Annotated in this window: 101 protein-coding genes and 1 riboswitch (2 of these 102 running past the window's edge); of the genes, 51 read left to right on the top strand and 50 right to left on the bottom strand. The window is 72.0% G+C overall.

The genetic code is table 11. The features are described from left to right. Nucleotides 1–1,363, bottom strand: partial view of a hypothetical protein gene (locus HC362_RS05115; protein ID WP_243088367.1) — the 5' portion only. Its footprint begins 80 nt before the window's first position; 1,363 of the gene's 1,443 nt are visible here — the first part of the coding sequence; the start codon lies at nt 1,361–1,363; its stop codon lies off the left edge, out of view. Nucleotides 1,364–1,715: 352 nt separating this feature from the next. Between HC362_RS05115 and HC362_RS05110 the strand changes: the two genes are divergently transcribed. Next, nucleotides 1,716–2,981, top strand: a complete 1,266-nt coding sequence (locus tag HC362_RS05110; RefSeq protein WP_243082632.1) for an ROK family protein — start codon at nt 1,716–1,718, stop codon at nt 2,979–2,981. 543 nt (nt 2,982–3,524) lie between these two features. Here the strand turns inward: HC362_RS05110 and HC362_RS05105 are convergent. Continuing rightward, a complete protein-coding gene (locus HC362_RS05105; protein ID WP_243082630.1) occupies nt 3,525–5,147 on the bottom strand; it encodes an ABC-F family ATP-binding cassette domain-containing protein in 1,623 nt (540 codons plus the stop codon). 301 nt (nt 5,148–5,448) lie between these two features. Here HC362_RS05105 and HC362_RS05100 point away from each other — a divergent pair, with 301 nt between their 5' ends. Beyond that, the gene (locus HC362_RS05100) at nt 5,449–6,138 is read left to right on the top strand and encodes a nitroreductase family protein (protein ID WP_243082628.1); all 690 of its coding nucleotides are present in this window, start codon (nt 5,449–5,451) and stop codon (nt 6,136–6,138) included. Nucleotides 6,139–6,212: 74 nt separating this feature from the next. Beyond that, on the top strand, nt 6,213–7,280 hold the full coding sequence (locus HC362_RS05095; RefSeq protein WP_243082626.1) for a hypothetical protein: 1,068 nt from the start codon (nt 6,213–6,215) through the stop codon (nt 7,278–7,280). Between the two features lie 82 nt (nt 7,281–7,362). Here HC362_RS05095 and HC362_RS05090 read toward each other — a convergent pair whose 3' ends face one another. The 3 genes from HC362_RS05090 to HC362_RS05080 all read right to left on the bottom strand — a co-directional run bounded on the left by HC362_RS05090 (nt 7,363) and on the right by HC362_RS05080 (nt 11,714). Continuing rightward, on the bottom strand, nt 7,363–9,759 hold the full coding sequence (locus tag HC362_RS05090; protein ID WP_243082625.1) for a Tex family protein: 2,397 nt from the start codon (nt 9,757–9,759) through the stop codon (nt 7,363–7,365). A 139-nt stretch (nt 9,760–9,898) separates the two neighbouring features. After that, entirely contained in the window at nt 9,899–10,771 is an 873-nt protein-coding gene (locus HC362_RS05085) for a hypothetical protein (protein WP_243082623.1), read from the bottom strand. 139 nt (nt 10,772–10,910) lie between these two features. Continuing rightward, on the bottom strand, nt 10,911–11,714 hold the full coding sequence (locus tag HC362_RS05080; RefSeq protein ID WP_243082621.1) for an enoyl-CoA hydratase/isomerase family protein: 804 nt from the start codon (nt 11,712–11,714) through the stop codon (nt 10,911–10,913). A gap of 389 nt (nt 11,715–12,103) precedes the next feature. On the opposite strand from HC362_RS05080, the gene HC362_RS05075 reads away from it, so the two are divergent. Then, nucleotides 12,104–12,550: an ATP-binding protein gene (locus tag HC362_RS05075; protein ID WP_243088366.1), complete on the top strand. Its 447-nt coding sequence runs from the start codon at nt 12,104–12,106 to the stop codon at nt 12,548–12,550. 36 nt (nt 12,551–12,586) lie between these two features. Here HC362_RS05075 and idi read toward each other — a convergent pair whose 3' ends face one another. Both idi and galE read right to left on the bottom strand, forming a co-directional pair. Continuing rightward, a complete protein-coding gene (gene idi / locus HC362_RS05070) occupies nt 12,587–13,147 on the bottom strand; it encodes an isopentenyl-diphosphate Delta-isomerase (protein ID WP_243082620.1) in 561 nt (186 codons plus the stop codon). 187 nt (nt 13,148–13,334) lie between these two features. Next, nucleotides 13,335–14,366 carry a UDP-glucose 4-epimerase GalE gene (gene galE, locus HC362_RS05065; RefSeq protein WP_243082619.1) on the bottom strand — a complete coding sequence of 344 codons (1,032 nt, stop codon included), beginning with the start codon at nt 14,364–14,366 and terminating at the stop codon, nt 13,335–13,337. Nucleotides 14,367–14,602: 236 nt separating this feature from the next. Here galE and HC362_RS05060 point away from each other — a divergent pair, with 236 nt between their 5' ends. The 7 genes from HC362_RS05060 (at nt 14,603) to HC362_RS05030 (ending at nt 21,684) form a co-directional block, all read left to right on the top strand. Further along, nucleotides 14,603–16,378 (top strand): DUF5941 domain-containing protein, encoded by a 1,776-nt coding sequence (locus HC362_RS05060; RefSeq protein ID WP_243088365.1) that lies wholly within the window; start codon nt 14,603–14,605, stop codon nt 16,376–16,378. Then, the gene (locus HC362_RS05055; RefSeq protein ID WP_243082618.1) at nt 16,375–17,112 is read left to right on the top strand and encodes a phosphocholine cytidylyltransferase family protein; all 738 of its coding nucleotides are present in this window, start codon (nt 16,375–16,377) and stop codon (nt 17,110–17,112) included. The genes HC362_RS05060 and HC362_RS05055 overlap by 4 nt, the downstream gene beginning before the upstream one ends. After that, a complete protein-coding gene (locus tag HC362_RS05050) occupies nt 17,100–18,164 on the top strand; it encodes an iron-containing alcohol dehydrogenase family protein (RefSeq protein WP_209267513.1) in 1,065 nt (354 codons plus the stop codon). The genes HC362_RS05055 and HC362_RS05050 overlap by 13 nt, the downstream gene beginning before the upstream one ends. Then, nucleotides 18,142–18,921: a CDP-alcohol phosphatidyltransferase family protein gene (locus HC362_RS05045; RefSeq protein WP_243082617.1), complete on the top strand. Its 780-nt coding sequence runs from the start codon at nt 18,142–18,144 to the stop codon at nt 18,919–18,921. Before HC362_RS05050 ends, HC362_RS05045 begins: the two co-directional genes overlap by 23 nt. Before the next feature lie 38 nt (nt 18,922–18,959). Beyond that, nucleotides 18,960–19,832: a glycosyltransferase gene (locus HC362_RS05040; protein WP_243088364.1), complete on the top strand. Its 873-nt coding sequence runs from the start codon at nt 18,960–18,962 to the stop codon at nt 19,830–19,832. A 66-nt stretch (nt 19,833–19,898) separates the two neighbouring features. Continuing rightward, nucleotides 19,899–20,852, top strand: a complete 954-nt coding sequence (locus HC362_RS05035) for an ABC transporter permease (RefSeq protein ID WP_243082615.1) — start codon at nt 19,899–19,901, stop codon at nt 20,850–20,852. Further along, nucleotides 20,839–21,684, top strand: a complete 846-nt coding sequence (locus HC362_RS05030; RefSeq protein ID WP_243082613.1) for an ABC transporter ATP-binding protein — start codon at nt 20,839–20,841, stop codon at nt 21,682–21,684. Before HC362_RS05035 ends, HC362_RS05030 begins: the two co-directional genes overlap by 14 nt. A gap of 125 nt (nt 21,685–21,809) precedes the next feature. Here HC362_RS05030 and HC362_RS05025 read toward each other — a convergent pair whose 3' ends face one another. Then, on the bottom strand, nt 21,810–24,047 hold the full coding sequence (locus HC362_RS05025) for an MMPL family transporter (protein WP_243082612.1): 2,238 nt from the start codon (nt 24,045–24,047) through the stop codon (nt 21,810–21,812). A gap of 72 nt (nt 24,048–24,119) precedes the next feature. On the opposite strand from HC362_RS05025, the gene HC362_RS05020 reads away from it, so the two are divergent. From HC362_RS05020 to HC362_RS04980, 9 genes are all read left to right on the top strand, one after another. After that, nucleotides 24,120–24,872 carry a TetR/AcrR family transcriptional regulator gene (locus tag HC362_RS05020; protein ID WP_243082610.1) on the top strand — a complete coding sequence of 251 codons (753 nt, stop codon included), beginning with the start codon at nt 24,120–24,122 and terminating at the stop codon, nt 24,870–24,872. A gap of 305 nt (nt 24,873–25,177) precedes the next feature. After that, nucleotides 25,178–26,101, top strand: coding sequence for a squalene synthase HpnC (gene hpnC, locus HC362_RS05015; RefSeq protein ID WP_243082608.1), 924 nt, complete (start codon nt 25,178–25,180; stop codon nt 26,099–26,101). Between the two features lie 83 nt (nt 26,102–26,184). Then, nucleotides 26,185–27,093, top strand: coding sequence for a presqualene diphosphate synthase HpnD (gene hpnD / locus HC362_RS05010; protein ID WP_243088363.1), 909 nt, complete (start codon nt 26,185–26,187; stop codon nt 27,091–27,093). A 114-nt stretch (nt 27,094–27,207) separates the two neighbouring features. Next, complete coding sequence (gene hpnE, locus HC362_RS05005; RefSeq protein WP_243082606.1) at nt 27,208–28,665, top strand: hydroxysqualene dehydroxylase HpnE; 1,458 nt, start codon at nt 27,208–27,210, stop codon at nt 28,663–28,665. After that, nucleotides 28,652–29,842 carry a polyprenyl synthetase family protein gene (locus HC362_RS05000; RefSeq protein WP_243082604.1) on the top strand — a complete coding sequence of 397 codons (1,191 nt, stop codon included), beginning with the start codon at nt 28,652–28,654 and terminating at the stop codon, nt 29,840–29,842. The genes hpnE and HC362_RS05000 overlap by 14 nt, the downstream gene beginning before the upstream one ends. Nucleotides 29,843–29,894: 52 nt before the next feature. Continuing rightward, nucleotides 29,895–31,895, top strand: a complete 2,001-nt coding sequence (gene shc, locus HC362_RS04995) for a squalene--hopene cyclase (RefSeq protein ID WP_243082603.1) — start codon at nt 29,895–29,897, stop codon at nt 31,893–31,895. Continuing rightward, a complete protein-coding gene (locus HC362_RS04990; RefSeq protein WP_243082602.1) occupies nt 31,895–32,563 on the top strand; it encodes a 1-hydroxy-2-methyl-2-butenyl 4-diphosphate reductase in 669 nt (222 codons plus the stop codon). The genes shc and HC362_RS04990 overlap by 1 nt, the downstream gene beginning before the upstream one ends. A 7-nt stretch (nt 32,564–32,570) precedes the next feature. After that, a complete protein-coding gene (gene hpnH / locus HC362_RS04985; protein ID WP_243082600.1) occupies nt 32,571–33,593 on the top strand; it encodes an adenosyl-hopene transferase HpnH in 1,023 nt (340 codons plus the stop codon). 130 nt (nt 33,594–33,723) lie between these two features. Continuing rightward, nucleotides 33,724–35,103: an aspartate aminotransferase family protein gene (locus HC362_RS04980; RefSeq protein WP_243082598.1), complete on the top strand. Its 1,380-nt coding sequence runs from the start codon at nt 33,724–33,726 to the stop codon at nt 35,101–35,103. Between the two features lie 132 nt (nt 35,104–35,235). Here HC362_RS04980 and metE read toward each other — a convergent pair whose 3' ends face one another. Continuing rightward, entirely contained in the window at nt 35,236–37,527 is a 2,292-nt protein-coding gene (gene metE, locus HC362_RS04975) for a 5-methyltetrahydropteroyltriglutamate--homocysteine S-methyltransferase (RefSeq protein WP_243088362.1), read from the bottom strand. Nucleotides 37,528–37,752: 225 nt separating this feature from the next. Then, nucleotides 37,753–37,974, bottom strand: a riboswitch (cobalamin riboswitch). A gap of 73 nt (nt 37,975–38,047) precedes the next feature. Continuing rightward, complete coding sequence (locus tag HC362_RS04970; protein WP_243082580.1) at nt 38,048–38,857, bottom strand: tyrosine-protein phosphatase; 810 nt, start codon at nt 38,855–38,857, stop codon at nt 38,048–38,050. A gap of 134 nt (nt 38,858–38,991) precedes the next feature. Between HC362_RS04970 and HC362_RS04965 the strand changes: the two genes are divergently transcribed. From HC362_RS04965 to HC362_RS04950, 4 genes are all read left to right on the top strand, one after another. After that, nucleotides 38,992–39,657, top strand: a complete 666-nt coding sequence (locus tag HC362_RS04965; protein WP_243082578.1) for an alpha-ketoglutarate-dependent dioxygenase AlkB — start codon at nt 38,992–38,994, stop codon at nt 39,655–39,657. Between the two features lie 398 nt (nt 39,658–40,055). Further along, entirely contained in the window at nt 40,056–41,963 is a 1,908-nt protein-coding gene (locus HC362_RS04960; protein ID WP_243082576.1) for an ATP-binding protein, read from the top strand. Between the two features lie 33 nt (nt 41,964–41,996). Next, a complete protein-coding gene (locus HC362_RS04955; protein ID WP_243082575.1) occupies nt 41,997–45,188 on the top strand; it encodes a glycoside hydrolase family 2 TIM barrel-domain containing protein in 3,192 nt (1,063 codons plus the stop codon). A 77-nt stretch (nt 45,189–45,265) separates the two neighbouring features. Then, a complete protein-coding gene (locus tag HC362_RS04950) occupies nt 45,266–46,201 on the top strand; it encodes an alpha/beta hydrolase (protein WP_243082574.1) in 936 nt (311 codons plus the stop codon). Between the two features lie 13 nt (nt 46,202–46,214). Here the strand turns inward: HC362_RS04950 and HC362_RS04945 are convergent, their stop codons facing one another. After that, on the bottom strand, nt 46,215–48,311 hold the full coding sequence (locus tag HC362_RS04945) for a GGDEF and EAL domain-containing protein (RefSeq protein WP_243088361.1): 2,097 nt from the start codon (nt 48,309–48,311) through the stop codon (nt 46,215–46,217). An 83-nt stretch (nt 48,312–48,394) separates the two neighbouring features. After that, complete coding sequence (locus tag HC362_RS04940) at nt 48,395–49,216, bottom strand: SAM-dependent methyltransferase (RefSeq protein WP_243082573.1); 822 nt, start codon at nt 49,214–49,216, stop codon at nt 48,395–48,397. Nucleotides 49,217–49,452: 236 nt separating this feature from the next. On the opposite strand from HC362_RS04940, the gene HC362_RS04935 reads away from it, so the two are divergent. From HC362_RS04935 to HC362_RS04915, 5 genes are all read left to right on the top strand, one after another. Then, nucleotides 49,453–51,057 (top strand): ABC transporter substrate-binding protein, encoded by a 1,605-nt coding sequence (locus tag HC362_RS04935; protein WP_243082572.1) that lies wholly within the window; start codon nt 49,453–49,455, stop codon nt 51,055–51,057. A 47-nt stretch (nt 51,058–51,104) separates the two neighbouring features. Continuing rightward, complete coding sequence (locus HC362_RS04930; protein ID WP_243088360.1) at nt 51,105–52,064, top strand: ABC transporter permease; 960 nt, start codon at nt 51,105–51,107, stop codon at nt 52,062–52,064. Beyond that, nucleotides 52,061–52,933, top strand: coding sequence for an ABC transporter permease (locus HC362_RS04925; protein ID WP_243082571.1), 873 nt, complete (start codon nt 52,061–52,063; stop codon nt 52,931–52,933). The genes HC362_RS04930 and HC362_RS04925 overlap by 4 nt, the downstream gene beginning before the upstream one ends. A gap of 62 nt (nt 52,934–52,995) precedes the next feature. After that, nucleotides 52,996–53,970, top strand: coding sequence for an ABC transporter ATP-binding protein (locus HC362_RS04920; RefSeq protein ID WP_243088359.1), 975 nt, complete (start codon nt 52,996–52,998; stop codon nt 53,968–53,970). Next, complete coding sequence (locus HC362_RS04915; RefSeq protein WP_243082569.1) at nt 53,967–54,704, top strand: ATP-binding cassette domain-containing protein; 738 nt, start codon at nt 53,967–53,969, stop codon at nt 54,702–54,704. Before HC362_RS04920 ends, HC362_RS04915 begins: the two co-directional genes overlap by 4 nt. Here the strand turns inward: HC362_RS04915 and HC362_RS04910 are convergent. Both HC362_RS04910 and HC362_RS04905 read right to left on the bottom strand, forming a co-directional pair. Then, on the bottom strand, nt 54,661–56,004 hold the full coding sequence (locus HC362_RS04910) for a transglycosylase family protein (protein ID WP_243082567.1): 1,344 nt from the start codon (nt 56,002–56,004) through the stop codon (nt 54,661–54,663). The two genes, HC362_RS04915 and HC362_RS04910, sit on opposite strands and share 44 nt — an antisense overlap. 47 nt (nt 56,005–56,051) lie before the next feature. Further along, nucleotides 56,052–56,816, bottom strand: a complete 765-nt coding sequence (locus HC362_RS04905) for a DUF6227 family protein (RefSeq protein WP_243082566.1) — start codon at nt 56,814–56,816, stop codon at nt 56,052–56,054. 230 nt (nt 56,817–57,046) lie between these two features. Here HC362_RS04905 and HC362_RS04900 point away from each other — a divergent pair, with 230 nt between their 5' ends. Then, the gene (locus HC362_RS04900) at nt 57,047–58,597 is read left to right on the top strand and encodes an FAD-dependent oxidoreductase (RefSeq protein ID WP_243082564.1); all 1,551 of its coding nucleotides are present in this window, start codon (nt 57,047–57,049) and stop codon (nt 58,595–58,597) included. Nucleotides 58,598–58,621: 24 nt separating this feature from the next. Here HC362_RS04900 and HC362_RS04895 read toward each other — a convergent pair whose 3' ends face one another. The 5 genes from HC362_RS04895 to HC362_RS04875 form a co-directional block, all read right to left on the bottom strand. Next, nucleotides 58,622–60,457 carry an acyl-CoA dehydrogenase gene (locus HC362_RS04895; protein ID WP_243082563.1) on the bottom strand — a complete coding sequence of 612 codons (1,836 nt, stop codon included), beginning with the start codon at nt 60,455–60,457 and terminating at the stop codon, nt 58,622–58,624. 145 nt (nt 60,458–60,602) lie between these two features. Then, on the bottom strand, nt 60,603–61,427 hold the full coding sequence (locus HC362_RS04890; protein WP_243082562.1) for an SAM-dependent methyltransferase: 825 nt from the start codon (nt 61,425–61,427) through the stop codon (nt 60,603–60,605). Between the two features lie 50 nt (nt 61,428–61,477). Continuing rightward, nucleotides 61,478–62,302: an SAM-dependent methyltransferase gene (locus tag HC362_RS04885; RefSeq protein WP_243082561.1), complete on the bottom strand. Its 825-nt coding sequence runs from the start codon at nt 62,300–62,302 to the stop codon at nt 61,478–61,480. Nucleotides 62,303–62,341: 39 nt separating this feature from the next. Then, nucleotides 62,342–62,602, bottom strand: coding sequence for a DUF397 domain-containing protein (locus tag HC362_RS04880; RefSeq protein WP_099885342.1), 261 nt, complete (start codon nt 62,600–62,602; stop codon nt 62,342–62,344). Between the two features lie 4 nt (nt 62,603–62,606). Then, complete coding sequence (locus tag HC362_RS04875; protein WP_209264971.1) at nt 62,607–63,464, bottom strand: helix-turn-helix transcriptional regulator; 858 nt, start codon at nt 63,462–63,464, stop codon at nt 62,607–62,609. 326 nt (nt 63,465–63,790) lie between these two features. Between HC362_RS04875 and HC362_RS04870 the strand changes: the two genes are divergently transcribed. Further along, nucleotides 63,791–64,255, top strand: a complete 465-nt coding sequence (locus tag HC362_RS04870) for an ATP-binding protein (RefSeq protein WP_243082559.1) — start codon at nt 63,791–63,793, stop codon at nt 64,253–64,255. Nucleotides 64,256–64,456: 201 nt separating this feature from the next. Then, a complete protein-coding gene (locus tag HC362_RS04865; RefSeq protein WP_243082558.1) occupies nt 64,457–65,275 on the top strand; it encodes an SAM-dependent methyltransferase in 819 nt (272 codons plus the stop codon). A 13-nt stretch (nt 65,276–65,288) separates the two neighbouring features. Here HC362_RS04865 and HC362_RS04860 read toward each other — a convergent pair whose 3' ends face one another. Both HC362_RS04860 and HC362_RS04855 read right to left on the bottom strand, forming a co-directional pair. Beyond that, on the bottom strand, nt 65,289–66,191 hold the full coding sequence (locus tag HC362_RS04860; protein ID WP_243082556.1) for a helix-turn-helix transcriptional regulator: 903 nt from the start codon (nt 66,189–66,191) through the stop codon (nt 65,289–65,291). A 218-nt stretch (nt 66,192–66,409) separates the two neighbouring features. Further along, nucleotides 66,410–66,652, bottom strand: a complete 243-nt coding sequence (locus HC362_RS04855) for a DUF397 domain-containing protein (protein WP_209241489.1) — start codon at nt 66,650–66,652, stop codon at nt 66,410–66,412. Nucleotides 66,653–66,891: 239 nt separating this feature from the next. Between HC362_RS04855 and HC362_RS04850 the strand changes: the two genes are divergently transcribed. Beyond that, complete coding sequence (locus HC362_RS04850; RefSeq protein WP_243082555.1) at nt 66,892–67,080, top strand: hypothetical protein; 189 nt, start codon at nt 66,892–66,894, stop codon at nt 67,078–67,080. Here HC362_RS04850 and HC362_RS04845 read toward each other — a convergent pair. Next, nucleotides 67,057–69,297, bottom strand: coding sequence for an AAA family ATPase (locus tag HC362_RS04845; protein ID WP_243088358.1), 2,241 nt, complete (start codon nt 69,295–69,297; stop codon nt 67,057–67,059). The genes HC362_RS04850 and HC362_RS04845 overlap by 24 nt on opposite strands. Before the next feature lie 84 nt (nt 69,298–69,381). Continuing rightward, the gene (locus HC362_RS04840) at nt 69,382–70,026 is read right to left on the bottom strand and encodes a TetR family transcriptional regulator (RefSeq protein ID WP_243082553.1); all 645 of its coding nucleotides are present in this window, start codon (nt 70,024–70,026) and stop codon (nt 69,382–69,384) included. A gap of 164 nt (nt 70,027–70,190) precedes the next feature. Here HC362_RS04840 and HC362_RS04835 point away from each other — a divergent pair, with 164 nt between their 5' ends. The 4 genes from HC362_RS04835 (at nt 70,191) to HC362_RS04820 (ending at nt 74,410) form a co-directional block, all read left to right on the top strand. Next, on the top strand, nt 70,191–71,102 hold the full coding sequence (locus HC362_RS04835) for a universal stress protein (RefSeq protein WP_243082551.1): 912 nt from the start codon (nt 70,191–70,193) through the stop codon (nt 71,100–71,102). Nucleotides 71,103–71,385: 283 nt separating this feature from the next. Then, nucleotides 71,386–72,972: a cytosine permease gene (locus HC362_RS04830; RefSeq protein ID WP_243082549.1), complete on the top strand. Its 1,587-nt coding sequence runs from the start codon at nt 71,386–71,388 to the stop codon at nt 72,970–72,972. Nucleotides 72,973–73,199: 227 nt separating this feature from the next. After that, a complete protein-coding gene (locus HC362_RS04825; protein ID WP_243088357.1) occupies nt 73,200–73,985 on the top strand; it encodes an aldo/keto reductase in 786 nt (261 codons plus the stop codon). 2 nt (nt 73,986–73,987) lie between these two features. Beyond that, complete coding sequence (locus HC362_RS04820) at nt 73,988–74,410, top strand: HIT family protein (protein ID WP_243082547.1); 423 nt, start codon at nt 73,988–73,990, stop codon at nt 74,408–74,410. Nucleotides 74,411–74,428: 18 nt separating this feature from the next. Here the strand turns inward: HC362_RS04820 and HC362_RS04815 are convergent, their stop codons facing one another. Then, on the bottom strand, nt 74,429–75,964 hold the full coding sequence (locus HC362_RS04815; protein ID WP_243088356.1) for an ATP-dependent DNA ligase: 1,536 nt from the start codon (nt 75,962–75,964) through the stop codon (nt 74,429–74,431). 86 nt (nt 75,965–76,050) lie between these two features. On the opposite strand from HC362_RS04815, the gene HC362_RS04810 reads away from it, so the two are divergent. Then, nucleotides 76,051–77,118 (top strand): ATP-dependent DNA ligase, encoded by a 1,068-nt coding sequence (locus tag HC362_RS04810; RefSeq protein ID WP_243082545.1) that lies wholly within the window; start codon nt 76,051–76,053, stop codon nt 77,116–77,118. An 18-nt stretch (nt 77,119–77,136) separates the two neighbouring features. Here the strand turns inward: HC362_RS04810 and HC362_RS04805 are convergent, their stop codons facing one another. Next, nucleotides 77,137–77,859, bottom strand: a complete 723-nt coding sequence (locus HC362_RS04805; protein ID WP_243082544.1) for a TetR family transcriptional regulator — start codon at nt 77,857–77,859, stop codon at nt 77,137–77,139. 96 nt (nt 77,860–77,955) lie between these two features. On the opposite strand from HC362_RS04805, the gene HC362_RS04800 reads away from it, so the two are divergent. Continuing rightward, nucleotides 77,956–79,356, top strand: coding sequence for a carboxypeptidase regulatory-like domain-containing protein (locus tag HC362_RS04800; protein WP_243082542.1), 1,401 nt, complete (start codon nt 77,956–77,958; stop codon nt 79,354–79,356). An 89-nt stretch (nt 79,357–79,445) separates the two neighbouring features. Here HC362_RS04800 and trxA read toward each other — a convergent pair whose 3' ends face one another. The 3 genes from trxA to HC362_RS04785 form a co-directional block, all read right to left on the bottom strand. Next, nucleotides 79,446–79,847 carry a thioredoxin gene (gene trxA, locus HC362_RS04795; RefSeq protein ID WP_243082541.1) on the bottom strand — a complete coding sequence of 134 codons (402 nt, stop codon included), beginning with the start codon at nt 79,845–79,847 and terminating at the stop codon, nt 79,446–79,448. 186 nt (nt 79,848–80,033) lie between these two features. Further along, a complete protein-coding gene (locus tag HC362_RS04790) occupies nt 80,034–80,555 on the bottom strand; it encodes an ATP-binding protein (protein ID WP_243082540.1) in 522 nt (173 codons plus the stop codon). A 209-nt stretch (nt 80,556–80,764) separates the two neighbouring features. Continuing rightward, entirely contained in the window at nt 80,765–81,928 is a 1,164-nt protein-coding gene (locus tag HC362_RS04785) for a mandelate racemase/muconate lactonizing enzyme family protein (RefSeq protein ID WP_243088355.1), read from the bottom strand. Between the two features lie 349 nt (nt 81,929–82,277). Between HC362_RS04785 and HC362_RS04780 the strand changes: the two genes are divergently transcribed. The 6 genes from HC362_RS04780 to HC362_RS04755 all read left to right on the top strand — a co-directional run bounded on the left by HC362_RS04780 (nt 82,278) and on the right by HC362_RS04755 (nt 88,397). After that, the gene (locus tag HC362_RS04780; RefSeq protein WP_243082539.1) at nt 82,278–83,291 is read left to right on the top strand and encodes a hypothetical protein; all 1,014 of its coding nucleotides are present in this window, start codon (nt 82,278–82,280) and stop codon (nt 83,289–83,291) included. Between the two features lie 150 nt (nt 83,292–83,441). Further along, nucleotides 83,442–84,983, top strand: a complete 1,542-nt coding sequence (egtA, locus tag HC362_RS04775) for an ergothioneine biosynthesis glutamate--cysteine ligase EgtA (protein WP_243082538.1) — start codon at nt 83,442–83,444, stop codon at nt 84,981–84,983. After that, nucleotides 84,977–86,311 carry an ergothioneine biosynthesis protein EgtB gene (gene egtB / locus HC362_RS04770; RefSeq protein ID WP_243082537.1) on the top strand — a complete coding sequence of 445 codons (1,335 nt, stop codon included), beginning with the start codon at nt 84,977–84,979 and terminating at the stop codon, nt 86,309–86,311. The genes egtA and egtB overlap by 7 nt, the downstream gene beginning before the upstream one ends. A 43-nt stretch (nt 86,312–86,354) precedes the next feature. Continuing rightward, entirely contained in the window at nt 86,355–87,110 is a 756-nt protein-coding gene (egtC, locus tag HC362_RS04765) for an ergothioneine biosynthesis protein EgtC (RefSeq protein WP_243082536.1), read from the top strand. Continuing rightward, the gene (gene egtD / locus HC362_RS04760; RefSeq protein WP_243082534.1) at nt 87,107–88,090 is read left to right on the top strand and encodes an L-histidine N(alpha)-methyltransferase; all 984 of its coding nucleotides are present in this window, start codon (nt 87,107–87,109) and stop codon (nt 88,088–88,090) included. The genes egtC and egtD overlap by 4 nt, the downstream gene beginning before the upstream one ends. A 25-nt stretch (nt 88,091–88,115) precedes the next feature. Beyond that, on the top strand, nt 88,116–88,397 hold the full coding sequence (locus tag HC362_RS04755; RefSeq protein WP_243082533.1) for a hypothetical protein: 282 nt from the start codon (nt 88,116–88,118) through the stop codon (nt 88,395–88,397). 125 nt (nt 88,398–88,522) lie between these two features. Here HC362_RS04755 and HC362_RS04750 read toward each other — a convergent pair whose 3' ends face one another. The 6 genes from HC362_RS04750 to rpmG form a co-directional block, all read right to left on the bottom strand. Next, nucleotides 88,523–88,915 carry a DUF2267 domain-containing protein gene (locus HC362_RS04750; protein WP_209264987.1) on the bottom strand — a complete coding sequence of 131 codons (393 nt, stop codon included), beginning with the start codon at nt 88,913–88,915 and terminating at the stop codon, nt 88,523–88,525. 176 nt (nt 88,916–89,091) lie between these two features. Beyond that, complete coding sequence (locus HC362_RS04745; protein ID WP_243082531.1) at nt 89,092–89,547, bottom strand: nucleotidyltransferase domain-containing protein; 456 nt, start codon at nt 89,545–89,547, stop codon at nt 89,092–89,094. 31 nt (nt 89,548–89,578) lie between these two features. Then, entirely contained in the window at nt 89,579–89,815 is a 237-nt protein-coding gene (gene rpsR / locus HC362_RS04740) for a 30S ribosomal protein S18 (protein ID WP_243082529.1), read from the bottom strand. 47 nt (nt 89,816–89,862) lie between these two features. Then, nucleotides 89,863–91,017 carry a GTP-binding protein gene (locus tag HC362_RS04735; RefSeq protein ID WP_243082527.1) on the bottom strand — a complete coding sequence of 385 codons (1,155 nt, stop codon included), beginning with the start codon at nt 91,015–91,017 and terminating at the stop codon, nt 89,863–89,865. Next, a complete protein-coding gene (locus HC362_RS04730; protein WP_243082526.1) occupies nt 91,014–91,298 on the bottom strand; it encodes a type B 50S ribosomal protein L31 in 285 nt (94 codons plus the stop codon). The genes HC362_RS04735 and HC362_RS04730 overlap by 4 nt, the downstream gene beginning before the upstream one ends. Nucleotides 91,299–91,358: 60 nt before the next feature. After that, entirely contained in the window at nt 91,359–91,523 is a 165-nt protein-coding gene (rpmG, locus tag HC362_RS04725; RefSeq protein WP_209264990.1) for a 50S ribosomal protein L33, read from the bottom strand. Between the two features lie 65 nt (nt 91,524–91,588). On the opposite strand from rpmG, the gene rpmB reads away from it, so the two are divergent. Together rpmB and rpsN are read left to right on the top strand one after the other, a co-directional pair. After that, nucleotides 91,589–91,825, top strand: coding sequence for a 50S ribosomal protein L28 (gene rpmB, locus HC362_RS04720; RefSeq protein ID WP_243082524.1), 237 nt, complete (start codon nt 91,589–91,591; stop codon nt 91,823–91,825). Beyond that, nucleotides 91,825–92,130, top strand: coding sequence for a 30S ribosomal protein S14 (gene rpsN, locus HC362_RS04715; RefSeq protein WP_243082522.1), 306 nt, complete (start codon nt 91,825–91,827; stop codon nt 92,128–92,130). The genes rpmB and rpsN overlap by 1 nt, the downstream gene beginning before the upstream one ends. 174 nt (nt 92,131–92,304) lie before the next feature. On the opposite strand, the gene HC362_RS04710 is transcribed toward rpsN, so the two are convergent. Continuing rightward, the gene (locus HC362_RS04710) at nt 92,305–92,520 is read right to left on the bottom strand and encodes a hypothetical protein (RefSeq protein WP_243082520.1); all 216 of its coding nucleotides are present in this window, start codon (nt 92,518–92,520) and stop codon (nt 92,305–92,307) included. 259 nt (nt 92,521–92,779) lie between these two features. On the opposite strand from HC362_RS04710, the gene HC362_RS04705 reads away from it, so the two are divergent. Beyond that, nucleotides 92,780–93,016 carry a chaplin gene (locus HC362_RS04705; RefSeq protein ID WP_243082519.1) on the top strand — a complete coding sequence of 79 codons (237 nt, stop codon included), beginning with the start codon at nt 92,780–92,782 and terminating at the stop codon, nt 93,014–93,016. Nucleotides 93,017–93,499: 483 nt separating this feature from the next. Here the strand turns inward: HC362_RS04705 and HC362_RS04700 are convergent, their stop codons facing one another. From HC362_RS04700 to HC362_RS04650, 11 genes are all read right to left on the bottom strand, one after another. Beyond that, nucleotides 93,500–95,179, bottom strand: coding sequence for an enoyl-CoA hydratase-related protein (locus HC362_RS04700; RefSeq protein ID WP_243082517.1), 1,680 nt, complete (start codon nt 95,177–95,179; stop codon nt 93,500–93,502). A 68-nt stretch (nt 95,180–95,247) separates the two neighbouring features. Then, nucleotides 95,248–96,237, bottom strand: a complete 990-nt coding sequence (gene hypE / locus HC362_RS04695; RefSeq protein WP_243088354.1) for a hydrogenase expression/formation protein HypE — start codon at nt 96,235–96,237, stop codon at nt 95,248–95,250. 115 nt (nt 96,238–96,352) lie between these two features. After that, a complete protein-coding gene (gene hypD / locus HC362_RS04690) occupies nt 96,353–97,480 on the bottom strand; it encodes a hydrogenase formation protein HypD (protein WP_243082516.1) in 1,128 nt (375 codons plus the stop codon). After that, a complete protein-coding gene (locus HC362_RS04685) occupies nt 97,477–97,782 on the bottom strand; it encodes a HypC/HybG/HupF family hydrogenase formation chaperone (protein WP_209264997.1) in 306 nt (101 codons plus the stop codon). The genes hypD and HC362_RS04685 overlap by 4 nt, the downstream gene beginning before the upstream one ends. A 23-nt stretch (nt 97,783–97,805) precedes the next feature. Next, nucleotides 97,806–100,211 (bottom strand): carbamoyltransferase HypF, encoded by a 2,406-nt coding sequence (gene hypF, locus HC362_RS04680; protein ID WP_243082514.1) that lies wholly within the window; start codon nt 100,209–100,211, stop codon nt 97,806–97,808. After that, entirely contained in the window at nt 100,198–101,022 is an 825-nt protein-coding gene (hypB, locus tag HC362_RS04675) for a hydrogenase nickel incorporation protein HypB (protein ID WP_243082512.1), read from the bottom strand. Before hypB ends, hypF begins: the two co-directional genes overlap by 14 nt. 4 nt (nt 101,023–101,026) lie before the next feature. Continuing rightward, entirely contained in the window at nt 101,027–101,407 is a 381-nt protein-coding gene (gene hypA, locus HC362_RS04670) for a hydrogenase maturation nickel metallochaperone HypA (RefSeq protein ID WP_243082510.1), read from the bottom strand. Between the two features lie 46 nt (nt 101,408–101,453). Continuing rightward, complete coding sequence (locus HC362_RS04665; RefSeq protein ID WP_243082508.1) at nt 101,454–102,044, bottom strand: hydrogenase maturation protease; 591 nt, start codon at nt 102,042–102,044, stop codon at nt 101,454–101,456. Nucleotides 102,045–102,142: 98 nt separating this feature from the next. After that, the gene (locus HC362_RS04660) at nt 102,143–102,652 is read right to left on the bottom strand and encodes a hypothetical protein (protein ID WP_243082506.1); all 510 of its coding nucleotides are present in this window, start codon (nt 102,650–102,652) and stop codon (nt 102,143–102,145) included. 256 nt (nt 102,653–102,908) lie between these two features. Further along, entirely contained in the window at nt 102,909–103,859 is a 951-nt protein-coding gene (locus HC362_RS04655; protein ID WP_243082504.1) for a LuxR C-terminal-related transcriptional regulator, read from the bottom strand. A gap of 28 nt (nt 103,860–103,887) precedes the next feature. Further along, nucleotides 103,888–105,573, bottom strand: coding sequence for an AMP-binding protein (locus tag HC362_RS04650; RefSeq protein WP_243082502.1), 1,686 nt, complete (start codon nt 105,571–105,573; stop codon nt 103,888–103,890). A 417-nt stretch (nt 105,574–105,990) separates the two neighbouring features. On the opposite strand from HC362_RS04650, the gene HC362_RS04645 reads away from it, so the two are divergent. Then, a complete protein-coding gene (locus tag HC362_RS04645) occupies nt 105,991–107,040 on the top strand; it encodes a PP2C family protein-serine/threonine phosphatase (RefSeq protein WP_243082500.1) in 1,050 nt (349 codons plus the stop codon). A 53-nt stretch (nt 107,041–107,093) separates the two neighbouring features. Here the strand turns inward: HC362_RS04645 and HC362_RS04640 are convergent, their stop codons facing one another. Beyond that, nucleotides 107,094–108,245: an amidohydrolase family protein gene (locus HC362_RS04640; protein ID WP_243082499.1), complete on the bottom strand. Its 1,152-nt coding sequence runs from the start codon at nt 108,243–108,245 to the stop codon at nt 107,094–107,096. Nucleotide 108,246: 1 nt separating this feature from the next. Next, entirely contained in the window at nt 108,247–109,659 is a 1,413-nt protein-coding gene (locus HC362_RS04635; protein ID WP_243082497.1) for a glutamine synthetase family protein, read from the bottom strand. 301 nt (nt 109,660–109,960) lie between these two features. On the opposite strand from HC362_RS04635, the gene HC362_RS04630 reads away from it, so the two are divergent. Further along, the gene (locus HC362_RS04630) at nt 109,961–110,920 is read left to right on the top strand and encodes a helix-turn-helix transcriptional regulator (RefSeq protein ID WP_243082496.1); all 960 of its coding nucleotides are present in this window, start codon (nt 109,961–109,963) and stop codon (nt 110,918–110,920) included. Nucleotides 110,921–110,970: 50 nt separating this feature from the next. Here the strand turns inward: HC362_RS04630 and HC362_RS04625 are convergent, their stop codons facing one another. Together HC362_RS04625 and HC362_RS04620 are read right to left on the bottom strand one after the other, a co-directional pair. After that, nucleotides 110,971–112,221 carry an acetyl-CoA C-acetyltransferase gene (locus tag HC362_RS04625; protein ID WP_243082493.1) on the bottom strand — a complete coding sequence of 417 codons (1,251 nt, stop codon included), beginning with the start codon at nt 112,219–112,221 and terminating at the stop codon, nt 110,971–110,973. After that, entirely contained in the window at nt 112,211–113,140 is a 930-nt protein-coding gene (locus HC362_RS04620; protein ID WP_209265009.1) for a LysR family transcriptional regulator, read from the bottom strand. Before HC362_RS04620 ends, HC362_RS04625 begins: the two co-directional genes overlap by 11 nt. 176 nt (nt 113,141–113,316) lie before the next feature. On the opposite strand from HC362_RS04620, the gene HC362_RS04615 reads away from it, so the two are divergent. Further along, nucleotides 113,317–114,123: the 5' portion of a 3-hydroxyacyl-CoA dehydrogenase gene (locus HC362_RS04615; RefSeq protein ID WP_243082492.1), read on the top strand. The gene runs 693 nt beyond the window's last position; the window shows 807 of its 1,500 coding nt (coding positions 1–807); its start codon is at nt 113,317–113,319; its stop codon lies beyond the right edge, outside the window.

The raw sequence follows: 114,123 nt of genomic DNA, 5'->3' as shown, positions 1-114,123 counted from the left end.
AGGCGCGGTCGGCGGCTGGGACGGAGGCGCGGTCGGTCGCCGTCTCCTGGGCGAGCAGGTCCAGGGTGAGCGCAGCCGTCCAGCCGAAGTCGACGGCACCACGGCCCTGCCCGGTGTACGGGTCGAGATACTCGGCGAACCGGCTGGCAGCGGCCGCGTGCAGCACCTCGGCGCGCAGCACATCGGCCCGCGCATGGGCGCCGTGCTGCCTGAGGCCGCGCTCCAGCAGCCAGTTGACGTTGAACCAGGCGGGACCCCGCCAGTAGCGGTGCCGGTCGAAGCCGGTGCCGCACAGGTCGTAACTGGGCAGCAGCCGCACCAGACTTCCGAGGCCGTAGTGCTCACCCGAGACCGTACGCAGCAGCGTCTCCACCACGGGCCGGGGCAGTTCGGGCGCCAGCAGGGGCAGCAGCCCGGCGGCGCTGCGCTCGGCCACCAGCCGACCGCCGTGCCCGTCACCGGTCCCCGTGTCAGGCTCCGCACGCAGGTCGCGGCAGAGGAACTGCCCGGCCTCGGGGGACCACAGCCGTTCCACCAGTGCCTCGGTCAGCGCGGCAGCCCGCCGCCGGTGCGGGTCCGGCTCGCCGTCCAGCACCTCCGCGATCCGGGCCAGCGCGTACTCGGAGGCGAGGAACAGGGCGTTGAAGCCGGGGTCCTCGACGGCGAAGGAGTGCGGGGCCTCGGCGTCGCGGTAGCCGTGGTCGCGGTACTCGGCGGCCAGCCGCACATAGCGCCCGTAGTCCAGATCGGTCGGCCGGTCGGACGCGGCGCCGTGCACCAGGTCGGCGCGGTGGAACGAACCGGGGGCCGCGGGCTCGATCCGCTCCAGCGGGCCGTCCCAGCACGGGCTGTTGTCCATGCCCGGCTCCCACGGGTGCACCACGGCTGCCAGCCCGTGCCCGCCCAGGTCGCGGTGGCCGGCGAGATAGCGGTGCCAGGCCACCAGCCGCGGATACACCCGGTCCAGGAAGCCGCGTCGGTGCGAGGTGTGCGGGTCGGCGCTGTACACCAGCCAGGCGGCCAGCGCGTGCACCGGCGGCTGCACCACGCCGGACGTCTCGACCCCGCGCGGCGCTCCGGCATCGGCGCCGGCCGTGGAGGAGCGCCAGAAGTCGGGGCTGGGGAAGTACGCGTCGAGCGGCACCGCGCGGTTGAAGACGATGTGCGGCACCCGCCCGTCGCCCCACTGCGCCGACAGCAGCGTCTCGATCTCCTGCTGGGCCCGTACGGGGGACAGGTGGCGCAGCCCGATCGCGATGAACGCCGAGTCCCAGCTCCACTGGTGCGGATACAGCTCGCGGGACGGGACGGTCGAGGTGCCGGTCCAGTTGCCGCGCAGCACCTGGCAGGCGGCGCTGTGCAGCGCCTCGCGCTTCGGCCGCCGGATTCGGCCCGGGGAGAGCCGCTGTCGGGGAGCCGTCGTCACCAAGCCGCGCCTGTCGCGGTCTCGGTGCGGTTGGGTGACTCGCTCCACAGGGGGCTCCGGGCGGCTGGGCTTCAGAGGTTTCGTCGAAGGTACATCGAGGTTACGTCTAGCGGACAGACAGAACTGGGGTGGAGATGCGTAACTCACACCCACAATGTGACGAATTCCACAGCGGGGAGGGCTGTGGTGGGTGAGCCTGAACCGGACAAACGTGATAAGAGTCTCACCATCCCGTCGTCCCGCTGTTCTTCGCCGCCGATCGGCGGTGCGGACAAGAGCTGAGGAGAGCATGACCGGTACCACCGGCAACCAGTCGAGCGCGGGCCACCTGCTGCAGCTCATCCGGGACGGCCGGGCCACCACCCGGGGCGCCCTGCAGCGGGTCACCGGACTGTCCAGGTCCACCGTCGGCCACCGCCTCGACCAGCTCTTCGCCGCGGGCTGGCTCCGCGAGGGCGAGGCCGCACCGGCTCCGGGCTCCACCGGCGGACGGCCCTCGGCGCGGCTGGAGTTCGACGCCGGGCACGCGGTCGTGCTCGCCGCGGACCTCGGCACCCGGCACGCCACGGCCGGCGTGCTCGACCTGGCCGGAAACGTGCTGGCCGAACGCTCGGGCCGGATGCTCATAGGTGACGGGCCCGAACTGGTACTCGATCGGCTCGGGCAGTGGTTCGCCGAGCTCCTCAAGGAACACGGCACCGATCCCGCACGGGTCTGCGGCATCGGGCTCTCGGTGCCCGGCCCCGTCGACGTCGGCTCCGGGACCGTCGTCCAGCCGCCGATCATGCCCGGCTGGGACGGGTACCCGTTGCGCGCCCGTATGCGGGACGCCTACGCGGCGCACGTCACCGGGGCCGCGCCCGTGTCGGCCTCGCCCGCCTCCTCCCTCTCCTCCGCGATCCCCGTGTTCGTCGACAACGACGCCAACCTGATGGCCTACGCCGAACAGCGCGCCGGCTACCCCGACTGTGCGGCGTTCCTCCTGGTCAAGGTCGCCACCGGGATCGGGGCCGGTGTCGTCGTGGACGGCCGTCCCTACCGGGGTGTCGACGGGGGCGCGGGCGACATCGGGCACATCCGGCTGGCCGACTGCCCCGATGCACTGTGCATGTGCGGGAACCATGGCTGCCTCGCGGCGGTCGCCGGCGGGCGAGCGCTGGCCGACCAGTTGTCCGCGGTGGGAGGGCCTGCCGCTTCCTCCTCCGGGTCCGGGTCCGATGTTCGGGACCAGCTCGCCGCGGGGCGGCCCGAAGCGGTGCGGTTGGCGCGCGAGGCCGGGCGGCGTGTGGGTGAGGTGCTGGTCACTGTGGTGACCCTGCTCAACCCTGGCGTTCTGATGATCGCCGGGGATTTGGCTGGTACGCCTTTTCTGACTGGCGTACGGGAGTTGCTGTATCAGCGGGCGTTGCCTCGTACGACCGCCCATTTGGATGTGGTGACTTCGCGGTTGGGGGAGCGGGCGGGACTGATCGGCGCCGCGTTGATGGTGGTCGACGAGTTGTACGCCCCCACCCGTGCGGACGCCCGCCTCACTGGGACCGCCCCCATTGGCTGAGGGTCCATCCTTGGGCCCCCTCCCGTTCATGGGGGCTCCGCCCCCAAACCCCCGGGTCCTCGCCGGACGGGCGCTGGGGCGGCTCCTCCCCCAGACTCCGTCCGGGGGGACCCCCACCCAACCACCCCCCGCTACGGGGGCTTCGCCCCCCTAGGAGCCCCCTTCCGCAAAACGGCACCCCGGTAGACGTTCCCTGGTTCCGGCTCATGGATGAGGCCCTTGGCTTGTGCCGGTGACTCCCGCAGGGTCGTCACCGGCCGGTCCAAGGACCCGCACCACTGAGGGGACGCTCTTTGCGTCAATGGGGCTCGGGATTGCGGAAGGGGGGTTCTAGGGGGGCGAAGCCCACCTAGCGGGGGGCCGTTGGGGGGCGGAGCCCCCCGACACGACCACTCGGCGGTGTGCCGGGACACAAAGGGGGCGTGCGTCCACAACGCGGCGGGCCACCCCGTGAGGGACTCGCCCCCCGACACGACCACTCGGCGGCGAGCCGGGACACAAACGGGGCGTGCGTCCACAACGCGGCGGGCACTCAGAAAGGGCTCACAAGGATTCGGGGGCCATTTCTTGGAGGTGGCCGCCCGCAAGGGCAACGCCCCGGTCGATGTTCAGCTCTTTCAGGAACGGTACGTCGTGGCTGGCCACCAGCAACGCTCCCTCATACGCGCCGAGCGCCCCGCACAACTGCCGTACGCTCGCAATATCCAAATTGTTCGTCGGCTCGTCCAGCAACAACAACTGCGGCCCCGGCTCGGCAAGCATCACCGCCGCCAGCGTCGCGCGAAAGCGCTCGCCCCCCGAGAGCGTGCCGACCACCCGGTCGGCACGCTCACCACGGAAGAGGAACCGCGCCAGCCGCGCCCGGATGTGCTGATTGGTCGCCTCGGGCGCCAGCTTGGCGACGTTCTCGACCACGGACAGCCCGTCGTCCAGCACATCCAGCTGCTGGGGCAGATACCGCAGCGGCACATGGGTCCGCACCTCGCCCGCCGCGGGCGCCAACTCGCCGGCGATGGTCCGCAGCAGCGTCGTCTTGCCCGCGCCGTTGGGGCCGACCAGCGCGATCCGGTCGGGCCCGTGCACCCGCAGCGAAGCGCCGGCACCGTTCCGCAGCACCACCTCGTCGAGTTCCAGGACCTGCCGGCCGCGCGGCACCGCGGTGAACGGGAGTTGGACGCGGATCTCGGCGTCCTCCCGTACCCGCTCGGCGGCATCCTGCAGCCGCTCCTTGGCCTCTTCCAGGCGCTGCTCGTGCAGGATGCGGTGCTTGCCCGCCGCCTCCTGGGCCTGCCGCTTCCGCGCGCCCAGCACGATCTTCGGCTCGCTTCTGGAAGCGGCGGTCTTCCTGCCGTACTGGGCGCGCCGGGCCAGCTTCATCCGTGCCTCGGCCAGGTCGCGCTGCTGGCGCCTGACGTCCGTCTCGGCCGCGCGCATCATCCGTTCGGCGGCCTGCTGTTCGGTGGCGACCGCCTCCTCGTAGGCATCCAGGTTGCCGCCGTACCAGGTGACCTCGCCGCCGCGCAGCTCGGCGATCTGGTCGACCAGGGCGAGCAGTTCGCGGTCGTGGCTGACGACGACCAGGATGCCGTTGAAGGAGGCGACCGCGTCGTACAGCCGCCGCCTGGCCGACCGGTCGAGGTTGTTGGTCGGCTCGTCCAGCAGCAGGACGTCGGGTCTGGCCAGCAGCAGTGCCGCGAGCCGCAGCAGCACCGACTCGCCGCCGGACACCTCACCGATGGTGCGGTCGAGCCCCACATGGGTGAGGCCGAGTCCGTCGAGCGTGGCGCGGGCGCGCTCCTCGACGTCCCAGTTGTCGCCGACGGCGGCGAAGTGCTCCTCGCTGATGTCGCCCGCCTCGATGGCGTACAGCGCGGCGCGGGTGCGGGCGATGCCCAGCGCCTCGTCGACCCGCAGCGAGGTGTCGTGGGTGAGGTTCTGCGGCAGGTAGCCGATCTCGCCCGTGGCCTTGACGGTGCCCGCTGTCGGGCGCAGCCGGCCGGCGAACAGCTGCAAGAGGGTGGATTTGCCGCTCCCGTTGAGGCCGATCAGTCCGGTGCGGCCCTGGCCGACGGACAGATCGAGGCCGTCGAGCAGAGTGCTGCCGTCCGGCCAGGCGAAGGTCAGCCGGGAACAGACGAGGGCGGGGGAGTGGGATGAGGTGGGCACAGGGCCTCCAGGTCGCATCGCGGTGGGAGATGAACAACGCGGGAGACACCGGGCCCGAACGGAGCCGTGGACGCATCCGTTTGGGACGGGGGTTCAGAAGAGATGAGAGGCGCGAAGACTGCCGGCCGACTCGCTTCCGAGGTCGCACTCGTGGCACACAGACAGGGCACACGGTGTCTCAGACCTCAGATACGCAACGGCCTCTCCAAACGACGGCAGCAGAGTCGTCGAGGACGATACGCGCGTGCTTTTGCCGTCCGCAAGCCTTTTTCCGCGCGTCCCGATGTGCTGTGCTGCGGGCATGGTCCGTACCAGTCAGCCCAGTCCCGGTTCCGGCCCCGGCCGGCTCCCGACGGTTCCGCTCCGGCCGCTGGAGGTCCCCGCATCGCAGGCGGAAGACCGTGCCAGGTCGTTCTACGAGATCATGTCCCGTCGCCGCACCGTCCGCGACTTCGACAGCCGCCCCGTTCCGGACGGCGTCCTGGAGTGGGCGGTGCGTACCGCCGCCACGGCGCCCAGCGGGGCGCATGTGCAGCCCTGGCGGTTCGTGGTGCTCACCGATCCCGAGCGCAAACGGCGGCTGCGTGCCGCGGCCGAGGAGGAGGAGCGCGAGTTCTACCGGCGCCGCGCCTCCGACGAGTGGCTGGCGGCCCTCGCCCCGCTCGGCACCGACGAGCACAAGCCGTTCCTGCAGACCGCGCCCGCCGTCATTGTCGTCTTCGAGGTGCACAAGGGGCCGGGAACGCCGCGTCCCTACTACACCAAGGAGTCCGTCGGCATCGCCGTCGGCTTCCTCCTCGCCACCCTCCACCAGGCCGGTCTCGCCACCCTCACCCATACGCCGAGCCCGATGCGGTTCCTCAACGAGATCTGCGACCGCCCGGCGGAGGAACGGGGCGCCTATGTCATTCCGGTCGGCTATCCGGCCCCTGGTGCCCGGGTCCCGGACCTGGCGAGGAAGGAACTCGACGAGGTGCTGGTGCGGTTGTGAGTACCCCGCCGTCATGAGGGGCGGGTCTGCCCGGCATACTCCGAGCGCACAACAGTGAACAACGGGAGCGTGCGATGAAGAGTGCGGTACGGGGGATCGCGGGCATGGCCTGCGCGGGCAGCCTGGTCCTCGTGGCGGCGGGATGCGGCGGCGGCTCCGCGGAGGACGCCAAGGGCGGTACGGGTGCGAAGGCCGACGGCAAGGAGCGGTCCGCCGCGGTCGGCGTCGTCAGCCGTGCTCGGGCCGCCAAGCTGATCGACCACTACGAGAAGGTCAACAACCGGGCCAACAAGAACTCCGACCCGAAGCTGCTCTCCACCGTCGAAGGCGGCGCGGTCTTCGAGCAGAGCAAGGCCACCTTCAAGATGCAGAAGAACTGGACGGCCAAGCGGCGCGCCGAGTACCGCGAGCCCTTCACCTACGTCGACCGGAAGTTCTACATCCCACGCAAGGGCACCGCGGACTGGTTCGCGATGGTGGCGTACTCGCAGGGGCCCGACCAGAAGAAGGGGAAGTTCCCCGGCATCCTGGTGATGGAGAAGCAGAAGGGCGGCGGCTGGAAGATGGTCACCGCCAGCTACAGCGAGACCAAGAAGCTGCCGCAGCTCGCCAAGGACGAGGACGGCTTCGCGGTGCCGGTCACCAACACCGCGAAGAAGGCCGGAGCGCTGGCCCCGGACTCGCTCTCCGACTCGCTGCTGGACCTCTACACCGAGCAGGTCACCCCCGAGGGCGGCTTCCGGCCGTCCAAGACCACCAAGTGGATCAGCAAGATCCCCAAGACGCAGAACAAGCTGCTGAACCCCCACGGCGCGGCCGAGTTCAGCCGGGGCGAGTCGACGCACGAGTCGGTGTACGCGCTCCGTACCAGGAACGGCGGCTCGCTCGCCGTCTTCAGCACCGAGGTCCGCGAGCACGACCGCGGTACACAGCTGACGGCCACGATCCACCCGTCCGACAAGATGAAGGTCTATGTCGGTGACACCTCGGGGGCGCCGGCCTTCTTCGTCGACTGGCTGCACATCTCCAGCGCCTACATCCGCCCGCAGGGCAGGCCCCATCTGCTGGGCTCCGAGTACGAGATGACCGGAGCCGCCGCGGCCACCGACGCGGACGGCAACATGCCCGGCGCCGACAGCTGAGCCGCTGCCGCCCGGCCCGCCGTTGCGACGGTAACTCCTTCCCTCGCAACGGCGGGCACAGCCACCCGGTGGGCGGGCCCGGCTAGGCCAGACCGGCGCGGCGCAGGGCCTCCGCCATCTCACTGTTGTTCGGCGCAGGGGCCGACGAGCCCTGGCCGCGGCCCTTGTTGCCGCCGCCCTGGCGGCCGCCTCCGCCCTTGCCCGAGCCCTGGCGCTGACGCGGAGTGCCGCCACCGGAGCCGGCACCGGGGCGGCTGCCGCCGCCGCGCCGGCCACCCCGGCGGGCGCCGCCCGCCTCGGGCTCGTCGTCCAGCCGGAGCGTCAGCGAGATCCGCTTGCGGGCCTCGTCCACGTCCAGCACCCGCACCTTGACGATGTCGCCGGGCTTGACCACGTCACGGGGGTCCTTGACGAACGTCTTCGACATCGCCGAGACGTGCACCAGTCCGTCCTGGTGCACCCCGACGTCCACGAACGCGCCGAACGCCGCCACGTTGGTGACCACGCCCTCCAGCACCATGCCCGTGGACAGGTCGCTGAGCTTCTCGACGCCCTCCTTGAAGCTCGCCGTGCGGAACGCCGGACGCGGGTCACGGCCCGGCTTCTCCAGCTCGCGCAGGATGTCGGTGACCGTGGGCAGCCCGAACGAGCCGTTCACGAACTCCTTCGGATCGAGGGCGCGCAGCACCTTGGCGTTGCCGATCAGCGACGGCACATCGGCGCCCGTCCTCGCCACCATGTCGCGGACCACCGGATACGCCTCCGGGTGCACCGCCGAGGCGTCCAGCGGGTCGTCACCGCCGCGGATGCGCAGGAAGCCCGCACACTGCTCGAACGCCTTGGGACCGAGCCGCGCCACGTCCTTGAGCTCCTGACGGCTCTTGAAGGGGCCGTTGGCGTCGCGGTGCGCCACGATGTTCTCCGCCAGGACGGAGCCGATGCCCGAGACCCGGGACAGCAGCGGGGCCGAGGCGGTGTTGACGTCCACCCCGACGCCGTTGACGCAGTCCTCCACCACCGCGTCCAGGGAGCGCGAGAGCTTCACCTCGGACAGGTCGTGCTGATACTGCCCCACGCCGATGGACTTGGGGTCGATCTTCACCAGCTCGGCCAGCGGGTCCTGGAGCCGCCGCGCGATGGAGACGGCGCCGCGCAGCGACACATCCAGCTCGGGCAGCTCCTGCGAGGCGTAGGCCGAGGCGGAGTAGACCGAGGCGCCCGCCTCGGAGACCATCACCTTGGTCAGCTTCAGCTCCGGCTTGGCGGCGATCAGCTCACCGGCGAGCTTGTCGGTCTCCCGGGAGGCGGTGCCGTTCCCGATGGCGACCAGCTCCACCTTGTGCGCCTCGGCGAGCGCCGCCAGCTTCGCCAGGGACTGGTCCCACTGCTTCTGCGGCGCGTGCGGGTAGATGGTGTCGGTCGCCGCGACCTTGCCCGTCGCGTCGATCACCGCCACCTTGACGCCCGTCCGCAGCCCCGGGTCGAGACCGAGGGTGGCACGGGTGCCGGCGGGCGCGGCGAGCAGCAGGTCGCGCAGGTTGGCCGCGAAGACCCGCACCGCCTCGTCCTCGGCAGCGGTCCGCAGCCGGGTGCGCAGGTCGATACCCAGGTGCACCAGGACGCGCGTACGCCACGCCCAGCGCACCGTCTCCACCAGCCACGCGTCCGCGGGGCGCCCCTCGTCGCGCACCCCGAAGCGCTGGGCGATGGAGCGCTCGTAGGAGCTCGGGCCCTGCACGTCCTCCTCACCGGCCGGCTCGGGCTCCATGGTGAGGTCGAGGATCTCCTCCTTCTCGCCGCGCAGCAGCGCGAGAATCCGGTGCGAGGGCAACTCGGTGAAGCTCTCGGCGAAGTCGAAGTAGTCCGCGAACTTGGCGCCCTGCTCCTCCTTCCCCTCCCGCACCTTGGCGGCCAGCCTGCCGCGCTCCCACATCCTCTCCCGCAGCTCGCCGATCAGATCGGCGTCCTCGCTGAAGCGCTCGGTGAGGATCGCGCGAGCGCCCTCCAGGGCAGCGGCGGCATCCGCGACACCCTTGTCGGCGTCGACGAACGCGGCAGCCGCGGCGGACGGCTCCACCGTCGGGTCCGTGAGCAGCCCCTCGGCCAGAGGTTCCAGACCGGCCTCCCGGGCGATCTGCGCCTTGGTGCGCCGCTTGGGCTTGTACGGCAGGTAGATGTCCTCCAGGCGCGCCTTGGAGTCGGCGGCACGGATCTGCTCCGCCAGCTCCTCGGTGAGCTTGCCCTGCCCGCGTACGGACTCCAGGATCGACTCGCGCCGCTCCTCCAGCTCCCGCAGATAGCGCAGCCGCTCCTCGAGGGAGCGCAACTGCGCGTCGTCGAGCATCTCGGTCGCTTCCTTGCGGTAGCGCGCGATGAACGGCACGGTCGACCCGCCGTCGAGCAGCTCGACAGCGGCGCGGACCTGCCGCTCGCGTACGCCGAGTTCCTCGGCGATCCTGCCTTCGATGGTCGTCGTCACGATGGTTCGTTCCGCCTTCTCGGTGCTGTGGTCCCCCGGTAGGCATGCATTGTGGCAGGCGAGTCGGACAGCCCCGCGCAGGCGGGCACGACGGCGGGCCCCACCGGGGGGTGTACGGGTCGGCTGCTCGGCCGAGATGTCAGCGCTTGCTGATCAGGTCGGCCGGGAACGCTCCCGCCTGGGTCGCCGTCCGGGCGAACGTGCCGGCCAGCTCGGTCAGCCGGGCCACGCCCTCGGCCCCCAGCAGCTCGTAGGGGCGCCGGTCCAGCCGGTCGGTCTCCTCCTCCAGCTGCTTGCGCAGCTCGGTACCCCGCTCGGTCAGCTCCCCGTCCGCGTCCAGCAGCCCGCGGTCGGCCAGCCGCTGCTGAGCCGCGGCCCAGTCCCGCTCGTTGTACCCGCGGGTGTCCATCACCCACCTGGGGTTCATCCCGTGCCCGCTGGCGGTGTGGCTCACCAGCGCCTCCAGCGCGTCGAGTTCGGCGTGCTGGAGAGCGGCTATGTGGCCGTCCCCGCGGTGCTCGCGCAGCAGGGCCGCCGCGTGCCACAGCGCCAGGTGTGGCGAGGTGTCCAGCGGCGGAACGGGCAGGTCCGCGTTGGCGGAGTACAGCGGACGTCCGGAACGGTCGCAGCCCTCGGCGGCGCGCAGCGCCAGCTGTGCGGCCTCGGTCATTTCGGGGGAGGCCGCCGCCTCCTCGCCCAGCAGGCCGCGCAGCGTCGCGTCGGCGGCGCGCAGCCGAGCCGCCAGTACGGTCTCAGGGGACGCGGCGTCCCACACCTCGGGGACGAAGCGGGCGACCAGCGCGTGGCTGTAGTTGTAGAAGGTGGCCGTCACCGTGCCCGCGCCCACCGCTCCCAGCGGTGCGGACCGGGTGGCCAGATTGACGGCGTGGGGGTCGTCGATGCCGTACGGGGAGAGTTCCTTCCCCAGCGCGGGTGAGAAGTAGAGCGTGGAGTGCAGGGCGTTCAGGGCGTTGTGGCAGCGCCGCCCGGCGCGTTCGGGAAGTGGCCTCATGCCCGTACGCTACCGCTGGGTACGCCGCCTATGAAGGCTTGCCCCTCGCATGGGGGCTGCGCTTGCCCACCCTGCTCCCCCCAGACTCCGTCCGGGAGGTACCCCCATGGCGCAGACTGCCCAAGCTTGCAGTAGCCATTCAGGGTCGCGGCCAAACAAATCGTGGAGCTCGGCGGTCGAGGAAGGCGGCGACCCCTTCGGCGGCCTCTTTACTGCGCGCCGCCTCACGTTGCCAGTGCTCGACGCGGTCGGGACCGGTGCGGCCGTCGGCGAACTCCTTGGCCGCCGCCTGGGTCAGCGCGGATCGCACCGCGAGGGTCCGCGCGAATTCGGCGACCCTTTTGTCGAGTTCCGCCCCATGGTGCACCTCGTCCACCAGCCCCACCCGCAGGGCCCGCTCGGCGTCGATCAGTTCCCCGGAATAGAGCAGGAACTTGGCGGTGGCAGGGCCGACCAGGCGCACCAGGCGCTCGGTGGAGGAGGCGGGGTAGACGATGCCCAGCTTGGCCGGGGTGATCCCGAAGCGCGCGTCGTGCGCGGCGAACCGCAGATCACAGGCGGCGGCGAGCTGACAGCCGCCGCCGACGCAGTGTCCGCGCACCAGCGCGAGCGTGGGCTTGGGGAAGGCGGCCAGCGCCTCCTCAGCCGCCACGGCCAGCGCCTGCTGCTCCCGCGCGGCGCCGCCCCTCCCCGAAGGAAGGCCTCCCTCGGCCGTGTCCCGCAGCGCGCTGATGTCCGCGCCCGCGCAGAAGGTGCCGTCGGCTCCGGTCAGCACCAGGACACGTACGTCGGGGTCGGCCGCGAGCTCGGCCAGCAGTTCGGGCAGCCTGCGCCACATCGCGGGCGTCATGGCGTTGCGCTTGGCGGGGTGGTCGATGGTGAGGGTCCGGACGCCCTCGTCGTGCTCGTCGTGCTCCCCCGGTACGCGCAAGGTCGGCTCCATACGCGTGATCGTATCCGGGGCGCGATCTGTCACGGAGCTGATCGGGGCGTAAGTCTTCTGTCAAATGCCATCGATACGTGCCAAGTTGCAGTCACCGGACCAGGTCGGCTCCGCGCGGTACCACCATGCAATGCAAGTACATCTGCAAGTACATCCAGGTACCGAGCAGGAGAGTGGGTGCTCAGATGGAGAGCCGCGGTGGGCAGCTGTCCGGAGTTGTCGACGAGGCTCCACCAGTCGGGGAGAGAGACGGGTCCCTGAGCGCGGTCCGCGGCGGGGTGGTGACGGGCACGGTGAGCACGGTCGCCGCTGTCCTGCCGCTGCGGGAGCGCGCGGAGCGGCAACGGCGGTCCGAAACAAGAACACTCGGCTGCGGCCACGAGGGCTCGCTGGGGTACGCGCACGCCAGTGCGCCGGGGCCGCAGGAGGGCGCATGGCGGTTCACCGCGCCGACGACTGCCTCCTCGGTGCCCCGGCTACGGCACGCCGCGCGCGATCTGCTGGAGCGCCAGCCGGCACACGTTCCCCAGGAGGTGCTGGAGGGAGCGCTGCTGATCCTCTCGGAGCTGGTCACCAACGCCGTGCAGCACGCGGCGCTGCTCTCGCCCGAGATCGGAGTGGAGGTCTCGCTGAGCGGCGGATGGCTCCGGGTGGCGGTGGAGGACAGCCACCCCTACCGGCCCAAGGCGCTGGAGGCCGAGCCGTTCCGGGAGCACACCGGCGGCCGGGGACTGCTGCTGGTCAAGACGCTCACCAGCGAGGCGGGCGGGGTGTGCGACGTGGAGCAGACCGGAGTGGGCGGCAAGGTCGTCTGGGCCGCGCTGCCACTCGGCTGAGCCGGCTCGGCCGCCACTCGGCCGGGCCGGTGCCGTTCACCAGTTCCCGGCGCCGCCCGTCACCTCGCGGATCGCCGGTCTGGCGGCGTCCAGCACGGTCATGAACCAGGTGGAGAACGGGTCCGTCGCGTGCCGCTTCTCCAGCTCGTCCCAGGTCACGAACGCGGTCTCGGAGATCTCCTCCGGGTCAGGGCGCAGCTCGTCCCGCAGCAGTCCCACGAACAGGTGGTTGAATTCCTGCTCGACCAGCCCCGACGCCGGGTCCGGGTGGTTGTAGCGGACGGTGCCCGCCTCCCGCAGCAGCGAGGGCGCCACCCCCAGCTCCTCACCGACCCGCCGGGCAGCGGCGGCGAACGGCGGCTCGGCCGGATACGGATGGCCGCAGCAGGTGTTGGACCACACCCCCGGAGAGTGGTATTTGCCCAGCGCGCGGCGCTGCAGCAGCAGCCTGCCAGCCTCGTCGAAGAGGAAGACGGAGAAGGCGCGGTGCAGCTGCCCGGGAGCCACATGCGCAGAGAGCTTCTCCGCGGTGCCGATCGTCGTCCCGTCCTCGTCGACCAGTTCGAGCATGATCGGGGCCGCTGGGCTGTTCGCCATGGTGATCCTTCGGGTGGGCCTGTGGGCAGCGTGATCCAGTGTGCCGCAGGCAGCGCGTCAACTCCGCATTCTGCGGGATTCTGTCTACCTCGCGCGTATCTGTGCCCATTGCTGTCGATGTGCGACTGCCGACGACATGCCGCCTCAGGCCGACGGCATGCCCGCCTCAGGCCGGCGACACGCCGCCTCAGGCCGTCGGCGTGCGGGCCTCCGGATGGCGCAGCAGCCAGCCCTCCCACGCCGAGGCGACCATCTCGCGCACCCCGAAGCGCGGCTCCCAGCCCAGCTCCGCACGGATCCGCTCCGCCGAGGCCACCACCCGCGCGGGGTCGCCGGGGCGGCGTGCGACCACCCGGGGCTCCGGCTCGGCTCTGCCGGTGACCTCGGCCACGAGCTCGGCCATCTCCCGCACGGAGACGCCGGTGCCGGTGCCGACGTTGAGTGTCAGGTCGCTCCCGGCCGCCCGCGGCTCCTCCCGCGCGGTCCCCTGCTCCGCCGGGGTGCCCGCCGCCAGCGCGCGGGCCGCCGCGACATGCGCCTCGGCCACGTCCCGCACATGGATGTAGTCCCGTACGCAGGTGCCGTCCGGCGTCGGGTAGTCGTCGCCGAAGATCCGGGGAGTCTCGCCGCGGGTCAGCGCGTCGAAGAACATCGGGATGATGTTGAAGATCCCGGTGTCGGCCAGCTCGGGCTCCGCGGCGCCGGCCACGTTGAAGTAGCGCAGGCAGGCCGTGGCCAGCCCGTGCGCCCGGCCCGTCGCCCGCACCAGCCACTCGCCGGCCAGCTTGGTCTCGCCGTACGGGTTGATCGGTTCGGTCGGCGTCTGCTCGGTGACCAGGTCCACGTCCGGCATTCCGTAGACCGCGGCGGAGGAGGAGAAGACGACGCGCCCCACCCCCGCGTCGACCACGGCACCCAGCAGGGTGACCAGTCCGTGCACGTTCTCCTCGTAATAGGACAACGGCTGCTCGACGGACTCGCCCACCTGCTTCCTGGCCGCGAGATGGATCACACCGGTCACGCCGTACTCGGCGAGCGTGCGGTCCACCAGTGGGCGGTCCAGTACGGAGCCGCGCACCAGCGGCACCTCGGGCGGCAGCCGCTCGGCCAGCCCGCTGGAGAGGTCGTCCAGCGCGACGGCGCGCTCCCCGGCGGCCGTCATGGCCCGTGCGACGTGCGCGCCGATATAGCCCGCGCCACCTGTGATCATCCACGTCATGGCCCGAACCCTATCGGCCTCGGTTGTGGCTCGAGCCGGTGATCCACCATGCTGGGGCGCGCGGGCGCTTCCCGGGCAACACCGGGGCGGTGAACGCTCGGTGAAGGCTCCCTTTGGCGATCCGATACTCTCTGCCGACGTGCTGCCGACCCCTTGCGGGTGACGGCGCACGCTGCCCGCTGCCTCAGTTGTCCCCTCTCGCGCGGGTATGCCAGCTTCCAAGGAGTGAGTTCGTTCTGTCGACCGCCATCCTCACCGGTCCGCCGGTTGCCGGGTCGTCGCTCGAGGCCGACCTGCGCTCGCTCGGCTTCGATGTGCGTGTGGCCTCCCGGCCCGCCGAGCTCGCCGGCCACCTGGCCGCCGCTGCGGCGAACGAACGGCTGGCCCTGATCGACCCCCGCTTCGTCGGCCACACCCACGCCCTGCGCCTGGCGCTGAAGGACCCCCGCTTCGAGGCGGGAGCGCTGCCCGGTGTGCTCGGTGTCACCCCCGAGGCCCGGCGCGCGCTGCCGGGCGAGCTGACGGGCGGCCCCCAGGAGGCGGCAGCGGCGCTGGAGGCGGCCGGCGTGCAGGTGCACCGGCCCGAGCTGGGCACCCTCGTGGCGACCGTCCCCACCGACGAGACGGCGCGCAAGGAGGCCGAGGCCGCCGTCGCCGCGGTCGACGACGAGGCGGTACGGCTGCGCTCCGCGGTCAAGTCCCGCGACGGCTTCTTCACCACCTTCTGCATCAGCCCCTACTCGCGCTACATCGCCCGCTGGTGCGCCCGCCGGGGCCTGACCCCCAACCAGGTCACCACGGCGTCGCTGGTCACCGCGCTGATCGCCGCCGGATGCGCCGCCACGGGCGAGCGGTGGGGCTTCGTCGCGGCCGGTGTGCTGCTGATCGCCTCCTTCGTGCTGGACGCGACCGACGGCCAGCTCGCCCGCTACGACCTGCAGTACTCCAAGCTCGGCGCCTGGCTGGACGCCACCTTCGACCGGGCCAAGGAGTACGCGTACTACGCGGGCCTCGCGCTCGGTGCCGCACGCGGCGGGGACGACGTATGGGCCCTGGCGCTCGGGGCCATGCTGCTGATGACCGCGCGGCACACCGTCGACTTCTCCTTCAACGAGGCCGGCCACGACCTCTCGGAGAACACCAGCCGCACCGCGGCGCTCTCCAGCAGGCTGGACAGCGCGGGCTGGACCGTATGGGCCCGGCGGATGATAGTGCTGCCCATCGGCGAGCGCTGGGCCCTCATCGCCGTACTGACGGCCGCCACCACTCCGCGCGTCACCTTCCTGGTGCTGCTCGCTGCGGGCACCCTCGCCGCCTGCTACACCACGGCGGGCCGGCTCCTGCGCTCCCTGCACCGCAGGGCCCGCACCGACCGCGCGGCCGCGGGCATCCGCGCGCTCACCGACAGCGGCCCGCTCGCCGAGCTCGCGGCGCGGCTGCTGCGGCCCGTCCGGCTGCCGCTGTTGGGTGTGCCCGCCGTCGCCCTGTTCGGTGGCGCAGTGATCCTCGCCACCGCTTGGGCCGCGCCGCTCGGCGGCTACTGGCCCGTACTGGCGGCCGCGGTCTACGCGCTCTGTGCCGGGGTCGCCCTCGCCAGGCCCCTCATGGGCCCGCTGGACTGGCTGCTGCCGCCGTTCTTCCGTATCGCGGAATACGGCACGATCCTGGTGCTGGCCGCCCGTGCCGACACCGACGGCACGCTCCCCGCGGCATTCGGGCTGGTAGCGGCTCTCGCCTACCATCACTACGACACGGTGTACCGCATCCGCGGCGGCACCGGAGCGCCTCCGCACTGGCTGGTGCGGGCGGTCGGGGGGCATGAAGGACGGACCCTGGTGGTCACCGTCGCGGCGGCCCTCTGGCTGGGCGATGGCGGCCACATGCAAGGCTTCAATTTCGCGCTGACCGCGCTCGCCGTGGTCATCGCGGCCGTGGTGCTCGTCGAGAGCATCCGTTTCTGGGTGTCGTCGCAAGCACCCGCAGTACACGACGAAACAGGAGAACCCGCATGATCGGCCTCGTGCTGGCCGCCGGCGCCGGACGGCGTCTGCGCCCCTACACCGACACCCTGCCCAAGGCCCTGGTGCCCGTCGACGGTGAGACCACCGTGCTCGACATCGCCCTGGCCAACTTCGCACAGGTCGGTCTGACCGATGTCGCGGTCGTCGTGGGCTACCGCAAGGAGGCCGTCTACGAGCGACAGGCCGAGCTGGAGGCCAAGCACGGCGTCAAGCTCACCCTGATCGACAACGACAAGGCCGAGGAGTGGAACAACGCCTACTCCCTCTACTGCGCCCGTGAGGTCTTCAAGGAGGGTGTGCTGCTCGCCAACGGCGACACCGTGCACCCCGTCTCCGTGGAGAAGACGCTGCTGGACGCGCGCGGCAACGGCCAGAAGATCATCCTCGCCCTCGACACGGTCAAGGACCTCGCCGACGAGGAGATGAAGGTCGTCGTCGACCCGGCCAAGGGCGTGCAGCGCATCACCAAGCTGATGGACCCCGCCGAGGCCACCGGCGAGTACATCGGCCTCACCCTGATCGAGCCGGAGGCCGGCGCGGAGCTGGCCGACGCGCTGAAGGCCACCTTCGAGAAGGACCCGCAGCTCTACTACGAGGACGGCTACCAGGAGCTGGTCAACCGCGGCTTCAAGGTCGACATCGCCCCCATCGGCGACGTCAAGTGGGTCGAGATCGACAACCACGACGACCTCGCCAAGGGCCGGGAGATCGCATGCCAGTACTGACCCGCCTCATCCCGTCGCCGGTCGTCGTGGACATCAGCCGCGGCGCACTGGACGACCTGGCGGGCCTGTTGGCCGATCAGCGGATCTCCACCAACGGCAAGCTCGCCTTCGCCATCAGCGGTGGCTCCGGCGCAGCGCTGCGCGACCGGTTCGCGCCCCTGCTGCCGAACGCCTCCTGGTACGAGGTGGGCGGTGGCACGCTGGACGACGCGATCAAGCTCGCCGACACCATGAAGAAGTCCGGGCGCTACGACGCGGTGGTCGGGCTCGGCGGCGGCAAGATCATCGACTGCGCGAAGTACGCGGCCGCGCGGATCGGGCTGCCGTTGGTGGCGGTCGCCACCAACCTCTCGCACGACGGCCTGTGTTCACCCGTCGCCACCCTCGACAACGACGCGGGCCGCGGCTCCTACGGGGTGCCCAACCCGATCGCCGTCGTCATCGACCTCGACGTCATCCGCGAGGCCCCCGAGCGCTACATCCGCTCCGGCATCGGCGATGTGATCTCCAACATCTCCGCCGTCAAGGACTGGGAGCTGGGCCACGAGGTGCACGGGGAGGCCATCGACGGACTGGCTGCCGCCATGGCACGCCAGGCCGGTGAAGCACTCCTGCACCACCCGGGGGATGTCAGCGACGACGGCTTCCTCCAGGTGCTCGCCGAGGGCCTGGTACTCACCGGTATCTCGATGTCGGTCGCCGGGGACAGCCGTCCGGCTTCCGGCGCCTGCCACGAGATCAACCACGCCTTCGACCTGCTCTTCCCCAAGCGCGCCGCGCCCCACGGCGAGCAGTGCGGTCTCGGTGCCGCCTTCGCCACCTATCTGCGCGGGGACAAGGACACGGCCAAGCTGATGGTGGAGGTGATGCGCCGGCACCAGCTGCCGGTGCTGCCCGCCGACATCGGCTTCGACCCGGACGAGTTCGTCGAGGCCGTCGCGTACGCGCCGCAGACCCGCCCCGGGCGGTACACGATCCTGGAACACCTCGACCTGTCCACCGACCAGATCAGGGACGCGTACGCGGACTATGCACAAACCATCGGTAGCTGAGCTGCGGCCGGTCGTCCACCCCGCCGGGGTGAAGGACCGGCGCAGCGGTGAGCACTGGGCCGGCCGGCTGTACATGCGCGAGCTCTCGCTGCGCGTCGACCGGCACCTGGTGAACACCCGGGTCACCCCCAACCAGCTGACGTATGTGATGACCCTCGCCGGGGTGCTGGCGCTGCCGGCGCTGCTGGTGCCGGGCGTCCTCGGCGCGGTCCTGGGTGTGGTGATGGTCCAGCTCTACCTGCTGCTCGACTGCGTCGACGGCGAGGTGGCCCGCTGGAAGAAGCAGTTCTCGCTGGGCGGGGTCTACCTGGACCGGGTGGGCGCCTACCTGTGCGACGCGGCCGTGCTGGTCGGCTTCGGCCTGCGCGCCGCCGACCTGTGGGGCGGCGGCCGGATCGACTGGCTGTGGGCCTTCCTGGGCACGCTGGCCGCGCTCGGCGCCATCCTGATCAAGGCGGAGTCCGACCTGGTGGGCGTGGCGCGCCACCAGGGCGGGCTCCCGCCGGTCAAGGAGTCGGCGTCCGAGCCGCGCTCCTCGGGCCTCGCGCTGGCGCGCAAGGCCGCAGCGGCGCTGAAGTTCCACCGGCTGGTGCTGGGCATCGAGGCGTCCTTGCTGATCCTCGTCCTCGCGGTCGTCGACCAGATCAGGGGCGACCTGTTCTTCTCCAGGCTCGGTGTCGTCGTCCTGGCGGCCATCGCGGTGCTCCAGACGCTGCTGCACCTGGTGTCCATCCTGGCCTCGAGCAGGCTGAAGTGACGGAGGGCGGAGAAGCGGTGACCAAGGCCGCGAAGACGATGCGACTGGGTGCCGTCGTGCTCACCATGGGCAACCGCCCCGAGGAGCTGCGCGCGCTGCTGGAGTCGGTCGCCAAGCAGCACGGCGAGGCGATCGAGGTCGTCGTGGTGGGTAACGGTGCGCCGTTGCCCGAGCTGCCGGACGGTGTACGGAAGGTCGAGCTTCCGGAAAATCTAGGCATCCCCGGTGGGCGGAATGTCGGGATCGAGGCGTTCGGCCCCTCGGGCGCCGAGGTGGACGCGCTGCTGTTCCTGGACGACGACGGGCTGCTGCCCGGGGCCGACACCGCCGAACTGGTGCGCGAGGCGTTCGAGGCCGACCCGGGACTGGGCATCATCAGCTTCCGTATCGCCGACCCGGAGACGGGCGTCACCCAGCGCCGCCACGTGCCCCGGCTGCGCGCCTCCGACCCGATGCGCTCCTCGAAGGTCACCACCTTCCTCGGCGGCGCCAACGCCGTGCGCACCAAGGTGCTGGCCGAAGTCGGCGGCCTGCCCGACGAGTTCTTCTACGCCCACGAGGAGACCGACCTGGCCTGGCGCGCGCTCGACGCGGGCTGGGGCATCGAATACCGCGCCGACATGGTGCTGCACCACCCGACAACGGCTCCCAGCAGGCACGCCGTCTACCACCGGATGGTGGCCCGCAACCGCGTCTGGCTCGCCCGTCGCAACCTTCCCGCGCTGCTCGTCCCCGTGTACCTGGGGGTATGGCTGCTGCTGACCCTGGCCCGGCGCCCCTCCATGCCGGCGCTGCGGGCCTGGCTGGGCGGCTTCAAGGAAGGCTGGACCACGCCGGCGGGCGTACGCAGGCCGATGCGGTGGCGTACGGTATGGCGTCTGACGCGGCTGGGACGCCCGCCCGTGATCTGACAAGCTCGTGTCTGAGAGCATCAGCCCCGGATTCACTTGCGCAGTGTGAGGACGAAAGTTTCCAACGTGAGCGAGACAACCCACGACAGCGCCGACAGTTCGGTCGGCGTGCTGCCTCCGCCGTCACCGGACGACCGGCTGACACCGTCCGAACTCGCGGCCAAGTACGGCCTGTCGGTCAGCGGAGCGCGCCCCTCGCTGCCCGACTACGTACGGCAGTTGTGGGCGCGGCGGCACTTCATTCTGGCCTTCTCCCGGGCGAAGCTGACGGCGCAGTACAGCCAGGCGAAGCTGGGCCAGTTGTGGCAGGTCGCGACGCCGCTGCTGAACGCGGCCGTCTACTACTTCATCTTCGGTGTGCTGCTGGGAGGCCGCAAAGGCACGCCGGGTGGCAGCGAGAACTACGTCCCGTTCCTGATCACCGGGGTGTTCGTCTTCACCTTCACCCAGACCTCGGTGCTCACCGGCGTACGGGCGATCTCCTCGAACCTCGGACTGGTACGGGCCCTGCACTTCCCGCGCGCCGCGCTGCCGATCTCGGTGGCGCTCCAGCAGCTCCAGCAGCTGCTCTACTCGATGATCGTGCTGGTCGTCATCCTGCTCGGGTTCGGTGAGCTGCCGAGGTTCTCCTGGCTGCTGATCCTGCCGACGCTGACCTTCCAGTTCATCTTCAACACCGGCCTGGCGCTGATCCTGGCCCGGCTGGGCAGCAGGACGCCTGACCTGGCGCAGCTGATGCCGTTCATCACCCGGACCTGGATGTACGCGTCCGGCGTGATGTTCCCCCTCAAGTACATGCTGGAGAAGCGGGCCAGCGCTCCGGGCTGGCTCACCGAGCTGCTCCAGGCAAACCCCGCCGCCGTGTACATGGACCTGATGCGGTTCTCCTTCATCAGGGAGTACACCAGTGCCCAGCTCCCCTCGCACGTGTGGGCGCTCGCCCTCGGCTGGGCGGTCGTCGTCGGCGTCGGCGGATTTGTTTTCTTCTGGAAGGCGGAGGAGCGTTATGGCCGTGGCTGAGCAGACCGAGCCGAGCGGGCCTCCCGCCGAGTCCGGCACCAAGACCGAGACCCAGGCGGCACAGACACCGGCGCCGTGGGTGCCCACCGTCATCGCCGAGGACCTGCACATCGTCTACCGCGTCTACGGCGGATCCAAGGGCAGGGGCAGCGCCACGGCGGCCCTCAACCGGATCGTCCGCCGCAAGCCTGGCGGCGGTATGCGCGAGGTGCACGCGGTGCGGGGCGTCAGCTTCACCGCGTACCGGGGCCAGGCCATCGGCCTGATCGGCTCCAACGGCTCGGGCAAGTCCACGCTGCTCAAGGCCATCGCCGGGCTGCTGCCCGCGGAGAGCGGCAAGGTGTACACCGACGGCCAGCCCTCGCTGCTGGGTGTGAACGCGGCCATGATGAACGACCTGACCGGCGAGCGGAACGTGGTGCTCGGCGGCCTGGCCATGGGCATGTCCCGCGAGGAGATCGGCCGCCGCTACCAGGGCATCGTGGACTTCTCGGGCATCAACGAGAAGGGTGACTTCATCACCCTGCCGATGCGCACCTACTCCTCCGGCATGGCGGCCCGGCTGCGCTTCTCCATCGCCGCGGCCAAGAACCACGACGTGCTCATGATCGACGAGGCGCTGGCCACCGGCGACAAGCGGTTCCAGAAGCGCTCCGAGGCCCGCATCCGCGAGCTGCGCAAGGAGGCCGGCACGGTCTTCCTCGTCAGCCACAACAACAAGTCCATCCGCGACACGTGCGAGCGGGTGCTGTGGCTGGAGAAGGGCAAGCTGATGCTGGACGGGCCCACCGAAGAGGTCCTCAAGGAGTACGAGAAGTTCACCAGCAAGTAGCTGGGAGAGCCGATCCCCCCGTGCGGGGGACGGAAGCGGCCCGCTGCACCGGCATCAGCCGGTGCAGCGGGCCGCTTCGGTGTGTCGGACCCGGTCGGACCCGGTCGGATCCGGTCAGATCCTGGTCAGACCCCGGTGCGGGCCGGCTCGCGGTCGCCGCGCGCCTCGTCGCCCGGCTCCGTGTGGCCGGGTTCCGTGTCGTCGGGCGCCGCCTCGGTGAGCCCCGCCTTCGCGTGCAGCCGCCGCAGCGGTGCCGGTGCGTACCAGGCCGTACGGCCCAGCAGCCGCATCGCGGCCGGCACCAGCACCCCGCGTACCGCCACCGCGTCGATGAGGATGGCCAGGCCGCTGCCCAGGCCGAACATCTGGATGAAGGAGACCTGGCTGGTGGCGAAGGCGAAGAAGCTGACGGCCAGCAGCCCCGCCGCCATGGTCACGATCCGTCCGGTGCGCGAGAGCCCGCCGGTCACCGCCTCGCGGTTGTCGGCCCCGGCCTCGTGCAGCTCCTTGATCCGGCTGGTCACGAAGACCTCGTAGTCCATGGAGAGGCCGAAGACGATGCAGAACATCAGCACCGTCATCGAGGTGTCCATCGGCATCGCGGTGAAGCCCAGCAGCGAGGCCAGGTGCCCCTCCTGGAAGATCCACACCATGGCGCCGATGGAGGCGGTGAGGCTGATGGCGTTGAGCACCAGGGCGCGCAGCGGCTGCGTCACACTGCCGGTGAAGAGGAAGAGCAGGACGAACGTGGAGCCGACGACCCAGGCGACGGCGGCGGGCAGCTTGTCGGCGACGGCCGCCTTGGAGTCGATCAGCTCCGCGTCCTGCCCGCCGACCAGCGTCTTGGTGCCGCCGGGGCCCGGCAGGTCGCGGATCTCCCGTACGAGGTCCTGTGCCTTGCCGGAGGCCGGGGTGAGGTGTGAGGTGACCGTCAGCCGGTGCGTGCCGTCCCGCTCGAACGCGGCACTCGTGGGACCGGGGCCGCGTACGGAGCGCCCCTCGGCGTAGGTGCCGGTCGCGGCCTGGACACGGGTGACGCCCTCCAGCCGGGAGATCCGCTCGGCGTACCGGCTCACGGACCGGTCACCGGCTCGGCCCTCGGTGACGATCGAGACGGCGGCCGCGTCGTTGCCCGCGAAGTCGTGCTGGAGCGCGGTGGAGACCTGGCGGCTCTCGGCGCTCTCGGGGAGCACCCGCGCGTCGGGGGTACCGAACGTGGCGCCCAGCAGCGGACTCGCGGCGACCAGCAGCACGGCCAGCACCGGGAGCGCGGTCAGCGCGGGACGCCGCATCACCGTGCGGGCCAGCCGGCCCCACAGCGGGGCCTCCGGCTTGCGCACCGCGTCCGCCCACGGCAGCCGTCCCTTGTTGACGCGGTGCCCGAGCACGGCCAGCAGCGCGGGCACGATCAGCAGGGCAGCGAGCGCCGCGATGGCCACCACTCCGATGCCCGCGTAGGCGAAGGAGCGCAGGAAGAACGGCGGGAAGAGCAGCAGTGCGGCGAGCGCGGCGACGACTGTGGAGGCGGAGAAGAGCACGGTGCGGCCCGCGGTGCGCACGGTCGTACGCAGTGCCTGTTCCGTGTCGTCACCGGCGCCGAGCCGCTCGCGGAAGCGGCTGACGAGCAGCAGCCCGTAGTCGATGCCCAGGCCGAGGCCGAGCGCGGTGGTGAGGTTGACGGCGAAGACGGAGACGTCCGTGATGCTGCCGAGCAGATACAGCTCCGCGAAGGTGCCCAGGATCGCCACCAGTCCGATGGCCAGCGGCAGCAGCGCGGCGACGACGCTGCCGAAGGCGACGATGAGCAGGAGCAGCGTCACGGGGACGGCGATCGCCTCGGCCACGGCGAGGTCCTCGGAGACCTGCTCGTTGACCTGTTCGTTGAGCGCGGCTCCGCCTCCGGCGCGCACCGAGACGGCGCCCCTGTCGCCGGTCCATTTGTCGGTCACCTCGGTGACGCGTTCGGTGTCGTTCTGGTCCATATGGGCGAGCACCAGGGCCTGCGAGCCGTCGCGTGAGGTCAGGGCCGAGCCGCCGGGTGCCCAGTAGGAGGTCACCTGCGTCACGCCGGGCTCCTCGCGCAGGCCGCGGGTGAGCTTCTGGCCGGCCTGTTCGACGGCCGGGGCGTCGAGGTCGCCGTTCTCGGCGCGGACGAGGAGGACGAGGTTGGGCTCGCCGTGGAACTTCTCGTCGATCTGCGCTGCGGCGCGCGAGGAGGGCGAGTCGGGGTCGTCGAACCCGCCGCCCTGGAGTTTGCCGAAGGCGCCGAAGCCGACGGCGGCCAGGGCCACCACCGCCAGCAGGGAGAGCACGAGCACCCCTCGTGCTCGGCGGTAGGTCAGATTCGCTATGCGGTCCAGCACGTTGGGGTCCCCCGGAAGCGCTAGTGACGGGCAAGAGGACGCCGCTGGATGTTCACGGCGTCAACATGCATCATGGCGGGCAATGTTATCGGCGTCAACATCGGGCAGGATGGAGACATGCAGGCGAAGGCGAACACCCCAGCGACGGTCAGAGCGGCACGCAGCCACGGCAAGGGCCGCTACCACCACGGAGACCTGCGCAACGCGCTGATCCAGGCCGCCATCGAACTGGCAGCCGAAGGCGGCCCGGACGCCGTCGTACTGCGCGCCGCGGCGCGCAAGGTCGGCGTCTCGGCCACCGCCGCCTACCGGCACTTCGCAGGTCACAGCGATCTGCTCGGCGCCGTCAAGGACTACGGCCAGCAGCGCCTGGTCGCCTGTATGGAGGCCGACGGCCGCGAGGTGCACGGCCAGGGGCGGGAGGCGACCCGGCAGCGGATGTTCGCACTCGGCCGCGGCTACATCCGCTTCGCCAGACAGGAGCCCGGCCTCTTCCGCACGGCCTTCTGCCGCAAGGTCCTCGGCGGCATCGGAATGACCGAGGAAGGCGCCCTCGTCGACGAGGACCCCGAGAGCGGTGAGCGGGGCCCCGGCTGGGAGACGCGCTCGTTCGAATTGCTGATCGAGACCCTGGACGAGGCGGCCGCCGTCGGTCTGATCGCCCCCGAACGGCGGCCCGGAGCCGAGCTGAGCGCCTGGGCCATGGTCCACGGCGCGGCGATGCTCTTTCTCGACGGGCCGCTGGACGCCCTCAGCGAGGAGCAGGCGGACCTCGCCATCGAACGGGTGCTCCACGACGTGGTCGCGGGGCTGGGCGTGGCATGAGCCCCGCTCGCGCTCGCCGAACCGGCCGGTCGGCGCCCGCGCCACAGGCTGCCGGCCGGAAGCGTCAGGGTGCCGGAGGGGCCGGAAAATTGCCGTGGCCCGGCACCGTGACCCCTCGCACACGGGGTTGATGTACGGCGTAAGCTGTTTCGGTGCTGATTCGCGGTAAGTCGGGCGAACAGGGCCCGGTCGGCCTGTGCCGCCGGCCGCTTTCGCAGGCCAGCGCGTGCGGCGTGTCCGAAATAGGATCTTCTGGCGCAGCGGTGTAGAAACGGAGATGTGACGGCAATGGCCATGGGCAGCACGTGGTGACCGCGGAGGAGGACGCGCACGCGAGCGCGGTGCTCTCCAAGGCCAAGGCGGAGAACTTCCCGGTGGCCCCCCGCTTCCTGCCCCGCGCGTGGCGGGACGACCTGATGGCCGTCTACGGATTCGCCCGCCTCGTCGACGACATCGGCGACGGGGACCTGGGGGCCTCGGGACCCGCGCACGCCTCCTCGCTCGGCCTGGCACCCGACCAGACCGACGACCCGCTCGCCATGCTGGACGCCTTCGAGGCCGATGTCCACCGGGTGTTCGAGGACGCCGCACCGGGCGGCACGCCCCCGCCGGGACCCGGCCACCCGCTGCTGCGCGCCCTGGTGCCCACCGTCCGGCGCCGGGGCCTGACCCCCGAGCCGTTCCTCGCCCTGATCGAGGCCAACCGGCAGGACCAGAAGGTGCGCCGCTACGCCACCTACGCCGAACTGCTGGCCTACTGCGAGCTGTCGGCCAACCCGGTGGGCCGCCTCGTCCTCGCCATCACCGGCACCACGACCCCGGAGCGGGTACACCGCTCGGACGCGGTCTGCACCGGGCTGCAAATCATCGAACACCTCCAGGACGTCGCCGAGGACCTCGCCCGTGACCGGATCTACCTGCCGGCCGAGGACATGGCACGGTTCCGCGTGAGCGAGGCCGATCTGGCGTCGCCGACCGCGAACGCTTCGGTGCGCGCCCTGATCGCGTACGAGACCGAACGCGCGCTGGCCCTGCTGGACGAGGGCGTGCCGCTGGCGCGCAGCGTGCACGGCAGGCTCCGGCTGCTGCTCGCCGGATTCACCGGCGGCGGCAGGGCAGCCGCCGCAGCCCTGCGCGCCGCGCGGTACGACGTACTGGGCCAGGTCCCCCGGGCCGGCACCGCCGGGGTGCTGCGCGAGACCTGGGCGAGCCTGCGAGGGAAGGGGTGAGCGAAGCGGTGGGGAAGACCGAGAAGGCCGCCAGAACGGCACGGGCCCAGGCCACCAGGCCGGCCCAGCAGCTCCCCGCGCAGGTGACCGCCGCCTACCGCTACTGCGAGGCCGTCACCGGGGCGCAGGCCCGCAACTTCGCCTACGGCATCCGGCTGCTGCCCGTTGCCAAGCGGCAGGCCATGTCCGCGCTGTACGCGTTCTCCAGACGCGTGGACGACATCGGCGACGGCGACCTCCCCCAGGAGGCCAAACGCAGCCGGCTGGAGGAGACCAGGGCGCTGCTGGCCAGGATCAAACAACGGGAGATCTCCCACGACGACACCGACCCGGTCGCGGTGGCGCTCAGCCACGCGGCCGGCCGCTTTCCGATCCCGCTCGACGCGCTCGACGAACTCATCGACGGCGTGCAGATGGACGTCCGCGGCGCCAGCTACGAGACGTGGGACGACCTGAAGGCGTACTGCCGCTGCGTGGCCGGCGCCATCGGACGGCTCTCCCTCGGCGTCTTCGGCACCGTGCCGGGCGCGCGCGAGACCTCCCGCGCCTCCGAGTACGCCGACACCTTGGGGCTCGCGCTCCAGCTGACAAATATTCTCCGCGACGTCCGGGAAGACGCGGAGGGCGGAAGAACGTATTTGCCCTCGGAGGATCTCGAGAAATTTGGCTGTGCCGCGGGTTTCACCACCGACACGGTGCCGCCAGGCGCCGACTTCACCGGGCTCGTCCACTTCGAGGTGCGGCGGGCACGTGCGCTGTTCGCCGAGGGCTACCGGCTGCTGCCGATGCTCGACCGGCGCTCGGGCGCCTGCGTCGCGGCCATGGCGGGGATCTACCACCGGCTGCTGGACCGCATCGCTGCGGACCCCGCTGCGGTGCTGCGCGGCCGCGTCTCGCTGCCGGGACACGAGAAGGCGTATGTGGCGGTGCGCGGACTGTCGGGCTTCGACGCGCGGCTGGTGTCCCGCCAGACGTCGCGGCGGAGCGCCTGATGCCACTGCCGCCCACGCCGCGCCCGACGGGGCACCGGGCAACCCGCCACAGCGGTGGGGCGTCCCAGCGTGCGCGGACCACACCCACGCACCGGACTCAGGGGAGGAGCGTCCATGAAGGCGGACGATGTGCGGCCCGGTGAACGGCCCGGCGCCGCACGGCGTGCCGTGGTCCTCGGCGGCGGCCTCGCCGGGACGACAGCGGCGCTCCGGCTGGCCGAGGCGGGCCTGGAGACCACCCTGGTGGAGACCCGGCCCCGGCTGGGCGGGCTCGCCTTCTCCTTCCGGCGGGACTCCGCCGCCGGGCCGCTGAACGTCGACAACGGCCAGCACGTCTATCTGCGCTGCTGCACCGCCTACCGGTGGTTTCTCGAAAGAGTGGGCGCAGCCGGGCTCGCCCCGCTGCAGGAGAGACTGGACGTGCCCGTCCTCGACGTCGGCGGCGGTCGGCCCCGGCTCGGCCGGCTGCGGCGCACCGCGCTGCCCGTCCCGCTGCACCTGGCCGCGAGCCTGGCCGGCTACCCGCACCTCTCGCTCGCCGAGCGCGGTGCCGTGGCCCGCGCGGCGCTCGCGCTCAAGGGGCTCGACCCGGCCGACCCGGCGCTGGACGCCATCGACTTCGGCACCTGGCTGCACCGGCACGGCCAGTCGCCCCGCGCCGTCGAGGCGCTGTGGGACCTGGTGGGCACCGCCACCCTCAACGCCCGCGCGCCGCAGGCCTCCATGGGGCTGGCCGCGATGGTGTTCAAGACCGGTCTGCTCTCCGAGCCCGGCGCCGCCGACATCGGCTGGGCACACGTCCCGCTCGGCGACATCCACGACGTGCTGGCGCGGACGGCCCTGGAGAAGGCCGGGGTGCGCGTCCTGCTGCGTACCCGGGCGCGCGCCGTCCAGCCCGGCGAGTCCGGCGGCTGGCGGGTGACGGCGGATCAGGGCGGCAGCGGCGCCGAGGAATTGACGGCGGACACCATCGTGCTCGCCGTCCCGCAGCGCGAGGCACACCGGCTGCTGCCCCCGGGCGCCCTTGCCGACCCGGGCCGGCTGCTGGACATCGGCACGGCGCCCATCCTCAACGTCCATGTGATCTACGACCGCAAGGTCCTGCGCAGACCCTTCTTCGCCGCGCTGGGCACCCCCGTCCAGTGGGTCTTCGACCGCACCGACGCCTCCGGGCTCACCGGCGGCGGACAATATCTGGCGCTCTCCCAGTCGGTCGCGCACGACGAGATCGACCTGCCCGTCGCAGCCCTCCGCGAGCGGTATCTGACCGAGTTGGAGCGGCTGTTGCCCGCAGCCAGGGGGGCCGGGGTGCGGGACTTCTTCGTCACCAGGGAACGCACCGCCACCTTCGAGCCGGCGCCCGGAGTCGGTCGGCTGCGGCCCGGTGCCCGCACCCTGGCGCCCGGCGTCTACCTGGCGGGCGCATGGACCGCGACGGGCTGGCCCGCGACGATGGAGAGCGCTGTCCGCAGCGGCGCGGCCGCGGCGCGCGAAGCCCTCGTCGCACTGGGGCGTCCGTACGGGTCGGAACCGGTCCCCGGCATCGAAGGAAGGGCCCATGAGCACCACTGACGCCAAGAGCCCGGTCACAACCGAGACCCCGGCCAGTACAGCCAGCACGACAGCACCGCACAGAGGAGACCCTGTGACCCCGCCGAACCGACAACTCGTGAACGAGGACGACGAGGGCGTGAAGGGCGAGGAGGCCGGCCGCAGGGACGTCAGCGCGCTGCTGGAGCGCGGACGCACGCTCTCCACCCCCGTGCTGCGCGCGGCAGTCGAGCGGCTCGCCCCGCCCATGGACACCGTCGCCGCCTACCACTTCGGCTGGATCGACGCCGAGGGCCGCCCCTCGGACGCCGCGGGCGGCAAGGCGGTACGGCCCGCGCTCGCGCTGCTGTCGGCCGAGGTGACCGGCAGCGCGCCGGAGACGGGCATCCCCGGCGCTGTCGCGGTGGAACTGGTGCACAACTTCTCGCTGCTGCACGACGACCTGATGGACGGCGACGAGCAGCGCCGCCACCGCGACACCGTCTGGAAGGTGCACGGCCCCGCACAGGCCATCCTGGTGGGAGACGCGCTGTTCGCACTCGCCGGGGAGATACTGCTGGAGCTGGGCACGGTGGAGGCCGGGCGCGCCACCCGGCGGCTCACCCTGGCGACCCGTAAGCTCATCGACGGCCAGGCCCAGGACATCTCCTACGAGCACCGCGACCTGGTGACGGTTCAGGAGTGCCTGGAGATGGAGGGGAACAAGACCGGTGCGCTGCTGGCCTGCGCCGCCTCCATCGGCGCGGTGCTGGGCGGTGCCGACGACCGCACCGCTGACGCGCTGGAGGCCTATGGACACCACCTGGGCCTCGCCTTCCAGGCCGTCGACGACCTGCTGGGCATCTGGGGCGACCCGCAGGCCACCGGCAAGCAGACCTGGAGCGATCTGCGGCAGCGCAAGAAGTCGCTCCCCGTCGCCGCCGCACTCGGCGCGGACGGCCCCGCCGCGGCGCGGCTGGCGAAGCTGATGACTCAGGACGCGAAGAAGAGCCAGGCGGAGTTCGAGGACTTCCACGAGGCGGAGTTCGCCGAGCGGGCCGCGCTGATCGAGGAGGCAGGCGGCCGCGAGTGGACCTCCCAGGAGGCCCAGCGCCAGCACACCACGGCCCTCGCGGCCCTCGACTCGGTCCGGATGCCGGGCCGGGTGCGCGACCAGTTCGCCGCGCTCGCCGACTTCGTCGTCGTACGGCGGGGGTGAGCAGGCCCCCACTCGCGGCTCCGAGCAATCGGACACTTCGGAAGGAGAAGGGATGACGGCCACGACGGACGGACCCGCTGGACCCGGCGTCTCCGGAACGAAGCACAAAGAGCGCGAAACCTCCGCCACCGCGCCCATGGGCACAGGCGACATCACGGCGCTGGCGGAGCGGACCGCGGCCCGCGCCGTCGACCACCTGCTCGCCCGCCAGGACGAGGCCGGCTGGTGGAAGGGCGACCTGGAAACCAACATCACCATGGACGCCGAGGATCTGCTGCTGCGCGAGTTCCTCGGCATCCGCGACGAGAAGATCTGCGCCGCGGCGGCCCGGTTCATCCGCTCCCGGCAGCGCGAGGACGGCGCCTGGGCGACCTTCCACGGCGGCCCGGGCGACCTGTCCGCCACCGTCGAGGGATACGTCGCTCTCAAACTCGCGGGCGACGATCCCGAGGCACCCCATATGGCACGCGCCGCGCAGTGGGTGCGGGAACACGGGGGCGTGGCCCGCGCCCGCGTCTTCACCCGGATCTGGCTCGCCCTGTTCGGCTGGTGGCGCTGGGAGGACCTGCCCGAACTCCCCCCGGAGATCATCTACTTCCCCACCTGGGTGCCGCTCAACATCTACGACTTCGGCTGCTGGGCCCGGCAGACCATCGTGCCGCTGACCGTCGTCTCCGCCTTCCGCCCCGTACACCCCGCGCCCTTCCGGCTGGACGAGCTGCACCGCGACCCGGCCAACCCGCTGCCGCGCACCCCGATGGCACCCGTGACCAGCTGGGACGGCGCCTTCCAGCGCATCGACAAGGCCCTGCACGCCTACCGCAGGGTGGCCTCCCGCAGGCTGCGCCGCGCGGCGCTGAAGGAGGCCTCGCGCTGGATCATCGAACGGCAGGAGAACGACGGCTGCTGGGGCGGCATCCAGCCGCCCGCCGTCTACTCGCTGATCGCGCTGCGGCTGCTCGGCTACGACCTCGACCACCCCGTGATGCGGGCCGGACTGGAGTCCCTGGACCGCTTCGCGGTCTGGCCCGACGAGCACACCAGGATGATCGAGGCCTGCCAGTCCCCGGTCTGGGACACCTGCCTGGCCTCCATCGCGCTGGCCGACGCCGGGCTGCCGCCGGACCACCCGGCGCTCGTCAAGGCCGCCGACTGGATGCTGGGGGAGCAGGTGGTACGGCCCGGCGACTGGTCCGTCCGGCGCCCCGAGCTGGTTCCGGGCGGCTGGGCGTTCGAGTTCCACAACGACAACTACCCGGACATCGACGACACCGCCGAGGTCGCCCTGGCGCTGCGCCGCATCCACCACCCCGACCGCGAGCGGGTCGAGCGGGCCATCGGCCGGGCCGTGCGCTGGAACCTCGGAATGCAGTCCGGCAACGGTGCGTGGGGCGCCTTCGACGTCGACAACACCAGCAAGTTCCCCAACCGGCTGCCGTTCTGCGACTTCGGCGAGGTCATCGACCCGCCGTCGGCCGATGTGACGGCGCACGTGGTGGAGATGCTGGCGGCCGAGGGCAAGCAGCACGACCCGCGCACCCGCAAGGCCGTCTCCTGGCTGCTGGCCGAACAGGAGGCCGACGGCTCCTGGTTCGGCCGCTGGGGCGTCAACTATCTCTACGGCACAGGGTCCGTCGTCCCGGCACTCGTGGCCGCCGGGCTGCCCGCCTCCCACCCCGCCATCCGGCGCGCCGTGACCTGGCTGGAGAGGGTCCAGAACGACGACGGCGGCTGGGGCGAGGACCTGCGCTCCTACATCGACTCCGAATGGGTCGCGAGCGGCGCCTCCACCGCCTCGCAGACCGGATGGGCGCTGATGGCGCTGCTGGCGGCGGGGGAGAAGGACAGCAAGGCCGTCGAACGCGGCATCGGCTGGCTGGCCGAGACCCAGCGCGAGGACGGCTACTGGGACGAGCCGTACTTCACCGGCACCGGATTCCCCTGGGACTTCTCCATCAACTACCACCTCTACCGGATGGTCTTCCCGCTCACGGCGCTGGGCCGCTATCTGCACGGCGACGGCCTGGAGCGGGCCGTGCGGCGGGACGCCTGATGGAGAGCCCGGCAGCCCCGCACCCGCTGCTGCTGACGTGTGCGCTCGGTATCGAGCACCTCGCGCTGCGCCGCGGGCTGGGGCGCAGCCCGGGCCGCCACGACCCGAACGGGGGAACGGCCCCGGAGAACGTGCGGCTGCTCCGCAGCGGTATGGGCGCCCAGGCCGCGCGACGCGCCACCCACCGGGCCCTCGCCCAGGAGCCCGTGCCCGGCGGCACCGCCGTGCTGGCCACCGGCTTCTGCGCGGGCCTGCGGCCCGGCATGCGGCCGGGCGACCTGGTGGTGGCCTCCGAGACCCGGGACCCGCGCGGGCACACGCCCTGCACCGGAACCGAACTCCTGGCCACCGCGCTGGCCCGGTACGGCACCGTCCACATCGGCACCCTGGCGGGCACCGACCACGTGGTACGGGGCCAGGCCAGAGCCGCCCTGTACGACGCCGGAGCCATCGCCGCCGACATGGAGTCCGCCGCCACCCTGGACGCCGCCGCAGCGGGCACGGCCAGGCGTCCGGTTGCGGCCGTACGGGTGGTGGTGGACGCTCCGGGCCATGAACTGATCCGCATCGGGACACTGCGGGGTGGAATATCGGCATTCCGCGTCCTTCGCGGTGTCCTGCCCGCATTCCTTGAATGGCACCGATCCCTGCTGCTCCCCTGGAGGTGAGCCAGAAATGGCCATGCCGCTCCGCCAGACGCTCCGTATCGGGACGTATCTCTTTCAGCAGAAGCTCCGCAAGCGGGAGAAGTTCCCGCTCATCGTGGAGCTCGAACCGCTCTTCGCCTGCAATCTCAAATGCGAGGGCTGTGGAAAGATCCAGCATCCCGCCGGAGTGCTCAAGCAGCGGATGCCGGTTGCCCAGGCGGTGGGGGCCGTTCTGGAGTCGGGTGCTCCCATGGTCTCCATCGCGGGCGGTGAGCCGCTGATGCACCCGCAGATCGGGGAAATCGTGCGACAACTCGTGGCCCGGCGCAAATATGTATTTCTCTGCACCAATGCGATGCTGCTGCGCAAGAAGATGGACGAGTTCACGCCTTCCCCTTATTTCGCGTTCGCCGTGCACATCGACGGGCTCCGGGAGCGGCACGATGAATCCGTGGCCAAGGAGGGCGTGTTCGACGAGGCGGTGGCCGCGATGAAGGAGGCGAAGCGCCGCGGTTTCCGCGTCACCACCAACTCCACCTTCTTCAACACCGACACCCCGCAGACCGTCATCGAGGTCCTCAACTACCTCAACGACGAACTGAAGGTCGACGAGATGATGGTCTCGCCCGCCTACGCCTACGAGAAAGCGCCCGACCAGGAGCACTTCCTCGGCGTCGAGCAGACCAGGGAGCTGTTCAAGAAGGCGTTCTCCGGCGGCAACCGGGAGCGCTGGCGGCTCAACCACAGCCCGCTCTTCCTGGACTTCCTGGAGGGCAAGGCCGACTTCGACTGCACCGCCTGGGCCATCCCCAACTACTCGCTCTTCGGCTGGCAGCGCCCCTGCTATCTGATGAGCGACGGCTATGTGCCCACCTACCGGGAGCTGGTGGAGGAGACCGACTGGGACAAGTACGGCCGCGGCAAGGACCCGCGCTGCGCCAACTGCATGGCGCACTGCGGCTATGAGCCGACCGCCGTGCTGGCCACCATGGGCTCTCTCAAGGAGTCCCTGCGCGCCGCCCGGGAGACCGCGGGCCGTACATCCCACTGAGATCGGACCGATTCGCCGGAGCAGGGGGGCCGACCATGTCCTTGCTGAAGTCCACCGACCGACCATGCGACCTCGACGCACCGCGGGACGCGGCCCTGGGCGCGCCCCGCACCGGCGAGGGGAGCATGGCGTGACCGGTTTCGATCTGTCGAAGCTGCTGGCCGAACGCAGCGGCGAGCGCTACGAGCTGCACATGCGCCACCTCAACCACCAACTGCCGCGCATGCTGCACACCATCGGCTTCGACAAGGTCTACGAGCGTGCCGAGGGCGCCTACTTCTACGACGCCGAGGGCAACGACTACCTCGACATGCTGGCCGGATTCGGCGTCATGGGCGTGGGCCGCCACCATCCGGTCGTCCGGCAGGCGCTGCACGATGTGCTCGACGCGCAGCTCGCCGACCTGACCCGGTTCGATTGCCAGCCGCTGCCCGGGCTGCTGGCGGAGAGACTCCTGACCCACGCGCCGGGACTCGACCGGGTCTTCTTCGGCAACAGCGGCACCGAAGCCGTGGAGACCGCGCTGAAGTTCGCCCGCTACGCCACCGGCCGGCCCAGGGTGCTGTACTGCGCGCACGCCTTCCACGGGCTGACCGCCGGCTCGCTCTCCGTCAACGGCGAGGACGGCTTCCGCGACGGCTTCGCGCCCCTGCTGCCCGACACCCCCGTACCGCTGGGCGACCTCGCCGCGCTGGAGCGGGAGTTGCGCGGCAAGGATGTGGCGGCGCTGGTCGTCGAACCGATCCAGGGCAAGGGCGTGCACGCAGCCCCGCCCGGCTATCTGCGTGCCGCGCGGGAGCTGCTGCACCGGCACGGGGCGCTGCTGATCGTCGACGAGGTGCAGACGGGGCTGGGCCGCACCGGTGACTTCTTCGCCTACCAGCACGAGCAGGACGTCGATCCGGACCTGGTGTGCGTGGCCAAGTCGCTCTCCGGCGGATATGTGCCGGTGGGCGCCACGCTCGGCAAGGAGTGGATCTTCAAGAAGGTCTACTCCTCGATGGACCGGGTGCTCGTGCACTCCGCCAGCTTCGGCTCCAACGCGCAGGCCATGGCGGCGGGGCTGGCCACCCTCGCCGTCATGGAGGACGAGCGCCTGACCGAGAACGCCCGCCATACCGGCGATCTGCTGCGCGGCCGGCTCGCGGCGCTCGTGGACCGCTACGAGCTGCTGCACGAGGTACGCGGCCGGGGGCTGATGATCGGCATCGAGTTCGGCAGGCCCAGATCGCTGAAGCTGCGCAGCCGGTGGACCATGTTGCAGGCTGCGCGAAAAGGGCTTTTCGCGCAGATGGTGGTGGTGCCGCTGCTGCAGAAGCATCGCATCCTCACCCAGGTGTCCGGTGATCACCTGGAGGTCATCAAGCTGATTCCTCCGCTGGTGATCGGCGAGGAGGAGGTCGACCGCTTTGTGACCGCCTTCACCCAGGTCATGGATGACGCCCACAGCGGTGGCCTGATGTGGGACTTCGGCCGCACGCTGGTCCGCCAGGCGGTGGCCAACCGCTGAGGGAGGGCGCGCCCGTAAGGGGCGCGGGGAACTGCGCGACCAGCCACGACGTGTGCCTCAGCCTGCGACGTACAGGTCGGGGCAGCCCGTGGCCAGCCGCGCGGCTCTCTTCCCGGGGCAACCGCTCAGTGCTTAACGCGGCAACTCCCGGCGTACCGTGCGGGCGGCGGCCACCATGTTCCGCAGCGCCTCACGGACCTCCGCCCAGCCACGGGTCTTCAGGCCGCAATCAGGGTTGACCCACAACCGGTCGGCGGGAATCGCCGTGAGGCCCTTCCGCAGGAGGGCCGCCATCTCATCGGTGTCGGGAACCCGCGGCGCGTGGATGTCGTACACGCCGGGACCCGCCTCGCGCGGATAGCCGTGCGCGGCCAGCTCGTCCGCCACCTGCATATGCGAGCGAGCCGCCTCCAGGGAGATGACGTCCGCGTCCAGCTCGGCGATGGCGTCGATCACGTCGCCGAACTCCGCGTAGCACATATGGGTGTGGATCTGGGTGTCCGGACGCACCCCGCCGGTGGTGAGCCGGAACGCCGCGGTGGCCCACGTCAGATAGCCGGGCCGGTCGGCGGAGCGCAGCGGCAGCGTCTCGCGCAGCGCCGGCTCGTCGACCTGGATGACGGCGGTGCCCGCGGCCTCCAGTTCGCACACCTCGTCGCGCAGCGCCAGGGCGACCTGGCGCGCCGTCTCGGACACCGGCTGGTCGTCCCGTACGAACGACCAGGCGAGCATGGTCACCGGGCCGGTGAGCATGCCCTTGACCGGGCGGGAGGTCAGCGTCTGCGCGTACTGCGTCCAGCGCACCGACATCGGCCGCGGGCGTGCGACATCGCCCGCCAGGATCGGCGGGCGCACATAGCGGGTGCCGTACGACTGCACCCAGCCGTGCCGGGTGGCGAGGTACCCGGTGAGCTGTTCGGCGAAGTGCTGCACCATGTCGTTGCGTTCGGGCTCGCCGTGCACCAGTACGTCCAGCCCGGCGCGCTCCTGGAAGGCGATCACCTCGCGGATCTCGGCCGCGATCCGCTGCTCGTAGGCGGTCTCGTCGATCCGGCCGGCCCGGAGACCGGCCCGGGCCGCACGCAGCTCGGCCGTCTGCGGGAACGAGCCGATGGTGGTGGTCGGCAGCGGCGGCAGGCCGAGCCGGGTGCGCTGCGCCGCCGTGCGCCGCGGGTACGGCAGCGCGCGGCGGGTGTCCGCCTCGGTGACGGCTGCCGTACGGGCCCGTACGGCCTTGTCGTGGGTGAGCGGCGAGGCCGTACGTGAGGCGAGGTCGGCGCGGTTGGCGGCCAGCTCGGCGCTGATCGCCGCGGTTCCCTCGGACAGGCCGCGGGCCAGCGTGACCGCCTCCGCCGCCTTCTGCCGTGCGAACGCCAGCCAGCGTGCGACCTGGGGGTCGATATGGCGCTCGGCGCGCGCGTCCAGCGGCACGTGCAGCAGCGAGCAGGACGCCGCCACATCCACCCGGTCGGCGAGGCCCAGCAGGGTGGCGAGGGTGGCCATGGAGCGTTCGTAGTCGTTGATCCACACATTGCGGCCGTCGATCACCCCCGCGACCAGCCGCTTGCCCGGCAGCCCGCCGGCCGCGGCGAGCGCGTCCAGGTTGGCGGCGGCCGGCCCGGTGAAGTCGAGCGCCAGGCCCTCGACCGGCGCCTTGGCCAGTACGGGCAGCGCCTCGGCGAGCCGGTCGAAGTAGGAGGCGACCAGCAGCCGCGGGCGGTCGGCGGCGCCGCCCAGTAGCCGGTAGGCCTCGGCCGCGGCCTTCAGCTCGGCGGGCGTACGGTCCTGCGCCAGCGCCGGCTCGTCCAGCTGCACCCACTGGGCGCCCGCGGCGCGCAGATCCGCCAGCACCTCGGCGTAGACGGGCAGCAGCCTCTCCAGCAGCGACAGCGGCTCGAAGTCGGGGGCGACGCCGGGCGCCGGCTTGGCCAGCAGCAGGTAGGTGACGGGCCCGACGAGCACCGGCCGGGCCGCCGGGAGCCCCAGTGCGAGGGCTTCCGTCAGCTCGGCGGTCTGCTTGCGCGAGTCCGCCGCGAAGACGGTGCCGGGGCCGAGTTCGGGCACCAGATAGTGGTAGTTGGTGTCGAACCACTTGGTCATCTCCAGCGGCGCCGCGTCCTGGGTGCCGCGGGCCATGGCGAAGTACCCGTCCAGCGGATCGGCGGCCGCGGCCGCGCGGTGCCGCTGGGGGAGGGCACCGACCATCACGGTCGTGTCCAGTACGTGGTCGTAGTACGAGAAGTCGCCGGTGGGGACCTCGTGGATGCCCGCCTCGGCCAGCTGCCGCCAGTTGGCGGCCCGCAGCCGGGCCGCTGTGGCGTGCAGGGACTCGGCGTCGACGCGGCCCTTCCAGTACCCCTCGATCGCCTTCTTCAGTTCGCGGTCCGGGCCCTGGCGGGGATAGCCGTACACCGTGGCGCTCACCGGCGCGGGCGGGCGGGTGGTGGCCGCTCGGGCTGCTGCCTCGTGCGTTCTGGGCGCTGTCACGCAACTCTCCTTCGCGAGTGTCTCCAGCGTCCCGGAAGGACGGAGCGAGGACACGAAGGGAGGCGGCGCCCGGGGAGGCGGACGCGTGGCCGGCGTCCCGCCGTCTGGTGCGCTGTGCTCTCCGACCCGCCCTCGAGGTCTCCGGGAGGACCGTGCACGCGTGGACGCGCACGGGCAGCGGGCAGGTCTTCGGACTCGCGGGCACGCCTGCCGGTCTCCCGGCGGGCACCTACTGGCCGTCGCTTCCCGGACCTTGTGGTCCAGTGCGTATGACGGCGGTCGTTCCCACTCACCGCTGCGGGGCAGTCCCGGACTCGCACCGGGTTCCCTCTTACGACGCCTCCCGCCTGGCTGACGGGGCGAACCTGCTGCACCGCCAGCATAACCCCGGGGGCGGGGCTCAGCGGGGCTCAGCGGGGCGTCGAGGCGGAGGGATGAGGCGTCCGCTGGGCCGGTTTCAGGGCTCCAGCAGGCGCGAGCGCAGCCTGATGCGGGTTCCCTCGGAGAGTTTGAGGCCCTCGGTCAGGTAGGTGTCCACGTCGCCCCACCTCTCGTCGATGGTCTCGAACGCGGTGTGCAGATAGCGGGCGCGCGCCTCGAAGAGAGGGGCGAGCAGTTCCAGGACCTCCGGCGCCATACCGGCCTTGGACTTGTTGCTGCGGTAGATCTTGTACCGCCGGTGCGGCTGGTTGGACTGGAGGTAGTCCTCCTCGATGGCGGCCCGCTCCACGCCGAGCGCCAGCAGCGTGATGGCGACCGCAAGCCCAGCCCGGTCCTTGCCGGCCGCGCAGTGCATCAGCGCGGGCACGCTGTCCTCGGCCAGTGCGTGCAGGATGCGGCTGTGCTCGGCCGTCCGCTCCAGGATCATGGCGCGGTAGGAGTCGGTCATCCGCCGGTCACCGAGCCCGTCGCCGAGGATCGCCCGGAGCTGGTCGAGTTCGCCGTCGCGCACCAGCCGCCAGAACTCGGCACCGTCGGCCGGGTCGGACAGCGGAAGGTTGACGTTGCGGACCCCGGGCAGCTCGACATCGGGGCCGTCGAGCGCCTGGTCGGCGGAGTTGCGGAAGTCGAAGACCGTGTGCAGTTCGAGCTCGCCGAGGAAGGCGGCGTCCTCGGGCGTCGCGTGGGCCAGGTGCCCGCTGCGGAAGAGTACCCCGCGCCGCACCCGGCGCCCGTCCACCGTCGGCAGGCCCCCGACGTCCCGGAAGTTCCGTACCCCGGTCAGCTCCGTCCCGGTGGACTCCACATTCACGTGCGCTCCCAGCATCTGCGACGACCGTCCGTTCGACCATAAGGCATGGATGCCTGAGGCGATCAGTCCTCGTGCGGTGACTCGTACGACGTTCGGCCCGGCCGGGGTCTCGCCGAGGGCTGGGCGGCCCGGCGCCGTACGCTGGCCCCGTGAGCGAGGAGCTGTTCCCGCGGCCCGCTTCGGAGATCGCTCCGGGAGCCGTACATCTGCCCAGTCGGCTGCCGCCCGAGGCCCAGCGCGAGCTGCTGGCGGCGTGCCGCCGATGGGCCCTGCCGCCCGCGGGCCTGCGGACGGTACGGATGCCGGGCGGCGGCCGGATGTCGGTGCGGCAGCTCAGCCTGGGGCGGCACTGGTATCCCTACGGTTACGCGCCGACCGTCGTGGACGGCGGCGGCGAGCCGGTGAAGCCGTTCCCCGGGTGGCTGGGGGAGTGGGCGCGGGCGGCCGTGGACGCCGCCGCCGAGGTGACCGGGGAGCCGGTGTACGGCGCGGGCCCGTGCGCCGTGCCGTACGACATCGCGCTGGTGAACTTCTACGGTGACGGCGCGCGCATGGGCATGCACCGGGACAGCGACGAGCGCTCGGCGGCTCCCGTCGTCTCCTTCAGCCTCGGGGACACCTGCGTCTTCCGGTTCGGCAACACCGAGGGGCGCGGGCGGCCGTGGGAGGACGTGGAGCTGCGCAGCGGGGACGCCTTCGTCTTCGGCGGCCCGGCCCGGCTGTCCTACCACGGCGTACCCCGCACCGAGCCGGGTACGGCGCCGCCCGCGCTGGAGCTGCGGGGCCGGGTGAACGTCACCGTGCGGGCGTACTGAGCGCATCGGGCGTACGGAGCGATACCGCTCCCTCGGACGGCGCGGACGAGCCCTGTCAAGCGGAAGCCGGTGGGGTTCACTCGTTGGGAGCTGGCGAACCCTGGCGAATCCTCCGTACGGGGCAGGTCGCGGGAGGGCCGCGGGCTAGCGTGACCGCGGCATCGATGCACCAGGTCCACCTGTTCTGTCCCTCCGCCGCTGCTGCTCGCCCGATCTCTCAGCGCCTCAACTCACCCGAGGAATCCATGCCCGAACTCCCGACCTCTGTGGCACAGAACGGAAGCGGAGCATCCACTTCCGTTCCTGTGGCCGCCCAACCGACCGGACCCGGTGGGAGGAACGTCCCCGCACGGCGGCGGCACGGCAGGCCCCGGGCGCAGGTCCGCGCCCTAGAAAGCGTGGGGGACGCCGCCGTGCGCCGCCGCCTGGTACGGCTCAGCGTGCTGCCCGCGGGACTGGTCGCGCTCACCGGCGCGGTCGTCGTCTGCCTCCTGCTGTCGGGCCGGGACGCCGCTGATCCGCTCACGGGCTCCGAGTGGGCAGCGCTGGTCACCGGGGCCCTGGTGATGTGCGGGCTGCTCGGCGCCGCCGGGACGCTGGCGGCGGCCGAAGCGCGGGGTACCGCCGCACGGTGCGCGGCCCTGCGGCGCTCCCTGGAACGCGGCCAGGCGGAACTCCGCTCGATGCTGTGGGCCCTGCGGCACGGCGAACACCCCGTCACCCGCACCCGCGCCCCCGAGGGTGAGCCGGTCGGCGACGCGCTGGATCTGCTCGGCCACCAGGCCGCGCACGCCCAGTGCGCCGCGGAGGCCGCCGTGGTGGAGGCCGTCGGGCTGACGGCCCGGGCACGCGGCGGCAGCGAGGAGCGGGCCGAGGTCGTCGTCAGCCTCGCCCGTCGGCTGCAGTCGCTGGTGCACCGGGAGATCGAGCTCATCGACGAGCTGGAGAACGAGGTGGAGGACCCCGATCTGCTCAAGGGCGTCTTCCATGTGGACCACCTCGCCACCCGCACCCGGCGCCACGTGGAGAACCTCGCCGTTCTCGGCGGTGCCACGGCCCAGCGCCGGTGGTCCCGCCCGGTGCCCCTCTCCGAGGTGCTGCGCTCCGCCGTGGCGGAGGTCGAGCAGTACACCCGGGTCCAGCTGGTGCCTCCCGTCGAGGGCGCCGTGCGCGGACACGCGGTCGCCGACGTCATCCATCTGCTGGCCGAACTCGCCGAGAACGCCACCATGTTCTCCGCGCCCGAAACCCGGGTGCTGCTGCGCACCCAGCGCGTCACGGCCGGGCTGGCGGTCGAGGTCGAGGACCGGGGGCGCGGTATGGACCTCGGCGTACAGAACCGCCTCAACGCGATGCTCGCCGAACCGGGCAGGACCAACGTGCCCGAACTGTTGCGGAACGGCCGCATCGGCCTGTACGTCGTGGCCGCCCTCGCCCGTCGGCACGGCGTCGTCGTCCAGCTGCGGAACAACATCTACGGCGGAGTGCAGGCCGTGGCGGTGCTGCCGCAGAGCCTGCTGGGCGGGCCCCGCCAGGACGCAGCGCCTGACGCCGACTCCGCCGCCCCGCCGGCCGAACCCGCCTCCGCCCCAGACGCCGAGCCGGCCGACAGCACCGAGCCCGCGCCCGACCACGGGCGTGCGGTCCCGAGCGCGGGTGCCACACCGGACGCACCGGCGCCCGACGGCGCGGGGGAGGGCGCCCAGGACGGCCGGGAGCCTGCTGCCGGGCCTGGCGGGCCGCCGGTCCCGGGGGCCGAGCAGGACCCTGTACCCGGTGCGGAGCAGAGCCCTGCTCCTGGAGTGGAGCAGAACCATCTGCCCGAGGTGGAGCAGAACCATGCGCCCGGGGTGGAGCAGAGCCGTGTCCCCGGGGTCGAGCAGGCGCCCGGCTCCCACGCTCCCGGCCCCGGCGCGGGCCCAGATCCCCGCCCGCGTGCCAGGGCCCGGGGCAAGGGCCGAGTACCTGTCGCACCGCTGCCGTTCGGGCCGCCTGCCGCACCGGTGCCCCGGCCGGCTCACGCGCCCGTGAACGGCCAGGTGAACGGGGGCCAGGTGAACGGAGCGCCCGCGAACGGGACGCCCGCCAACGGAGCGCCCGCGAACGGGACGCCCGCGAACGGGAGGCCCGCCAACGGAGCCCCCGCGAACGGGACGCCCGCGACCAACGGCGAGGCCGCAGCAGCGCGGCCGCCGTTGCCCACCCGAGGGCATACGGACCGGGTGGTCCATGAACCGGGCCTGGACGACGGCTTGACGGAGCCCCACCCCGCACCAGCCTTGAAGGGAGCTGTGCGAAAGCGTTGATATCCATTTGACTCTGTGGTGTCTTGTGGAGTCATGGATGCGAAGCCATGGGCACGACGGAGCTTTCTGGCAACTACCGGTGGCGCTCTCGCGGGTTGGGCCGCCTTCCGTGAACAGAAGGCGGCCTTCGCCGCCGGGGCGCGGAAACCGGCCGCGGAACCGGACGGCCGCGAATGGGACGCCGACCCGACCGTCTTCCAGGTCAACCGCGAGCCGGCACGCGCGGCCCTCATCCCGTACCGCGACCGCGCGGCGGCGCTCAAGGGCCGGTACCAGGAATCCCCCTACTACCGCTCGCTGAACGGGAACTGGCGCTTCCACTGGTCGGAGAACCCCGCCAAGCGTCCCGAAGGGTTCCACCGCACCGACTACGACGACGGCGACTGGGACCGGCTGCCCGTACCCTCCAACTGGGAGATGCACGGCTACCGGGAGCCCATCTACCTGAACATCAAATATCCCTGGACGGGGTACGAGAAGCCGGAACCCCCGGCCATCCCCAAGGAGTTCAACCCCGTCGGCTCCTACCGCAGAACCTTCACCGTGCCCCGTGGCTGGCGCGGCAGGCGCACCCTGCTCTCCTTCCAAGGGGTGAAGTCGGCCTTCTTCGTGTGGGTGAACGGCGAGCAGGTCGGCTACAGCGAGGACAGCTACACCCCGGCCGAGTTCGACATCGGCGAGCACCTGAAGAACGGCGACAACACCCTCGCCGTACAGGTCTACCGCTGGTCGGACGGCAGTTGGCTGGAGGACCAGGACATGATCGACCTGTCCGGGATCTTCCGGGACGTGTATCTGTACTCGGTGCCGCGCGTCCACCTCCACGACGCCGAGGTCCGCCCCGCGCTCGACGAAGCGCTGACCACCGCCGACCTCACCGTCCGTACCCGGATACGGGACACCACCGGCGGAACGGCCGGGAAGTACACCGTCACCGGAGCGCTCTACGACGCGGACGGACACCGGGTGCCCACCGGCCCGCTGACCGGCAGCGCGGAGCCCCCGGCCGGGGGCATCGCCGACGTGGAGCTGACCGGCACCGTGCACCGGCCGGAGCTGTGGTCGGCCGAGAGCCCCAGCCTCTACACCCTGGTACTGACGGTGCGGGATCCGGGCGGCGACCGCAGCGAGGTGCACCGGGTGCGGTTCGGCTTCCGGAAGCTGACCTTCGGCCCCGGCAAGCTGGAGATCAACGGCAAGCCGCTGCTGTTCGCGGGCACCAACCGGCACGAGACCGACCCGGTGTACGGGCAGGCCGTGCCGGAGGAGACGATGCTGCGCGACATCAAGCTGATGAAGCAGCACAACATCAACGCCGTCCGCACCTCGCACTACCCCAACTCGCCCCGCTGGCTGGAGCTGTGCGACGAGTACGGGCTGTACGTCGTGGGCGAGACCAACCTGGAGACCCACGAGGTCCGCGACACCCTCCCCGGCTCACTCGCCGAGTGGACAGCGGCCTGCCTGGACCGGGCGCGCAGCATGCTGGAGCGCGACAAGAACCACCCCTGTGTGGTGCTGTGGTCGCTCGGCAACGAGGCGGGCAGCGGCGACAACTTCCGCAAGATGGCCGACTGGTTCCACCAGCGTGACCCGAGCCGTCCCGTGCACTACGAGGGCATGAGCTCCGTGGCCGACGTGGAGTCCCGGATGTACGCCAAGCCCGACGAGGTCGAGAGGTACGGCAAGTCGGGCGACAAGAAGCCGTTCATGCTGTGCGAGTACGCGCACTCCATGGGCAACAGCACCGGCAACCTCCAGGAGTACTGGGACCTCTTCGAGAAGTACCCGAACCTGCACGGCGGCTTCATCTGGGACTGGGTGGACCAGACGATCAAGAAGCCGGTGCCCGGCGACTCCTCGCGCAGCTATCTGTCGTACGGCGGCGACTGGGTCGCGGGCTATCCCACGGACGGCAACTTCTGCTGCAACGGAGTCGTCCGCTCCGACCGCGAGACCAACCCCGCCATGCACGAGGTCAAGCACGTCTACCAGCGGATCGCCTTCTCGGGGGACAAGGCGGCCGAGGGCGAGGTGAAGCTCACCAACAAGCAGCTCTTCACCGGACTCGACGCCTACGAACTGCGCTGGGAGGTCACCCGCGACGGTGAGCGCGTACAGCACGGCACCGTACGGCCGCCCCGCACCGGTCCCGGTGACACCGGCACCGTACGGCTGCCGCTGGACCGTCCTGCCAGGCCCGCGCCCGGCGCCGAGTACTGGCTCAACCTCTCCCTCGTACTGCGACACGGCACCTCCTGGGCGAAGGCCGGACACGAGGTGGCGGGCGGACAGTTCCAGCTCACCGCCTGGCAGACGGCGGCCCCGAAGGAGCCGGGAGAGGGCGAGCTGCCACCCGTGGAGTACGAGGAGACCGGCACGGAGGTCACCGTCACCGGGCGGGACTTCACCCTCACGCTCGACAAGCGCCGCGGCACCCTCACCGACTTCCGGCACAAGGGCGTGGCCCTGCTCACCGAGGGCCCGGTGCCCAACTTCTGGCGCGCTCCCACCGACAACGACCGCGGCCGGAACTTCCACGAGAAGGCCAAGACGTGGAGGCAGGCAGGCGCCGAGCGCACCACCGACGCGGTGAAGGTCGCCCGCGAGAGCCGCTCGGTGGTGACCGTCGAGGTGCGCAGCACCCTCCCGACCTCCCCCGCGACCAGCGCGTACACCACAGTCTTCACCGTGCGCGGCGACGGGGAGGTGCGCGTCGAACACACCCTGGAACCCGGTGCGGGGCTGCCCGATCTGCCAGTGGTCGGAGCGCTGCTCACCCTTCCCGCGGGCCTGTCTTCCTTCACCTGGTACGGCAGGGGACCGCACGAGAACTACCAGGACCGGGCGACCGGCGCCCCGGTCGGCCGGTACCGCTCCAGCGTGTCGGAACAGTTCACGCCGTACGTACGCCCGCAGGAGTGCGGCAACGTCACCGGGGTGCGCTGGGGCGAGCTGACCGCCAAGCACGGCGGCGGACTGCGCGTCACCACACAGGACGGCGACCATCTCGAGCTGAGCGCCCTGCACTACGCCCCCGCCGACCTCGACGGGCCAGGCCACCCCTACGAGCTCGAACCCCGGAAGGAGACGGTACTGGGCGTCAACCACCGGCAGATGGGCGTCGGCGGCAACGACTCGTGGGGCGCGCCGCCGCTGGAGAAGTACCTCCTTCACGCGGACCACACCTACCGCTACGGTTACCGCCTGCGCGCGGTGCGGTGATCCGCCCGAGGTAACGGACGCTGCTGCCGTGCCGCAGCAACGCGGCAGGCGAGTCGGCGAGCGGAGAGGAACCCAGCGTGGCGGAACGGCGGGACGACTTCACGACCGTGGCGGACGGGACCCAGGTGGCCACCTACACCTGGCTGCCGGAGGGCGATGTCCGCGCACTGGTGCAGCTCGCACACGGTGCCGCCGAACACGCGCTGCGCTACGACAGGTTCGCCCGCCGGCTCGTCGCCGGCGGCTACGCCGTCGTCGCCTCCGACCACCGGGGACACGGCGCGACGGCGCCCGCCACCGGCGGCCGGGGCGCGGTGGGCGCCGAGGGCTGGCGGGCCACGGTCGCCGACCTCAAGGAGGTCGGCGACCGGGCCCGTGCCCGGATGCCCTCGGACGCCCCGCTCTTCCTCCTCGGCCACAGCATGGGCTCCCAGCTCGCCCGCGACTACGCCCAGGAGCACGGCGAGGGCCTTTCCGGGCTGGTGCTCTCGGGCACGTTCCGCTCGCTGCCCGGCTGCGAGACCGAGGCCGCGGTACGGGTGCTGGAGCGGGAGATCGCACAGCGGGGCAGGGACGCGCCGTCCGAATTCACCGCCGTGCTCTTCAGCTCGTTCAACGACCCGTTCGAGCACCGCACCGGCTTCGAGTGGCTCTCCCGCGACGAGGCCGAGGTCGATGCCTACGTACAGGACGAGAGGTGCGGTTTCCCGTTCAGCGCCGGTCTGTCCCTGGACTGGGTGCTCGGCTCCCGCAAGATCAACGACCCGGAGCAGTTCTCCCGCATCCCGCGCGAGCTGCCCGTCCATATCGCTGTCGGCGACCAGGACCCGTGCAACCAGGGCATGACGCTCGTCTACGAGCTGCTGGAGGACTTCCGCTACCTGGGTACGCGCGATCTGAGCTGGCGCGCGTACGAGGGCGCACGGCACGAGATCCTCAACGAGACCAACCGGGACGAGGTCGAGGCCGACCTGGTGGAGTGGTTCGAGACCCACTTGGACCTGGGTCCCTAGAGTCGGTCCGCCCTCACCTCGCCGTCGCCCAGTCCCTCGCGAACTCGCCGGGTGAGGACGGACGCGCGTAGTACCAGCCCTGCGCCGTATCGCAGCCCAGATCGCGCAGTTGGTCGGCCTGGCTCTCGGTCTCCACCCCCTCGACGGTCACGGCGAGACCCAGCGCGTGCGCGAGCGAGACGATGCCCTCCACGAAGGTGAGATCCACCGGGTCGGCCGGATGCCGCTGCAGGCCCTGCGTGAAGGAGCGGTCCAGTTTGAGCGTGGTGGCCGGCAGCTTGCGCAGGTTGGCGAGGTTGGAGTAGCCGGTGCCGAAGTCGTCCAGTGCGATGTCCACGCCGATCTCGGCCAGCTGCCACAGCGGCTTGAGCTCGTCCTCGTCCGCGCCGATCAGCGCGCTCTCGGTGACCTCGAGGCACAGCGACGAGGGCGCCACCCCCGCGGCCTCCAGCACCGCGATGGTGTCCGGTACCAGATCCGGGTGGTGCAGCTGCCGCGGGGAGAGGTTGACGTTGACGCGCAGCGGCTGCCCGCCCGCCCATGTGCACGTCTGCGCGACGGCCTGCTCCAGCACCCAGCGGCCCAACGGCACGATCAGTCCTGTGTGTTCGGCCAGCGGGATGAACCGGTCGGGGCCGAGCCGCCCGTGTACCGGATGCCGCCAGCGCACCAGCGCCTCGGCGCCGTCCACCTGGCCGTCGCTCATCCGGATCAGCGGCTGGTACTCCAGGAAGAACTCGTCCCGCTCCAGCGCGGCCGGCAGCCGGTTGGTGAGGCTGTGCCGGTCTATGGCCCGGGCCTCCGAGTCCGGGTCGGCCAGCTCGTAGCGGTTGCCGCCCGCGTCCTTGGCCCGGTACATGGTGATGTCGGCGCTGCGCAGCACCTCGGCGGGCTCCAGCTCGCCCGCCGCGCCCTCGACGATGCCGATGCTGGCGCGGACGGACAGCTCGCGCCCGTCCAGCGAGATCGGGGTCGCCAGGGCCGCCAGCAGGGCCCGGGCCAGGCAGGTGACCTCTTCCGTGCCCTGGGGGTCGGACATCAGCACGGCGAACTCGTCGCCGCCGATCCGGGCCACCAGGTGGGCGGGGGCCGTGGTGCAGGACTGGAGACGCTCGCCGACGGCGACGAGGAGTTGGTCGCCGACTGCGTGCCCCAGGCTGTCGTTGACCGTCTTGAAGCCGTCGATGTCCAGATAGCACAGCCCGAACCGGCTCACCCCGTTGCCGGGTGTCAGGATGCGGTCCAGCCGCTCGGCGAACAGCGTGCGGTTGGGCAGCCCGGTCAGCTCGTCGTGGGTCGCCTCGTAGCGCAGCCGCAGATGCAGCAGCCGGCGCTCGGTGATGTCCTCCATCAGGGCGAGCTGGTAGCGGGGTTCGCCCTCGGCGTCCCGCAGCAGCGAGACGGTCAGATTGGTCCACAGCACGGTGCCGTCGGGGCGCTGGTAGGGCTTCTCCACCCGGAAGTGGTCGCGGCGCCCCGCGGCCAGCTCGCGGTGCAGCCGCCACACGTCAGGGGCGTCGTCCGGGTGCACCCAGTCGTTGATGTTGCGGCGGCGCATCTCCTCCTCGGAGTGGCCGAACATCCGGGCGAGGGCGCCGTTGGCGTCCCGCAGCCGGCCGTTCATGTCCGCGATGCCGATGCCGATGGTGGCGTCCTTGAAGACGGCCCGGAACCGGGTCTCGGAGGCGTGCAGGGCCTCCTCGACGGCGGTCTGCGCGGCCAGCGCGGCCCGTGAGAGGGCCTCCTGCTCGGCCAGGGTGCGCTCCCGCACGGCGAGCGCGAAGCCCGCCGCGATGGCGTGCTGGAGCCGGGCGCAGCGCGAGCGCGCCTCGTCGACGCCGACGCTGTCGGGGGTGCCCGCGTACAGCACGAGGTAGGACTCGATGACGCCGAGGATGTGCGGCAGCGCCTCGGGGCTGGTGCAGTGCGCCTCGTTCACCAGAGCCTCGCCGACCTCACGCCCGGGTGCGGGGCTGAACGGGAAGGCCTGCAGGGCCTCTCCCAGCCGGACGGCCAGCGGGTGGAGGAAGTCCTCCAGCTCGGCACGGGAGAGCGAGGTCTGGGTGGCGGGATAGACCGCGCGGCTCCAGATCCGTGCGAAGCGCCGCAGTCCGTCTTCGCCGTCCGCCGCTCCGCCGCCGTCCGGGGACGGGCTCGTATGCTTCTCGTCTTCCTCGGACTCGTCCTTGGAGGTCACTCGGCGAGTCCCGCCTTGCGGCCCACTCCGGCGAACCCGCTGAAGACGACGGGGTCCTCGTACTCCGTGGTGCTGTCGGGGCGCCAGCGCGGCAGCGCGACCAGACCCGGATCCACCATCTCGAACTCCTCGAAGAACTGCGCGATTTCGGCCGCGGACCGGATGACGAGCGGGGCGCTCGCGGCTCTGTAGACCTCCTGCAGCGCGGCGCCACCGTCGCGTGGCGGCCCGCCCTCGGCGGAGCCGTGGGAGAGCACCAGCAGACTGCCGGGCGCCAGCCGACGGGCCAGCTCCGCCACGCATTTGCGGGGCTCGTCGCGGTCCTCGATGAAGTGCAGCAGTGCGACCAGCATCAGCACGACCGGCCGGTCCAGATCCAGCAGGTTCTCGGTCTCGGGACTGCCCAGGATGTCCTGCGGAGAGCGGAAGTCAGCGGAGACGATGGCCACCCGCTCGTCGCCCTCCAGCACCGCGCGGCTGTGCGCGACGGCCACCGGGTCGTTGTCGACGTAGACGACCCGCGCGCCACGGTCCAGCGCGTGGGCCACCTCGTGGACGTTGCCGAAGGTGGGGATGCCCGAGCCGATGTCGAGGAACTGGGTGATCCCCTCCTGGACGGCGAACCGGATCGCCCGGCGCATGAAGGCGCGATTGGCCTGCATGATCTTCGGCAGCCCGGGCCACGCCCTGATCGCCTGCCGTGCCGTCTCCCTGTCGACCTCGAAGTTGTGCGACCCGCCCAGGTAGTAGTCGTACATCCGCGACACGCTCGGCACGTTGAGATCGATGCCCTGCGGGGCCCAGGCGGGACGTTCCATCGAGGGGTCTCCAGCTCGCTTCATTCACCGGGGAGTTCCGGTCGGGCCCATGAGGCTACTGACCGAGATGCGGCGCGTGGAAGAAAACAGCGTTACTGGGGCTGGATCTTGCCCGGGCCTTGACAGCCCTCCCGGGAGGTATCCGGGCATAGCACACCGGAGCACCCATGATTTAATCGATCTAATTGCGAATCGCTTGCAAGAGCGATCGTTGTTGAACAAGGAGGATGCCACATATGACTGCCCGGACGGTACGGACAGCCACCGTGACGGCGGCCGCCATGGTCGTCCTCGCGGGTGCCGCGGCGTGCTCAGCGCCCGGCGACGGTGACGGTCCGGGCGACGGCAAGGACTCGCTCACGGTGGGTGTGGCACAGGAACCGGAGACCCTCAGCCCCCTGTTGGGCTACGGCAAGGAGGGGAACTCCAAGATCTTCGACGGCCTGCTCACCCACGACGCCAAGATGCATCTGAAACCGGCACTCGCCACCCGGCTGCCGAAGGTGAGCAAGGACGGCCGCACCTACACCTACGACCTTCGCAAGGGCGTCACCTTCAGCGACGGCAAGCCCTTCACCTCCAAGGACGTCGTCTACACGTACGAGACGATCCTCGACAAGAAGACCAACAACCCCTCCAAGAGCGAACTGGACGCCGTCGACAGCGTGCGGGCCCAGGGCAAGTACCGCGTCGTCTTCCGGCTCAAGTATCCCTACGCCGCGTTCGCCGAGCGCACCGTGCTGCCCATCGCCTCCCGGGCCGTCGCCTCCAAGATGGATGTGAACACCGGCTCCTACAACACCGAGCCGGTCGGCACCGGCCCGTACATCCTCACCAGCTGGCGCAAGGGCGAGAAGCTCAGCTTCAAGGCCAACCCGCACTACTGGGGCGGCAAGCCCAAGGTCGAGCGCTTCACCGTGGCCGTCATCGAGGACGACGACGTACGCGCCACCAGGCTGCGCTCCGGTGACCTGGACGGCGCCATCCTCCCGCCCAACCTCGCCAAGGCGTACGAGAAGGGCCCCGAGAACGCGGACAAGCGCACCTTCTCCGCCAAGACCGCCGACTACCGTGCGGTGACCCTGCCCAGCGGCAATCCCGTCACCAAGGACAAGGCCGTCCGCCGCGCGCTCGACCTCGCCGTCGACCGCAAGGCCATGGTCAAGTCCGTACTCAACGGCGCCGGAAAGCCCGCCTACGGCCCGCTGCCCACCGACAGCCCCTGGTTCGCCGAGGGCACCGAGCGCCGTCACGACCTGGGCCGCGCCAAGAAGATCCTCGACGAAGCCGGCTGGAAGCCGGGCAAGGACGGCATCCGCGTCAAGAACGGCAGGCGCGCGGCGTTCACCCTGTGGTACTTCTCCGGCGACAAGCTCCGCCAGGACCACGCGCTGGCCTACGCCTCCGACGCGAAGAAGGCCGGCATCGCCGTCAAGGTCCAGGCCGGCAGCCGCGAGGTCGTCCGGCCCGAGCTCGACCACGACGCCATGCTGATGGGCAACGGCTTCCCCGCCGACCCCGACTTCGACCTCTACCCGACGCTGCACTCCTCGCAGATCGGCGACGGCTGGAACAACCTCGCCCAGTACCACGACAAGACGGTCGACGAGCAACTGGATGTTGCTCGTCGGAGCCGCGACCCGCAGGTGCGCAAGGGCGCGTACGACAAGGTGCAGCGCGCGCTGATGAAGAACCCCGGCTATACGTTCCTCACCCATATCGACCACGTCTATGTCATCGACGACAAGTGGCGCGGCCTCACCACCCAGGTCGAACCCCACGACCACGGCATCGGCGCCGGCCCCTGGTGGGACCTCCAGGACTGGCAGCCGGAAGAATGAGGGCGGGCAGGGTCGTTGCCCACAAGCGATGGAGCCCCGTGGCGCGCATGGTGGGGCGGCGGCTCATGGCCGCGGTCCCCGTGCTGGCGGCGGTCACATTCGGGGTGTTCGCCGTAGCGGCAGCGTCCCCGTTCGACCCCGTGCAGCAGTACGCCGGCACCGCCGGCCTCCACGCCTCGCAGGAGACACTGGACCAACTGCGCGCCAACCTGAACGTCGACGGCCCGTTCCCGCAGCGCTGGTGGGACTGGGTGACCAGCGCGCTGGCGGGCGACCTGGGGGACTCGACCTCGCTGCGGCAGCCGGTCTCCCAGGTGATCGGCGAGCGGCTCGGCTGGTCGGTGCTGCTGTGCGCGGTGGGCTTCACCTTCGCCGTCCTGGCCGGTACGGCCCTCGGGGTCGCCGCGGCACGCCGCAGGGGCGGCGTGCTCGACCGGACGGTCACCTCGCTCGCCTACACGCTGGAGGCGGCGCCCCCGTTCTGGATCGGCCTGCTGGGCATCTGGCTGTTCGCCGTCCAGTTCGACCTGCTGCCGGCCGGCGGGCTCACCGACTCGGGCAGCGACCTGGTCACCGCGGGTGCGCTGCTGCGCCATCTCGCGCTGCCCGCACTGGTACTGGGTGTCTCCCAGCTGCCGTGGTTCGTGCTGTACGTGCGCCAGGGTGTCGGGGACGCGCTGGAGGAGGACGCCGTTCGCGGGGCACGGGCCCGGGGCCTGGCGGAGCGCACGGTGCTGCTGCGGCATGCGCTGCGATCGGGGCTGCTGCCGCTGCTGACGCTGGTCGGCTCGCGGATACCCGAACTCATCACAGGCGCACTGCTGGTGGAGACGGTCTTCAGCTGGCCCGGTATCGCCTCCGCCACCGTCAAGGCGGCGACAGCGACGGACTTCCCGCTGCTGGCGGCCCTCACCGCCCTTGCCACGGTGGCGGTGCTCGCCGGGAATCTGCTCTCCGACCTGCTGTACGGGCTGGCCGATCCGCGCGTGGCGCTGGAGGAGATGTGAGCGTCCAACTCAAGGCCGGAGCCGGTCCGGCGGTCGGCGCCGGTACGGGACGCGCGCTGCGCGTGCGCGCCTCGGCCGCCGTAGTGGTGGCCGTGCTCGGCGCTGTACTCCTGGTGCCGCTGTTCTTCCCGCTGGACGAGCAGGCCGTCGACATGGCGAACAAGCTCCAGGCACCCTCGCTCGCCCACCCGTTCGGCACCGACGACGTGGGCCGTGACGTACTGCTGCGCTGCGTCTACGGGATGCGCGTCTCGCTGCTGGTCGGCGTGGTGGCCGCGCTGACCGCCACCGTCATCGGTACCGCTGTCGGCGCTGCCGCGGGTGCCGCGGGCGGCAGAGCGGACCGCATGGTGATGCGCCTGGTGGACGTCTTCTCCTCGGTGCCGCACCTGCTGCTGGGCATCTTCATCGTCGCCATGTTCCGTCCCGGTGTCTGGCCGGTCGTCGCCTCCGTGGGGCTGACGCACTGGCTGTCCACGGCGCGGATCGTGCGCGCCGAGGTACTGTCCCTGCGCTCCAGGGACTTCATCGACGCCGCCGTCTCCGGCGGTGCCTCCCGGTGGCGGGTCGCCGTACGCCATCTGCTGCCCGGGGTGCTGCCGCAGGCGGGGCTGGCGGCCGTGCTGATGGTGCCGCACGCCATCTGGCACGAGTCAGCGCTCTCCTTCCTGGGGCTCGGCCTGCCCACGCACCGCGCCAGCCTCGGCAACATGATCCAGAGTGCGCGGGGCACGCTGCTGGCCGGCGACTGGTGGCCCACGCTCTTCCCCGGGCTGTTCCTCATCGTGCCCACCCTCGCCATCGCCTCGCTGGCGGGCGTGTGGCGGGAACGGATCAATCCGCGCCGCCGATCGGAGCTGATGCTGTGAGCCGGGAGAGCGACACCGTCCGTCCACTGCTGAGCGTGAGGGAGCTGTCCGTACGTTTCGGGATGCGCGGCGGGCGTGCCGTTGCCGCTGTCAGCGACGTCTCCTTCGACCTGGCGGCGGGGGAGTGCCTGGCGCTGGTGGGGGAGAGCGGCTGCGGCAAGTCGGTGCTGGCCTCGGCGCTGCTGGGGCTGCTCCCGGCGAACGCCCGTACCAGCGGCAGCGCCCTGCTGCACCGGCCCGTGCACGATGCGGGGCCCGAACCGACGCGACCGGACGAGCCCCTCGACCTGCTCGCCGCCGACGAGGCCACTCTCGCCCGCACGGTACGCGGGAGGCGCGTCGGCCTCGTACCGCAGAGCCCGGCAGCCCATCTGACCCCGGTGCGCACCGTGCGCTCCCAACTCGCCGAGACCGTACGGGAGCTGAAGGGGCTGCGCGGCGAGGAACTGGCCGAGGCGACCCGCGCGGCAGCCGGCCGCGCCGCGTTCCCCGCCGACCACCTGGACCGCTATCCGCACCAGCTCTCCGGCGGGCTCGCCCAGCGGGCCGCCACGGCGCTCGCGCTGGTCGGCGACGCGCCGCTGCTGCTCGCCGACGAGCCGACCACCGGACTCGACCGCGATCTGGTGGAGCGCACCGTCGACGAACTGCGCGCCCACACCGACGAGGCGCGCGGCCTGCTGCTGATCACCCACGATCTGGCGGCCGCCGCGCGCATCGCCGACCGGGTTGCGGTGATGTACGCGGGCCGGGTGGTCGAGGTGGCGGCGGCCGGGGACTTCTTCGGCGAACCAGGGCCCCGCCACCCCTACGCCCGCGGCCTGCTGGCGGCACTGCCCGAGCGGGACTTCAGCCCCATTCCCGGAATGCCGCCCGAGCTGGGGCGTCTCCCGGACGGCTGCGCTTTCGCGCCCAGATGCACCCGGGCGAGCGCCGCGTGCGCCCGGCTGCCCGTACCGGACGGCGGCGTGGCCTGCCACCACCCGGTCACCATCGACCGGCCCGCCCGCCGGCACCACGAAGGGAGCACCGTATGACCGGGACGGCCCACCCCGCGCTGGAGTTGGACGGCGTCACCGCGGGCTATCAGCGGCGCGCGCCCGTGCTGCGCGACGTCTCGCTGACGGTGGCGGCCGGGGAGGCCGTCGGGCTGCTGGGCCCGAGCGGCTGCGGCAAGTCCACCCTGGCCAAGGTCGCGGCCCTGCTGCACCGTCCCTGCGCGGGCACCGTACGGCTCGGCGGCGAACCCGCGGGAGGCTGGCGGCACCGGGCGCCGCGCGCCCAGCGCACCGCCGTCGGCGTCGTCTTCCAGCACCCCCGGCTCGCGGCCGACCCCCGGCTCACCCTCGCCGCGCTGATCGCCGAACCGCTGCGCGCCACCGGGCGCGGCGCCCAGGCGGCCGAGCGGGTCGCCCAGCTGGCACAGGCCGTCGGGCTCGGCGACGATCTGCTCGGCCGCCGCCCGCACGAGGTCAGCGACGGCCAGCTCCAACGCGCCTGCGTGGCACGCGCGCTGGCGCTGCGGCCACGGGTGCTGGTCTGTGACGAGATGACCGCGATGCTGGACGCCTCCACCACGGCGGCGCTCGTCGCCGTGGTGGAGGACTACCGGCGGCGCTCAGGAGCGGCGCTGCTGGCCGTCGGGCACGACCGCGCGCTGCTGGAGCGGTGGTGCGACCGTACGGTCGAACTCGCAGCAGCCGCAGGGCTGCCGGACGGTACGGAGCTCAGATCCGCACCCCGCGCCCCCGCAGATACGTCAGCGGGTTGATGTCGCTGCCGTAGCCGGGGCCGGTACGGATCTCGAAGTGCAGGTGCGGGCCTGTCGAGTTGCCCGTCGACCCCGAGCGGCCGATCTGCTGGCCGGTGGCCACCGACTGCCCGGAGCGCACCGAGATGGCCGACAGATGCCCGTACTGGCTGTACTTGCCGTCCGCGTGCCGCAGCACCACCTGGTATCCGTAGGCGCCGCCCCAGCCTGCCGAGACGACCGTGCCACTGGTGACCGCCTTGACGCTGGTGCCGGTGCCGACGGGGAAGTCGACGCCGGTGTGGTGACCGGAGGACCAACTGCTGCCGGCCGCGCCGTAGGGCGTGCTGGGACCGACACCTGCCACGGGCGCGGTGGCCGCTGACGAGGCCGCCTTGTGCTTCGGGGCCTTGGGCTGCGGCGCTTTGTGCTGCGGTGCTTTGTGCCGCGTTTCCTTGTGCTGCGCTTCCTTGTGCTGCGCTTCCTTGTGCTGGGGGCTCTGCTTCTGAGGTCTCTGCTTGTTCGGGGCCTGGTTGGCAGGGGCCCGCTTGCTCGGGGTCTGCTTGCTCGGCTGGTGCCTGCTGGGCGACTCGGCCTCGGGGGTGCGCTCCGTACGGCGCGGGCTGCCGGTCAGGCTCAGCTGCTGGCCGGGCAGGATCAGGTCCGGGTCGTCGCCGATGGTGGAGCGGTTGTTGTCGTAGAGGGCGTGCCAGCCTCCGGAAACCTGGTGTTCGTCCGCGATACCGGAGAGTGTGTCCCCGCTGATCACCCGGTAGGTCGTCAGCTGCTTGCTGCGCTGCGCCCGGGCGCGGTCGGCCTTGGCCTTCGCGGCCCGCTCCGCCTCGGCTTTCGCGGTCTGTTCCGGCTTGGCCTTCGCAGCACGTTCGGCCTTGGCCTTCGCGGCGCTCTCCGTTTCCGGGGCGGCCTTCGGGGGCGAGGCGTCGCCGCGGGCGAGTCCCGCGCGGGGTCCGCAGTTGGGCCAGGCGCCCGGCCCCTGGCCCTTGAGCACCTTCTCGGCGACCGCTATCTGCTGGCTTCTGGTGGCCAGGTCGGCGCGCGGGGCGTAGGCGGTACCGCCGTAGGCCGCCCAGGTGCTCTGGGTGAACTGGAGGCCGCCGTAGTAGCCGTTTCCGGTGTTGGTCTTCCAGTTGCCGCTGCTCTCGCACGCGGCGACCTTCTCCCACACGTCCGTGGGCGCCGCCTGTGCGACGTGGGCCCCGATCAGGGGCATGGCTATCCCCGCGCCGCCCGCTGTCACCTTCAACGAGACGCGGGATGTGGTACTCGACTGCGGGCGACGATGGCGTCCACGTGGGGACATGGGGGGTTCCTCCGTTGGTAGGCGGCCTACGGCGACCGTGGCCGGGTCTACAGATCCAGGCCCCGCTCCCGTGCGAGGCGGTGTGCTGCCTGATCGGCCACGGACTCGTCCAGGTAGACCTCGCACGCCAGACGACCGCTGCCCGTCATGTTGTGCTCCAGCTCGTACAGGCTGACCTCGGTGCCGTCGGCCAGCAGGAAGGCGTGCTCGTACACCGAGCACCACACCTGGCAGTCGACGGTGTGCATCCGGGGACCCGGTACGTGCATGATGTGGTGCCCGAGCGCCGAGGAGAGCAGCCGCAGCGTCTCCTCGCCCGGCCGGTCGGGGTTCTCGGCACGCCGCAGCAGCCTGCGCGCGTGCTCGGCCGAGTCGCCCTCCGGGTACTCCCGCCGGGGGTAGGCGGTACCGGGTGCGCCGGTGAGGAAGTCGAACGAGACGGTCGTACGGGCGGCTCCCTCCGGTTCGCCCTCCTCGCCCATCCGGTGGTGCACGCGGCGTTCGGAGCGGCGCAGCGCCTCGGCGTCGTCGTACACCTCGTGCAGCTCGCCCGTACCGTCGGGGCTGTCGTAGCACAGCTCCCACAGCAGCAGGCTGCTGCCGTCGGCGAGCAGGAAGACATGGCGGAAACTGCTGCATCGCAGCGCGGGCAGCGGGGAATTGCGGTGCCGCCAGCCGTACAGCTCGACCTGGAACATCACAGCGCTGCGTAGTCGGTCGAGGACCTCGTCGCTCACGTCGAACGGGTTCTGGGCGCGGGCCAGCAGCTCTTCGAGGTGGTGAGCAGGCGTCAGGTGTGCTTTGTCGCCCATCGCGGAACCCTCCCGGCGTGCAGCAAACAACCGACCGTCCCCGCGCGCACACACCGTAGCGCTACCACCCTGCCGTGCGGGAGGAGTTGAGGGAATTCCGCTGCCGGAAACCCGGCAGCGAAGGGAATTTTCAGCCGAATCCCTGCGATTTGCCGGACGATCGGCGGGGGGTGAGCGGCGTGCCAGCGGGAACCACAGGTACGACGAACCGGGGCTGAAGGGAGGCGGCGGTGACCACACTGCCCGTCGGATACGAGTCCTACTGGATGCTCTCGGCCGCGGGGGAGCCCTGCCCACCGCTGCCGCCCGACAGCCGGATCGAGGTGGACGTGGCCGTGGTGGGCGGCGGTATGGCGGGGCTCTCGGTGGCCTGGGAACTGGCGCGCGCCGGGCGCAGCGTCGCCGTGCTGGAGTCCGACCGACTGGCCGCGGGCGTCACCGGGCACACCACGGCGAAGCTCTCCGCGCTGCACGGGCTGCTCTACAGCTGGCTGCGGGACAGCCGGAGCCCGCAGGACGCGGAGCACTACGCCCGCTCACAGCAGGGTGCGGTCGATCATCTGGCCGCCGTCAGCGAGCTGTTGGGGGCCGACTGCGAGCTCGAGCGGGTCCCGGCGTACACCTACGTCGAGTCGGCGGACCATGTGGACCAGGTGCGCGCCGAGGCCGAGGCGGCCGCCGCAGCCGGGCTCGCGGCCTCGCTGGTCACCGACACCGGGCTGCCCTTCAGGGTGCGTGCCGCCGTCCGTGTCGAGAACCAGGCGCAGTTCCATCCGCGCAAGTATCTGCTGGCGCTTGCCGACGACATCCGGCGGCGCGGCGGGCTGCTGTTCGAACGCACCCGCGTCGTCGAGCTGGACGAGGGCGAGCCGTGCCTGCTGGAGACCGAGAACGGGGGAGAGGTCGCGGCGCGCGACGTGGTGGTGGCCACCCACTACCCGGTCTTCGACCGGGCGCTGATGTTCTCCCGGCTGGAGCCGCGCCGGGAGCTGGTCATCTCCGCGCTGCTGCCCGAGGACGAGGACCCGGGCGGCACCTATCTCTCGCCCGAGCGCGGCACCCGCTCCGTGCGCACCGCGCCCTATCCGTTCGGCGAGGGGCGGCGGCTGCTGATCGTCACGGGGGAGCAGTTCAGCCCGGGGATGCCCGGCATCGGTTCGGTCGGCGCACGCTACGAGCGGCTGGCGGCCTGGGCCTACGAACGCTTCCCCAGCGCCCGTCTCGCCCACCGCTGGGCCACCCAGGACAACGAGAGCGCCGACCGGGTGCCCTATATCGGCCGCTTCCACGCGGGCACCCAGCACGTCTATGTGGCCACCGGGTTCGGCGGCTGGGGGATGAGCTCCGGGGTGCTGGCCGGGCAGCTGCTGGCCGCGTACCTCACCGGCGAGCCGCTGCCGCCGTGGGCACGGCTGTACGACCCGGTCCGGCTCAGGCCCAGGGAGGCGCCCACCCTGCTGCGCCTGCAGTCGGCGGTGGCCCGGCGCTTCGTGGGGGACCGGCTGCGCCCCAGCCACGTGGACTCGGTGGACGAGATCCCGCCGGGAACGGGCGCCATCGTGCGGGTGCGGGGGCGGCGCTGCGCGGTGCACCGGACGACCGAGGGCGAGCTGCTCGCCGTATCGCCGCGCTGTACGCACCTGGGCTGCCTGGTGCGGTTCAACGACGCGGAGTCGGCGTGGGAGTGCCCCTGTCACGGCTCGCGCTTCGGTGCGGACGGCGCGGTGATACAGGGCCCGGCCACCCGCCCCCTGGAGCGGCGGGACCTGGGCGAGGGCTGAGTCCTCGGCCGGGTCCCACCGCGGTCACAGCCAGTCGGGTTCGGTCTCCAGCGCGACGGTGTCCAGCGCGGCCAGCAGGTCGAACTGCGGGCCGGTACGCGGCAGTTCCGTACGGAAGAAGTACCGTGCCGCCTGCCGCTTGCCCCGCAGGAACGCCTCCTTGTCCGGGCCGCCGGAACCGGTGTCGGCGGAGAGCGTGGCCAGGAACTGTCCCAGCCAGATCCACGCCACCACCACGTGCCCGACGGCCTCCAGGTAGACGGAGGAGTTGGCCAGCGCCACCGCCGGGTCGCCGCCCTCCCACAGCCGCGCGGTCACCGTGGTCACCCGGTTCCAGCTCTCGCGCAGCGTCCCGGCCAGCTCGGCGGCCTCGCCGCCGGTGGCCTCGGCGCGGTGCAGCGTCTCCTGTACGGCATCGCCCAGTGCCCGCAGCCCCGACCCGCCGTCCTGCACCACCTTGCGGCCCAGCAGGTCGAGCCCCTGGATGCCGTGGGTGCCCTCGTGGATGGGGTTGAGGCGGTTGTCGCGGTAGTGCTGCTCGACGTCGTACTCGCGGGTGTAGCCGTATCCGCCGTGCACCTGGATGGCGAGGCTGTTGGCCTCCAGGCACCACTGCGACGGCCAGCTCTTGGCGATCGGCGTCAGCACCTCCAGCAGCAGCCCGGCGCGGGCCCGGTCCTGCTCGGAGGCGGCCGAGCGCTGTTCGTCCACCAGCAGGGAGCAGTACAGCAGCAGCCCCAGCGCGCCCTCCACGTAGGACTTCTGGGCCAGCAGCATCCGGCGTACGTCGGTGTGCTCGACGATGGGCACCTGCGGTGCCGTCGCGTCCTTGCCGCCCGCTCCCAGCGGCCTGCCCTGCGGCCGTTCGCGGGCGTAGGCCAGGGACTTGAGGTAGCCGGTGTAGCCCAGCGCCATGGCGCCGGCGCCGACTCCGATTCGGGCGCCGTTCATCATGTGGAACATGTACGCCAGTCCCCGGTGCTCCTCGCCCACCAGGTGGCCGACGGCGCCGGCCGCGCCGCCGGGGCGGTGGCGTGCCCCCTCCCCGAAGTTGAGCAGGGTGTTGGTGGTGCCCCGGTAGCCCATCTTGTGGTTGAGCCCGGCGGGCACCACGTCGTTGCGCTCGCCGAGCGTGCCGTCCGGTCCGACCAGGTACTTGGGGACGATGAAGAGCGAGAGGCCCTTGACGCCGGGCGGTCCGCCGGGGACGCGGGCGAGCACCAGGTGGACGATGTTCTCGGACAGCTCGTGGTCGCCACCGGAGATCCACATCTTGCTGCCGAACAGCCGGTAGGTGCCGTCCTGCTGGGGTTCGGCCCGGGTGGCGACATCGGCGAGCGAGGAGCCTGCCTGCGGCTCGGACAGGCACATGGTGCCGAAGAAGCGCCCTTCGAGCATCGGCCGCACATAGGTGTCGATCTGTTCCCTGGTGCCGTGGGCGCACAGCAGACGCGCGTTGCCCAGGGTGAGGAACGGGTAGGCCGAGGTGCCCACATTGGCGGCCTGGAAGTAGGAGAAGCAGGCGGTGGCGACGGTGTGCGGCATCCCCATGCCGCCGAACTCCTCGTCCATGGCGGCCGCCAGCAGGCCCGACTCGGCGAAATGGCCCAGGGCCTCGGACACTTCCTTGACGGTGTGCACCTGTTCGCCGTCGAACCAGGGCTCTTCCTGGTCGTTCTTCTTGTTGTGCGTGGCGAAGTGCCGGGTGGCGATCCGCTCGCTCAGTTCCAGCGCGTCGTCGAAGGTCTCCCTGGAGTGCTCCGCGTAGCGGGCGCGCCGGGTGAGCGACTCGACGTCCAGCCAGTCGTAGAGCTGGAAGTCGAGGTCGCGGCGGGAGAGCAGCAGCGAGGGTGAGGGCATGAGGGTGGTCCGATCCCGGGGGCGGCGAGCATGGAGCGCTCGGTTGCTCGGTTTCTAAGCGCTTGCTTATGATCGCGCCGACGCCCTGCCCTGTCAACGGCGTCTGTGATCGTCGCCTGTCTCCTGGACGGGGCCGCCCCCGCCGTCACGGCTTCCTGGCCACCCCCGCGTACAGCGTCAGGGTGCCCTCGGGCAGGCCGCCGAGCGGGTCGCTGTCAGGGCGCCACAGGTGCACCTGGGTGATGCCGGGATCGAGCAGCTCGAGACCCTCGAAGAACCGGGCGACCTGCTCCCGGCTGCGCGGGACCAGGACCGTGCCGTTCCGCTTGTAGATGTCGACGACGGCGTTGATCCGGTCGGCGCCGTCCTGGTCGGTGACATCGCCGATGCCGTGGCTCAGCGACAGGAAGCTGCCGGGCGCCAGCCGGTCGAGCAGCGTGCGCAGTATCCGCTCCGGGCCCTGCTCGTCGGGGATGAAGTGGAAGAGCGCGTTGACCGAGACGGCGACGGGACGGTCCAGATCCAGCGTCTCGGTCAGCTCGGCCGAGCCCAGCACGCTCTCGGGCCGGGTGACATCCGCCTGCAGATAGGCGGTGCGGCCCTCAGGGGTGCTGTGCAGCAGCGCCTGCGCGTACTGGCGCACGATGGGGTCGCTGTCGGTGTAGACGACCCGGGCCTCGGGGACCACGGACTGGGCGACCTGGTGGAGGTTGGGTTCGGTGGGGATGCCGCTGCCGATGTCCAGGAACTGCTGGACGCCGTACTCGGCCGCCAGCGTGCGGGTGACCCGGATCATGAAGTCCCGGTTGGTGCGGGCGGCTGTGACAATCTCCGGCAGTTTGGCGACCACCGCCTCGGCCGCCTGTACGTCCGCCTCGTAGTGGGTCTTCCCTCCGAGGTAGTAGTCGTACATACGCGCGGAGTGTGGTTTGGCCGTGTCGACCGGCGGTGCGCCGCCCTGCTCGGACATGCGGTTCCCCCTCGGTGATTCCGTCTCGTGGTCCTCGTGGTCCTGGTGCTTCAGGGCTTGCGCGCCACACCGGCGAGCATGCTGGGCCGGCCCTCCTGGAGCTCGGTGGTCGTGCCGGGCTCCGGGCGCCAGTCGTGCGCCATCACGATCCCCGGCTCCACCAGCTCCAGCCCCTCGAAGAAGCGGCCGATCTCGGCGCCGCTGCGCAGCCGGAGTGTGGTACCGCCTCTGGCGTAGATCTCCTCCACGTCCCGGCCCAGCGCCGCCAGCGCCGGGTCGTCGATGTCCGAGGTGGCGTGCGAGAGGCACAGATAGCTGCCGGAGGGCAGCCGCTTCAGCAGCCCTGCGAGGATCTCGTACGGGCCCTGCTCGTCGGGGACGAAGTGGAAGAGCGCGTTGACCGAGAGTGCCACCGGCAGGCTCAGATCGAGCGTGGCGTGCAGCTCGTCGGAATCGATGATCGTCTCCGGCTGGACGGCGTCCGCCTGCAGGTAGGCGGTGCGGCCCTCGGGGGTGCTGTGCAGCAGCGCCTGCGCGTACTGCAGCACGATCGGGTCGCTGTCGGTGTAGACGACCCGGGCCCGGGGGTTCACCGACTGGGCGACCTGGTGGAGGTTGGGTTCGGTGGGGATGCCGCTGCCGATGTCCAGGAACTGCGTGATACCGGCCTCGGCCGCCAGCCAGCGGGTGGCACGGACCATGAAGTCCCGGTTGGCGCGGGCCATGGCGCCGGCGAACGGCACGGTCGCGATGACCGCCTCGGCCGCCTGTACATCCACCTCGTAGTGGGTCTTGCCTCCGAGGTAGTAGTCGTACATCCGGGCCGAGTGCGGCTTGGTGGTGTCGATGCCGGGGACGTTCCCCTTCGCGGTCATGCGGCCTCTCCCTTCTCCGGGTCCTGGCGGGGCGTGCGGTCAGTCGGAGGCCAGCAGGAAATCGGCCACGCCCTGCTTGGCGCCCTGGAGGAAGGTCTCGAACTCGTGGGTGGTGTAGATCAGCGCCGGGCCTTCGGGATCGGTCGACTGACGCAGCGCGACCCGGCCGTCGCCGAGCTTCATCGCTTCGACGCAGCTGCCGCCGTTTGTGCCGCTCCACGGCTTCTGCCAGCCCTCGGTGCCGAGGTGTTTCGCGGGCATGCCGTTGTATATGTGTGGGGGGTGGCCTGAATGACCCATGGTTCTAAAACTCCTTGCGGATCTCACCGAGGACAGCCTCGGTGTGTGGTACCGGCGCGGCTTGCGCGCCCATGCGGTCCAGCACCTCCAGATAGGCGGCGGTGTCCGGACGCTGATCCAGGTACGTCGCTCCTGTCAGCCCCTCCGTGTAGACGATGTCCGGGAGCTCCGGGATGTCGAAACGGAAGAGCTGGAAGGGCCCGAACATGCCGGGGTGCGCACCTGAGGTGAACGGGATGACCTGCAGCGTGATGTTCTGCTGCCTGGACAGCTCGATGAGCCGGTCGATCTGCTCGCGCATCACCGCGGGGGAGCCCACATGGCGGCGCAGCACCTGCTCGTCGAGCACGGCCCAGAGCACCGGCGCGTCGGGGTCGTGGAGGAGCCGCTGGCGCCCCATCCTCAGCTGAACCCGACGGTCGAGCTCTTCCTCTTCGGCGGAAGGGAAACCTGTACGCAGCAGCGCGCGGGCGTACTCCTCCGTCTGGAGTAGTCCGGGTACGCAATGTGGCTCGTACGCCCTGATGAGGCTGGCCTCGCCCTCCAGGCTCACATAGAGGCTGAACCAGGGCGGCAGAACATCGCGGAAGCTGTGCCACCAGCCGGGCCGGTTCGCCTCGTCCACCAGAGACAGGAACGAGGCGGTCTCCTCGTCGGAGAGCCCGTACATCCGCAGCAGTTTCTCCACGTACGGCGGCTTGAGGCCGACCTCCGCCTTTTCCATACGACGCACCGTGGTGGTGTTCACACTGAGTGCGTACGCGGCGTCGGCGAAGGAGCATCCCGCACGTTCCCGGAGGTCACGAAGGCGCAGGCCGAGCACTATCTGCCCCACAGTCGGCGCGGAACGAGCCTCGGCCACTACTGCCTCCTTGACTGCCTCCCCTGGCGGACCCTGGCGTCAGCAGTGTGCCATGGCTCCAATGCAGCAGCCATACTGCCCGTGCGATTCTGCGAATTGCAGAACTACTCTTGCCATCTGTGAAAGTTGCTGGGCATAGTGAACAGCGTGACCCAGCTCATGAGGCTGCGGCACCGGAGCCGCACAGCATCGCACGTGTCACCGGAGGGACGGCCGGGCCCGGCCCCCCGGTTCTCCTACGCGTGCCCCGGCCCCTTCGGGCCCTGTGCGGAGTTTTCCCCGGCAGCCGTCCCCTCACCTCACAGGTAGACGGAAGGCGTTCCCCCGTGGCCTCCTCGTATCCCCTCGCGCAGCTCTCCTCGCCCGCCCCGTCGGCCGCACCGGCTGAGGAAGCACGCCAGGAGGGGTTCGAGCTCCCCGCTCACACCTCGTCCGTGGCCCGCGCCCGCGCGCGGCTGCGCAGCCGGCTCCAGCACTGGGGGCTGACCGAGGAGCTCGGCCACACCGCGCAGCTGGTGATCTCCGAGTTCGTCACCAACGCGCTGCTGCACACCGACACCGTCCGGATAAGGTGCCGCATCCAGCTGGAGGGCGAGCGCCTGCGGATAGAGGTCAGCGACGAGGGCACCCAGAACTGCGCCCCCCAGCCCCGCAGCGCGACCACGGACGAGGTCAACGGCCGCGGGCTCCAGCTCGTCGGCGCACTCGCCCAGCGCTGGGGCGTCACCGCGCGCAGTGCCCGGTGCGGCCGCGTCGTCTGGGCCGAACTGGGCACCAGCAGCGTGCTGTGACCTTCCGCGCGGCGGCTCCACGGACCGTTCGGCCCCGCCCTGCCGACTCCTCCCGGTCTGTACCCCCGGTCGCGTCAAGTTCCGTCGTGCAAAAGTGACTTGGCGTTGGTCCAGGGCCTGCGGTCGTGGCATGCTTCCCGCCAGGGCAGGCGCCCGCGCGGTCGGCGCGCGGCGCGCCGGTGGACTCAGTGGGGCACACACATGCGGGAAGAGACGACCGGCAGCGGGGACGCCGTGGACATCAACGTCCCGAGCGTGGCCCGGATGTACGACCACTACCTGGGCGGCAAGGACAACTACGCCGTCGACCGCGAGGCCGTCGCGGCGCTGGACGAGGTGGTGCCGCGCACCCGGGCACTCGCCCGCAACAACCGCCGCTTCCTCCAGCGCGTCGTGCGCATCCTGGCTGAGGACTACGGCATCCGCCAGTTCCTCGACCACGGTTCAGGACTGCCGACCCAGGACAACGTCCACCAGGTCGCGCAGCGCACCGACCCCGGTGCCCGCGTCGTCTACGTCGACAACGACCCCATCGTGCTCGCCCACGGCCGGGCGCTGCTGGAGGAGAACGCCAACACGGCGGTGATCCATGCGGACATGCGCAAGACCGAGACGATTTTCGAGAGTCCCGAGGCGCGCCGGCTGCTCGACCTTTCCCAGCCGGTCGCGCTGCTGTTCATCTCGGTGATGCACTGCATCCCCGACGAGTCCGACCCCGCCGCCGTGGTGCGCCGCGCCCTGGAGCGGGTGCCCTCGGGCAGCTTCGTCGTGCTCAACCAGCTGGTGAGCCATGAGAAGGAGACCCGCGACTTCGTCACCGACTTCATGAACAGCAGCACCAACGGCAACTGGGGCCGGGTGCGGGAGCCGGGCGATGTGGAACCGTACTTCGCCGGGCTCGAACTGCTGGAGCCGGGCCTGGTCGAGATCAACGACTGGCGGCCCGACTCAGAACTGGACGCGCGCCGGCTGGAGGACGAGACCTGGTTCGAGTTCGGCGGGGTGGGACGCAAGCCGTGACCGGAGGGCCTGCTCAGTACTCGCTCAGCAGCTTCTCCAGGAAGGGGACCGTCCCGGCCGGCGGCTCGGCCATCGCGCCCAGGCGGTCCATCACCACCAGATAGCCCTCGACCTCGTCACGCTTCTCCAAGTACAGCGACGAGGTGAGCTGTTCGAGGTAGACGATGTCGGGCAGGTCCGGTTCCAGAAAGCGCAGAATGGTCACCGGGCCGCCCGCCGCAGCCAGCCCGCCCATGCTGAACGGGGCGATCTGCAGCGTGATGTTGGGCCGCTGAGCCGCCTCGATCAGATGCTCCAGCTGGGCGCGCATCACCTCGCGCGAGCCGAGCGGGCGACGCAGCGCCGCCTCGTCCATCACGGCCCACAGGCGCGGTGCGTGCGGCTTGTCGAGAATCGTCTGCCGCTCCATGCGCAGTTCGATACGGCGCTCGCTCCGCCTGCCGTCGTCGCGCGGGTGGCCCAGCCGGATCACCTCGCGGGCGTAGTCGCGGGTCTGCAACAGGCCGGGCACGAACTGCACCTCGTAGGTGCGGATCATGGAGGCGGCCTCCTCCAGGCCGAGCAGCCGGTCGAACCACGGCGACATCACGTCGTTGTACTTCTGCCACCAGCCCGGGGAGCCGGCCTGCCGGGCCAGCTCCAGATACTCCTCGCGCTCCTGCTCGTCCCACACCTCGTAAAGCGTCAGCAGGTCGGCGACGTCGCGCTCCTTGCAGGCGACGCGGCCGAGCTCCAGACGGCTGATCTTGGCGTGCGAGCCGCGGATCGCCTCGCCCGCAGCCTCCCGGGAGATGCCACGCTCCTCGCGCAGCCGGCGCAGTTGGGTGCCCAGGACGATACGCAGAATCGTGGGGCCGCCCCTGGGGGTGTCCAGGATGCGTCCGAGCGACTCCTCACGCCGCGGCTGTGCTCCCATCGGCCCGCCTTGCTCCCCTGAGTGACTGTTCGGATGCTCAGTGTCCCACTCCGCCAAGTGAGCGTACAGCCATAACGGTTATGCGACTGGATTCCGCCCCTGGCATGTGAACCGCCGCCACACGTCCGTGTCGTGCGGCGGCGGTGTCCTGGGTGTTGCCCTTCGTGCTGTCCGCCCGTGCCCACGGCTGAGATGTGGTCAGCAGCCGTTGGGACGGCTCAGTTCTGCGCGTCGAGCAGGTCGTCGAAGTCTCCGTCCTTGGCGCCCTGGACGAACGCCGCGATCTCGGCCGGTGTGTAGACCAGGGCGGGGCCCGACGGGAAGCGGGAGTTCCGCACGGCGACTCCCTGGCCGGGAAGAGTGGCGACCTCGACGCAGTTGCCGTTGGGGTTGCTGCGGCGGCTCTTGCGCCAGACCGCGCCCTCGATCTTCGTGGCCTCGATGCCGTTCTCGATCTGCATGTACGTCTCTCCCTACGTCACTTTCCCCCGTGGACGGTTGCGACGTCTGGAAGCGTCTCACAGTCGAGCGTGATTGCAGATGTACTTGCAGACGTGCTTGCAGAAGTAAGTACGGAGCAGTCACAATGCCCGCGTACTCCCACCCCTGGCCCCCATGACGCGAACTCAACTCCGTGAGTGGCCAGCGGAGTTCGCGATCTTCGGAGTGCACGGTCGTCCGTCCGTCCACAGGAGTCCCAGTGACCACACCAGGCGCACAATTCCCCGCCCCTGCGGACCAGGCGGACGACAGCCTCAGTTGCGACCACCCGCTCACCCGGCTGCTGCTCCTGCTGGAGATCGCCGATCAGCCCGACTGGCTGCGCGACCTGGCCGCGACCGCCCGGACGCCCGCCGGTGCGGCCTCAGTCGCGCAGGGCCTCGGGTAGCCCGGCCGCGTGCAGGATCTCCAGCCGTGAGACCGCACGGGTGAGCGCGACATAGAGGCGCTGCGGTCCATGCGGCCCGCCGTCGGCTATCTCGGCCGGCTCCACCAGCACCACGTGGTCGTACTCCAGGCCCTTGGCCAGCTCCGCGCCGACCACGGTCACCCGCTCGGCGTCCTGCTCGCCGCCCGGCTCACCCGTGGCCATCCCGGCCGCGGCCAGGGCAGCGCGCAGGTCAGCGACGCGCGCCGCGTGTGCGATCACCCCGACGGAGCCCTCCCGGCCGAGAGCGGCGGCCACTCGTGTGGTCACGCCCTCGGTCAGCGCCCGCGCCGTCGGCACCCGCACCGTCCGCAATTCCCCGCCGGTGCGCAGCGATCTGGCGTGCGGCACCCGCACCGGCAGGGAGTCCAGCAGCCGGTTGGCCGGCTCCAGCAGTTCGGACGGCACCCGGAAGCCGGTGGTCAGCGGAGCCACCGTCGCATCCGGCGCGCCCAGGTGCGCCAGCTGCTCCGCCCAGTCGCGCGCCGCCCACGGAGTGGTGCCCTGCGCCAGGTCGCCCAGCACGGTCAGCGAGCCGAAGCGGCTGCGGCGGGCCAGCACCCGGCACTGCATGGGGGAGAGGTCCTGCGCCTCGTCCACCACCACGTGCCCGTAGCTCTCCGGTGGGTGGGCGATCAGCCCCGCCACCTCGTCCAGCAACAGCAGGTCCGGCTCCGACCAGAGGGCCGTCCGGGGCGACCGCGGGCGGCGCCCCCGCCACACCAGCGCGAGCTGTTCGTCCTCGCTCAGCACCCCCTCGGCGGCCCGGGCCAACGCCTCGGCGTCGCCCAGCAGTCCGGCCACCACGTCCTCGGGCCGCACCCGCGGCCAGACGGAGTTCAGGAAGCCGGTGAGCTCCTTGGTCCTGCCCATCCGGCGCAGCCACGCTTCGCCCGGCGGCCCGGCCCTGCGCTCGGCCTGGTCCCGCAGGAGGGCCACGGTACGGGCCCGCACCCGCTCCCTGCCGACTTCGTACGGTGGCTGCTGCGCCAGTGTCTCCCGCACCACGGCGCGCAGTTCGTCCTCGTCGAGCCGCCAGCGGTAGGAGCCGTCCGGCACCGTCACCGGGCCTTCGGGCAGCCGTACGCGGGCCTGGAGCGCGTTCCGCAGTACCGTCGCCATCCGGGCGCTGTGCTTGAGCTCCACCGCCTGCGGGCCGTCCTCGGCGCGCACCGGCTGGTCGGGCAGCAGATCCCGCACCGTGCACTGGCGTACCCCCACCTCACCCAGCGCGGGCAGCACGGCCGAAATGTAGCCGAGGAACGCCGGGTTGGGGCCGACGACCAGCATGCCGCCGCGCTCGATGCGACGCGGGTAGGTGTAGAGGAGGTAGGCGGCGCGGTGCAGGCCTACGGCGGTCTTCCCGGTGCCCGGCGCGCCCTGGACGCACAGCGAGCCGTCGGGGCCCGAGCGCACCAGATCGTCCTGCTCGGGCTGGATGGTGGCGACGATGTCGCGCATCGGCCCGACCCGGGGGCGCTCGATCTCCCCGGCGACGATCCGGGAGGCAAGGCCCGCACCGGCCGCCGCGGAGCCCCCCGTGCCCTCCATACCGTCCGCCCCGGTCTGGCTGTCCGCGCCGTCCCTGCCGTCCGCGCCGTCCGTACGGTCATGCAGCCGCTCGTCCTCAAGACCCGTCAGGTCCTCCGCGGTGCCCGTGCCGCCCGGAGCCCAGCCGAACCGCCGCCGCGTCACGACGCCCTGCGGGTCCCGTGCGGTCGCCTGGTAGAAGGCGCGGGAGACGGGGGCCCGCCAGTCCAGCACCAGCGGTGGCGCCGAGGGATGTTCGCCGACCCTGCGGCGGCCGATGTAGTAGCGCTGGCCGCGGTGCTCGCCGGCCTGCTCGCCGTCGTCGCCCCCGGTGGCGAAGTCGAGCCGTCCGAAGAACGGGGGCCCGTCGGCTTCCTCCCGCAACTCCTTGGCCTGGCTGCGCAGATAGCGGCCCAGCGCCTCGGCGCTCGCCCCGTCACCCGCGACGCCTTCGCCCGCGGCCTCGCCCGAGTGCTGTCCGGTCAGCACCCCGGCACCCTCCAGCACCCGGCGCTGCGCGGCGGCCTTCGTACGGTCGAGCGTGGCGCGGCACCGGTCGGTATAGGCGCGCTCGGCGGCCAGTTCGGCCTGCAGGACGTCCTCCTCGGCGGTGCTGGCGCCTTCCTCGGCGGTGCTGTCCCTCGGCATCTCGTCCCCCGGTGTGTCGTCCCCCGGCATGGGGTGGCGTTCCTCTCTTCCCGTTCCGTCCGGGCTGTCGCCCCTGTCTCCCCGTCAGGCGAGCGGCCTCAGGCCGGTACGCAGCAGGGCGAAGGCGTGGTGCGCGTCGTCGCGTGCCGCCTCGAAGGTGCTGTCGGCGTCGGCGCCCCGGGCGATCCGCTGCCAGTTGGCGGTCGCCAGCACCCGCTGGGACGTCACGATCTGCCCGGCCGCCAGTCGCGCGGTCAGCGGCGGGCCGCCGCTCACCGCGGGGACCCGGGCCAGCTCCGCCGCCAGGGCCTCCTCGGAGCGCGCGGTGTAGGAGTGCAGGCGGGCCACCAGGCTCGGGGTGCCGTACAGCAGCCGGTGGAAGGCGAGCACTTCCGGCTCGTCGCACAGGCCGGTGACCGGGTCGCGGGACTCCAGCCCGGCCAGGAAGTGCTCCTCCAGTGCGGTGAGCGGGGAGACGCCCGTGCCGCGTCCGGCGACCACCCTGGCCGCCTCGTCCTCGTGGTCGGCGAAGCGGTGGAGGGCCATGTCCTCCTTGGTGGAGAAGTAGCGGAAGAGGGTCGGCTTGGAGACCTCGGCGGCCTCCGCGATCTCGGAGACGGAGACCGCGTCGAAGCCCTTCTCCAGGAAGAGGGAGACGGCCGCGTCGGAGATCGTCTGGTAGGTGCGCTGCCGCTTGCGCCGGCGGAGCCCGGTCGATTGCTCGCTCATGGGGGGAAGGTACCAGGAAACTTGTAACCGAGTTAAATTTGTTTCCGAGTTGCCCTACGACTCTCCCCGGGGGACTCGCGACGGCTTCTACCGCATCCACCCCGTGTGCACCAGACTGACGGGGTACCCGCGTATCGAGGCGAGGACGCGAGGAGAGGACGGACATGTCGGAGACCAACGAGCCCCCCGAGGAAACCCCCGCACCCGCCCCCGCAGCCGGCCGTGTGGTGGTCGGCGTCGATGGTTCCCCGCACTCCCTCCGCGCGCTGGACCGTGCCGCGGACGAGGCGCACCGCAGGGGCGCCGAACTGGAGGTCGTGTGCGGCGGGCTGTCGGCCAGGCGCAGCGCCTACCCGGAGACGGAGGCGGACCGGGAGCGGATGCGCCAGGCCACCCGGGAGGTCGCCGTCGGCGCCGCCGACCGGGCCCGCGAGCGCGTACCGGGGCTGACCGTCACGGCGATCGGGCTGAGCGAACCGGCGGCCGACGCGCTGGTGCACCGCAGCCGCACCGCGGAGCTGACCGTCGTGGGGACCCGTGGCCACGGCGGGTTCCGCGGGCTGATGGTCGGCTCGGTCAGCCTGCGGCTGGCCGCACACGCCGCCGGCCCGCTGATGGTCGTACGCGGCGACTCGCCCGAGCCCGGCGCGCCGCCCGGTGAGACGGTCGTGGGCCTCAAGTGGGAGGGCGCCACCGAACCGGTCGAGTTCGGCTTCGAGGCCGCTCGGCGCACCGGGGCGCCGCTGTGGGTGGTGCACAGCTGGATCTACCCCATGCTGCCCGGGGTGGCGCTGCGGTTGTCACCGAGGGAGCCCTCGACGGAGACCAAGCGCGCCGAGCAGTTCCTCGAGGACACGCTGCGGCCGTTCCGTGAGCGCTTCCCCGATGTCCAGCTCGGTGCCGAGCAGCACCAGGGGCAGGCGGCCGAGCATCTGATCAAGCTGAGCGAGGGCGCGGACATGCTCGTGCTGGGCGTACGGCGCCAGCACCGGCGCCTCGGCCTCCAGCTGGGTCCGGTGGTGCACCAGGTGCTGCACCACGCCAAGTGCTCGGTGGTGCTGGTGCCGGTGGCCTGAGGCCTGAGCGCCCTCGGCCCGGGTCGCCGGGTTTGTTCCGGTGAGAGGGCGCCCCTGGCCGTAGGTTGCGGGCTGCGGCGCCGTCGTGGTCGCTCGCGCAGTTCCCCGCGCCCCTGGCGGGCGAGGCTTCCCTTTGGAGGTTCGCCCGACGCGCGAGGGGCCGATCGTGTGACTCTGTACGATGGAGGGCGTCTTGCAACGCGCGTAGAGTCCCCGGCACGTCCTGGTCAGGACCCTGCAATGACGCACGTCGCACCAGAGAACCACGCACGGAGCCCCACCCATGGCAGTCTCCCCCGGCGTCTCCGACGCCGACGGCGCCGCCCCGGCGCCCTCCTCCGCCTCCCCGTCCTCCTCGGCCGCCCCGGACACCGCCGTGCTCGACGAGACCGTCGAGACGCGCGGTATCGAGCCCGTTCCCGATCACGAGCGCCGGGGCCGGGTGCGCGAGCTGTTCCCCACCTGGGTGGCCGCCAACATCAGCGTCCTGCTGCTCACCATGGGCGCCGGACTGGTCGTCTTCAACGGCCTCAACTTCTGGCAGGTGCTGCTCGCGGCTGCCGTCGCCGGCAGTGTCTCCTTCGGCCTCGTCGGGCTGCTGTCCGTGTCCGGCAAGTGGGGCGGCGCGCCCGGTGCCATGCTCTCGCGGGCGACCTTCGGGGTGCGGGGCAACTACTTCCCCGGCATGATCCTGTGGGTCGCGCGCTTCGGCTGGGAGACGATCAACGCGGTCACCGGCACCTACGCCGTTCTCACGGTGCTCAGGCTGCTGTTCGGCGTGCGGAGCAGCACGCCGCTCATCGTCGTCACGCTGCTGCTGTTCGTGGGTGTGACGTTCCTGGTCAGCGGGATGGGCCGGAAGGTCCTCAACCTGTGCAACACCTGGTCGACGTACTTCTTCGGGCTCTTCACCGTTCTGGTCTTGGGCTACCTGGTCACCACCATGGACTGGGCCGACGTCTTCTCCAGGCCCGCGGGCAGCACCGCCATGCTCATCGCGGGCATCGGCACCATCGCGGCCGGCGGCATCAGCTGGATCCCCACGGGCCCGGACTTCGCCCGCTACCTGCCGCACAGCGCCGAGGGACGGAAGATCTTCGGTACCACCGTCTCGGGCGCCCTGCTGGTGCTGGTGCCGATGGTGCTGATGGGCGGCGTGATGTCGGTGAAGGACCCGGCGCTCGCCAAGACCGACGACCCGGTCTCCTTCCTCGGTGAGGCGCTGCCGATGTGGCTGGCCGTGCCGTACCTGGTCATCGCGGTGATCGGCATGCTGCTGATCAACAGCCTCTCGATGTACTCGGCCGGCTTCACCGCGCAGACCATGGGCGTGAAGCTGCCGCGCGCCTGGGCCGTCAGCGTCAACGCCGTGATCAGCCTGGTCGGCGGTCTGCTGCTGATGCTGGTCGCCAAGAGCTTCTACGGCTCGTTCATCTCCTTCCTCTCGCTGCTCGCCGTCTCCTTCTCCGCCTGGGTCGGCGTCTACGGGATCGACATGCTGCGACGCCGCAACCGGGCCGTGCGCTACGACCCCGCAGGACTGGTCGACACCTCGCGCACCAGCCGCTACTGGTACGTCGGTGGCTACTGCTGGCAGGCCATGACGGCCTGGGGCATCGCCCTCCTGCTCGGCCTCGCCTTCACCAAGTGCGACTGGTTCACCGGTCCGCTGGTCTCCACCTGGATCGGCGAGAACGGGCTGGGCTGGGCCGCCACCGCGCTGCTGGCCGCACTGCTGTTCGCGGTGCTCCCGGTGCCCCGCGAGGGCGAGCCCGCCGCACCGGTCCCCGCCCCCCGCGAGGGGCAGGGCGCCGCACCGGTCCCCGCCTCCCGCGAGGGCGAGCCGGCCGCGCGGGCGGCGCAGGGCTGACGGCACGGCCGACCGGACCGCAGGGCAACCGACGCCGCCGGGCCCGCAGGGGTGAGGAACCCCGGCGGGCCCGGCGGCGTATGCGTGAATGGATCTCGGCAGACCGGAAACCCCGGCTGACGGACAACGCCAGCGGGCGCCCGCCAGCGGCGTCACCCCTACAGAGCCGAGGTCGCACAGTGAGCAGCGCACACGTCCCCACTGTCCTGCTGAACAGCGGCACCGAGATGCCGCAGCTCGGGTTCGGCGTGTACCAGGTGCCGGACGACGAGGCCGCGGACACCGTCTCCGCCGCGCTGGAGGCCGGCTACCGCAGCGTCGACACCGCCGCCCTCTACGGCAACGAAGGCGGCACCGGCAAGGCACTGCGCGAGTCGGGCATCCCCCGCGAGGAGCTGTTCGTCACCACGAAGCTCTGGAACACCGACCAGGGCCACGACACCGCGCTGCGTGCCTTCGACGACTCGCTGGAGCGGCTCGGTCTCGACTACATCGATCTGTATCTCATCCACTGGCCCGCACCGGCGCGCGAGCTGTACGTGCAGACCTGGCGGGCGCTCGCGGAGATCCACGACAGCGGCCGCGCCCGCGCCATCGGCGTCTCCAACTTCGAGACCGACCACCTCCACCGGCTCTTCGACGAGACCGGCGTGGTGCCCGCCGTCAACCAGATCGAGCTGCACCCCCGGCTCCAGCAGCCGGAGCTGCGGCGCTTCGACGCGGACCACGCCATCGTGACCGAGGCGTGGTCCCCACTCGGCCGGGGCAACGGCGTCCTGGACGATCCCGTCGTCCGCAAGGCCGCGGCCAAGCACGGCAAGACACCGGCGCAAGTGGTGCTGCGCTGGCACATCCAGCTCGGCAACGTCGTCATCCCCAAGTCCGTCACCCCCTCCCGGATCAAGGAGAACCTCGACGTCTTCGACTTCGAGCTGGACGGCGACGACCTACGGGAGATCCAGCACCTGGAGAGCGGCACCCGGATCGGCCCCGACCCCCGCACCCTGAACTGACCATGGCGGCCGCGGGCAGCGCGTGCGTCTTCTGCCGGATCGTCGCCGGTGAGGCGCAGGCGTACCGGGTACACGAGGACGGCGCCGTCGTCGCCTTCCTCGACCAGCGCCCCCTCTTCCCGGGCCACACCCTCGTCGTCCCCCGTAACCATGTGGAGACCCTGACCGATCTGCCCGAGGAGTCGGTGGGCCCGTACTACATCGCCGTACGCCGCCTCACGGCCGCCGTCGAGCGGGCCATGGAGGCCGACGGCTCGTTCGTCGCGGGGAACAACCGGGTCAGCCAGTCCGTGCCGCACCTGCATACGCACGTGGTGCCGCGCAGACGGAAGGACGGGCTGCGCGGCTTCTTCTGGCCACGCGGGCACTACGCCGACGAAACGGAGGCCCGCCAGATCGCGGCCCGCATCCGGGCCCAGCTGTGACCACAGCGGCAGTCCTGTTCACGGCAGCAGAGCCGCGACCGCCTCCACCGTGTCGGCCTCCTCGGGCCGCTTGTCCTCCCGGTACCGCACCACCCGTGCGAACCGCAGCGTGACGCCCTCCGGATAGCGGCTGGAACGCTGCACCCCGTCGAAGGCGATTTCCACCACCAGCTCCGGCGCCACCACCACACCCCAGGACTTCTCCTCGACGGCCAGCTCCCGGAACCGTTCGGTCTGCCAGGCCAGCAGCGCGTCGGTCAGCCCCTTGAAGGTCTTGCCCAGCATCGCGAACGAGCCGTCCGCGCGCCGCGCCCCCAGGTGCAGGTTCGACAGCTTCCCCGCGCGCCGCCCGTGCCCCCACTCCGCGCCGAGCACCACCAGATCGAGCGTGTGCACCGGCTTCACCTTCAGCCACGAGGCCCCGCGCCGCCCCGCCGAGTAGGCCGCGTCCAGCGCCTTGACCACCACGCCCTCGTGGCCGCGTGCCAGCACCTCGTCCGCGAACTCCCGTACGGCGTCACGCGTGGGTGCGTCCGCCGGGTCGGGCACCGGCACCCGGCGCACCCTGAGCTCCTCGGGCACGATCCGGGCCAGCGCCGCGTGCCGTTCGACCGACGGGCGGTCCAGCAGGTCCTCGCCGTCCAGGTAGAGCACGTCGAAGAAGACCGGATGCAGCGGCAGCTCGCTGCTTGCCCCCGCCACGTCCAGCCGGGAGGCGACCCGGCCGGAGACCTCCTGGAACGGGCGCGGCCAGCCGTCCTCCTTGAGGGCGATCACCTCGCCGTCCAGCACCACCTGCCCGGCAGCCACCCGCCGGGCCACCTGCGCCGCCTCCGGCAGCCGCTCGGTGATCTCCTCCAGCGTCCTGGTGTAGACCCGGACCCGCTCGCCGTCCTTGTGCACCTGTACCCGGATGCCGTCCAGCTTCTCCTCGACCGCGCAGGGCCCCAGCTTGTCCAGGGCCTCGGCGATGTCCTTGGCGGTGTGCGCCAGCATCGGCAGCACCGGCCTGCCCACCTCCAGCCGGAACCGCGTCAGCGCGCCGGGCCCCTCCGCCAGCACCGCTTGTGCGACGGCCCCCAGCGACCCGCCGAGCATCACGGCGCGCCGTACTTCGCCGGGCTCGGCGTCCACGGCGGCGGCCAGGCCCTCCACGGCGAAGGCGTCCAGCGCACCCTGCCGCAGCTCGCCCCCGATCAGCCGGACCAGGAACCACTGCTCGTCCCCGGTGGCAGCCCCCATCAACTCGTCCACCTGCCGCTTGCGCTCGGCCTGGGCGCCCTTTCCGGCCACCCGCGCGAGCCGGGAGAACGCCGCGTCCACCTCCGCGATGGTCAGCGTGGGCTCCTCGGCGGGCGGCGGCAGCTCGCGCAGGCTGCGCCAGCCCACCCCCGTACGGCGCTGCGGCAGGCGCCCGGCCAGGTAGGTGACGACCACCGGGACCTCGGCGGGCTCGGCCCGCCGGAACAGCTCCGCGAGCAGCGTCACCTTCTCGTTCCGGCCGGCGGCCTGCGCGATCCGCGCTGACGTGCGAGCGATGTCCTCCAGCAGCATGGCTTCATGGTCACCCATCGGGCACGGGAGTGCCCACGGCGTCGCATGTCATGCGCGCGGCGCCCGCCCGGCGCAGAATCGGCAGTGTGGATCTCCCGGTGCTGCCGCCAGTGAAACCGATGCTCGCCAAGCCCGTCTCCGCCGTCCCTGAGGGCATGCAGTACGAGGCGAAGTGGGACGGCTTCCGCTGTCTGGTCTTCCGGGACGGCGACGAGATTGAGCTGATCAGCCGGACCGGCAAGTCCCTCGTCCGCTACTTTCCCGAGCTGGTCGACGGGCTGCGCGCCCGGATGCCGGGGCGCTGCGTGCTGGACGGCGAGATCGTGCTCCCGCTGGGCGGGCGCCTCGACTTCGAGGCGCTGCAGCAGCGCATCCATCCGGCCGCCTCCCGGGTGCGGCTGCTGGCGGAGCGGACTCCCGCCTCCTTCGTCGCCTTCGACCTGCTGGCGCTGGACGACACCAGCGCGATGGAGGCCCCGCTGGCCGAGCGCCGCCGGATGCTGGAGACGGCGCTGGAGGGGACCCGTCCGCCGCTGTATCTGGCACCGGTGACCTACGACAGCGCGGTGGCACGCGACTGGTTCGCGCAGTACGAGGGCGCGGGGCTGGACGGTGTGGTGGCCAAGCGGACCGACCTGCCGTACCGGCCGGGGGAGCGGGTGATGCTCAAGGTCAAGCACGAGCGCACCGCCGACTGCGTACTGGCCGGACTGCGTCCGCACAAGAGCGGCCCCGAGTCACTGGGCTCGCTGCTGCTGGGCCTCTACGACGCCTCCGGCGCTCTCCAGTACGTGGGTGCCTCGTCCTCGTTCCCGGCCACGCGCCGGCGCGAGCTGATGCGTGAGCTGGAGCCGCTCGGCATGGACCGCCCCCAGGAGCACCCCTGGGCACGCTGGGAGAGCGAGGCCGCCCATCTGGAGGGCCGGATGCCGGGTGCGCCCAGCAGGTGGAGCGGCGGCAAGGACGCCTCCTGGGTGCCGCTGCGCCCCGAGCGGGTGTGCGAGGTGGCCTACGACCACATGGAGGGCGAGCGTTTCCGGCACACGGTGCTCTTCCGCCGCTGGCGCCCGGACCGGGACCCTGCCTCGTGCACGTACGAGCAGTTGGAGCAGCCGGTGCGCTACGACCTGGAAGAGGCACTCGGCGGCCGGTGAGCCGCTTACGCCCGCCGGTCAGCGGGCGGAGCGGACCGGGTCGTCCCCTTCCGGCTGTGGCAGTCCGGCGGCCAGCGAGTCGAAGCACGAATCGAGCGTGGCCAGCAGCTCCTCGGCGGGCGACTCGGGGTCCCAGGCGCGGATCGACGCGCGCAGCACCGTCAGCCCGGTTCCGCCGAGGATGCGCGGGTAGAGCGCGTCCGGCGGCAGTCCGGTGCGTTCGGCGACGGCGTCGGCCAGCGCCTCGGCGATATGGCTGTTGCTGTGCAGCAGCTTGGGGACCAGCTCCGGGTAAGCGCCCAGCAGGCGGCGCCGGTCAAGCCAGCCGGGGTCGGCGACCAGTGCGGGGACGGCGGTGCGCAGCGTCTGGTGCAGCGCCTCCAGCGGCGGTTCGTCCGTCGGCCGCCGGGCGAGCAGCTCGACGAGCTGGCCGGCCAGTCGGCGGTCCCAGTCGAAGACCGCGTCGTCCTTCGTCTCGAAGTAGTTGAAGAAGGTGCGCGGGGAGACCCCGGCGGCTTCGCAGATGTCGTGCACGGTGACGGCCGAGGGGCCGCGCTCCAGATACATCCGGACGGCGGCGGCGCGCAGCGCCGACCGGGTCTCCAGTTTCTTGCGCTCGCGCAGGCTGCGGGCGGCGGCTGTGGTGGTGTGGTCGGCCAACTGTGCTCCCGCGCTGTTCGGTTCCGACTGTGCGGCCTCCTGTGCGGCCCCAGGTGTGGCGCGGTTTCTACAGTAGTGCATTTTTGCAGCGCTGCACCTTTCTGTTAGCCTCTCTAATCATTGGCTATGCCACGTATAAGACTGTTCAGAGGCTGCACGAGGAGGCGGACCCGCTCCATGGCGGAACACGCGGAACACAAGGCGGACCCGGAAGGCGGGGGAGGCGGCAGCGCCTCCACGCTCGGCGTGACCGTACGCACCCTGGCGGAGACGCTCTGGTTCCCGGCATTCTTCTTCACCGGCTTCCTCGTCTGCTACCTGCTGCCCTTCCACAACCCGGTGCCGCACCACGTCGACGTGGCCGTCGCCGGGCCGTCGGCCGGACAGCTGGAGCAGGCCCTCGCGCACCAGAGCCCCGGCGCCTTCGACATCCACCAGGTCGCCGACGCGCGCGAGGCACACGACGCCGTCACCGGGCGCGAGGTCACAGCCGCCTATGTGCCCGACGCGCACAAGCCACAGCTCTACGTCGCGAAGGCGGACGGCTACTCGCTCGAATCCGTCCTCCAGAAGACCTTCACCAAGGTCGCCCAGCAGAGCGGCGGACAGCTCCAGGTCCACGAGGCGGCCCCCACCGCACCCGGCGACGGCATGGGAACCGGACTGTTCTACGTCGTCCTCTCCTGCACCATCCCCTCGTACGTCAGCGTGATGATGCTGCTGCGGGCCACCACCTTCGGGCGGCGCAAGAAGGTCCTCACCCTGGTGGGACTCGGCGGGGTGGAGAGCGTCGTCGCCTTCTTCGTGGCCCGCGCCATGGACGTCATCCCCGACGAACCGCTGGCGATCCCGCTGCTGTTCCTGTTCACCCAGGCGGTCGCGCTGACCTCCTACGGGCTGGTGCCGTTCTTCAAACAGTTCTTCCCCGGCGTCGCCATGGGCCTGTTCGTGCTGCTGAGCATGCCTTCCAGCAGCGGCGCGATACCCGTCCAGATGGTTCCCGGCTTCTTCCGGGCGCTGCACCCCGTGATGCCGATGGGCAACCTGATCGAGGCGTTGCGCGGCCTGTTGTACTTCGACGGGAAGGACGTGTGGCGGCACGCCCTGGTCATCTGCGCCTGGGTCGTCGCCGGTGTCGCGCTGATCGCGCTCGGCGCCTGGAAGGAACGGCGCGCCGCCCGCAAGGAGGCGGCAGCGGAGGGCGGCGCCGAGGCCGCCGCGCCCGCCGAGCCACCGGTCGAGGACCCCGCCATCGAGCTGCCGCAGCCCAGCGCCGTGGCCCCGCACAGCCACGGCATGGGGCTGCGGGAGCCCAATCTGACGGGCCGGGTCACCGACGAGGGCGGCCGGCCGCTGCCCGGCGTCGCCATCACGGTCACCGGCACGCACGGCAGGGAGCTGGTACGCGCCATCACGGACCAGCACGGCGAGTACGCGGCAGCCGGACTCTCGGCCCAGTTCGTCAACGTGATCGCCAGCAGTCCCGACCGCCTCGCCGCCGTCGCACGCCTGCAGATCCGCGACGGCCACCCCCTGCGCCACGACTTCCGGCTGGAGCCCCGGCCGGTCCCCGTGTAACGGTCCGGGGCACGCACGGGGAAGAACAGCCGACGGCCGCCCGGCGATGCCGGGCGGCCGTCGGCGTGGTGCGGGCGGGCGGGGGCGCCTCAGGCGCCGGCGCCCTCGGGGCCGTCACCGGCCTGGCCGGCGCGGGCCTCCTCCTCGGCGGCGCGCCGCACCTCCTCCATGTCGAGCTGCCGGGCCTGGCCGATAAGGTCCTCCAGCGTCGCCTCGGGCAGCGCCCCGGGCTGGGAGAAGACCAGGGTGCGGTCCCGGATGATCGCGAGGGTGGGGATGGACTGCACCTCGAAGGCGGCCGCGAGCTCCTGCTGGGCCTCGGTGTCGACCTTGGCGAAGGTCAGATCGGAGTGCCGCTCCGCAGCGGCCTCGTACACGGGTGCGAAGCTCTTGCATGGGCCGCACCAGGAGGCCCAGAAGTCGATCAGGACGAAGTCGTTCTCAGAGATGGTCTCCTCGAAGTTTTCCTTGGTCAGCTCGATGGTGCTCATGCTGTCTCCTGCCATGGGGGCATCAGGACGGGCCGCGCCCTGGGCGCTGGGGAACGCTTTTCGCCAGGGTCCACATTCCCCCGACCGTTCCCCGGCACAGCCATGGCAACACACCCGGACCGAGGCCCGCACGGCCGGGTCCTGGTGCACCCGGTGGGCACGGGAGCGCCGCCCGGGATCACCGGCTCACCGCGGCCCGGAAGCGCCTCGTACGTCGAAACCGCCGCGGCCGTCGAACCGAACCTCCAGTACGAGGTCGAAACCGTCCGCCAGGGACGGCCTGCGGAGCCGCTGGTGGGTGGCCCTGAGTCCGACGTCCGGGACGCGGGCGCGGCCTTCCCGTGCCGCGTTCCGCTCCAGGGAGGCCGCGAGGTCGGGCGGGAACCAGTACGCGGTCACCCGGGCACCGTGTGCGTGGCCCAGGTCGATCAGGGGCGTCCACTCCGCCGGTGAGGGGTTGGTGTTGTCGACCGCGACCGCCTGCCCGGCGGCCAGCGCCTCGTCGATCAGCCGCAGCTGGCGCCGCTGCTTGTTCCGTGCGGACCGGGGGAAGAGGTCCTTGCTCACCAGGGCGTGGCCGCGGGAGCCGGAGCCTGTGCGGTCACCGGCGAGGTGCTGCCGGTAGAAGGAGGACTTCCCCGCCGCCTGGAGCCCGACCAGTACGGCCAGCTCAGGGCGGGATCCCCCGGCCGGTCTCCGCTCCGTCACGCCCTGCGAGTGGCCCGGCGGCCGCCCCGTCAAACGGGCCGCCGGGCCACTCGCAGGGCGGGCCGCCGCTACGCGGTGCGGCCGATCAGCGCTGTCAGTTCTTCGAGCTCGTCCGCGGAGTCCCTGGTGGTGGAGTGGGAGAAAGGAGAGCGGTACGCGGGGGCAGGGGCAGGGGCAGGGGCAGGGGCAGGGGCAGGGCGGCATGCGCCTCAGGGGCGGTTGCCGACCTCGTGCACGGCCTGCGTCCAGGCGCGGGCCTGCTCGCTGAGGGTGATGCCGAGGCCCGGACGTGCGGGTATGTGCATCCGCCCGCCGCTGGTCTCCAGCCGCTCGTTGAACAGCGGCTCCAGCCAGTCGAAGTGCTCCACCCACGGCTCGATGGGGTAGGCGGCGGCCAGATGGAGGTGGATCTCCATGGCGAAGTGCGGGGCCAGCGGCAGCTGTTGGTGCTCGGCGAGCGCCGCCAGCTTCAGGAACTGGGTGATACCGCCGATGCGCGGCGCGTCGGGCTGGATGATGTCGGCGGCACCCTGGCGGATCAGCTCCCAGTGCTCGGCGACGCCGGCGAGCATCTCGCCGGTGGCGACCGGGGTGTCGAGAGCGGCGGCGAGCGCCGCGTGCCCCTGCGCGTCGTAGGCGTCCAGCGGCTCCTCGATCCACACCAGGTCCAGCGGCTCCAGCGCGCGGCCCATCCGCCGCGCCGTCGGCCGGTCCCACTGCTGGTTCGCGTCGACCATGAGCGGGACGCCGTCGCCGACGTGCTCGCGTACCGCCCGCACCCGCTCCAGGTCCCGCCTGCCGTCCGGGTGGCCGACCTTGATCTTGATGCCGCCGATCCCTTTCTCCAGGGAGGCGGTGGCGTTGGCCAGCACCTCCTCGGTGGGCGCGTGCAGAAATCCGCCGGAGGTGTTGTAGCAGCGTACGGAGTCGCGGTGGGCGCCCAGCAGTTTCGCCAGCGGGAGTGAGGCACGCTTGGCCTTCAGGTCCCACAGGGCGATGTCGAAGGCGGCGACGGCCTGGGTGGCCAGCCCGCTGCGGCCCACCGAGGCACCGGCCCACACCAGCTTGGTCCAGAGCCTGCCGATGTCGTTGGGATCCTCGCCCAGCAGGTGCTCGGCGATCTCCCGGGCGTGGGCGAACTGCCCGGGGCCGCCCGCCCGTTTCGAGTAGCTGAAGCCGATGCCCTGGTGCCCGCCCTCGGTGGCGATCTCCGCGAAGAGGAACGCCACCTCCGTCATCGGCCGCTGCCGCCCGGTGAGGACCTTGGCGTCGCTGACCGGGGTGGCCAGCGGGAGGAGCACCGAGGAGAGCCGGACCCAGGAGAGACGGTCCCGGGCCGCTGTTCCGGCGTGCTGCGCGGCCGGGGCTGCCACTTCGTGGGCCGAGGCGGTCGTCGTGGTCACCACTGCGTGTCCCTGGGTGTGAGGCGGTTCGGGCGGACGGATCTGGGCGGACCGGCCGGGCCGGGAGGGCCGTGGGTGCCGGCGGTTGCGCGGGGCAGGGGCTCGCCGTTGATCACCCCCGAAGCCAGGGTCGGCGTTTGATCCACGTCCAACATGAGTTCTGGGTACGACCATACCGGGACGGCATCGATGTTCACCCTGGCGCAATCGCCAGCTTCATCGCGGTCGCCGAGGAACTCCACGGAAGGTTCCGGCCGTGCGGCCGTCCGACATGATCAGCCCCGAAGGGCGCCCAGGACCGACCACTTAGGCTACGTCCATGCCGGAAGCCATGGACGCCCTGATACGTGATCTCTCGGACCGGGACCGCACCGTGCGCAGGGAGGCGGAGGACAACCTGGTCGCGCTCGGAGCCCAGAGCATCGACGTTCTCCTGCCATATGTCCGCGACACGCGACGGGGGAGTCCGAGGTTCGGCGCCCAGTCCGTCCTCCAGCGGCTGGGCGACCAGGCGCTGCCGAGGCTTCGACAGATCCGGCGCCGGGGCCCCGGGCAGTTGCGCCGCAAAGCCCTGGAGGCGCTGGTCGACCTGGGCGGCGCGGAGGTCCTCGACGATGCCGACCGGCGTACCGTGGAACGCCTCGTGCGTCTCAAGCTCCTGGACGAAAGCGGGGTGAGCCTCCCGCTGGACGGCGGCCGCTGGCTGGCCTTCCCGGCAGACCGGTTCGACGAGGCCGTAGGCGCGCTCGGTCTGCACGACCTTCGGCCGGCCACCTCGGTCATGGGAGTGGAAGCCGCCACTCGGGCCACCGACTCCATGGAGTTCCAGGACTCCCGGGGCGCGAAGCAGCGGGCCTATCGGGTCTTCGTCACCCCTGAGTTCGAGAACTGGCGCCAGGATCTGCCGATCCGGAACTGGCGCATGGTCTGGGGGAATTCATTCGTGGACGAGCTGGATGGCTTCATGTTGGCCGACAAGCTCAGCGAGCGATGCGGGGAGGCGCACTTCTACGTCCTCGACCCCTACCACTCGGGTTCGAGCTGGTATGTCGCCCGCAACGGTCGAAGGGTACGAAGCTGCCACAACTACGACGACTGTCCGCAGTTCTGGGGCGAGCCACTGCCTTTCGAAGCCGACTCCATCAAGGACGCCGCAGAAGGGCTCGAAGACGAGGAATACGCCAAAGGCGTGCCGCACGCGGACGTGGCAGCCGACAACCTCTCCGTGGAACCCGGCCCCAAGTCGGCTGACGAGACCCACGGCCACGGCTGGCTTGCCACCACCCACCCCGAGCTGCCCACCGTCCGTTTCAAGGGCGCCCTGCCCGTCTGACGGCGGAGTGCGGCCTTCCGGAGCGGCTGATTTTGTACGGTCGGACAGGCGGGTAGGTGTCTTCCCGGGAGGGAATGGGGACCGGCTTGGGGGGAGGTGGGACAGTCCGCCTCCTGCCCGGAACACCGGCGCGGCGAGAGGTGGCGGACGATGACCGGCAGAAGAGTCCGATACGCGAGCGAACCGCTGAGCGAGGCGGCCGCGCTGGCATATGTGCACGGCATCTGTTTCAAGACAGGGCCACCGCGCCGCGTCGGCGTCGAACTCGAATGGCTGGTCCGCCCGCTGCCGCCCGCCGACGCCGAACGGCACGGGCACCCCGAGCCGCACCCGGGTACCACCGCCGGAGCGGCCACCGCCGAAGCCGGAACCGCCCAGCCCCCGCCCCATGGGCCCCCGCCCCACGAGGCACTTCCCCACCAGCCCCGCCAAGTTCACCAGCCCCACCAGCCCCACCCACCTCCTCCGTCCCCGCCCGCGGCCCCGGACCACCGGGTCCGGCCAGGTGAGCGGGTCGTACGGCAGGCGGAGCGCATCGGGGCGAGCGCCCTTCGCGCCGCCGCAGAGGCCCTCCGAAACGCGCCGCTGACCTCGGCGATCTCCCTCGAACCCGGCGGCCAGCTGGAGTTCAGCTCCCAGCCCGCCGGCTCGCTCGCCGCATGTGTACGCGCGGTCTCGGCGGATCTGGCCGCAGCCCGCACGCAGCTGCGCCGGCACGGCATCGCCCTCGTCGGGCACGGGCTCGACACCCGCCCGCCCCTCCGGCTGCTGGAGGACCCGCGCTACCGCGCCATGGAGGCGTACTTCGACCGCACCGGACCGGCCGGACGCGCCATGATGTGCTCCTCCGCCTCCGTACAGATCTGTCTGGACGCGGGCACGGCCGAACCGGGACCGTTCGGCCTGGGCCGCCGCTGGCTGCTCGCCCATCTGCTCGGCGCCGTGCTCACCGCGGCGTTCGCCAACTCACCGGCCACCGAGGGTCCCTGGTCCGGGTGGCGCTCGGCCCGGCAGGGCGTATGGGCCTCGCTCGACGGCTACCGCAATCTGGCACCGCCCGAGAGCGGCGGCAACCCCCGCCGGACGTGGGCGCGGTACGCGCTGGACGCGCCGTTGCTCTGCGTCCGCACCCCGGACGGCCCCTGGACGGTGCCCGGCGACGGGATGACCTTCCGGCAGTGGATCAGGCGCAGCACACGCGCCGGGCCGGAAGGCCACCGGCTGCGGCCGCCCGGGCTGGACGATCTGGTCTACCACCTGACCACGCTCTTCCCGCCCGTGCGCCCGCGGGGCCACCTGGAGCTGCGAATGATCGACGCGCAGCCCGGCCCGGACGGCTGGATCGTCCCCCTCGCGGTGACCACGGCGCTCTTCGACGACGCACAGGCGAGCGAGAGCGCCTACCGCGTCGTCAAACCACTGGCCGACCTGGCGACCCTGGGGCCGGCCCCCCGCAACGCCCTCTGGGAGCGTGCCGCCAGGGACGGGCTGAGCGATCCCGAGCTGCACGCCGCAGCCCGCGAGTGCTTCGACCTCGCCCGCCGGGCACTGCCCCGGCTCGGCGCGGGCCGCCGGGTACGGGCCGCCGTTGAGGAGTTCACAGCGCGCTACGTCGTACCCGGCCGGTGCCCCGCCGACGACCTGCTCGACACGCACGAGACCGCACCCGGACAGCAGGGAGAACCATGGTGACCGCTGCCCATGGGCACGCCGAGCTGCGCGCCCATGCCTTCGATGCCCTCACCCGCGCCCGCACCCGCACGCTGGCGCTCTCCGACTGTGTGGAGGACGCCGAACTGACCGCCCAGCACTCACCGTTGATGTCCCCGCTGGTGTGGGACATGGCGCACATCGGCAACCAGGAGGAACAGTGGCTGCTGCGCGCCGTGGGCGGTCACGCGCCGCTGCGCCCCGAGATCGACTCGCTCTACGACGCCTTCGAACACCCGCGTGCCGAGCGCCCCTCGCTGCCGCTGCTGCCGCCCGACGAGGCCCGCTCCTACCTCGCCACCGTCCGCGGCCACGCCTTCCGGGTCCTGGAAGGCGCGCAGCTGCGGGGGCGCCCCCTGGTGGCGGACGGCTTCGCGTTCGGCATGATCGCCCAGCACGAGCAGCAGCACGCCGAGACCATGCTCATCACCCACCAGCTCAGGCGCGGCCCGGCGGCGCTGAGCGCACCCCCGCCGCCCCCGCCCCCAGCCGGGGCCGAACTGCTTCCCGGCGAAGTGCTGGTCCCCGCGGGCCCCTTCACCATGGGCACCGACGACGAGCCGTGGGCGCTGGACAACGAACGGCCCGCACACCGCCGCGAGCTGCCGGCGTTCTGCATCGACACCCTCCCGGTCAGCAACGGCGCCTACGTCCGCTTCATCGAGGACGGCGGCTACGACGACCCCCGCTGGTGGACCCCCGCGGGCTGGGACCATGTACGCCGCACCGGACTGCGTGCCCCGCTGTTCTGGAAACACCGGCAGGACGGCTGGTGGCGCCGCCGCTTCGGAGTCCTCGAACCCGTGCCGGAAGCGGAGCCGGTGATGCATGTGAGCTGGTACGAGGCCGACGCGTACGCCCGGTGGGCGGGACGGCGGCTGCCCACCGAGGCCGAGTGGGAGAAGGCGGCCAGGTTCGAGCCGGACAGCGGCCGCAGCCGCCGCTTCCCCTGGGGTGAGGCCGACCCCTCACCCGACCACGCCAACCTGGGCCAGCGCCACCTGGGCCCCGCGCCCGTGGGCGGCTTCCCGGCCGGCGCCTCGGCGCTGGGCGTGCGGCAGCTCATGGGGGAGGTGTGGGAGTGGACCTCCAGTGACTTCGCGCCCTACCCGGGCTTCACCGCCTTCCCCTACCGGGAGTACTCGGAGGTGTTCTTCGGACCCTCCTACAAGGTGCTGCGCGGCGGCTGCTTCGGCACCGACCCGGTGGTCGCCCGCGCCACGTTCCGCAACTGGGACTATCCGGTACGCCGGCAGATCTTCGCCGGGTTCCGTACCGCCCGCACCCCGGAACCGGAGGAGGTGGCGTGAACGGCACGTGTCGCGCCCGCCGCAGTGCCGGGAGGGAGCGCTGATGTGCCGCCACCTGGGCCATCTGGGCCCCGCACGCGCGCTGGGGGAGCTGCTGCTGGCGCCGCCGCACTCGCTGTACCGCCAGTCCTGGGAGCCGCGCCACCAGCGGTACGGCACCGTCAACGCCGACGGGTTCGGCGTGGGCTGGTACGCGGACGGCGATCCGGTACCGGCCCGTTACCGCAGATCGGGACCGATCTGGGCGGACGGCTTCCTGCCCGACCTGTGCCGGGTCGTACGGTCCACCGCGCTGCTGGCCGCCGTCCGGGACGCGACCAGCGGCTGCGCGCCCGGTGAGGCGGCCGCGGCTCCCTACGCGGAGGGCCCGTGGCTCTTCAGCCACAACGGCGCCCTCGCCGGCTGGCCCGGCTCCGTCGCCGGGGTCGCGGCCACCCTGCCGCCCGAGGAGCTGCTGGGCCTCGAGGCGCGCTGCGATTCGGCGCTGGCCTGGGCGCTGGTCGGGCAGCTGCTGCGGGCCGGTGCGGGGCCGGGCCCCGCGCTGGCCGAGGCCGCCGCGCGACTCGGCGCCGCCGCGCCCGGCTCCCGGCTCAACTTCCTGCTGACCGACGGCAGCACGCTCGCCGCCACCGCGTGCGGCGACACCCTCTGGTACCTGCTCGATGCCGGTACGTCCCTGACCGTCGCCTCCGAACCGCACGACACGGACCCGGGCTGGCGGCCCGTCCCGGACGCGCATCTGCTCACCGGCGACCCGGGTGGCATCGAACTGACCGCTCTGAAGGAGTCTCACGCGTGACCCCGAACTCCCGGTTCACCCTCACCCGCACCCTGCCCACCGACGCCACAGCCGCCGCACTGGCCACCGACGTCACCCAAGGTCTGACCCGCTTCCCCAAGACGCTGCCGCCCAAGTGGTTCTACGACGCGCGCGGCAGCGAACTGTTCGAACAGATCACCGAGCTCCCCGTCTACTACCCCACCCGCGCCGAGGCCCGAATACTCCAGGACGCGGCGCCCGAGGCCGCCCGGCTCACCGGCGCGCGCACCCTGGTCGAGCTGGGCTCAGGGTCCTCGTCCAAGACCCGGCTGCTGCTGACCGCGCTGGGCACCCCGCTGACCTATGTCCCCGTCGACGTCAGTGAGTCGGCGCTGGCCGAGGCCGGGCACGCGCTGATCGCCGAGCACCCCGGCGTGACCGTGCGAGCGCTGGTCGCGGACTTCCAGCAGCAGCTGCGGCTGCCCGAGTGCCCGGAACCGAAGATCCTCGCCTTCCTCGGCGGCACCATCGGCAATCTGCTGCCCGCCGAACGCCACCGGTTCCTCGCTGCGCAGCGGGCTCTGCTGGGGCCGCACGACGCGCTGCTGCTCGGCACGGACCTGGTCAAGGACCCCGCCACACTGGTCGCCGCCTACGACGACCCCGAGGGCGTCACCGCCGCCTTCAACAAGAACGTCCTGCACGTACTCAACCGCGAACTGGGCGCCGACTTCGACCCCGACGACTTCACCCACGTCGCCGCCTGGGACAGCGAGAACGAGTGGATCGAGATGCGGCTGCGGGCCCGCCGGGCGGTCGCCGCCAAACTGCCCGGCGTCGACCTGAGCGTCGACTTCCAGCCCGGTGAGGAGTTGCGCACCGAGATCTCCGCGAAGTTCCGCAGGCAGGGCATCCGCGCCGAGCTCGCCGCCGCCGGGATGCGGTTGCGCCGCTGGTGGACCGACCCCGGCCACCGCTTCGCCGTCAGTCTCGCGGTGCCCGCTCCGCTCGCGCCGTGAGCGCGGCGGCGCGCATCCTGGGAGGGTGCGGTACGAACAGACGGCGACCGTTGCCGACGGCGACGCGGACGAGGTCTTCTCCGACGCCGTCGCGGAGCTGCTCCGGCGGGAGCCGGCGGCGGAAGTGGACGGTGACAGCCGCGTCGCCGCGTGGCGGGCCTCCGGCCCCGGGGGTGGGTGCGCCGGCCAGCTGTACGTCACCGACGCGCGGCCCCGCGGGGTACGCATCACGGTCACCGTCGAAACCTGCTCCGCGGCAGCGGTGAGGGCGCTCGCAACCTGGTTCAGCCGCTATGGGGCGCCGTAGCGCGCCCCTGGCGCAGACTGCCCAAGCGTAAGAGCTGGGCTTTCAGGGGCGCGGGGAACTGCGCGAGCAGCCACGACGCCGCCGCAGACCGCAACCGGCGGTCATGGGGCACCCCCTCATCGGCCTTATCGGCTCAGTTCGACCTTGCCGAACAGCGCGGCGTAGCCGCTGGGCAGCTGGCTGAGGAGCTGGTTGAGCTCTCCGCCGGAGACGGTCTCGGCCAGCGTCGACAGCACGGCGCTGGCATCCCACTCGGCGGTGCGCGGCCGCGCGTTCGTCCGCTCGGCGACGCGTGCGCAGAACTGCTCGACGCCGTACGTCTCCGCCGGCTCCTCGCCGGCCTCGGCCACGAGCGGACCCAGCGGACCGGGCAGCTGGGCGGCCAGCTCCTGCGCCTTGACGGGGGTGATCCGGGATGCGAGGACGCTCAGTACCGCCCGGGTGACCTCTTCGGCTTCCGCCTGGTTCTGGTACTCGCCGCGCTCGCGGACCTGGGCCAGGAACTCGTCGTACCTCATGATCGGCTCCTTCGTGCCGCTGGACCAGTGCTCCTACCTGCCACGCGGTACCCCCTCAGGGCTGGTCTATGGCCCGGCAGGCCGACGCGTCACCAAGGACGCCGACCACGCGCAGGGACCGCCATACGCACCCACCCAGCGCGCTCATCCCGCCACGGTACGTACCCAACTCCCCGTCAGCCCCGGCACGCCTCGACCAGCCGGGCCAGCAGTCCGGCCGGATCGTGCAGCACGAGGGCCCCGTCACCGACCACGCGGCGGGTGCCGGGGTCGAGTGGGGAGGTGTCGGCCCAGGAGGGCGGGCCGATGGCGAACTCCACCTCGAGGCCGGACGGCGTCGCGAACCGCCGTTCGACGACGGCGCCCCAGCGCCGGGTGCGCACCGCGACCGGCAACCCGAGCTGCCCCGCCCAGGCCGTACCGGCGTACGCCTCCGGCTCGTCGGTGAGCAGCACCAGATCGACATCGGAACCGGCGCCGGCGGCACCCCGCGCGCAGGACCCGACCAGCAACAGCCCGGCGATGTCCGGGCGGTCGGTGGCCCACCGCGTCGTGCGGGTGACGACGCGGTGGAGCTCGGCGGCGCGTGCGGGTGGGAGGTGCGGGTTCGGGGGCGGGGTCGTGGGGGACACCGTGGCAGCGTAAGGCGCGACGGAGGGCGGGTCAGCGGGTGCTGTAGGGGAGGAGGGCCATTTCGCGGGCGTTCTTGATGGCGGCGGCGAGTTGGCGCTGCTGCTGCGACGTGACGCGGGTGACGCGGCGGCTGCGGATCTTGCCGCGGTCGGAGATGAACTTCCGCAGCAGGTCGGTGTCCTTGTAGTCGATGTAGGTGATGCCTGCCGCGTCCAGCGGGTTGGGGCGGGGGCGCTGCTGCTTGCGGTCGGAGTTGCGGCGGGGCATGGGGGCTCCTCGGGTCGGGACAGGGGTTGGGACAGGGGACGTGGGGGTCAGGAGACGGGGGAGAGGAGGGCGTCGAAGGCGGCGGGGAAGCGTTTCCACGCCTCGCGCCCGGCGGCGTACTCCGCGTCGGTCAGCAGGCAGGTCTCCAGCAGCCGGGTGAGCCCTTCGCGGTCCAGGCCCGGCGAGGTGAAGACCAGGTGCTGGCAGCGGTCGCCGTGCTCGGGGTGCCAGTCGAGGGAGGCGGCGGCCCGGCGTATGGGCGGCACCATCTCCCAGGCGGCGTCGGGGAGGGAGGCGAGCCAGGGGCCCGCGGTCTCCACGCTCAGCGCGCCCCCGGCGGCGTCCCACCCCAGCAGCGTGTCGGGCCGGTCGGCCAGCCAGAATCTGCCGCGGCTGCGCGCCGCCGCGCAGGTGAGGTCCTCCAGCGCGTGGTAGAGCCGGCCCGGGTGGAAGGGCCGTTCGCCGCGCCAGACGAGGGTGGCCACGCCCGCCTCGTCCGCCTCCTGGGGCAGCAGCGCGCAGGAGGGGTGCTGGGCGGCAGCGGCGGCCTCGACGTCGAAGCCGGCGAAGGCGAGCCGGGCCAGTTCGGGCGAGTCCGGCTCCACCTGCCGTGCGGTGGGGTGGAGTTGGCCGAGCAGGGCCCGGTCCTCGTCGTCGGCCTCGTGCGCGTCGACGAGGGCGAGTACGGCCGCGTACTCCAACTGGCGGGCCAAGGTGTCGGCGATGGTGCGCTGGTCGGTGGCAGCGGCCGCGAGCCCGGCCTCGGCCAGGTCGTCGCCGTTGGCCAGGCAGGGCAGCACCAGCGCGGGGTCGACCGCGGTGATCACATTGGTGAGGCCGACCTCGGGTCCGCCGTGCGCGGCCACGACCTCGGCCATCGGCTTGGGTTCCACCGAGTCCCACAGCTCGACCACCGCGAGTTGGGCGCTCCGGGCCAGCCGGAACAGCTCTGGCATCAGGTCCTCGCGCAGGGCGCAGCAGGCGCAGTCGTTGACCAGGGGCGCTTCGCCGTGTGCGAGGGTGCCCGAGGCGTCGCGTACGGTGCGCCGCACGGTGCCGTCGGCGGCCGAGGCCAGGTCGTGGTGGAGGGCGACGCTGCCGGGCACGGCTTCCAGCAGGCGGTCGACGACGCGGCGGCGGGCGTCGGCGTGCATGCCCCCGACGAGTACGACGGGCAGTTGTGCTCGCTCGTCGCCGGTCATCGGTCCGCTCCGTTCCCCGTCTCCCGGCCGTGCCCGGTGGAGCGGCCGTAGCGGCGCTCGAACCGCTCCACGCGGCCCGCGGTGTCCACGACGCGCGCTGTGCCGGTGTAGAAGGGGTGGCTGCGCGAGGAGATCTCCACGTCGACGACTGGGTAGGTGTTGCCGTCCTCCCACTCGACGGTCCGTTCGCTGGTGAGCGTGGAGCGGGTCAGGAAGGCGAAGTCGGCGCTCTTGTCGCGGAAGACGACGGGGCCGTATGCGGGGTGGATACCGGGTTTCACAGGATTGCTCCCTCGGTTCGGCTGGGTACGGGCGGCAGTTCAGGTCGCGGACGGCCGCCGTCAGCGCTGTTCACGGAAGTCGACATGGCGGCGGACGCGCGGGTCGTACTTGCGCAGGGTCAGCCGGTCCGGGTCGTTCCGCCGGTTCTTGCGGGTCACGTAGGTGTAGCCGGTGCCCGCTGTGGAGCGGAGCTTGACGAGGGGGCGGAGTTCGTTGCGAGCCATGACGGCCACTATATTGTTAATGGAAATCATTTCCAACTGAGTCAAGCGAGAGGTAGGCAACACCCGTGTCAGCCCACTGCCGGCTCACCGGGGCGCAACCGCGCTTCGGCAAGACCGTCTCCCACTCCCACCGGCGCAGCAGCCGCCGCTTCGACCCCAATGTGCAGCGCAAGCGCTACTGGCTGCCGAGCGAGGGCCGCTACGTGCGGCTGCGGCTGAGCGCCAAGGGCATCAAGACCGTGGACGCCATCGGCGTCGAGCGGGCCGTGGCCCGCATCCGGGCGCGGGGAGGCCGGGTCTGATGGCCAAGAAGAGCAAGATCGCGAAGAACGAGAAGCGCCGGGCGACGGTGGCGCGCTACGCGGCCCGCCGTGCCGAGCTCAAGGAGATCCTGCGCGCGCCTGCGTCCACGGACGCCGAACGGCGCGCCGCACTGGCGGAGTTGCGGCGCCAGCCCCGCGACGCCAGCGCCACCCGGGTACGCAACCGGGACAGTGTGGACGGCCGCCCCCGCGGCCATCTGCGCGCTTTCGGGCTCTCCCGGGTCCGCTTCCGGGAGCAGGCGCACGCCGGATATCTGCCGGGGATCACCAAGTCCTCCTGGTGACACGCCTGTCGGGCCGGGTTCTTCTGCCCCCCGCCCCCTGTGGACGCCCTCGTCCCCTGTGAACGCCCTCGTCCCCCTGTGGACGCGCAACGGCGCGGAGAGGCTCATCCTTGGAGGTTCGGAGTGAGCCTCTCCACGCCGTCGCGGAACCGGCCCGTCGGGCCGGCCGCCCGGTCAGCGGCTGATCATGGGCCCGAAGTGGAAGAACGCCGAGTCGCTGATGATGTTGTCGTTGTCCGAGACCTTGACGATGGACTTCTTCTTGTGGACCTCCTTGTGGCAGCAGTGGTGGCCGTGGCCACCTGCCGCTGCCGAGGCCGTGCCGGCGGCGGCGAGCCCGAGGGACGCCAGGCCGACGGCGAGAGAGCGCGTGAGGGTGCGCGTGCGCATGAAAACCTCCGTTGAAGGTCCGAAAGAACGAGACAGTCCCATCCTCGCGGCCCACGCGGGCATTCCAGACCAATATATGAAGGACACGGCATAACAGACCCGAATGGCGCAGATGCCCGCCTGGCCCAAGTCGACCCCCGCGGCCCGGTGTTCCCCCGATCGGGTGGGCGGCCCACCGTTGGGCGTGGCGACGGAATGCAGTCTTCGGCGGCGGGTGCACTCTTATGCGCGTCTGGCACAGAAAACAAGGGAGGACACCATGCGCATCCGTACTGCGGCTGCCGCCTCTGGTCTGGCCGTCACCGCCGTCCTCGGCGGGGCCACGGCAGCGGTCGCCGACTCCGGGGCCCAGGGCGGCGCGGCGGGATCACCGGGGGTCATCTCCGGTAACGTCATTCAGATCCCGGTGCACGTTCCGATCCAGGTGTGCGGCAACACCATCGACATCGTCGGGATTCTCAACCCCACTTTCGGCAACACCTGCGTCGCCGACTGACGCACTCCCCGCCGTCCGCCGGGCGGCCGCCCCGCCCGCGGCGCGGGTTCCCCGTTGCCACACCGAACGCCCCGCCCCCGGCGGGGCGTTCGCGTATGTGCACGCCCCCGTTTCGCCCCTCTACCTCGGCAGCGCGGGCCACGGGGTCCCTCGGCCTCGCTGCACGCAGGGAGTTGCCGCCGTCGGCCGTGCCGGCCCGTGCGGGGTCGGCTCCTGTCGGGGTGTGGATGACCGCGACGTTCTCCGTGCCGCCTGAGGTGAGTTTCATCCACGAGGTGTCCGGCCGGCGGCCAGCGCGGGTGCCAGGTTCTGCGCCGAGCGCGCGGCCGCCGTCAGGCGGACGATCCACTGGGTCCGGCCCGCCTGGTGGGGGTCGGGAGTCCCACCACGCGCAGCCCCGCCTCGGTGCGCAGCCGCCGGTAGCGCCTCGAGACGGTCTGCGGCGAGCATGCCCCCATCCTGCGGTGTGGCCGCTGCCCGCTCCTACCCCCGCAGGACGGGCGCCTCGGTGGGCGGGGGCTCCTTGCGCAGGAACGCCGCGCGCAGCGCGTGGTGCGGGGCCGCCGGGTCGAACAGGACGCGGTGCATCGCGGCCAGTTCCCGGTCCCGGTAGGCGGCCAGCGGTTCGGTGGCCTCGTCGCGGGCGCGGTTGGTCTTCTTGACGGCGAGCCGCTGGTGGGTGGCCGGGTCGTCGGCCAGCGCCGTCGCCAGCTCCGCGACGCGCTGTGCGAAGCCCGTCGGGGAGGTCGGCAGCACCCGGTCGACCAGCCCGATCCGGCGCGCGGTGGCGGCGCTCATCGGCTCGGCGTCCCGCATCAGCGCCTCGGTGATCTCCGGCCCGACCCGGCGCGGCAGCGTGTACGTCCAGAACTCCGAACCCGGCAGGCCCATCAGCCGGTAGTGCGGGTTGAGCACCGCGCCCGCCCTGCACCACACCTCGTCGGCGGCCGCGGCCAGCATCGCGCCGCCCGCCGCCGCGTTGCCGCCCAGCGCCGCGACCACCAGCCGGTCGGTGGTGGTCAGCACCGCCTCGACCACGTCGTCGATGGCCTGGATGTTGGCCCAGCCCTCCGCGGCCGAGTCGCGGGCGGCCTCGATGACGCCCAGGTGGATGCCGTTGGAGAAGAAGTCACGCGCGCCGCCCAGCACCACCACGCGGGTCGGCCGGGTGCACGCGTACCGGTAGGCGGCCAGCAGCCGCCGGCACTGGACGGTGCTCATCGCGCCGCCGGGGAAGGAGAAGCGGACGAAGCCGACGCCGTCCCGCTCCTGGTAGCGGATCTCGGTGTGGGTCAGACGTTCGGGCGCCAGCTCCAGCGGCGCCGGCCGCTCAGGTACGTCGGGCAGACGGCTGCCCAGCGCCAGCGCCGCAGGCAGCTTGAACGTGCGCCTGCCGTCGGCCCGGCGCGGCCGCAGCTGCGGAATCCACACCGCGCCGTCGACCGTGGCCCGGCAGATCGCGCCCGCGCGAGTGGCGAGGATCTTCCCCGGGGTGCCGTGCAACTGGTCCTCCGCGTGCCCGCCGTGCAGGAACCACTCCTCGCCCAGCAGTTCGTCCAGTACGCCGGGCTGTGAGTCGGCGGCGCGCAGGGTGCGCAGTACGTCGAGGGTCCGGAACGTCTGCCAGTCGATACGCCGCTCGGCCTGCCGCATCCGCGGTCTGACCGACGGCTCGATGTCGTCCTGCGAGCGGGGACGGTAGCCGCCTGCGGCGAACCGGGCCACGGCGTTGCGCACCGCCTCCAGCGCCGCGTCGGCCACCTCGCCCCGGTACAGCTCGCTCTTGCTCGCACCCTCCGGCAGCGTGCACTCGGCCGAGGCCCAGACGGCCCCCGCGTCCAGCTCGGCCTCCGCCTGGAGCACCGTCACACCCCAGTGGGTGCGGCCCTCGTGCACGGCCCGGTCGAGCGAGGAGGGGCCGCGGTCGCCCGGGGGGCCGGGGTGCACGATCAGGCAGGTGAGCCGCGACCACACGTCCTCGGGCACGGCGGTCCGCAGCATCGGCGCGACCACCAGTTCGGGGCCGTGCCGCTCCACCGCGCGGCGCACCCCGTCGCCGTCGGCGACCACCTCGGCCGCGACGGTGTGGCGGGCGTCCCGCAGTTCGGCCTGGACGCGCTGGGTCAGACTGTTGAAGGCGCTCGCGATGAGCAGGATCCGCACCACGACCTCCTGGTGATGGCTCGTTGGTGTGCCGGCTGACAGGGATGGCTCAGCCGGGAAGGGGCGGCTCAGCAGATGCGGGGCAGTTGTTCGCCCAGTGGCAGATCGACCACCCGGGTGCCGCCGAGTCCGGTCCGGGCGACGACCATCCCCGGATGCTCCGTGACGCACTCGCCGACCACGGCGGCCTCGGCCCCCAGCGGGTGCGCCCGCATCGCGGCGAGCACGGCGTCCGCCTCGGCGCGCGGCACGAAGGCCAGCAACTTGCCCTCGTTGGCGACGTACAGCGGGTCGAGGCCCAGCATCGAGCAGGCGCTCGCGACCTGTTCGGGCACCGGTACGGCACGCTCCTGGAGGACGACGCCGACCGAGGCGGCCGCCGCGATCTCGTTGAGCGCCGCTGCGACGCCGCCGCGCGTGGGGTCGCGGAGCACGTGCAGCTCGCGCGTGACGGCCAGCATGTCGGCGACCAGGCCGCCGAGGGCCGCGCAGTCGCTCTCGATGCCGACCTCGAACTCCAGCCCCTCGCGCCGGCTCAGCACCGCAACCCCGTGCACCCCGATGGCACCGCTGACGAGGATCACATCGCCGGGTGCGGCGCGCTGCGGGCGGATGTCGACGCCGTGCGGGATCACCCCGATCCCGGCGGTGTTGAGATAGATCCCGTCGCCGCGTCCCGCCTCCACGACCTTGGTGTCCCCGGTGGCGATCTCCACCCCGGCGGTCCTGGCCGCTGCGCCCAGCGCCTCGGAGACCCGCGCCACCAGCTCCAGCTCCACGCCCTCCTCCAGGATGAAGCCGCAGGAGAGATAGGCGGGCCTCGCCCCGCTCATCGCCAGGTCGTTGACGGTGCCGTTGACGGCCAGGTCGCCGATGCTGCCGCCGGGGAAGAACAGCGGGCGCACCACGTAGGAGTCGGTGGAGAACGCCAGCCGTACACCGTCGACGTCCAGCGCCGCCGAGTCGGCCAGCGGCGCCAGCGCGGGCCCGCCGAAAGCGGGCGCGAAGACGTGCTCGACCAGCTCGGCCGAGAGGGCGCCGCCCCCGCCGTGGCCCATCACGACGCGGTCGCTGCCGCGCAGCGGCGCCGGACACGTCCAGCCGGAGAAGTCCGCGGCTGTCTCAGCTGTCTCAGCCGTCTCGTCCGTCTCTTCTGCCTCGGCCGTCTCGGTGCTAGTCACGGGCGCTCGCCTCCAGCGGTGCGGTCGTCGTCCCGCCGAGCCGGCGGTAGAGGTAGTAGGCGGCGCAGGCACCCTCGCTGGAGACCATCGTGGCCCCGAGCGGGGTGCGCGGCGTACAGGTGGTGCCGAACGCCTCGCACTCGTGCGGCTTCAGCAGCCCTTGCAGCACCTCGCCGCTGCGGCAGGCCGCGGGCTCCTTGGTGGTGACACCCTCGACGCTGAAGCGGTGCTCCGCGTCGTACTCCCGGTAGCGCGGGGCCAGCCGCCAGCCGCTGTCCGGGATGGTGCCGATGCCGCGCCAGCCGCGGTCGCACGTGGTGAACACCTCGTCCAGCATCGCCCTGGCCGCCGGGTTGCCCTGGGCCACGACGGCGCGCGGATAGGCGTTCTCCACCGTGTGCCGGCCCGCCTCCAGTTGGCGCACGGCGCGGCGTACGCCCTCCAGGATGTCCAGCGGTTCGAACCCGGTGACGACGATGGGCACCTCGAAGCGCTCCGCCAGCGCCGGGTACTCCTCGGTCCCCATGACACTGCACACGTGCCCGGCCGCCAGGAAGGCGCGCACCCGGGTGTCGGGGGCGCGCATGATGGCCTCGATGGCGGGCGGTACCCGCACGTGCGAGACCAGCAGGCTGAAGTTGCGCAGTCCCAGCTTCGCCGCCTGGTGCACGGCCATGGCGTTGGGCGGTGCCGTGGTCTCGAAGCCGATGCCGAAGAACACCACCTCCCGGTCCGGGTTCTGCCGGGCGAGGGCGAGCGCGTCCAGCGGTGAGTAGACGACCCGCACGTCACCGCCCTGGGAGCGGACCTGGAACAGGTCGCGGCCGGTTCCCGGGACCCGCAGCATGTCGCCGAACGAGCAGAAGATCACCTCGGGTCTCGAGGCGATCTCCAGCGCCTTGTCGATCAGTTCGAGCGGGGTGACGCACACCGGGCACCCGGGGCCGTGGATCAGCTCCAGCTCCTCGGGCAGCAACTGGTCGATACCGTGCCGGATGATGGAGTGCGTCTGGCCGCCGCACACCTCCATCAGCGCCCAGGGCCTGGTGACGGTGGCGTGGATGTCCTCCAGCAGCCGTTCGGCCAGCATGGGGTCCTGGAACTCCTCGATGTACTTCACAGCCGCACCTCCCGCTGGGCGTCCTCGGGCTGTCCCATGTCCGCCGCCGCCTGCCAGGGGTCGCCGAACTCCTCCTCCAGCAGCCCGAGGTTCTCGAACAGTTCGAGCGTCTGCCGTGCCGACTCCTCGTCCAGCCGCTGCAGCGCGAAGCCGACGTGGACGATCGTGTACTCGCCGACCCGCAGGTCGGGCACGTACTCCAGGCACACCTCCTTGACCACTCCGCCGAAGTCGACGGACGCCATCCGGGTGCCGTCACGTTCCTCGGTCCGCAGGACCTTGCCGGGTACCGCCAGACACATGGCCTCTCCTCGATCGCTGGTGGTCAGTGCGCCGCGGAACCCGTCAGCGGCGGGGAACTCGTCCTGCCCGGCTGCTCACGCGCCGCGACCACGAGCTGGCCCAGGGCCAGACCGCCGTCCCCGGGCGGGACGAGCCGGTGCCGCAGCACCGTGAAGCCGTCCGCGCGCAGCCCGCGCAGGCAGCTGAGGGACAGCACCGCGTTGGCGAACACGCCGCCGGTCAGCGCCACGGTCTCCACTCCGTGCCGCTCGCGCGCCGCCGCGCAGGTACGCCGGACCAGCGCCGCGACGGCCGCGTGGAACCGCGCCGCGACCACTTCCCGCGCGACGCCGGCGCGCAGCTCGTCGGCCACGGCCGCCAGCAGCGGACCGGGATCGGCCAGCAGCGCGCCGTCGGCTCCGCCGGGCAGCAGCGGGAACTCGTAGGCCGCGGGCTGCTCCTCGCCGTGCGCCGCCGCGGCCGCCTCCAGCTCGATGGCGGCCTGGGCCTCGTAGCCCGACCGGTGGCAGATCCCGGTCAGCGAGGAGACGGCGTCGAAGAGCCGCCCCATGCTGGAGGTCGGCACACAGTGCAGGCCCCGCTCCAACTGTCGCCGCAGCACCCGGAGTTCGGCCTCCGGGCAAGCCGCTACGGGCGGCAGCTCCGGCTCCCAGGGGAGCCCGGCCGCCCACAGCCGGGCCAGCGCTGTCCGGTAGGGGTGCCGGACGGCCGCGTCGCCGCCGGGCAGCGGCGCGTACCGCAGGTGCGCGAAGCGGCGGTAGCCGTCGTAGTCGGCGAGCAGGAACTCGCCGCCCCACACCGCCCCGTCGTCGCCGTACCCGGTCCCGTCGAAGGCGACGCCGAGCACCCTGCGGGAGCCGTCCAGGCCGTTCTCGGCCATCGCGGAGGCGATATGGGCGTGGTGGTGCTGGACGTGGTGCAGCGGCCTGCCGTCCGCGCTCCGCTCGGCCCACCGCGCGGAGCGGTAGCCGGGGTGGCGGTCGGCGACCAGCAGCCGGGGTGCGACACCGGTGATGCCCTCCAGCTGCTCCTCGGCGCGCTCGAAGGCCCGCAGCGTGGCGAGGTCGTCCATGTCCCCGATGTGCGCCGACAGCCAGGCGTGCCGCCCCTGGCCCAGGCAGAAGGTGTTCTTCAGGTCGCCGCCGACGGCGAGCGCCGGGCGCACCGGCACCGGCAGCGCGATCGGCAGCGGCGCGTACCCGCGCGAGCGGCGCACCGGCAGCTCCTCGCCCGCGAGGACGCGTACCACCGAGTCGTCGCACGGCACATGGATGGGCCGGTCGTGACCGAGGAAGGCGTCCGCGAGGTGGGCCAGCCGCGCAAGCGCCTCGTCCTCGTCGGTGACGATGGGCTCGCCGCCGAGGTTGCCGCTGGTCAGCACCAGCAGCCGGGGCCCTGGCCGGTCGCCGGGCAGACAGCCCGCCAGCAGATGGTGCAGCGGGGTGTAGGGCAGCATGACGCCCAGGTCGGGGCTGCCTGGCGCGACGGCGGCGGCGAGCCCGGGTCCGGTGCCGCCCGCCTCGGCGCGTCTGCGCAGCAGCACGATGGGACGGCGACTCCCCGTCAGCAGCGCCCGCTCGGCCGGGCCGACGACGGCGAGGTGCTCGATGTCGGCCACCTCCCCGGCCAGCACCGCGAACGGCTTGTCGCCGCGCGCCTTACGGCGGCGCAGCAGCCGCACCGCCTCCTCGTTCCCGGCGTCGCATGCCAGGTGGTAGCCGCCCAGACCCTTGACGGCCACCACGGCGCCGCCTGCCAGCAGCCGCCGTGCCTCGGCCACCGGATCGCCGGGGAACTCGCTCCAGCCCGGCCCCGGGGCCGCCGGAACCAGCAGCCGAGCGCGGGGCCCGCAGTCGTGGCAGGAGACCGGCTGGGCGTGGAAGCGCCGGTCGGCCGGGTCCTCGTACTCGCGGGCACACCGCTCGCACATCGCGAAGCGGGCCATCGTGGTGTTGGCCCGGTCGTAGGGCAGGCCGGTGACGATGGTGAAGCGCGGCCCGCAGTCGGTGCAGGTGAGGAAGGGGTGCCGGTAGCGGCGGTCGGCCGGGTCGGCCAGCTCCCGCAGGCAGGCCCGGCAGGTGGCCATGTCCGGGGCGACCAGCGTGCGGCGCTCCCCGCCGGAGCGCGAGGCGACGATACGGAAGCCCGAGGTGCCCACCGGCGGCAGCGGCTGGTGGCTGACCGACTCGACGACGGCCAGCGGCGGTGCCTCGGCGCCGATCCGCTCCCGGAAGGCGGCGACCGCCTCCCAGGCGCCCTCCACCTCGGCCACCACCCCCTCACCGGTGTTGGTGACATGGCCGGAGAGCCCCAGCCCCTCGGCGAGCGCGTAGACGTACGGGCGGAACCCGACGCCCTGCACCACGCCCCGGACCAGGACGCGGCTGCGCTCGGCGCTCCCGGCCCCGGCGACGTCAGCCTTGGACATGCGCGTGGGACTCGGCGAGCGGGTGCGGCTCGGCGTGCGGATGGGACTCGGTGTGCGAATGGGACTCGGCGTGCGCGTGGGGCCCGGAGCGCGGGTGCGAGTCGCCGACGGCCTGCTCCCTCACCTGGCGGGCCATCACCGGGCGGTGCGCTGCGGCTCCTTCGCCCACCGCCAGCGCCCGGTCCAGTAGCGTGCCGAGGTTCAGCCCGGTGCGTACCGAGGTTTCGAGGACCTCGACACCGGGGTTGACCTGCCGCACATTGGCCAGGAACGCCTCCCGGTCGAACCCGGCCGCCTGCGCGAGATCCTGCTTGGTGACGACCACCAACTGCGCCAGCCCGAAGGCCGTGGGGTACTTCAGCGGCTTGTCCTCGCCCTCGGTCACCGAGGCGAGAACCACGCGCAGCGACTCACCGAGGTCGTAGGAGGCGGGGCAGACCAGATTGCCCACGTTCTCCACGAACAGCAGCCGCGTGTCCTGCGGCAGCCAGTCGGCCAGGTGCCCGGCGAGCATCTCCGCCTCCAGGTGGCACAGCCCGTCCGTCAGCACCTGCTTGACCGGCACCCCGGCACGGGCCAGCCGCCGCGCGTCGTTCTCGGTGGCCAGGTCGGCGGTCAGCGCCGCAGCGGGCAGGCCGCGTTCCCGTGCCAGCCGCAGCTCCGCCTCCAGCAGAGCGGTCTTGCCGCTGCCAGGGCTGGAGAGCAGATTGACGGCGACGGTTCCCCGCGCGGTCAGCTCGGTGCGCAGCCGCTCGGCACGGCTGTCGTTCCGCTCCAGCACGGCCTGGCGCAGATCGGTGAGACGGCACATGGCTTCACAGCTCCTCAAGGGCTAGGGCGTGCCGCGGGTCATGGACCCACCGCACACCGGCGATCCGCAGCTCGCGGCCGGACAGCAGCTCGGTGCGGGAGTCACCGCACTGCTCGCAGCACAGCCGCGGGGGCATGCCCGTGGTCCACTCACGCGCGCAGGAGGCACAGCGCGCGAGACCCGGCACGTCCTCGGTCACCAGTTCGGCGCCGTCCAGCACGGTCCCCTCGCAGGCGAGACCGAACGAGAAGCGCAGCGCCTCGGGGACGACGCCGGCGAGCTCACCCACCCGCAGGGTCACCGCCTCGACGCCCACGGCCTCGTGCTCCCGCGCCGCCTCCTCGACCTGGCAGACCACTGCCATCGCGATGGACATCTCGTGCATCGGTCACTTCCCCTGCGCGGTACGGACCAGGCTGCGGCCCGCACCATTACAGGGGCGCCGGTGGCCGCCCCTCCGCCGCCACGCCGCTGTTCCGGTCGGCCGTCCGCCGTTCGGCCGCCCCGCGCCCGGACGGTTCGTCCAGCAGCCGCAGCACCGACTCCACCGCCTCGTCGACGGCGGCGGCCACCGGCGCGCTCAGCCCGATCCCCTCCGTGAGGTCCGCCGGTTCGCAGCCCACGACGAAGACCCGCCGGGGCGCACTGCCGCCGATGCCCGTACGCAGCGTCTCCAGCAGGGCGAGCACGGCGTCGGGCGTCATACGGTGCCCGTCGACCACCGGCACCTCGTCCGGGGCCGCGCGGTCCTGCTCGGTCACCTCGATCACCCGCACGGTGCCGGGCGCGCCGCCGCGGTGCACGGCGTCGACCAGGATCAGCGTGTCGCAGCCGTCCAGCACCTGGTAGGCCAGATGGACGCCCCGCACACCGATGTCGACGGCCTCCACATGTGGGGGCAGCGGGCGCCGCGCCAGCCGCTGGACGACCTCGACGCCGAAGCCGTCGTCGCCCAGGAAGACATTGCCGATCCCCGCGACGAGAGTGCGCTCGGACGGCTCGGGGGAGGGGGAGGCGGTCATACGGGCTCCGGGGACGGGCGGTTCGGTACGGCATCCGGGCGCCGTACCGAACCGCGCGGAAGGGAATCGGAAGCGAACGCGGACAGGCAGCGGCGGCTTCAGGCGTGCTGCGGCACCCGCGACTCGCCGCAGGCCGCGAGTGCGCCCGGCGCGGGGCGCCAGCGGTCGGTGCCGTCCTGCTCGGCCAGCCCGTGCTCGGCGAGGCCCTGCAGGTGCTTGAGTACGGTGCGCTCCTGGTACCCCACGGCGGCGGCCAGCTCCTCGACCGTCGCTCCCCGCGCACCCGCCTCCCGCACCCGCTCCCAGGTCCGCCCCGCGCTCTGTCCGAGCCCGCCGTCCCGCACGGGCGTACGGAACAACTCGCCGACCGCCTCGGGCGTACGGGCGCCTGCGGCATCGGCTTGCGGCGCGTTCGCCTGCGGCGCTGTCGTCTGCGGCGCGGTCTGGTGTGAGGTCTCCGGTGCGGGTGCCGGGCGCGGCGCGGGCGCGTCGGTGCGGGTGCCCAACGTCCCGGTCGCCCGGGTGGCCCTCGCCCGGGTGGCGGAGGCGACCGGTCGGGGAGTGCGGTTGACCCGGCGGTGCTTGCGTCCTTTCTGCCGCTTGCTCATCGCGCGCCCGCCTCCCCGTGGTGCAGCTCAGGGGCCAGAGACGGAAGGGGGTGTCGTTGTGCAGTGATCATGTGGGGCTTAACGAACGACCCCGCCCACGGTCGATCGGCCGATCGGGGCTTGGTCGTATCCGGGAGGCCACGCGCCCCGTCAGGGGCGCGGGGAACCGCGCGACAAGCCACAACCAACCCGCAGTCCGCAGACAACGGACAGGGGCACCCCGGCCCCGGCCCCGGCCCCGGCCCCGGCCCCGGGATCAGGGCAGCAGCCCGAGCCGACGGGCTGCTGCCACCGCATGGTGGCGGCTGTGCACGCCGAGCTTCCGGGTGGCGCTGCGCAGATACGCCTTGACCGTCTCCGGCTCCAGCCCCAGGTACTGGGCCGCCTCCGCGTTGGTGCAGCCGAGTGCGACGTACGAGAGAACGTCGAGCTCGCGCGGGGAGAGACGCGGACGCTCCCCTGCGGCGCCCGGCAGCCCGCCGGAACCGGCCCCGCCCCCGGTCTCGATCCCGGCATGCAGGAACCGGTCGCAGGCCCGGCGCAGCCGATCCCGCAGGGCCGCGTCCTCGATCTCCTGTGCGATGCCCCGTAGTTCGGCATGCAGATCCCGCAGCGCGTCCAGCCCCGGCGCCGGGGTCTGCTCGGGCGGCGCCTCGACGGCGGCCGAAGCCGCGGCCTCCAGCAGCCTCACCCGCCGGTCCACCTCGTCGCGTACGGCGATCTCGCCCGCCAGCCGGCGTGCGGCGTCCATCAGCGCCGCCGTCGTCCGGTCGCCGAGCGGTGCCGCGTCGCGCGTGGCGGCGTAGAGCACGCCCCGCACCCCGCCCCGCACGGTGACCGGCGCCGCCACTATCGCGCGGATGCCCTCGCGCTGCACGGGGCTGTCGTAGTCGTGGGTGATGGTCGTGGCCGGCACATAGTCGCTCACCGCGTACGGGCGCTGGTGCGTCAGGACGTAGCCGCCCAGCCCCCGGCCCGGCCCCACACGCAGGCCGCGCATCGAGTCGGTGAGCGTGCCGGTGAACTCGGTCAGCCGCAGCGCCCCCTCGGTCACCTCGCCGCCGAAGACCGTGCGCACGCCCGTACGTCGCCGCGCCAGACTGAGCGCGTGGCGGAACGCGTCGGTGTCGTCCGGCCGCAGCGGTGACCGGGGCGGCGGCACCGGGCCGCCCGGTGTGCGGGGGCGGAAACGGTCGGGTGCAGGCAACCTCGACTCCTCCACTGCGCAGCAGCGCTCAGTTCGATTGTCCCGGGCGGTGCGCCGGGTCCAGCAGCTCGATGGACTTCTCGCGCATCTCGACCTTACGAATCTTGCCCGTCACGGTCATCGGGAACGCGTCCACCACATGGACATGGCGGGGGATCTTGTAGTGCGCGAGCTTGCCCGTGCAGAACTCGCGAACCGCCTCCGCCGTGAGGGGCGCCGCGCCCTCCCGTATCCGTATCCACGCCATGAGTTCCTCACCGTAGCGCTCGTCGGGCACGCCGACGACCTGCGCGTCGAGCACGTCGGGATGGGTGTGGAGGAACTCCTCGATCTCCCTGGGATAGATGTTCTCGCCGCCGCGGATGACCATGTCCTTGATCCGGCCGGTGACGCTGACGTATCCGTCGGCATCCATCACCGCCAGGTCTCCGGTGTGCATCCAGCGGGCCGCGTCGATGGCCTCGGCGGTGGCCTCGGGCTGCTGCCAGTAGCCGAGCATCACCGAGTAGCCGCGGGTGCACAGCTCACCGGGCTCGCCGCGGGGCAGGCAGCGGCCGGTGGCCGGGTCGACGACCTTGACCTCCAGATGCGGCCCCACCCGGCCCACGGTCGCCACCCGCCGCTCGATCGAGTCGTCGGCGCGGGTCTGGGTGGAGACGGGCGACGTCTCGGTCATGCCGTAGCAGATCGACACCTCGGCCATCCCCATCCGCTCGATGACCTGCTTCATCACCTCGACCGGGCAGGGTGACCCGGCCATGATGCCGGTGCGCAGGCTGCTCAGGTCGAAGGAGGCGAAGTCCGGGTCGGCCAGCTCGGCGATGAACATCGTCGGCACCCCGTACAGCGAGGTGCAGCGCTCCTCCTGGACAGCGCGCAGCGCGGCCTCCGGTTCGAAGGCGGCGGACGGGATCACCATGCAGGCGCCGTGGCTGGTGGCCGCCAGATTGCCCATCACCATGCCGAAGCAGTGGTAGAAGGGCACCGGCAGACAGATGCGGTCGGCCTCGGTGTAGCGGCACAGTTCGCCGACGAAGAAGCCGTTGTTGAGGATGTTGTGGTGGGAGAGGGTGGCGCCCTTGGGGAACCCCGTGGTGCCCGAGGTGTACTGGATGTTGACCGGGTCGTCGGCGGAGAGCGTGGCGGCGACGGCTTCCAGCGTCTCGCGGGCCTGCCCGGGGTCCTGGGAGCGGCCGAGGTCGAGCAGCCGCTGCCAGCTGTCCTCGCCGATCAGTACCACTTCGGTCAGGTCGGGACAGTCGCCCCGGACCTCTTCGGCCATCGCCGCGTAGTCGGAGCCCTTGTGGCTGCGCGTGGCCACCAGGGTGCGGATGCCCGCCTGGCCCAGTACGTACGCCAGCTCGTGCGCGCGGTAGGCGGGGTTGATGGTGACGAGGATCGCGCCGAGTTTCGCCGTCGCGTACTGCACCATCGTCCACTCGGGACAGTTGGGCGCCCAGATGCCCACCCGGTCGCCCTTGCGGATGCCCAGCGAGTGCAGGCCGAGCGCCAGGGCCTCGACGTCGGCGGCGAACTGCCGGTAGCTCCACCGCCGTCCACTGCCGACGTCGACCAGCGCGTCGCGGTCCGGGTGCGCGGCGACGGTCCGGTCCAGGTTCTCCCCGATGGTGTCCCCCAGCAGCGGCGTCGTGCAGGGGCCTGACGCGTAGCTGCGCTCGGCGCGGGGTGCTCGGCGCGGTGCGGGTGCGGGCACGGCGGCCTCCTGGGTGCGTCGGAGTGGGGGCGTCGGGATGGGCGGGGTGCGTCGGAGTGTCGTGCGTCACAGATACCTGCCGTGCCGACCGGTCCGCTACCCCTTCTCGGGGGTAGCGGGGCTTGTCGGGGGCGGCGGACGGTCGCCGCGCCCCCGAGCCGTGCTGCCGCCCCCGAGCCGCGCCGCCGGCCTCTGGCGGCTCGCGGGCCGAACGGGTGAATTCCGGCTCCGCGCGCCCGTACTGCGCAGGCCGGCGGGTACCTCTCCCGCCCCTTCCCGCCCTTCCGTCCCGCCGGACCGTGCGGAAATGTACGCAAATGGGAGAATCGCCACGACAGGGCACCGGCTCTGGACACGCGTCGGACGGATACGGACGAGGAGAGCTGGGTGGGCGGCCCCGCGGATGGACTGGGCAGAGTGCCGCATTTGGCACCGCCGCTGCTGTTGCTCGGGGGTGCGGCGGCGAACATGTTCTCGCCGAAGCCCTACTACGGGCTGCCGCTGCTGGCCTGCACCTCGATGGTGGCGGGCATGAGCTACTCCTTCCGCTCCAGCGCGCTGTTCGCGCTGGCGGCCGGCGCGGTGACCGCCGGGTCGGCCTGGTACACGGGCCGCGAGGGCTCGGCGCTGGTCTCCGATGTGATCGCGGTGCTGGTGGTCAGCCTGGTGGGGCTGTGGGTCAAATGGCTCGTCGACCAGCAGGGCCGGAATCTGGCCGTCGCCCTGACGGTGGCCGAGGCGGCACAGCGAGCCGTCCTGCCCGCGCCGCCCACCGGCATCGGCCCGCTGACCGTGGCCGACCGCTATGTGGCGGCCCAGCTCGGAGCCGCGATCGGCGGGGATCTGTACGCGCTCCAGGAGACCCCGTTCGGCATCCGCGCCATGATCGGCGACGTACGCGGCAAGGGGCTGCCCGCCGTCTCGGCCGTCTCGGTCGCGGTCGGCGCCTTCCGGGAGGCGGCCGAACACGCCCCCACGCTGCACGACCTGGCCGACCGGCTGGACCGGGCCCTCGACCGGGAGGGCGAGCGCCGCAGGGGCACGGAGGACGACATCGAAGGGTTCGTCACCGCGCTGCTGGTCCAGATCCCGCCCAGCGGTGCGACGGTCACGGTGCTCAACCGGGGCCATCCGCCGCCCTACCTGCTGCACGACGGCATCGTCGCCTGCCTGGAGCCGACCCATCCGGAGCTGCCGCTGTCCACCGGGCTGGAGTCCCCGAACGGCGCGCCGGTCGAGGAGACCTTCCCGTTCGCGCCCGACGACTCGCTGGTGCTGGTCACCGACGGGGTCACCGAGGCCCGCAACGCGGAGGGCGAGTTCTTCGACGTTCAGCGGGGGCTCGGCGGGATCGGGCCGTGCCGCGCGGACGAGCTGGCCGACGCGCTGGTGAAAGCGGTGACGGAGTGGACAGGGGGTCAGCGGCAGGACGACATGGCGGTGCTGGTGCTGACCAGGGGCGAGTGACCGGCGTCGGCCGAGGGGCGCCCGAGGTGGTGTGAACGTCGGCCGAGCTCCCTTTACAGCCCGTACAGTCTCTTCGCCGTGCCGCCCGCGATCATCGCCGTCACTCTCTCCGCGTCCGACGGTGACCACTCGCCCCGCTCCACCCACTGTCCGGTCAGGGAAGTCATCGCCTCCCGGAAGAGACGGGCGCCGGTCAGATACAGCTCAGGGACCCCGTAGGCGTCGGTGGAGAACAACAGCTTGCCGAACGGGGTGAGCTCCAGCAGCTCGGCCAGCACATGGCGGGCGCGGGCACCGGTGTGGGTGAGGGTGAGACCGAAGTCGGCGTAGACATGGGGGAAGACGGCCGCCAGATAGCCGGCGCCGCGGTGGTAGGGGTAGCAGTGCAGCAGGATCAGCGGGGCCTCGTAGGGGGCCGCGGCGCGGATGAAGTCGGTCAGCAGCAGCGGGTCGCAGTGGTCCAGCCGCAGGTCGGGGTCGCCGAAGCCGGTGTGCAGCTGCAGCGGCAGCCCCGTCCGTACGGCCGACCACAGCAGGTGCCGCTCCAGTACGGGGTCGGAGAGCCTGCCGCCCTGAACCCGGGAGGCCAGCCAGCGGTCGGCGGCTGTGTAGAGGGCGGAGGTGCCGGGAGGGGTGGGGTCCAGGTCCAGGCCGCAGCGGTAGGCGACCACGGACTTGAAGCCGCGCGCCGTACGGGCCGCCTCGCGTACGGAGTCGGCGAGCTCGGCGAGGAAGGAGTGGGTGTCGCGCGCGGTGTCGGCCGCCCGTTCGGCCAGCCGTTCGAGCCGGACGATCTCGTGTGCTTCCGCCACCGCCGTCTCGGCCAGCTCGCCGGGGGTGAGCAAGGCGCCGGGCAGCCCGGTGTCCACCAGGAACGTGGCGATGCCGCTGGCCCGCAGCAACCTCCCGGTCACCTCGGTGGTGCCAAGCTCGGCGCGGCGCTCCAGGTAGGCGGCGGGCGGGCAGTGCGGTTCCAGGCCGAGCTCGGGAGCGCACCACCGCCGCACGGCGAAACCCAGCTGGGTGTCGAAGTAGCCGGCCCCTCCGCCGGGGTCCCGGGGTGGGGAATCCGGGCCAGAGGCCGGATGCGGCAGGTGCGCCTCCGTCAGATACCCCTCGAAGGCGTCCGGTTCGGGGCCCGCCCTGAGCACCCCGTGGCAGTGCTGGTCGATCAGCGGCGGAAACGAGCCACCCTGGCCTGGCAATTCAGTACCTCCCACGCGTCGCGGCGGCGATCTCGCGCTCACTCGCCCCCTCGAACAGCTCGATCTCACCGGCCCGCACAGCACGGACGGCGCCGAAGAGCGGTTCGCCCATCGCCGAGCGCAGCGTGCCGGAGCGCTCGAAGTGCGCCAGCGCCTCCCCGAGCGAACCCGGCAGCCGGCCGGGCCCGCGGTCCTGGTGCGCCGGGTCCCCAAAGACCGGTTCGGGCAGCCGTGCGGCGGCCGGGTCGGTGCCTGCTGCCAGCTCCAGCCCCGCCAGCCCCGCCGCGAGGACCCCGCCCACCAGCAGATACGGATTGGCGGCCGCGTCCACACACTTGACCTCGGCATTGGCGCTGTCCGCTGCCGCGCCGGTTCCGGCGACGAAGCGCAGCGCGGCCTCCCGGTTCTCCAGGCCCCAGCACTGGAAGGCGCCCGCCCAGCGGGACGGGCGCAGCCGCAGATAGCTGGCGGGCGACGGGGCGCCGAGCGCCAGCAGCGCGGGCAGTTCCCGCAGCACCCCGGCCAGGAACGCCTCGCACTCCCGCGTCATCCTGAACGGCCCCTCGCCGCCCGCGCACAGATTGCGGCCCTCCCGCCAGAGGCTCAGATGCACATGCCCGCCGTTGCCGACCCCGTCCGGGTCCACCACGGGTGCGAACGACGCCGTCAGGCCGTGCCGCAGCGAGACGGCGCGCACGGTCTCCCGTACGAGTACCGCGAGATCCGCGGCTCCCACCGGGTCGGACGGCGCGACCGACACCTCGAACTGGCCCGGGGCGTACTCGGGGTGGATCTGCAGCACCTCGACGCCCTGCGTACGCAGCGCCGTCACGATGTCGCGCAGATACTCCGAGTTCTCCACCAGCCGCGCCATCCCGTAGGCCGGGCCGCTGGTGGCATACGCAGGCGCGGCGTCCGCTTCCGGCAGTGGGCCGCGTACGGCAACCCACTCGGTCTCGAACCCCATCCGCAGCTCGATCCCGTGTTCGGCCAGCGCCCGCCGGGCCATCCGCCGTGCGAAGCCGCGCTGGCAGCCCGCGTACGGTTCGCCGTCCTGCTCGTAGCGGTCCACCGGCGCCCACGCCCAGCCGGGCTGTGCCGCCAGCACCGTCAGCCGGTCCAGGTCCGGCACCAGCCGCAGGTCCCCGTCCGGGCCGCCGAGGTGCTCACTCGCGGTCATCGAGTCGTCGACGAGGTAGACATCGAAGCACGGGGACATGCCCACGCCCGCGCCGACGGCCTGGGGCAGCCGGTCTGCCGGCACGGCCTTGACGCGGGTGAGCCCCGCGTTGTCCACCCAGGTGAGCGCCGTACCGTGCACCCCGGCCCCGGCCAGCCGTTCCGCCGCGGCGCGGGCCCGCTCCTCGGCAGGCCCGCCCCGTGGGCCCTGCCGCCCGTGCTGCTGACCCGTCATGTCCGCTTCCGGCCGCGCCGAGGTGCGCGGGGCGGATGCCGGACCGCGCCGTTTGGTTCCCATGCACGAGGCGTTTACTCCCCCTTCGCGATCAGGGCAAGTCGGCGTGCGCTGGGGTCCCGCATTCGCTCCGGAAGCGCTCCATGGCGGCGCCGCGGATGTGCCAACGGCAAGAAGCCTGGGTACGAGGTGCCTGACTGCGGGGCTAGTTGGGCAGGTACCCCCATGAGGCCACATCGGAGCGGGGAGGGAAACTTGGAAGGTGGCGAGACCAATGCGGCTACGGTACGGGAGCAGCGGTATGCGCATCACTGACGTCACTGGCGGTGAAGCGGCCGCCAGAGACGCCGAGCACGACGGTACGGCGGAGGGAGGTGGCGCGTCCCCCGCGGTGCCCCGGATGGTGCTGGGCATCCGGCTGCGGAGACTGCGCGAGGCACAGTACATATCGCGCCGGGAGGCCGCCGAGGCCATCCGGGTGACCCACCAGCGGATCCAGGACCTGGAGCAGGGACGCATCGGCTGCGCCCTGCGGGACGTCGCGGATCTCCTCACCATCTACGGGGTGACGGACGAGAGCGAGCGCGCGGTGCTGACCGCGCTGGCCCAGCAGGCCAACACGCCCGGCTGGTGGCACTCCTTCCAGGGAGTCGTCCCGCGCTGGCTGCACACCTTCCTGGGTCTGGAGCAGGCTGCCAGCGTGATCCGCACCTACGAGGTGCAGTTCGTGCCCGGCCTCCTGCAGACCGCCGAATACGCCCGCGCCGTCATCGAACTGCTCCACGACGAGGAGCCCGAGGCGGGCATCCAGCGGCGGGTTGACCTGCGCATGCGCCGCCAGCAGATCCTCTACGGACCGCGCGCCCCGCACGTGTGGGCGGTCATCGACGAGGCCGCGCTGCGCCGCCCCGTCGGCGGAGCGGCCACGATGCGGGCGCAGCTGCGGCACCTGAGCGCGATGAGCGAACTGCCGCACGTGACGGTGCAGATCATGCCGTTCAGCGCGGGCGGACACGCAGCAGCGGGAGGCCCCGTCACGCTGCTGCGGCTCCCCGAGAGCGAACTGCCCGACATCGTGTATCTGGAGCAGCTGCACAGCGCCACCTACCTCGAGGACGACGCCGACATCGAGGCGTACCGCCGTGTCACCGACCGCCTGGTGACCCGTGCGATGCCGCCGTCCCGGACCCGGGACATGCTCCGGGAACTCGCCGAGGAGCTGCCCGACGACGAGCCCGTGCGGCACTTCGCTGACCGGTAGAGGCTTCCCCCGCCGGTTGCGCCCACCCCGCCCGGGCCCCCTCCGCGCAGTCAGCCCGCGTCCGGTACGCGTTCGAACACGGCGGCCAGGCCCTGGCCGCCGCCGATGCACATCGTCTCCAGGCCGTAGCGGGCGCCACCGCGCCGCATCTCGTGGGCCAGCGTCGCGAGGATGCGCGCCCCGGTGGCGCCCACGGGGTGGCCCAGCGAGATGCCGGAGCCGTTGACGTTGATCCGCTGCTCGTGGTCCCGCTCGGTCAGGCCGAGTGCGCGGGTGCAGGCGAGAACCTGCGCCGCGAACGCCTCGTTCAGCTCGATCAGATCCATCTCCGCCAGGCCGAGCCCGGCCTTGGCGAGCGCGTCCCTGGTGGCCGGTACCGGGCCGAGGCCCATGGTCGCAGCGGGCACTCCGGCGCGGGCGAAGGAGACCAGCCGCACCAGCGGCCGCAGCCCCAGCCGTTCGGCGGTGGCCGCGCCGGTCACCAGGCAGGCGGCCGCCGCGTCGTTCTGCCCGCTGGCGTTGCCGGCGGTCACGGTGGCCTCCGGGTCCTCGCCGAGCCGCACGGGCCGCAGCCCTGCGAGCTGTTCGGCGGTGGTGTCCGGGCGCGGGTGCTCGTCGGTCCCGACGTGCGTCTCACCCTTGCGGGTGCGTACGGTCACCGGCACCGTCTCCGCCGCGAACCTCCCCTCGGCCAGCGCCCGTGCGGCGCGCTGCTGGGAGCGGAGTGCCAGCGCGTCCTGCTCCTCGCGGCTGACGGAGAACTCCCGGCGCAGGTTCTCCGCGGTCTCGATCATCCCGCCGGGCACCGGGTGGTGGACGCCGCCCGCGGTGACCCGGCCGCGGGCGAGCGAGTCGTGCAGCGTCAGCCCCGGTCCCTTGATGCCCCAGCGTCCCTCGTGCGTGTAGTACGGCGCCGCGCTCATCACCTCGGTGCCGCCCGCGATGACGACCTCGCTGAACCCGGCCCGTATCTGCATCGCCGCGTCCAGCACCGCCTGGAGGCCGGAGCCGCAGCGCCGGTCGACCTGGGTGCCCGTCACCGACTGCGGCAGCCCGGCGTCCAACGCCGCGACCCGGCCGAGCGCCGGCGCCTCCGAGGTGGGGTAGGAGTGCCCGAGGATCACCTCGTCGACCCGCTCGGGATCGATGCCTGTACGCGTCACGATCTCGGAGATCAGCAGTGCTGCCAGCTCCTGTGGGCGCTGCCCGGCCAGCGCGCCGCCGAACCGGCCGATGGGGGTGCGCAGGGGTTCGCAGATGACGATGTCGGCGCTGTCGGAACCGACTGGGCTACCTGTCATGCTGTGGCCTTTCCGAGGGGGAGTCAGCTGGCGGAGCGGGCAGGACGTCGTGGGCCACCTCCAGCACGCTGTGCAGCGCGGCCGACGGGTTGTCCGCGCGCCAGGCGAGCGCCGAGCGGAGCACCACGGGCGGCCCGGCGAGCGGGCGGTAGGCCAGGCCCGTCTGCTGGATATGGGTGCAGGAGGTGAGCGTGAGGGTGACCCCGACTCCCATCGCCACCAGCGCGAGGATGGTGTACGAGTCGGGCGCCTCCTGAACGACGCGCGGGATGTGCCCGGCGCGTTCGCAGGTCTGGAACGTCACATCGCGCAGGCTGGAGCCGGCGTCTGCCGGGAAGCTGACGAACGGCTCGCCCGCCAGGTCCGCGACGTCCACCCGCTCCTGCCGGGCCAGCGGATGGTCGGCGGCGAGCGCGCAGATCAGCTCCTCCTCGGCGATCACCCGGGTCGCCACGCCCGGCCTGGTCACCGGCAGCCGTACGAAGCCCAGGTCGAGGGAGCCCTCGGCGACCCTGGCCAGGGCCCGGTTGGCGTAGTTCTGGCCCTGCATCACCAGCTCGATACCCGGGTGCGCGGTGCGCACGGCGCGGGTCAGCAGGGGAAGGGTGGTGTGGCTGGACGCTCCCGCGAACCCCACGCTGACCCGCCCGAACTCGCCGCGCCCGGCGGCCTTGGCGACCCGGGTGGCGGCGTCCAGGTCGGCGAGCACCTTGCGGACCGGGGCCAGGAAGGACTCACCGGCGCTGGTCAGCCGTACCGAGCGGGTACTGCGCTCGAACAGCTGGACGCCCAGCTCCTTCTCCAGCTGGCGGATCTGCTGGCTGAGTGGCGGCTGGGCCATGTGCAGCCGCTTGGCGGCCCGTCCGAAGTGCAACTCCTCGGCCACGGCGACGAACGCGGCGAGGTAGCGCAGTTCCACGGCGGGCTCACTTTCGCGCGGGCGGCCCGGAGGGCCACTGACCTGTGATCTGGCGCTTGATCTGTCGCTCGTACTGATCTGTTGCTCGTCTTAAAAAGACTCTAATTTGGTATTGGACGCAGATCAATGGTCGCTGACAGCGTGGAACCGCGCGCACCGAGGAGAGGGAGCCGTTCATGCGGATCAGGGTCGTGGGAGCCGGCACCATGGGCCGTGGCATCGCACAGTGGGCCGTCACGGCGGGACACACGGTCGAACTCGCCGACGCGCGGCCCGAGGCGGTGGCCGACGCGGTCGCGTTCGTCCACGCCATGCTGGAGCGTGCGGTGGCCAAGGGCCGGACGAGCCGCGCGGCGGCCGACCGCGCGCGAGCGGCGCTGGTACCGCTGGACTCCCCGTACGACGCCGCGAGCGGCAGCGCCCACGACGGCACGGCCCCCGAACTGGTCATCGAGGCGGTGCTGGAGGACCTCGACGTCAAGGTGGAGCTGTTCACCGGTCTGGAGCGGACGCTGCCCGCCGCAACGGTCTTCGCGACCAACACCTCGTCGCTGTCCGTCACCCGGATCGGCGCCCGGCTCGACGACCCCGGGCGGCTGGCCGGGCTGCACTTCTTCAACCCCGTCCCGCTGATGAAACTCGTCGAGGTGGTGCCCGGCACCGCCACCCGCGCGGGCGTGACCGAGCTGCTGACCGCCTTGGTGGCGGACTCCGGGCACCGCCCGGTCACGGTGGCCGACACCCCCGGCTTCCTCGTCAACCACGCCGGACGCGGCCTGGTGACCGAGGCCTTCGCGCTGCTGGAGGAGTCCGTCGCCGGTCACCCGGCCCTCGACCGGATCGCGCGTGACGTACTCGGGCTGCGCATGGGCCCGTTCGAACTGATGGACCTGACGGGGCTGGATGTGACGGCCTCGGTGATGGACACCGTCTGGGACGGCTTCCGTCACGCCGACCGGCTCCGCCCCTCCTACCTGCCGGCC

The sequence above is a fragment of the Streptomyces sp. 891-h genome (genome assembly GCF_022760275.1).
Lineage (GTDB): Bacteria > Actinomycetota > Actinomycetes > Streptomycetales > Streptomycetaceae > Streptomyces > Streptomyces spirodelae.
This window is presented reverse-complemented; position numbering and strand designations above follow the sequence as displayed.

Excerpts from the sequence above, each read along its gene's own strand:
- HC362_RS04890 (WP_243082562.1), bottom strand. The coding sequence starts at position 61,427 with ATGTCCGAGCAGGGCGGCGCACCGCCGGTCGACACGGCCAAACCACAC.
- HC362_RS04625 (WP_243082493.1), bottom strand. The coding sequence starts at position 112,221 with ATGACAGGTAGCCCAGTCGGTTCCGACAGCGCCGACATCGTCATCTGC.
- HC362_RS05045 (WP_243082617.1), top strand. The coding sequence starts at position 18,142 with ATGCACAAACCATCGGTAGCTGAGCTGCGGCCGGTCGTCCACCCCGCC.
- HC362_RS04660 (WP_243082506.1), bottom strand. The coding sequence starts at position 102,652 with ATGAGCAAGCGGCAGAAAGGACGCAAGCACCGCCGGGTCAACCGCACT.
- rpsR (WP_243082529.1), bottom strand. The coding sequence starts at position 89,815 with ATGCCCCGCCGCAACTCCGACCGCAAGCAGCAGCGCCCCCGCCCCAAC.
- HC362_RS04840 (WP_243082553.1), bottom strand. The coding sequence starts at position 70,026 with ATGAGCGAGCAATCGACCGGGCTCCGCCGGCGCAAGCGGCAGCGCACC.
- HC362_RS04915 (WP_243082569.1), top strand. The coding sequence starts at position 53,967 with ATGACCGGGACGGCCCACCCCGCGCTGGAGTTGGACGGCGTCACCGCG.
- hpnH (WP_243082600.1), top strand. The coding sequence starts at position 32,571 with ATGGCCATGCCGCTCCGCCAGACGCTCCGTATCGGGACGTATCTCTTT.
- HC362_RS04905 (WP_243082566.1), bottom strand. The coding sequence starts at position 56,816 with ATGGGCGACAAAGCACACCTGACGCCTGCTCACCACCTCGAAGAGCTG.
- HC362_RS04845 (WP_243088358.1), bottom strand. The coding sequence starts at position 69,297 with ATGCCGAGGGACAGCACCGCCGAGGAAGGCGCCAGCACCGCCGAGGAG.
- HC362_RS05020 (WP_243082610.1), top strand. The coding sequence starts at position 24,120 with ATGGCGGGCAATGTTATCGGCGTCAACATCGGGCAGGATGGAGACATG.
- HC362_RS04935 (WP_243082572.1), top strand. The coding sequence starts at position 49,453 with ATGACTGCCCGGACGGTACGGACAGCCACCGTGACGGCGGCCGCCATG.
- HC362_RS04885 (WP_243082561.1), bottom strand. The coding sequence starts at position 62,302 with ATGACCGCGAAGGGGAACGTCCCCGGCATCGACACCACCAAGCCGCAC.
- HC362_RS04780 (WP_243082539.1), top strand. The coding sequence starts at position 82,278 with ATGCCGGAAGCCATGGACGCCCTGATACGTGATCTCTCGGACCGGGAC.
- HC362_RS04930 (WP_243088360.1), top strand. The coding sequence starts at position 51,105 with ATGGTGGGGCGGCGGCTCATGGCCGCGGTCCCCGTGCTGGCGGCGGTC.
- hpnE (WP_243082606.1), top strand. The coding sequence starts at position 27,208 with ATGAAGGCGGACGATGTGCGGCCCGGTGAACGGCCCGGCGCCGCACGG.
- HC362_RS04970 (WP_243082580.1), bottom strand. The coding sequence starts at position 38,857 with ATGCTGGGAGCGCACGTGAATGTGGAGTCCACCGGGACGGAGCTGACC.
- rpmG (WP_209264990.1), bottom strand. The coding sequence starts at position 91,523 with ATGGCTCGCAACGAACTCCGCCCCCTCGTCAAGCTCCGCTCCACAGCG.
- hypF (WP_243082514.1), bottom strand. The coding sequence starts at position 100,211 with ATGTCCAAGGCTGACGTCGCCGGGGCCGGGAGCGCCGAGCGCAGCCGC.
- HC362_RS04895 (WP_243082563.1), bottom strand. The coding sequence starts at position 60,457 with ATGCCCTCACCCTCGCTGCTGCTCTCCCGCCGCGACCTCGACTTCCAG.
- HC362_RS04940 (WP_243082573.1), bottom strand. The coding sequence starts at position 49,216 with ATGGAACGTCCCGCCTGGGCCCCGCAGGGCATCGATCTCAACGTGCCG.
- HC362_RS05030 (WP_243082613.1), top strand. The coding sequence starts at position 20,839 with ATGGCCGTGGCTGAGCAGACCGAGCCGAGCGGGCCTCCCGCCGAGTCC.
- HC362_RS04710 (WP_243082520.1), bottom strand. The coding sequence starts at position 92,520 with ATGCGCACGCGCACCCTCACGCGCTCTCTCGCCGTCGGCCTGGCGTCC.
- HC362_RS04855 (WP_209241489.1), bottom strand. The coding sequence starts at position 66,652 with ATGCAGATCGAGAACGGCATCGAGGCCACGAAGATCGAGGGCGCGGTC.
- HC362_RS04880 (WP_099885342.1), bottom strand. The coding sequence starts at position 62,602 with ATGGGTCATTCAGGCCACCCCCCACACATATACAACGGCATGCCCGCG.
- HC362_RS05095 (WP_243082626.1), top strand. The coding sequence starts at position 6,213 with ATGAAGAGTGCGGTACGGGGGATCGCGGGCATGGCCTGCGCGGGCAGC.
- HC362_RS05080 (WP_243082621.1), bottom strand. The coding sequence starts at position 11,714 with ATGGAGCCGACCTTGCGCGTACCGGGGGAGCACGACGAGCACGACGAG.
- HC362_RS04750 (WP_209264987.1), bottom strand. The coding sequence starts at position 88,915 with ATGAGGTACGACGAGTTCCTGGCCCAGGTCCGCGAGCGCGGCGAGTAC.
- hypB (WP_243082512.1), bottom strand. The coding sequence starts at position 101,022 with ATGTGCCGTCTCACCGATCTGCGCCAGGCCGTGCTGGAGCGGAACGAC.
- HC362_RS04800 (WP_243082542.1), top strand. The coding sequence starts at position 77,956 with ATGGCGGAACACGCGGAACACAAGGCGGACCCGGAAGGCGGGGGAGGC.
- galE (WP_243082619.1), bottom strand. The coding sequence starts at position 14,366 with ATGACGTGGATGATCACAGGTGGCGCGGGCTATATCGGCGCGCACGTC.
- HC362_RS04920 (WP_243088359.1), top strand. The coding sequence starts at position 52,996 with ATGCGCGGCGGGCGTGCCGTTGCCGCTGTCAGCGACGTCTCCTTCGAC.
- HC362_RS04955 (WP_243082575.1), top strand. The coding sequence starts at position 41,997 with ATGGATGCGAAGCCATGGGCACGACGGAGCTTTCTGGCAACTACCGGT.
- HC362_RS04835 (WP_243082551.1), top strand. The coding sequence starts at position 70,191 with ATGTCGGAGACCAACGAGCCCCCCGAGGAAACCCCCGCACCCGCCCCC.
- HC362_RS05100 (WP_243082628.1), top strand. The coding sequence starts at position 5,449 with ATGGTCCGTACCAGTCAGCCCAGTCCCGGTTCCGGCCCCGGCCGGCTC.
- HC362_RS04910 (WP_243082567.1), bottom strand. The coding sequence starts at position 56,004 with ATGTCCCCACGTGGACGCCATCGTCGCCCGCAGTCGAGTACCACATCC.
- egtC (WP_243082536.1), top strand. The coding sequence starts at position 86,355 with ATGTGCCGCCACCTGGGCCATCTGGGCCCCGCACGCGCGCTGGGGGAG.
- HC362_RS04990 (WP_243082602.1), top strand. The coding sequence starts at position 31,895 with ATGGAGAGCCCGGCAGCCCCGCACCCGCTGCTGCTGACGTGTGCGCTC.
- HC362_RS05085 (WP_243082623.1), bottom strand. The coding sequence starts at position 10,771 with ATGAGGCCACTTCCCGAACGCGCCGGGCGGCGCTGCCACAACGCCCTG.
- HC362_RS04820 (WP_243082547.1), top strand. The coding sequence starts at position 73,988 with ATGGCGGCCGCGGGCAGCGCGTGCGTCTTCTGCCGGATCGTCGCCGGT.
- egtA (WP_243082538.1), top strand. The coding sequence starts at position 83,442 with ATGACCGGCAGAAGAGTCCGATACGCGAGCGAACCGCTGAGCGAGGCG.
- HC362_RS04830 (WP_243082549.1), top strand. The coding sequence starts at position 71,386 with ATGGCAGTCTCCCCCGGCGTCTCCGACGCCGACGGCGCCGCCCCGGCG.
- HC362_RS04805 (WP_243082544.1), bottom strand. The coding sequence starts at position 77,859 with ATGCACTACTGTAGAAACCGCGCCACACCTGGGGCCGCACAGGAGGCC.
- HC362_RS04665 (WP_243082508.1), bottom strand. The coding sequence starts at position 102,044 with ATGACCGCCTCCCCCTCCCCCGAGCCGTCCGAGCGCACTCTCGTCGCG.
- shc (WP_243082603.1), top strand. The coding sequence starts at position 29,895 with ATGACGGCCACGACGGACGGACCCGCTGGACCCGGCGTCTCCGGAACG.
- HC362_RS05040 (WP_243088364.1), top strand. The coding sequence starts at position 18,960 with ATGCGACTGGGTGCCGTCGTGCTCACCATGGGCAACCGCCCCGAGGAG.
- HC362_RS05055 (WP_243082618.1), top strand. The coding sequence starts at position 16,375 with ATGATCGGCCTCGTGCTGGCCGCCGGCGCCGGACGGCGTCTGCGCCCC.
- HC362_RS04735 (WP_243082527.1), bottom strand. The coding sequence starts at position 91,017 with ATGACCGGCGACGAGCGAGCACAACTGCCCGTCGTACTCGTCGGGGGC.
- HC362_RS04635 (WP_243082497.1), bottom strand. The coding sequence starts at position 109,659 with ATGACGGGTCAGCAGCACGGGCGGCAGGGCCCACGGGGCGGGCCTGCC.
- HC362_RS05110 (WP_243082632.1), top strand. The coding sequence starts at position 1,716 with ATGACCGGTACCACCGGCAACCAGTCGAGCGCGGGCCACCTGCTGCAG.
- HC362_RS05000 (WP_243082604.1), top strand. The coding sequence starts at position 28,652 with ATGAGCACCACTGACGCCAAGAGCCCGGTCACAACCGAGACCCCGGCC.
- HC362_RS04860 (WP_243082556.1), bottom strand. The coding sequence starts at position 66,191 with ATGGGAGCACAGCCGCGGCGTGAGGAGTCGCTCGGACGCATCCTGGAC.
- hypE (WP_243088354.1), bottom strand. The coding sequence starts at position 96,237 with ATGGGCCACGGCGGGGGCGGCGCCCTCTCGGCCGAGCTGGTCGAGCAC.
- idi (WP_243082620.1), bottom strand. The coding sequence starts at position 13,147 with ATGGCGAACAGCCCAGCGGCCCCGATCATGCTCGAACTGGTCGACGAG.
- rpsN (WP_243082522.1), top strand. The coding sequence starts at position 91,825 with ATGGCCAAGAAGAGCAAGATCGCGAAGAACGAGAAGCGCCGGGCGACG.
- HC362_RS04630 (WP_243082496.1), top strand. The coding sequence starts at position 109,961 with ATGCGCATCACTGACGTCACTGGCGGTGAAGCGGCCGCCAGAGACGCC.
- HC362_RS04685 (WP_209264997.1), bottom strand. The coding sequence starts at position 97,782 with ATGTGTCTGGCGGTACCCGGCAAGGTCCTGCGGACCGAGGAACGTGAC.
- egtB (WP_243082537.1), top strand. The coding sequence starts at position 84,977 with ATGGTGACCGCTGCCCATGGGCACGCCGAGCTGCGCGCCCATGCCTTC.
- HC362_RS04865 (WP_243082558.1), top strand. The coding sequence starts at position 64,457 with ATGCGGGAAGAGACGACCGGCAGCGGGGACGCCGTGGACATCAACGTC.
- trxA (WP_243082541.1), bottom strand. The coding sequence starts at position 79,847 with ATGAGCACCATCGAGCTGACCAAGGAAAACTTCGAGGAGACCATCTCT.
- HC362_RS04825 (WP_243088357.1), top strand. The coding sequence starts at position 73,200 with ATGCCGCAGCTCGGGTTCGGCGTGTACCAGGTGCCGGACGACGAGGCC.
- HC362_RS04705 (WP_243082519.1), top strand. The coding sequence starts at position 92,780 with ATGCGCATCCGTACTGCGGCTGCCGCCTCTGGTCTGGCCGTCACCGCC.
- HC362_RS04815 (WP_243088356.1), bottom strand. The coding sequence starts at position 75,964 with ATGCTGCTGGAGGACATCGCTCGCACGTCAGCGCGGATCGCGCAGGCC.
- hypA (WP_243082510.1), bottom strand. The coding sequence starts at position 101,407 with ATGCACGAGATGTCCATCGCGATGGCAGTGGTCTGCCAGGTCGAGGAG.
- HC362_RS05050 (WP_209267513.1), top strand. The coding sequence starts at position 17,100 with ATGCCAGTACTGACCCGCCTCATCCCGTCGCCGGTCGTCGTGGACATC.